Origin of the sequence: Streptosporangium sp. NPDC049078, from assembly GCF_040648855.1 — a bacterium.
In the GTDB taxonomy this organism is placed as follows: domain Bacteria; phylum Actinomycetota; class Actinomycetes; order Streptosporangiales; family Streptosporangiaceae; genus Streptosporangium.
Genome location: NZ_JBEZEL010000002.1, coordinates 180,453 through 293,370 on the forward strand (window position 1 = coordinate 180,453; position 112,918 = coordinate 293,370).

Annotated in this window: 118 protein-coding genes (2 of these 118 only partly in view); 75 read left to right on the forward strand and 43 right to left on the reverse strand. The window is 69.3% G+C overall.

Annotated features, from left to right (window positions below; translation table 11 throughout):
* Positions 1-1,094 carry the 3' portion of an ornithine--oxo-acid transaminase gene (rocD, locus tag AB0B90_RS03710; protein ID WP_350944512.1) on the forward strand. 118 nt of this gene lie to the left of the window's left edge, so the window shows 1,094 of its 1,212 coding nt (coding positions 119-1,212); its start codon lies beyond the left edge, outside the window; the stop codon is at positions 1,092-1,094.
* 123 nt (positions 1,095-1,217) lie between these two features.
* On the opposite strand, the gene AB0B90_RS03715 is transcribed toward rocD, so the two are convergent.
* The 4 genes from AB0B90_RS03715 to AB0B90_RS03730 all read right to left on the reverse strand — a co-directional run bounded on the left by AB0B90_RS03715 (position 1,218) and on the right by AB0B90_RS03730 (position 14,097).
* Positions 1,218-1,649, reverse strand: a complete 432-nt coding sequence (locus tag AB0B90_RS03715) for a hypothetical protein (protein WP_350944513.1) — start codon at positions 1,647-1,649, stop codon at positions 1,218-1,220.
* Positions 1,642-7,944 carry an RHS repeat-associated core domain-containing protein gene (locus tag AB0B90_RS03720; RefSeq protein ID WP_362920606.1) on the reverse strand — a complete coding sequence of 2,101 codons (6,303 nt, stop codon included), beginning with the start codon at positions 7,942-7,944 and terminating at the stop codon, positions 1,642-1,644. Before AB0B90_RS03720 ends, AB0B90_RS03715 begins: the two co-directional genes overlap by 8 nt.
* Before the next feature lie 115 nt (positions 7,945-8,059).
* On the reverse strand, positions 8,060-12,235 hold the full coding sequence (locus tag AB0B90_RS03725) for a LamG-like jellyroll fold domain-containing protein (RefSeq protein WP_362920608.1): 4,176 nt from the start codon (positions 12,233-12,235) through the stop codon (positions 8,060-8,062).
* Between the two features lie 302 nt (positions 12,236-12,537).
* Positions 12,538-14,097 (reverse strand): alkaline phosphatase D family protein, encoded by a 1,560-nt coding sequence (locus AB0B90_RS03730; protein ID WP_350944517.1) that lies wholly within the window; start codon positions 14,095-14,097, stop codon positions 12,538-12,540.
* Between the two features lie 255 nt (positions 14,098-14,352).
* Between AB0B90_RS03730 and AB0B90_RS03735 the strand changes: the two genes are divergently transcribed.
* Positions 14,353-15,645 (forward strand): Glu/Leu/Phe/Val dehydrogenase, encoded by a 1,293-nt coding sequence (locus tag AB0B90_RS03735; RefSeq protein WP_350944519.1) that lies wholly within the window; start codon positions 14,353-14,355, stop codon positions 15,643-15,645.
* 156 nt (positions 15,646-15,801) lie between these two features.
* On the opposite strand, the gene AB0B90_RS03740 is transcribed toward AB0B90_RS03735, so the two are convergent.
* The gene (locus AB0B90_RS03740) at positions 15,802-16,746 is read right to left on the reverse strand and encodes an NAD-dependent epimerase/dehydratase family protein (protein ID WP_362920611.1); all 945 of its coding nucleotides are present in this window, start codon (positions 16,744-16,746) and stop codon (positions 15,802-15,804) included.
* Positions 16,747-16,867: 121 nt separating this feature from the next.
* Between AB0B90_RS03740 and AB0B90_RS03745 the strand changes: the two genes are divergently transcribed.
* Positions 16,868-17,569, forward strand: a complete 702-nt coding sequence (locus tag AB0B90_RS03745) for a TetR/AcrR family transcriptional regulator (RefSeq protein ID WP_362920613.1) — start codon at positions 16,868-16,870, stop codon at positions 17,567-17,569.
* Positions 17,570-17,801: 232 nt separating this feature from the next.
* Here the strand turns inward: AB0B90_RS03745 and AB0B90_RS03750 are convergent, their stop codons facing one another.
* The 5 genes from AB0B90_RS03750 to AB0B90_RS03770 form a co-directional block, all read right to left on the reverse strand.
* Positions 17,802-18,353: a hypothetical protein gene (locus tag AB0B90_RS03750; protein WP_362920615.1), complete on the reverse strand. Its 552-nt coding sequence runs from the start codon at positions 18,351-18,353 to the stop codon at positions 17,802-17,804.
* Between the two features lie 148 nt (positions 18,354-18,501).
* Positions 18,502-19,773 carry an FAD-binding protein gene (locus AB0B90_RS03755; RefSeq protein ID WP_362920618.1) on the reverse strand — a complete coding sequence of 424 codons (1,272 nt, stop codon included), beginning with the start codon at positions 19,771-19,773 and terminating at the stop codon, positions 18,502-18,504.
* 238 nt (positions 19,774-20,011) lie between these two features.
* Positions 20,012-20,461: a TraR/DksA C4-type zinc finger protein gene (locus AB0B90_RS03760; RefSeq protein ID WP_350944529.1), complete on the reverse strand. Its 450-nt coding sequence runs from the start codon at positions 20,459-20,461 to the stop codon at positions 20,012-20,014.
* Between the two features lie 232 nt (positions 20,462-20,693).
* Complete coding sequence (locus AB0B90_RS03765; protein ID WP_362920621.1) at positions 20,694-21,329, reverse strand: SSI family serine proteinase inhibitor; 636 nt, start codon at positions 21,327-21,329, stop codon at positions 20,694-20,696.
* 405 nt (positions 21,330-21,734) lie between these two features.
* Positions 21,735-22,196 (reverse strand): VOC family protein, encoded by a 462-nt coding sequence (locus tag AB0B90_RS03770; RefSeq protein ID WP_350944531.1) that lies wholly within the window; start codon positions 22,194-22,196, stop codon positions 21,735-21,737.
* Between the two features lie 176 nt (positions 22,197-22,372).
* Between AB0B90_RS03770 and AB0B90_RS03775 the strand changes: the two genes are divergently transcribed.
* On the forward strand, positions 22,373-23,422 hold the full coding sequence (locus tag AB0B90_RS03775) for a YafY family protein (protein WP_362920623.1): 1,050 nt from the start codon (positions 22,373-22,375) through the stop codon (positions 23,420-23,422).
* Positions 23,423-23,670: 248 nt separating this feature from the next.
* Here AB0B90_RS03775 and leuA read toward each other — a convergent pair whose 3' ends face one another.
* A complete protein-coding gene (leuA, locus tag AB0B90_RS03780; RefSeq protein ID WP_362920625.1) occupies positions 23,671-25,383 on the reverse strand; it encodes a 2-isopropylmalate synthase in 1,713 nt (570 codons plus the stop codon).
* A gap of 311 nt (positions 25,384-25,694) precedes the next feature.
* Between leuA and AB0B90_RS03785 the strand changes: the two genes are divergently transcribed.
* Entirely contained in the window at positions 25,695-25,940 is a 246-nt protein-coding gene (locus AB0B90_RS03785; protein WP_350944534.1) for a DUF2630 family protein, read from the forward strand.
* Between the two features lie 94 nt (positions 25,941-26,034).
* Here the strand turns inward: AB0B90_RS03785 and AB0B90_RS03790 are convergent, their stop codons facing one another.
* The 7 genes from AB0B90_RS03790 to urtA form a co-directional block, all read right to left on the reverse strand.
* Positions 26,035-27,177, reverse strand: a complete 1,143-nt coding sequence (locus tag AB0B90_RS03790; protein WP_350944535.1) for a hypothetical protein — start codon at positions 27,175-27,177, stop codon at positions 26,035-26,037.
* On the reverse strand, positions 27,174-28,793 hold the full coding sequence (locus AB0B90_RS03795) for a transporter substrate-binding domain-containing protein (RefSeq protein WP_362920627.1): 1,620 nt from the start codon (positions 28,791-28,793) through the stop codon (positions 27,174-27,176). Before AB0B90_RS03795 ends, AB0B90_RS03790 begins: the two co-directional genes overlap by 4 nt.
* A 127-nt stretch (positions 28,794-28,920) precedes the next feature.
* Positions 28,921-29,610, reverse strand: coding sequence for an urea ABC transporter ATP-binding subunit UrtE (urtE, locus tag AB0B90_RS03800; RefSeq protein WP_350944538.1), 690 nt, complete (start codon positions 29,608-29,610; stop codon positions 28,921-28,923).
* Positions 29,588-30,337, reverse strand: coding sequence for an urea ABC transporter ATP-binding protein UrtD (gene urtD / locus AB0B90_RS03805; protein WP_350944841.1), 750 nt, complete (start codon positions 30,335-30,337; stop codon positions 29,588-29,590). The genes urtE and urtD overlap by 23 nt, the downstream gene beginning before the upstream one ends.
* 5 nt (positions 30,338-30,342) lie before the next feature.
* The gene (urtC, locus tag AB0B90_RS03810) at positions 30,343-31,449 is read right to left on the reverse strand and encodes an urea ABC transporter permease subunit UrtC (RefSeq protein WP_362920629.1); all 1,107 of its coding nucleotides are present in this window, start codon (positions 31,447-31,449) and stop codon (positions 30,343-30,345) included.
* Positions 31,446-32,312, reverse strand: coding sequence for an urea ABC transporter permease subunit UrtB (gene urtB / locus AB0B90_RS03815; RefSeq protein WP_350944542.1), 867 nt, complete (start codon positions 32,310-32,312; stop codon positions 31,446-31,448). The genes urtC and urtB overlap by 4 nt, the downstream gene beginning before the upstream one ends.
* 116 nt (positions 32,313-32,428) lie before the next feature.
* Positions 32,429-33,616, reverse strand: coding sequence for an urea ABC transporter substrate-binding protein (gene urtA / locus AB0B90_RS03820; protein ID WP_350944843.1), 1,188 nt, complete (start codon positions 33,614-33,616; stop codon positions 32,429-32,431).
* A gap of 296 nt (positions 33,617-33,912) precedes the next feature.
* Between urtA and AB0B90_RS03825 the strand changes: the two genes are divergently transcribed.
* Positions 33,913-34,905 (forward strand): tyrosine-type recombinase/integrase, encoded by a 993-nt coding sequence (locus tag AB0B90_RS03825; RefSeq protein WP_362920631.1) that lies wholly within the window; start codon positions 33,913-33,915, stop codon positions 34,903-34,905.
* Positions 34,906-35,415: 510 nt separating this feature from the next.
* Here AB0B90_RS03825 and AB0B90_RS03830 read toward each other — a convergent pair.
* On the reverse strand, positions 35,416-35,955 hold the full coding sequence (locus tag AB0B90_RS03830) for a helix-turn-helix transcriptional regulator (RefSeq protein WP_362920633.1): 540 nt from the start codon (positions 35,953-35,955) through the stop codon (positions 35,416-35,418).
* A 165-nt stretch (positions 35,956-36,120) separates the two neighbouring features.
* Here AB0B90_RS03830 and AB0B90_RS03835 point away from each other — a divergent pair, with 165 nt between their 5' ends.
* The 24 genes from AB0B90_RS03835 (at position 36,121) to AB0B90_RS03950 (ending at position 50,264) form a co-directional block, all read left to right on the forward strand.
* Positions 36,121-36,327 (forward strand): helix-turn-helix domain-containing protein, encoded by a 207-nt coding sequence (locus AB0B90_RS03835; RefSeq protein ID WP_362920635.1) that lies wholly within the window; start codon positions 36,121-36,123, stop codon positions 36,325-36,327.
* Positions 36,327-36,623, forward strand: coding sequence for a hypothetical protein (locus AB0B90_RS03840; protein WP_362920637.1), 297 nt, complete (start codon positions 36,327-36,329; stop codon positions 36,621-36,623). Before AB0B90_RS03835 ends, AB0B90_RS03840 begins: the two co-directional genes overlap by 1 nt.
* 87 nt (positions 36,624-36,710) lie before the next feature.
* Positions 36,711-37,109, forward strand: a complete 399-nt coding sequence (locus AB0B90_RS03845) for a hypothetical protein (RefSeq protein ID WP_362920640.1) — start codon at positions 36,711-36,713, stop codon at positions 37,107-37,109.
* Positions 37,106-37,345 carry a hypothetical protein gene (locus AB0B90_RS03850; protein ID WP_362920642.1) on the forward strand — a complete coding sequence of 80 codons (240 nt, stop codon included), beginning with the start codon at positions 37,106-37,108 and terminating at the stop codon, positions 37,343-37,345. The genes AB0B90_RS03845 and AB0B90_RS03850 overlap by 4 nt, the downstream gene beginning before the upstream one ends.
* Positions 37,345-37,725: a hypothetical protein gene (locus AB0B90_RS03855; RefSeq protein WP_362920644.1), complete on the forward strand. Its 381-nt coding sequence runs from the start codon at positions 37,345-37,347 to the stop codon at positions 37,723-37,725. Before AB0B90_RS03850 ends, AB0B90_RS03855 begins: the two co-directional genes overlap by 1 nt.
* Entirely contained in the window at positions 37,722-37,955 is a 234-nt protein-coding gene (locus AB0B90_RS03860; RefSeq protein WP_362920646.1) for a hypothetical protein, read from the forward strand. Before AB0B90_RS03855 ends, AB0B90_RS03860 begins: the two co-directional genes overlap by 4 nt.
* A gap of 140 nt (positions 37,956-38,095) precedes the next feature.
* Complete coding sequence (locus AB0B90_RS03865; RefSeq protein WP_362920648.1) at positions 38,096-38,380, forward strand: hypothetical protein; 285 nt, start codon at positions 38,096-38,098, stop codon at positions 38,378-38,380.
* Positions 38,377-39,054 (forward strand): hypothetical protein, encoded by a 678-nt coding sequence (locus tag AB0B90_RS03870; RefSeq protein ID WP_362920650.1) that lies wholly within the window; start codon positions 38,377-38,379, stop codon positions 39,052-39,054. Before AB0B90_RS03865 ends, AB0B90_RS03870 begins: the two co-directional genes overlap by 4 nt.
* Entirely contained in the window at positions 39,047-39,388 is a 342-nt protein-coding gene (locus AB0B90_RS03875) for a hypothetical protein (RefSeq protein WP_362920652.1), read from the forward strand. The genes AB0B90_RS03870 and AB0B90_RS03875 overlap by 8 nt, the downstream gene beginning before the upstream one ends.
* Complete coding sequence (locus AB0B90_RS03880) at positions 39,385-39,759, forward strand: hypothetical protein (RefSeq protein ID WP_362920654.1); 375 nt, start codon at positions 39,385-39,387, stop codon at positions 39,757-39,759. Before AB0B90_RS03875 ends, AB0B90_RS03880 begins: the two co-directional genes overlap by 4 nt.
* Positions 39,756-40,805 carry a DUF2303 family protein gene (locus AB0B90_RS03885; RefSeq protein WP_362920656.1) on the forward strand — a complete coding sequence of 350 codons (1,050 nt, stop codon included), beginning with the start codon at positions 39,756-39,758 and terminating at the stop codon, positions 40,803-40,805. Before AB0B90_RS03880 ends, AB0B90_RS03885 begins: the two co-directional genes overlap by 4 nt.
* Complete coding sequence (locus AB0B90_RS03890; protein ID WP_362920658.1) at positions 40,798-41,076, forward strand: hypothetical protein; 279 nt, start codon at positions 40,798-40,800, stop codon at positions 41,074-41,076. Before AB0B90_RS03885 ends, AB0B90_RS03890 begins: the two co-directional genes overlap by 8 nt.
* Positions 41,073-41,405: a hypothetical protein gene (locus AB0B90_RS03895; RefSeq protein ID WP_362920660.1), complete on the forward strand. Its 333-nt coding sequence runs from the start codon at positions 41,073-41,075 to the stop codon at positions 41,403-41,405. The genes AB0B90_RS03890 and AB0B90_RS03895 overlap by 4 nt, the downstream gene beginning before the upstream one ends.
* A gap of 148 nt (positions 41,406-41,553) precedes the next feature.
* Entirely contained in the window at positions 41,554-41,919 is a 366-nt protein-coding gene (locus AB0B90_RS03900) for a hypothetical protein (RefSeq protein ID WP_362920662.1), read from the forward strand.
* A 99-nt stretch (positions 41,920-42,018) separates the two neighbouring features.
* Complete coding sequence (locus tag AB0B90_RS03905; protein ID WP_362920664.1) at positions 42,019-42,510, forward strand: hypothetical protein; 492 nt, start codon at positions 42,019-42,021, stop codon at positions 42,508-42,510.
* Positions 42,507-43,100, forward strand: a complete 594-nt coding sequence (locus AB0B90_RS03910; protein WP_362920666.1) for a hypothetical protein — start codon at positions 42,507-42,509, stop codon at positions 43,098-43,100. Before AB0B90_RS03905 ends, AB0B90_RS03910 begins: the two co-directional genes overlap by 4 nt.
* Entirely contained in the window at positions 43,097-43,894 is a 798-nt protein-coding gene (locus AB0B90_RS03915) for a hypothetical protein (protein WP_362920668.1), read from the forward strand. Before AB0B90_RS03910 ends, AB0B90_RS03915 begins: the two co-directional genes overlap by 4 nt.
* A 21-nt stretch (positions 43,895-43,915) precedes the next feature.
* Positions 43,916-44,539, forward strand: a complete 624-nt coding sequence (locus AB0B90_RS03920; protein WP_362920670.1) for a hypothetical protein — start codon at positions 43,916-43,918, stop codon at positions 44,537-44,539.
* 92 nt (positions 44,540-44,631) lie between these two features.
* Positions 44,632-45,183, forward strand: a complete 552-nt coding sequence (locus tag AB0B90_RS03925) for a hypothetical protein (RefSeq protein ID WP_362920672.1) — start codon at positions 44,632-44,634, stop codon at positions 45,181-45,183.
* Positions 45,184-45,345: 162 nt separating this feature from the next.
* Positions 45,346-45,999, forward strand: a complete 654-nt coding sequence (locus AB0B90_RS03930; protein ID WP_362920674.1) for a hypothetical protein — start codon at positions 45,346-45,348, stop codon at positions 45,997-45,999.
* Positions 46,000-46,001: 2 nt separating this feature from the next.
* Positions 46,002-48,566 (forward strand): AAA family ATPase, encoded by a 2,565-nt coding sequence (locus AB0B90_RS03935; RefSeq protein ID WP_362920676.1) that lies wholly within the window; start codon positions 46,002-46,004, stop codon positions 48,564-48,566.
* Entirely contained in the window at positions 48,563-48,937 is a 375-nt protein-coding gene (locus AB0B90_RS03940) for a hypothetical protein (protein ID WP_362920678.1), read from the forward strand. Before AB0B90_RS03935 ends, AB0B90_RS03940 begins: the two co-directional genes overlap by 4 nt.
* Positions 48,938-49,047: 110 nt before the next feature.
* Positions 49,048-49,770, forward strand: coding sequence for a hypothetical protein (locus AB0B90_RS03945; RefSeq protein WP_362920680.1), 723 nt, complete (start codon positions 49,048-49,050; stop codon positions 49,768-49,770).
* The gene (locus AB0B90_RS03950) at positions 49,767-50,264 is read left to right on the forward strand and encodes a hypothetical protein (protein WP_362920682.1); all 498 of its coding nucleotides are present in this window, start codon (positions 49,767-49,769) and stop codon (positions 50,262-50,264) included. The genes AB0B90_RS03945 and AB0B90_RS03950 overlap by 4 nt, the downstream gene beginning before the upstream one ends.
* Positions 50,265-50,351: 87 nt before the next feature.
* Here the strand turns inward: AB0B90_RS03950 and AB0B90_RS03955 are convergent, their stop codons facing one another.
* Positions 50,352-50,696, reverse strand: a complete 345-nt coding sequence (locus AB0B90_RS03955; protein WP_362920684.1) for a winged helix-turn-helix domain-containing protein — start codon at positions 50,694-50,696, stop codon at positions 50,352-50,354.
* Between the two features lie 34 nt (positions 50,697-50,730).
* Between AB0B90_RS03955 and AB0B90_RS03960 the strand changes: the two genes are divergently transcribed.
* The 5 genes from AB0B90_RS03960 (at position 50,731) to AB0B90_RS03980 (ending at position 56,617) form a co-directional block, all read left to right on the forward strand.
* A complete protein-coding gene (locus AB0B90_RS03960) occupies positions 50,731-51,228 on the forward strand; it encodes a hypothetical protein (protein WP_362920686.1) in 498 nt (165 codons plus the stop codon).
* A complete protein-coding gene (locus AB0B90_RS03965) occupies positions 51,209-52,453 on the forward strand; it encodes a terminase family protein (RefSeq protein ID WP_362920688.1) in 1,245 nt (414 codons plus the stop codon). Before AB0B90_RS03960 ends, AB0B90_RS03965 begins: the two co-directional genes overlap by 20 nt.
* 89 nt (positions 52,454-52,542) lie before the next feature.
* On the forward strand, positions 52,543-54,099 hold the full coding sequence (locus tag AB0B90_RS03970; RefSeq protein ID WP_362920690.1) for a phage portal protein: 1,557 nt from the start codon (positions 52,543-52,545) through the stop codon (positions 54,097-54,099).
* Positions 54,100-54,146: 47 nt separating this feature from the next.
* Positions 54,147-56,462 (forward strand): phage minor capsid protein, encoded by a 2,316-nt coding sequence (locus AB0B90_RS03975; RefSeq protein WP_362920691.1) that lies wholly within the window; start codon positions 54,147-54,149, stop codon positions 56,460-56,462.
* Entirely contained in the window at positions 56,462-56,617 is a 156-nt protein-coding gene (locus AB0B90_RS03980; RefSeq protein ID WP_362920693.1) for a hypothetical protein, read from the forward strand. Before AB0B90_RS03975 ends, AB0B90_RS03980 begins: the two co-directional genes overlap by 1 nt.
* A gap of 18 nt (positions 56,618-56,635) precedes the next feature.
* Here AB0B90_RS03980 and AB0B90_RS03985 read toward each other — a convergent pair whose 3' ends face one another.
* Entirely contained in the window at positions 56,636-57,094 is a 459-nt protein-coding gene (locus tag AB0B90_RS03985) for a hypothetical protein (protein ID WP_362920695.1), read from the reverse strand.
* A 305-nt stretch (positions 57,095-57,399) separates the two neighbouring features.
* On the opposite strand from AB0B90_RS03985, the gene AB0B90_RS03990 reads away from it, so the two are divergent.
* From AB0B90_RS03990 to AB0B90_RS04085, 20 genes are all read left to right on the forward strand, one after another.
* Complete coding sequence (locus AB0B90_RS03990; protein ID WP_362920697.1) at positions 57,400-58,044, forward strand: hypothetical protein; 645 nt, start codon at positions 57,400-57,402, stop codon at positions 58,042-58,044.
* Positions 58,045-58,061: 17 nt separating this feature from the next.
* A complete protein-coding gene (locus AB0B90_RS03995; protein WP_362920699.1) occupies positions 58,062-59,276 on the forward strand; it encodes a DUF5309 family protein in 1,215 nt (404 codons plus the stop codon).
* 15 nt (positions 59,277-59,291) lie between these two features.
* The gene (locus tag AB0B90_RS04000; protein ID WP_362920701.1) at positions 59,292-59,645 is read left to right on the forward strand and encodes a hypothetical protein; all 354 of its coding nucleotides are present in this window, start codon (positions 59,292-59,294) and stop codon (positions 59,643-59,645) included.
* 77 nt (positions 59,646-59,722) lie between these two features.
* Positions 59,723-60,130, forward strand: a complete 408-nt coding sequence (locus AB0B90_RS04005; RefSeq protein ID WP_362920703.1) for a hypothetical protein — start codon at positions 59,723-59,725, stop codon at positions 60,128-60,130.
* Positions 60,118-60,447: a hypothetical protein gene (locus AB0B90_RS04010; RefSeq protein ID WP_362920705.1), complete on the forward strand. Its 330-nt coding sequence runs from the start codon at positions 60,118-60,120 to the stop codon at positions 60,445-60,447. Before AB0B90_RS04005 ends, AB0B90_RS04010 begins: the two co-directional genes overlap by 13 nt.
* 13 nt (positions 60,448-60,460) lie before the next feature.
* The gene (locus AB0B90_RS04015) at positions 60,461-60,811 is read left to right on the forward strand and encodes a hypothetical protein (RefSeq protein WP_362920707.1); all 351 of its coding nucleotides are present in this window, start codon (positions 60,461-60,463) and stop codon (positions 60,809-60,811) included.
* Complete coding sequence (locus tag AB0B90_RS04020; protein WP_362920709.1) at positions 60,808-61,242, forward strand: minor capsid protein; 435 nt, start codon at positions 60,808-60,810, stop codon at positions 61,240-61,242. The genes AB0B90_RS04015 and AB0B90_RS04020 overlap by 4 nt, the downstream gene beginning before the upstream one ends.
* 10 nt (positions 61,243-61,252) lie before the next feature.
* The gene (locus tag AB0B90_RS04025; protein ID WP_362920711.1) at positions 61,253-61,735 is read left to right on the forward strand and encodes a hypothetical protein; all 483 of its coding nucleotides are present in this window, start codon (positions 61,253-61,255) and stop codon (positions 61,733-61,735) included.
* Positions 61,736-62,113: 378 nt separating this feature from the next.
* Positions 62,114-62,473, forward strand: coding sequence for a hypothetical protein (locus AB0B90_RS04030; protein WP_362920713.1), 360 nt, complete (start codon positions 62,114-62,116; stop codon positions 62,471-62,473).
* 23 nt (positions 62,474-62,496) lie between these two features.
* The gene (locus AB0B90_RS04035; protein WP_362920715.1) at positions 62,497-65,847 is read left to right on the forward strand and encodes a phage tail tape measure protein; all 3,351 of its coding nucleotides are present in this window, start codon (positions 62,497-62,499) and stop codon (positions 65,845-65,847) included.
* 31 nt (positions 65,848-65,878) lie between these two features.
* Positions 65,879-66,127 carry a hypothetical protein gene (locus tag AB0B90_RS04040; protein ID WP_362920717.1) on the forward strand — a complete coding sequence of 83 codons (249 nt, stop codon included), beginning with the start codon at positions 65,879-65,881 and terminating at the stop codon, positions 66,125-66,127.
* Positions 66,128-66,139: 12 nt separating this feature from the next.
* Positions 66,140-66,619 (forward strand): hypothetical protein, encoded by a 480-nt coding sequence (locus AB0B90_RS04045; protein ID WP_362920718.1) that lies wholly within the window; start codon positions 66,140-66,142, stop codon positions 66,617-66,619.
* A 13-nt stretch (positions 66,620-66,632) separates the two neighbouring features.
* On the forward strand, positions 66,633-67,127 hold the full coding sequence (locus AB0B90_RS04050; protein ID WP_362920720.1) for a hypothetical protein: 495 nt from the start codon (positions 66,633-66,635) through the stop codon (positions 67,125-67,127).
* Complete coding sequence (locus tag AB0B90_RS04055; protein ID WP_362920722.1) at positions 67,128-67,844, forward strand: hypothetical protein; 717 nt, start codon at positions 67,128-67,130, stop codon at positions 67,842-67,844.
* Between the two features lie 9 nt (positions 67,845-67,853).
* Positions 67,854-68,924 carry a hypothetical protein gene (locus AB0B90_RS04060; RefSeq protein WP_362920724.1) on the forward strand — a complete coding sequence of 357 codons (1,071 nt, stop codon included), beginning with the start codon at positions 67,854-67,856 and terminating at the stop codon, positions 68,922-68,924.
* Between the two features lie 96 nt (positions 68,925-69,020).
* Positions 69,021-70,793, forward strand: a complete 1,773-nt coding sequence (locus AB0B90_RS04065; protein WP_362920726.1) for a hypothetical protein — start codon at positions 69,021-69,023, stop codon at positions 70,791-70,793.
* 33 nt (positions 70,794-70,826) lie between these two features.
* Positions 70,827-71,195, forward strand: a complete 369-nt coding sequence (locus AB0B90_RS04070; RefSeq protein WP_362920728.1) for a hypothetical protein — start codon at positions 70,827-70,829, stop codon at positions 71,193-71,195.
* Between the two features lie 273 nt (positions 71,196-71,468).
* Complete coding sequence (locus AB0B90_RS04075; RefSeq protein WP_362920730.1) at positions 71,469-71,771, forward strand: hypothetical protein; 303 nt, start codon at positions 71,469-71,471, stop codon at positions 71,769-71,771.
* A gap of 2 nt (positions 71,772-71,773) precedes the next feature.
* Complete coding sequence (locus AB0B90_RS04080; RefSeq protein WP_362920732.1) at positions 71,774-72,514, forward strand: N-acetylmuramoyl-L-alanine amidase; 741 nt, start codon at positions 71,774-71,776, stop codon at positions 72,512-72,514.
* A gap of 55 nt (positions 72,515-72,569) precedes the next feature.
* Positions 72,570-72,791, forward strand: coding sequence for a hypothetical protein (locus AB0B90_RS04085; protein ID WP_362920734.1), 222 nt, complete (start codon positions 72,570-72,572; stop codon positions 72,789-72,791).
* 60 nt (positions 72,792-72,851) lie between these two features.
* On the opposite strand, the gene AB0B90_RS04090 is transcribed toward AB0B90_RS04085, so the two are convergent.
* Entirely contained in the window at positions 72,852-73,097 is a 246-nt protein-coding gene (locus tag AB0B90_RS04090) for a winged helix-turn-helix domain-containing protein (RefSeq protein ID WP_362920874.1), read from the reverse strand.
* A gap of 188 nt (positions 73,098-73,285) precedes the next feature.
* On the opposite strand from AB0B90_RS04090, the gene AB0B90_RS04095 reads away from it, so the two are divergent.
* Together AB0B90_RS04095 and AB0B90_RS04100 are read left to right on the forward strand one after the other, a co-directional pair.
* Positions 73,286-73,543, forward strand: coding sequence for a hypothetical protein (locus AB0B90_RS04095; protein WP_362920736.1), 258 nt, complete (start codon positions 73,286-73,288; stop codon positions 73,541-73,543).
* Positions 73,540-73,719 carry a hypothetical protein gene (locus AB0B90_RS04100; protein ID WP_362920738.1) on the forward strand — a complete coding sequence of 60 codons (180 nt, stop codon included), beginning with the start codon at positions 73,540-73,542 and terminating at the stop codon, positions 73,717-73,719. The genes AB0B90_RS04095 and AB0B90_RS04100 overlap by 4 nt, the downstream gene beginning before the upstream one ends.
* A 312-nt stretch (positions 73,720-74,031) precedes the next feature.
* Here AB0B90_RS04100 and AB0B90_RS04105 read toward each other — a convergent pair whose 3' ends face one another.
* The 4 genes from AB0B90_RS04105 to AB0B90_RS04120 are packed head-to-tail and all read right to left on the reverse strand — an operon-like array spanning position 74,032 to position 77,529.
* Entirely contained in the window at positions 74,032-76,023 is a 1,992-nt protein-coding gene (locus AB0B90_RS04105) for a hypothetical protein (protein ID WP_362920740.1), read from the reverse strand.
* The gene (locus AB0B90_RS04110; protein ID WP_362920742.1) at positions 76,023-76,409 is read right to left on the reverse strand and encodes a hypothetical protein; all 387 of its coding nucleotides are present in this window, start codon (positions 76,407-76,409) and stop codon (positions 76,023-76,025) included. The genes AB0B90_RS04105 and AB0B90_RS04110 overlap by 1 nt, the downstream gene beginning before the upstream one ends.
* Positions 76,406-76,621 carry a hypothetical protein gene (locus AB0B90_RS04115; protein ID WP_362920744.1) on the reverse strand — a complete coding sequence of 72 codons (216 nt, stop codon included), beginning with the start codon at positions 76,619-76,621 and terminating at the stop codon, positions 76,406-76,408. Before AB0B90_RS04115 ends, AB0B90_RS04110 begins: the two co-directional genes overlap by 4 nt.
* Positions 76,618-77,529 (reverse strand): hypothetical protein, encoded by a 912-nt coding sequence (locus tag AB0B90_RS04120; protein WP_362920746.1) that lies wholly within the window; start codon positions 77,527-77,529, stop codon positions 76,618-76,620. Before AB0B90_RS04120 ends, AB0B90_RS04115 begins: the two co-directional genes overlap by 4 nt.
* A 327-nt stretch (positions 77,530-77,856) precedes the next feature.
* Between AB0B90_RS04120 and AB0B90_RS04125 the strand changes: the two genes are divergently transcribed.
* The 7 genes from AB0B90_RS04125 (at position 77,857) to AB0B90_RS04155 (ending at position 83,366) form a co-directional block, all read left to right on the forward strand.
* Positions 77,857-78,102 (forward strand): winged helix-turn-helix domain-containing protein, encoded by a 246-nt coding sequence (locus AB0B90_RS04125; protein WP_362920748.1) that lies wholly within the window; start codon positions 77,857-77,859, stop codon positions 78,100-78,102.
* Between the two features lie 330 nt (positions 78,103-78,432).
* The gene (locus AB0B90_RS04130; RefSeq protein ID WP_350944544.1) at positions 78,433-78,735 is read left to right on the forward strand and encodes an urease subunit gamma; all 303 of its coding nucleotides are present in this window, start codon (positions 78,433-78,435) and stop codon (positions 78,733-78,735) included.
* A 70-nt stretch (positions 78,736-78,805) separates the two neighbouring features.
* Positions 78,806-79,132, forward strand: coding sequence for an urease subunit beta (locus tag AB0B90_RS04135; RefSeq protein ID WP_350944545.1), 327 nt, complete (start codon positions 78,806-78,808; stop codon positions 79,130-79,132).
* Positions 79,122-80,837, forward strand: a complete 1,716-nt coding sequence (locus tag AB0B90_RS04140) for an urease subunit alpha (protein WP_350944546.1) — start codon at positions 79,122-79,124, stop codon at positions 80,835-80,837. The genes AB0B90_RS04135 and AB0B90_RS04140 overlap by 11 nt, the downstream gene beginning before the upstream one ends.
* A gap of 59 nt (positions 80,838-80,896) precedes the next feature.
* Complete coding sequence (locus AB0B90_RS04145) at positions 80,897-81,832, forward strand: urease accessory UreF family protein (protein WP_350944548.1); 936 nt, start codon at positions 80,897-80,899, stop codon at positions 81,830-81,832.
* 27 nt (positions 81,833-81,859) lie between these two features.
* On the forward strand, positions 81,860-82,528 hold the full coding sequence (gene ureG, locus AB0B90_RS04150) for an urease accessory protein UreG (RefSeq protein ID WP_350944549.1): 669 nt from the start codon (positions 81,860-81,862) through the stop codon (positions 82,526-82,528).
* 4 nt (positions 82,529-82,532) lie between these two features.
* Positions 82,533-83,366 (forward strand): urease accessory protein UreD, encoded by an 834-nt coding sequence (locus tag AB0B90_RS04155; RefSeq protein WP_362920750.1) that lies wholly within the window; start codon positions 82,533-82,535, stop codon positions 83,364-83,366.
* Between the two features lie 153 nt (positions 83,367-83,519).
* Here the strand turns inward: AB0B90_RS04155 and era are convergent, their stop codons facing one another.
* The 7 genes from era to AB0B90_RS04190 all read right to left on the reverse strand — a co-directional run bounded on the left by era (position 83,520) and on the right by AB0B90_RS04190 (position 89,471).
* Positions 83,520-84,440 carry a GTPase Era gene (gene era / locus AB0B90_RS04160; protein WP_350944552.1) on the reverse strand — a complete coding sequence of 307 codons (921 nt, stop codon included), beginning with the start codon at positions 84,438-84,440 and terminating at the stop codon, positions 83,520-83,522.
* A 17-nt stretch (positions 84,441-84,457) separates the two neighbouring features.
* Positions 84,458-84,811, reverse strand: a complete 354-nt coding sequence (locus AB0B90_RS04165) for a cytidine deaminase (protein WP_350944553.1) — start codon at positions 84,809-84,811, stop codon at positions 84,458-84,460.
* Positions 84,812-85,032: 221 nt separating this feature from the next.
* Complete coding sequence (locus AB0B90_RS04170) at positions 85,033-85,602, reverse strand: hypothetical protein (RefSeq protein ID WP_362920752.1); 570 nt, start codon at positions 85,600-85,602, stop codon at positions 85,033-85,035.
* Positions 85,603-86,073: 471 nt separating this feature from the next.
* Complete coding sequence (locus AB0B90_RS04175) at positions 86,074-87,375, reverse strand: hemolysin family protein (RefSeq protein ID WP_350944557.1); 1,302 nt, start codon at positions 87,373-87,375, stop codon at positions 86,074-86,076.
* Positions 87,372-87,854 carry an rRNA maturation RNase YbeY gene (gene ybeY / locus AB0B90_RS04180; protein ID WP_350944559.1) on the reverse strand — a complete coding sequence of 161 codons (483 nt, stop codon included), beginning with the start codon at positions 87,852-87,854 and terminating at the stop codon, positions 87,372-87,374. Before ybeY ends, AB0B90_RS04175 begins: the two co-directional genes overlap by 4 nt.
* 109 nt (positions 87,855-87,963) lie before the next feature.
* Complete coding sequence (locus AB0B90_RS04185) at positions 87,964-89,028, reverse strand: PhoH family protein (protein ID WP_350944561.1); 1,065 nt, start codon at positions 89,026-89,028, stop codon at positions 87,964-87,966.
* A 92-nt stretch (positions 89,029-89,120) separates the two neighbouring features.
* Positions 89,121-89,471, reverse strand: coding sequence for a histidine triad nucleotide-binding protein (locus AB0B90_RS04190; RefSeq protein ID WP_350944844.1), 351 nt, complete (start codon positions 89,469-89,471; stop codon positions 89,121-89,123).
* Positions 89,472-89,755: 284 nt separating this feature from the next.
* Here AB0B90_RS04190 and AB0B90_RS04195 point away from each other — a divergent pair, with 284 nt between their 5' ends.
* Positions 89,756-90,235: a SigE family RNA polymerase sigma factor gene (locus AB0B90_RS04195; RefSeq protein ID WP_043655278.1), complete on the forward strand. Its 480-nt coding sequence runs from the start codon at positions 89,756-89,758 to the stop codon at positions 90,233-90,235.
* On the forward strand, positions 90,232-90,933 hold the full coding sequence (locus AB0B90_RS04200) for a hypothetical protein (RefSeq protein ID WP_350944562.1): 702 nt from the start codon (positions 90,232-90,234) through the stop codon (positions 90,931-90,933). The genes AB0B90_RS04195 and AB0B90_RS04200 overlap by 4 nt, the downstream gene beginning before the upstream one ends.
* Positions 90,934-91,056: 123 nt before the next feature.
* Here AB0B90_RS04200 and AB0B90_RS04205 read toward each other — a convergent pair whose 3' ends face one another.
* The 3 genes from AB0B90_RS04205 to hrcA form a co-directional block, all read right to left on the reverse strand.
* The gene (locus AB0B90_RS04205; RefSeq protein WP_350944564.1) at positions 91,057-91,788 is read right to left on the reverse strand and encodes a 16S rRNA (uracil(1498)-N(3))-methyltransferase; all 732 of its coding nucleotides are present in this window, start codon (positions 91,786-91,788) and stop codon (positions 91,057-91,059) included.
* A 162-nt stretch (positions 91,789-91,950) separates the two neighbouring features.
* Positions 91,951-93,093, reverse strand: a complete 1,143-nt coding sequence (gene dnaJ, locus AB0B90_RS04210) for a molecular chaperone DnaJ (protein ID WP_350944566.1) — start codon at positions 93,091-93,093, stop codon at positions 91,951-91,953.
* 14 nt (positions 93,094-93,107) lie between these two features.
* Complete coding sequence (gene hrcA, locus AB0B90_RS04215; RefSeq protein ID WP_350944845.1) at positions 93,108-94,121, reverse strand: heat-inducible transcriptional repressor HrcA; 1,014 nt, start codon at positions 94,119-94,121, stop codon at positions 93,108-93,110.
* Positions 94,122-94,303: 182 nt separating this feature from the next.
* Here hrcA and AB0B90_RS04220 point away from each other — a divergent pair, with 182 nt between their 5' ends.
* The 3 genes from AB0B90_RS04220 to AB0B90_RS04230 are packed head-to-tail and all read left to right on the forward strand — an operon-like array spanning position 94,304 to position 96,637.
* Positions 94,304-95,092, forward strand: a complete 789-nt coding sequence (locus AB0B90_RS04220) for a hypothetical protein (protein WP_350944567.1) — start codon at positions 94,304-94,306, stop codon at positions 95,090-95,092.
* A gap of 57 nt (positions 95,093-95,149) precedes the next feature.
* Positions 95,150-95,965, forward strand: a complete 816-nt coding sequence (locus tag AB0B90_RS04225) for a DUF3097 domain-containing protein (RefSeq protein ID WP_350944569.1) — start codon at positions 95,150-95,152, stop codon at positions 95,963-95,965.
* A gap of 24 nt (positions 95,966-95,989) precedes the next feature.
* Positions 95,990-96,637 (forward strand): DUF4870 domain-containing protein, encoded by a 648-nt coding sequence (locus AB0B90_RS04230; protein ID WP_350944571.1) that lies wholly within the window; start codon positions 95,990-95,992, stop codon positions 96,635-96,637.
* Between the two features lie 34 nt (positions 96,638-96,671).
* Here AB0B90_RS04230 and hemW read toward each other — a convergent pair whose 3' ends face one another.
* Positions 96,672-97,883: a radical SAM family heme chaperone HemW gene (gene hemW, locus AB0B90_RS04235; RefSeq protein WP_362920755.1), complete on the reverse strand. Its 1,212-nt coding sequence runs from the start codon at positions 97,881-97,883 to the stop codon at positions 96,672-96,674.
* 648 nt (positions 97,884-98,531) lie between these two features.
* On the opposite strand from hemW, the gene AB0B90_RS04240 reads away from it, so the two are divergent.
* The gene (locus AB0B90_RS04240) at positions 98,532-99,818 is read left to right on the forward strand and encodes a glycoside hydrolase family 18 protein (protein WP_350944573.1); all 1,287 of its coding nucleotides are present in this window, start codon (positions 98,532-98,534) and stop codon (positions 99,816-99,818) included.
* 68 nt (positions 99,819-99,886) lie between these two features.
* Here AB0B90_RS04240 and lepA read toward each other — a convergent pair whose 3' ends face one another.
* Positions 99,887-101,758: a translation elongation factor 4 gene (gene lepA, locus AB0B90_RS04245; protein ID WP_350944575.1), complete on the reverse strand. Its 1,872-nt coding sequence runs from the start codon at positions 101,756-101,758 to the stop codon at positions 99,887-99,889.
* 41 nt (positions 101,759-101,799) lie between these two features.
* On the opposite strand from lepA, the gene AB0B90_RS04250 reads away from it, so the two are divergent.
* Positions 101,800-102,801, forward strand: a complete 1,002-nt coding sequence (locus AB0B90_RS04250) for a hypothetical protein (protein ID WP_350944577.1) — start codon at positions 101,800-101,802, stop codon at positions 102,799-102,801.
* A 168-nt stretch (positions 102,802-102,969) separates the two neighbouring features.
* Positions 102,970-103,242, forward strand: coding sequence for a 30S ribosomal protein S20 (gene rpsT / locus AB0B90_RS04255; protein WP_362501329.1), 273 nt, complete (start codon positions 102,970-102,972; stop codon positions 103,240-103,242).
* A gap of 121 nt (positions 103,243-103,363) precedes the next feature.
* On the opposite strand, the gene holA is transcribed toward rpsT, so the two are convergent.
* The 5 genes from holA to hutI all read right to left on the reverse strand — a co-directional run bounded on the left by holA (position 103,364) and on the right by hutI (position 110,584).
* Entirely contained in the window at positions 103,364-104,335 is a 972-nt protein-coding gene (holA, locus tag AB0B90_RS04260) for a DNA polymerase III subunit delta (protein ID WP_350944580.1), read from the reverse strand.
* Between the two features lie 178 nt (positions 104,336-104,513).
* Positions 104,514-106,976: a ComEC/Rec2 family competence protein gene (locus tag AB0B90_RS04265; protein ID WP_362920757.1), complete on the reverse strand. Its 2,463-nt coding sequence runs from the start codon at positions 106,974-106,976 to the stop codon at positions 104,514-104,516.
* Positions 106,977-107,229: 253 nt separating this feature from the next.
* Positions 107,230-108,111, reverse strand: coding sequence for a ComEA family DNA-binding protein (locus tag AB0B90_RS04270; protein WP_350944584.1), 882 nt, complete (start codon positions 108,109-108,111; stop codon positions 107,230-107,232).
* A 286-nt stretch (positions 108,112-108,397) separates the two neighbouring features.
* On the reverse strand, positions 108,398-109,267 hold the full coding sequence (locus tag AB0B90_RS04275; protein ID WP_362920760.1) for a DegV family protein: 870 nt from the start codon (positions 109,265-109,267) through the stop codon (positions 108,398-108,400).
* Positions 109,268-109,375: 108 nt separating this feature from the next.
* Complete coding sequence (gene hutI / locus AB0B90_RS04280) at positions 109,376-110,584, reverse strand: imidazolonepropionase (protein WP_350944587.1); 1,209 nt, start codon at positions 110,582-110,584, stop codon at positions 109,376-109,378.
* An 875-nt stretch (positions 110,585-111,459) separates the two neighbouring features.
* On the opposite strand from hutI, the gene AB0B90_RS04285 reads away from it, so the two are divergent.
* The 3 genes in view from AB0B90_RS04285 to AB0B90_RS04295 are tightly spaced (each overlapping or abutting the next) and all read left to right on the forward strand, a layout consistent with a single transcriptional unit that may run on beyond the window.
* The gene (locus tag AB0B90_RS04285; RefSeq protein WP_350944589.1) at positions 111,460-112,335 is read left to right on the forward strand and encodes an STAS domain-containing protein; all 876 of its coding nucleotides are present in this window, start codon (positions 111,460-111,462) and stop codon (positions 112,333-112,335) included.
* Positions 112,335-112,715, forward strand: coding sequence for an STAS domain-containing protein (locus tag AB0B90_RS04290; RefSeq protein WP_350944590.1), 381 nt, complete (start codon positions 112,335-112,337; stop codon positions 112,713-112,715). The genes AB0B90_RS04285 and AB0B90_RS04290 overlap by 1 nt, the downstream gene beginning before the upstream one ends.
* Positions 112,712-112,918, forward strand: partial view of an anti-sigma regulatory factor gene (locus AB0B90_RS04295; protein WP_350944592.1) — the 5' portion only. The gene runs 195 nt beyond the window's last position; 207 of the gene's 402 nt are visible here — the first part of the coding sequence; the start codon lies at positions 112,712-112,714; the stop codon falls past the right edge of the window. The genes AB0B90_RS04290 and AB0B90_RS04295 overlap by 4 nt, the downstream gene beginning before the upstream one ends.

Sequence of the window (112,918 nt, forward strand, 5' to 3'; positions counted from 1 at the left end):
GGCGGTTCCTCGACTGCCTGTCCGGCTACTCCTCCCTGAACTTCGGGCACGGCAACCCGAAGATCATCGCAGCGGCGCAGGAGCAGCTGTCGCGGCTCACCCTGACCAGCCGCGCCTTCTTCCACGACCAGTTCGCCTCCTTCGCCGCCGGGCTGGGCGACCTCACCGGCAAGGACATGGTCCTGCCGATGAACACCGGCGCCGAGGCCGTGGAGACCGCGATCAAGGTGGCCCGCAAGTGGGGCTACGAGGTCAAGGGAGTGGCCGCCGATCAGGCCAACATCATCGTGATGGAGGACAACTTCCACGGCCGGACCACCACGATCGTCGGTTTCTCCACCGACCCCGACGCCCGGGGCGGCTTCGGTCCCTACCCTCCCGGCTTCAGGATCGTGAAGTACGGCTCCGTCGAGGCGATCCGCGAGGCCGTCGACGCCAACACGGTCGCGGTGCTGCTCGAGCCCATCCAGGGCGAGGCCGGGGTGCTGGTACCGCCGGACGGCTACCTCACCCAGGTCCGCGAACTGTGCACCGCGGAGAACATCCTGATGATCGCCGACGAGATCCAGTCGGGTCTCGGCCGCACCGGCGAGACCTTCGCCTGCGACCACGAGGGCGTCGTCCCCGACATCTACGTGCTGGGCAAGGCCCTGGGCGGCGGCGTCGTCCCGGTCTCGGCGATCACCGCGAACGAGGACGTGCTCGGTGTGATCAGGCCGGGGCAGCACGGCTCCACCTTCGGTGGCAACCCGCTCGCCTGCGCGGTCGCGAACGCGGTCATCGAGATGCTCGGCACCGGCGAGTACCAGGCGCGGGCCAGGGAGCTCGGCGAGGTCATGCACGAGAGGCTGCGCGGGCTGATCGGCCACGGCGTGGTCACCGTGCGCGGGCGCGGCCTGTGGGCGGGGGTCGACATCGACCCGTCGCTGGCGAGCGGGCGTGAGGTCTCCAAGGCGCTCATGGCCCACGGCGTGCTGGCCAAGGACACCCACGGCTCGACCGTCCGCCTCGCCCCGCCGATCGTCGTCTCCGAGGAGGACCTCCTCTGGGCGGTCGACCAGCTCGGCGCGGCCCTCGCCGAACTGGCGAAGTGAACCACCCCGGCCGAGCCCGGGCATGACGGAGCCGGTGCGGCTCCCCCGTCCAGGACGGGGGAGCCGCACCGGCTCCTCACGTTTCCGTCTCCCGGTCCCCGAGCGGGCACCGAGAGACGACTCCTACGTCGTCCAGCCGTCGCGGGTGGTCAGGCCCAGCCGTCTGCGCCGTTCCTCCTCCGCCACCAGCCAGGCCGGCCTCGCCTTGGCCGGAGGCCGGTAGAGCCGCTTGACGGCGATCCCGCCGAAGACGAAGGACCCGAGAAAGCCGAGCCCGACGAGCGCGTCGAGGATCTCCTGCCCGGACACCCAGGTGTAGGCCAGCAGCACCGCCCAGAGGGAGAACATGATCGCCCCCGGGACCTGGGCGAAGGGCAGGTTGCGCCACTCCTTCGGCTTGGCCTCGTCGAAGTAGCGCTCGGCCCACACGCTCTGCGCGTCCGCTCCACGGAACCGGCGATGGTTGACGAACCCGAGGACCGCCATGAGGGCGGTGGCGAGCACCGCCCACACCGGCGCGTGCGGGTACCCCGTCAGCACGGCTGTCTCATCCAAAGAGCTTGTTCCATCCCTTCTTGATCCCGGAACCGATGGACTTGGCGGTGTTCACCACCGGATCTCGCGCCTTGTCGTAGGCGGCGATGGCGGTGTCACCGACGACTCCGCCGACCATACCTCCGATGTAGGCGCCGGCCGCACCGCAGACCGCCGCGAGGACCACTCCGGGGCTGCACGCCGCGGCCCCGATGGTGGCACCCGCGTAGGCGCCGCCGGCCACCGCGGCGCCGCGGATACCGGCTCGCAGGGCTTTCTCGCCCTTGTTGATGTCCTTTCCCTTGTCGGAGTTCCACTGGGTCAGCGCGCCGTCGGCGAAGGTGGTCACCAGTCCGAACCGGCCCAGGAACTTCCCTGCCTTGGCCAGGCGTCCGCCCCACTTGATGCCGCGCGCCTCGACCCTGACCGACTTGGCGTCGTACCACTTGCGCAGCCCGTTCCAGAACCAGCTGGACTTCCAGTTTCCCTGCGGGTAGCTCGCCGCCTTGAGGGCGTAGATGCCGCCCATCACCCGCCCCTTCTCGGCGACGTTGGTTCCCCAGGTGTTGAGCATGTCGGACGGGCCGCCGAAGCCGTAGGCGAGCCAGCCGAGCGCGGTGAACTTGCGGGGATCGACGCTGCTGAGGGTGTTGGTCTTGACGGTCTTGCCGTAGGAGGTGCTCACGCCGCCGCTCGGCGCCGGGCGGTGCGGCGCGCCGCCACCACCACCACCACCGCCACCACCACCGCCGCCGTTGCCGCCGCCGCCCTTGTGGCCGCCACCGCCGCCGCCGTTGAGCAGCGCCGCCAGCGCCCGGATGATCGCCAGCAGGGCGGCGATCCAGCTTCCCCAGAACTTGCCGTCCGGGTCGGTGAAGGTGACCGGGTTGTTGTTCGCGTAGGCGTACCCGTTCATCTGCTGGGGGTCCTGCGGGTCGATGATCGGGTCGACGCTGATGAAGCGGCCGGTCGCCGGGTCGTACTCGCGGGCGCCCAGATGGGTCAGGCCGGTGGAGGAGTCGACGGTGCCGCCGACGAACCCCTTCTCCGAGGGCCATGCCCCTGGCGGTGCCCCCCGAAGCTGGCCGAAGGGCTTGAAGCGGCGCTGGGAGACCGCCTGGGTGGCGGCGTTGACCGCGAGCTCACCGGTGCCGTTGTGGTCGTTGGCGACGAAGGTCACCCCCGCCGTGGTCCTGACCGCGACCGCGACCGTGTCGTGGACGTAGTACCTGGTCGCGGCGACCTTCGCGGTCGCGGTGTCCAGCCGGAGCTCCATGCCCGGCAGGTACAGGGTCGTGGCGGTCGGCTCCCTGCGGATCAGCCGGTTGCCGTCGGCGTCGTAGAGATAGGAGGTGACCTTGGCCCCGTCGGTGACCTTGCTCAGCCGTCCCTCGACGTCCCAGTCCAGCTTCTGGTCGACGGCGCCGATCTTACGGCTGGTCGTGTTGCCGGTGGCGTCGTAGCCGTAGCTCTCCACGCGAGCACCCGCGGACCCGGTCTGGGTCACCGAGGCCAGCGCGTGCGGCTGTGGGGAACCCGCGGCCGGGTAGCCGTAGACACGCTGGGTGTCGGCGGCCCCGCCGACGCCGTGCTCGACCTCCTTCGTCCTGTTGCCCGTCGCGTCATAGCCGAACGACTGCCAGTACGGTGCCACCCCTCCGACGAGGTTCGCCGCGGGCGTGGTGGCGCAGCTCTGGGTGCCCTGCGTCCACGCCTCGGTCATCCTGCGCAGGTGGTCGTAGGAGAAGCACTGGGTGTCCGTGCCGGACCGGGAGACGTCGGAGACCGCGGTGACGTTGCCCGCCGCGTCGTAGGTGTAGGTGGCGTGGCGGTCCACACCGGCGACGTCCTCACGGTCGACCCGCGCCGACTTCAGCCGCTGTGTGCCGTACTCGTAGGAGTTGGTGAGCCAGACCTTCTTGCCTCCGGTGGAGAGCTCGTACTGCTCGGGTTTTCCGGTGAGGCTGTGGATCGACCTGGTCACGTAGGAGGTGAGACCGGAGGTGGCCGTGGGCCGCCGCAGCTCGTCGTAGGAGTAGACGACGGTCTCGGCCGCCAGGCCCCCCGAGGCGGGGAAGGTGGCGGACTGCACCGTGCCGTCCAGCTTGTAGCGGGTGTCGAACTGGTAGCTGCCCCCCAGTTCCTTCTCGGTCTCCGGGACGGTGATCGTGGTCCGGATCGCCCGGTCCAGGTTGTCGTAGGCGTTGACGGTCGTCGTGTACGCCTGGCCGCCCGCGTTCCTGGTGGAGCTGGAGAGCTGCCCCTTGCGGACCGTGTCGTAGGTCCACGCCGTCAGGACGTTGCCGGTCGCGGACCCCTCGCGGACCTCGGTCTTGCGGCCGAGCGCGTCATAGGTGGTGAACAGCTTGGCGCCCCTGGCGTCCTCGGTGGAGGTCACCCGGTCCAGGTCGTCGTAGGCGGACCTGGTCGTGCCCTTGTCCGGGTCGTCCACCCGGATCTCCCTGCCGCGCAGGTCGTAGTGATGGGTCCAGGTGTTGCCCGCCGCGTCCTCGACCGTGGCGAGCTTGCCCAGCGGGGTGTAGGTGTAGCGGGTCCGGTCGAAGTCACCGGTCGGAGAGTCCCCCCGGTACTGGCGCAGCTCGACGATGTGGTCGCGCGCGTCGGTGAAGGTGGTGACCGGCGTGTCCCCGGTCGGCGGGTCGACCGTGACCCGGCCTCCGGCGTACGAGGTGATCGTGCGCCACTTCTCCTGGGTCTCGCCGTTGCCGACGAGGAACCGCTCGACGGTCACCCGATTGCGGCCGTCGAACTCGAAGACCTTCTGCGACTCGACATTGCCGTCGAAGGCTCCGAAAAGGGTGGTCGAGGGCGCCCCGGTCGAGTAGTACTGCCCGTACTCGCGCGCGACGTTGCCCCGGGAGTCGTAGAGCTTGTCGGAGATCAGCCGCCCGCCGTCCGGCCCCGGGTCCTGGGTCTGACGCAGCCGCAGCCTGCCGTCGTACAGCTCGTAGGTGGGCTCGGTCTGGCCGCCCTCGGCGGTCAGCCGTTTCGTGCCGATCGCGATGATCTGACCGTCGGTCACCCGGTAGCTGAACTCCAGGTTCGGTGTCTGCTTGGCCGCCTTGGAGCGGTCTGCCATCCACACCTTGAGCAGACGGCCCAGCGCGTCGTACTCCAGGTCGGTCCGCTTGCCTCCGGCGTCCACCTTGACCGTCTCGAAGCCGAAGGCCGGGTCGAGTTCCTCGCTCGTGACGTGGGCCGTACCGGGGTCGCCGGGGACGACCGGTGGCCCGGTGGTCTTCACCAGCGTGGCCAGGCCCGCGGTGTCGGTGTAGGCGACGGTGGTGACGTTGCCCGCGGCGTCCTTGGTGGTGAGCTCACGGCCGTAGGAGTCGTAGGTGGAGATCTCGGTGGGGACGTACGTCGCGGTGGTGCCGTTGTGGCTCGCTATCTTCTCGACCCTGGTGACCTCTCCCCTGTCCGGCGCCGCGCCGAAGGCTTTGCCGTCGTAGAAGGAGCGCCCGTCCTCGATCACGTGTTTGGACCGGTCGGGCGTGACCGAGCAGGCCACCGAGAGGCTCTCCACCCGCGAGGGGAACTTCAGCATCCAGGCGGTCTTGTCCTGCGCGTACGTGGTCCTGACGCACCGGTCGTCGGCCGCCGTGGCCAGGTCGCCCTTGTCGTCGACCTGGGTGGCGAGACCCGTGGCCGGGTCGTAGGAGGTCACGATCTCGGTCTCCCGCCACTTCCCTCCGTCCATCGCGGTCCAGGTGTGGCTCTTGGCGACGTCCGTCAGGTTCGCGGTGACCTTCCCCCAGCTCCTGGTACGGCTGGCGGTCTGCTCGCGCCACGGGGTGTTGACCGTCTTGACGGCCACCGCGCCGCCGACCCCCTCGTACTCCGTCCGCTTCAGCTCGAAACCCTGCAGCGCCTCGTGGTCGACGTGCGTTCCGCCCTCGCCGTCGGCGACGGAGACCTTCTTGGTGCCGCCGTCGGCGTCGAGCCGGTCACCGTCCATGCCCCGCAGGAACAGGCGCTCGCTCTGGGAGCGCAGGTCGTTCCAGCCTCCCGTCTTGATCCGCACCCGGCCGTAACCGCGCCACTGCGACCAGGTCTTGTACTTCTCCTTGGTCATGCCGTCGTCGTCGTCGTAGTGCCAGGCGGCGCCGTCGAGGTATTCGTAGGTGGTGAGCATGTCCGGCGCCTTGCCGGTCCTGTCGCTCTGCACGACCTGGGTGACCACGTACTTGTGGAACCAGTCCCGGATCGGGTCGGCGTAGCCGGCCGGTGTCCACTTGACCGGGAAGCAGCGCCGGGTGTTGGTCTCCGGCGTCGGCAGCGAGGACAGCGTGCAGTCGGCGTCGGAGTAGTTGACGTCGATCTGGCCACCGGACTCGTCGTAGATCGCCCCGACCCTGTACTTGACGAACGGCGCGATGTCGTCGCCCAGTTTGTCGACCCGGTTCGGCAACTGGACGTGGTTGAACGTCACCGGGGGCAGCGTGACGGCCGGGGACGCCGCATGACCGGTGTGCTGGATCGACTTGACCAGCAGGGCCCGGTCGATGTCGGCGTCGCCCCAGAGGTGGTCCAGCTTCCAGGAGTCGACGTCCCGGTAGGCTCCGTCCGCCTTCAGCACCTGGGTGGTGACCTTGGTCAGCCGCTTGCGTGACCAGAAGGTGGGCGCCAGTGTGCCCTTGGTGCCCTTGCACTCGGTGCCCGCGGCGCAGTTCAGGTCCCAGGGCACGTCCGGCCACCTGGTCGGATGGTCACCGATCTTGTCCTCCGCGCAGTCGGCGGCGGTCGCCGACAGGCAGCGCTCCGAGAGGCCGAAGACCACCCTGGCCGACGGCTTCGCCGAGAACAGGGTGGCGGCGCGCTGGCCGTAGTCGATCCGGTCCAGCCAGCCGCCCCGCACGTAGGGGGTGTCGTCGGCGGGCTTGAGGTTGCGGCCGTAGCGATTGCCCTCCTGCGTGTAGAAGTAGGAGATGGCGTTGCCCCGCGGGTCCACGACGTAGTCGAGGTTCCACCGGTAGGCCTGCTGGCACCAGGAGGTGGCGAACGTGGAACCGTGACAGGGCTCGTCGGCGTCGTCGCCGAAGACCGGGTGGGTCCACGTCGACTTCGTCTCCTCCTTGCCGGTGCTCCAGCCGGGCAGGCGGTTCATGCCGAAGAAGTACTGCACGCCCTCGGTGGTGGTCAGCTTCCAGTACTCGCCGTCGTTGTCGCCGTTGGCCTTCCCGGTGTCCTTGACCCGCTCGATGCGCGTGCCGTCGTCGTTCTTCATCCGCCAGGTGCCGTCCGCGGCCTGGACCAGCTCGCCGCCCTTGCCGTTCCAGCTGAGCGTGGCGTTGTCGTAGGCCCAGCACTGGTCGCCCGGCGGGGTGCCCCACTGGTCCTTGGGAGCCCCGTCGTCGGCACACGGCTTGTAGCCGCGCTGGATGTAGCCGGGCCAGTAGTCGAATCCCTCTCCAACCCAGGACGGCTGGTTGTTGGTGTTGGACGTGCGGCCGTCCATCGCGCCCGAGGAGTAGCCGATCTCCACCTTGGGCGCGAGCTCACCGGGGACGGGCGGCACCCGCATCGGGTACGACCAGGCGAAGTCGCCCGACTGCTCGGAGACCGCCCAGGTCGACGAGGCCGACAGCGCCGTCGCCTTGTAGTCGCCCTTCTCACCGGACTCCCCCGCCACCGCGGCGAGCACCGTCGCCTGCGGTGCGGCCGTCACCTCGGCCGACAGCGTTCTCGCCTCGGTGTCGTTGCGCGAGGGGATCTCGGTGCCGGTACGGCACTGCGGCGCGTCAGGGGTGGTCAGCGCGCAGGCCGGCAGCCGGACCAGGCGCAGCCGGCTGCCGTAGGACCCGCCGAAACCTCCGGCGAACCCGGAGTAGTCCAGCTCGACACCGACCTGGCCGGTCCCGGGACCGCCCACGGTCAGCACGACCCCGTCCACGCCGGCCCGCCGGGCCGCCGCCCGTTCCAGGACCTGGACCTTCACCTCCTCCACGGGGGGCGCCGCCCCCCTGGCCCGCGACTGGGGAGCTCGTACCCGGACCGGCAGCTTCCCGGCGCGGACCGCCTCCCCGCTCGCCGGCACCTTCGCCTCGGTCACTCCCGGCTCCGGCCAGCCCGCCGGGGCCGGGTCTGGCTCGGCGGCCGCGGGGTCGGGCTTGCGCGGCCTCACCGTCTCCGCCCTGCCGGGCACCACGCGCTCGGCGCTCTCGACCTCGGGACGCTCTCCGTCCGGCCCGGCCCCGGCGTGCGCCGGTGGCGCCACCAGCAGGCCCGCGGCGGTGACCAGTGCCGTGAACACGGCCAGCCAACGCCGGGTACCCGATTCGTATAACCCCTTCATGAAAATCCTCCGCACAGGCGCAGGCCACCGGCCGCCGTACGCGGCGGCCGGGGCACCTCGGGAAATGGGGATGGGAAGGGGATCGCGGGCCGTGGCCCGCGATCCGCTCCTCAGGTCAGGGGCCGGTCTCGGTGTCGAGCTCGTTGCCCGCGGCCAGCATCTGGATCTGCTCCTGTGTGGCGACTCCCTGGAAGGCCCACACGTCGTCGATCACGCCGGGCCAGTACTCGCCCCAGGCGCCGTCGCCCTTGGTCCGGCCGAGTTGCAACCCCTTCGTGGCGTTGAAGCCCAGCACGTTGAACCGCCACGACACCTGCTCCTCGGTCTGTTCCAGCTCCCCGTTCACGTAGAGCCGCATCTCGTCCTGGAGCGCGTCGTAGGCGATCGCCACGTGGTCCCACTCGAAGCCGGACTGGAAGGCCGAGTGCTCCGAGGTGGGGCGGGTGGCTCCGGTGGCGTCGGAGTCCGGCATCTCGATCTGGTAGCCGCCCGCGTTGACCGGATCCGCCGGGTCCGGCCGGTAGCGGAGGGTGAAGGCGCTGTTGACCGCGCCCTCCTGGCTGAAGACCGTCGCCGGCCGGCCGGGACGGCCCGCGCTGGTCACCCAGCCGGCGACAGTGAAGCTGTCGTCCGTGCGCACCACGGGACCGGCGCTGGCCGCGTAGTCGCCGTCACCGTCCAGGACCAGCGCGCCGGGCGGGGTGCCGACCCAGCCCGCGCCCTGGTCGATGCGGGCGTTGCCGTACAGGGTGACGTGCCGGCCGGCGGTGCCGTCGTCGGCCGCGATGGTCAGCGGGGATCCCGACGCCAGCGTGGCGATCTCGGAGTCGGTGACGACCTGGTCGAAGATCCGCAGGTCGTCGATCTCGCCGGGGAAGAACGACCCGGCCGCGCCGTCGTAGGAACCCGCGCCCAGCTGCACGGGTCCGGTGGCGTTCCACGGCGTGGTGAACGCCGTGGTCGAGGCGAGCTTGCCGTTGACGTAGAGCCTGATCTGCTTGGCCGCCGCGTCGTAGGTCCCGGTCAGATGCGTCCACACCCCGCCCTGCGGCACCGAGGTGGACTGCGCCCGGATGATCGTGGCGGAGGCGTTGTTCGCGCTGAAACGGTTGAAGATCCACCGGTCGTAGGAGGAGGAGTAGTACAGCTCGAACGCCGGTTTCACCGACGCGGTCTGGGTGGCGATGATCCCCGCGTGGGTGGGTTTGGTGGCGGGGAGCCTCGCCCACGCCGACACCGAGAAGCTCTTGGTGGTGTCGAGCACGGCCCCGGTGGTCTTCAGGTACCCGTTCGTGCCGTTGAGGGTGACGGCCTTGCCGGACTTCCCGGTCGTCCCGAAGGTGACGGTGCCGACCTTGCTCGCCGGGTGGACGCCGCCCACCTCCTCGGCGCGGGTCGCGCCCGCCGCCTCGTCCAGCTTCCAGTACGCCTTGCTCGCCCGGACCGCCGAGGCCGAGTCGTTCAGCTTCCAGCGGGCGTTCACCACCGGGTGCTGGCTGAAGAGGTTGCCGACCTCCTCCGCGGTGACGATCCGGTCGAAGATCCGCAGGTCGTCGATCTCACCGGGGAAGAACGCGTCCGGGACCGTGCTGTACAGGCTCGCGCCGAGTTGTACCGGTCCGGTGGCGTTCCACGGCGTGGTGAACGCCGTGGTCGAGGCGAGCTTGCCGTTGACGTAGAGCCTGATGTGCTTGGCGACCGAGTCGTACACGCCGACCAGGTGCGCCCACTCCCCGCCCTGCGGCGCGGTGGCCCCTATCGCCCGCACGATCGTGGCGCTCGTGCTGTCGGTGCTGAACCTGTTGAAGATCCACCGGTCGTAGGAGGAGGAGTAGTACAGCTCGAAGCCCGGTCGAGCCGTGCCCGCCTGGGTGGCGATCACTCCGGCGTGGGTGGGTTTGACCTCGGGAAGCCTCGCCCACGCCGACACCGAGAAACTCGTGGTGGTGTTCACCACCGGGGCCGTCGTCCTGGCGTACCCGGTGGAGCCGTTGAACTGCGCGGCGCTCTTCGAGACGCCGTCCACCCCCAGCGTGACGCCGCCGGTGACGGTGGCGGGGAAGGTTCCCCCGACATCCGTGACCTGCGGGGAGTCGATGGGCTCGTCCAGCGGCCACTCCGCCTTCGCCGGCGCCCCGGTCTTGACCCTGAAGGCGTGACGGCCGATCTCGCTGACGTTGCCGGCCGCGTCGAAGGCCTGGACCGTGACGTAGTTCAGTCCCGCGTGCTCGGGCGCGATGTCGATCGTCACCGGCCCGCCGTTGGTGGCGGGCTTGCGCTCGTTGGCCTGCGTGGGGTTGCCGTTGATCCCGAACCAGTACTTGACGACGTCGGTGGAGGTGGAGGTGGCGGTGAAGCGTCCGTAGCGGCCCACCCCGTCGTACCACGGGTCGAGCTCGTCCTCGGGATCCGATTTGGGATAGGCGGTCGAGGCCAGCGCGGGGGCGGCCGGCACGCTCTTGTCATAGGTGTAGTAGCAGCCGGTCGCGTCGCCCGCGTAGCTCCACGGACTGTACTGGTAGCCGTCCCAGGTGCGTACCGACCAGGCGATCGTCTTCTTCTCGGGGATCGTCGAGGGCATCTTGACCTGGAACGTCGATCCGGTGGTCTTGGGGCCGATCCTGCCGGAGGTCCACTTCGTCGCGCCGTCCCAGCTGGCCTGGAACTCGGCGTACACCTTCTTGGCGTCGGCGGAGTCGGAGTCGTGCAGCACCGCCGAGAGCGTCGGGGGCACCCGCACCGCCGGGGCCGGGGAGTAGACGCACTTGCCGCCCGGGTCCATCGTCAGGTTGGACATCTTCGGCTGGGGCGGCGGGGTGTTGTAGTTGACCCGGAGCCAGGCGTCGTCGGCGAACCGCTTCCACCCCTTCGGGTCGGTCTCGTACCCGGCCCTGAGTCCGAACGTGGTGGTCGACCACTTGCCCGCCGCGGCGTCCTTCACCGCCGCGGTCGCGTTGAACTCCACGTCGCCACCCGGGCAGTCGGAGGACCAGCCCTTCGCCACGTCCCGGGTGGCGAGGTGTTCGAGCCAGTTGTCCTTGGTGGAGTTCCAGGTCGAGCCCTCGACGAACCCCTTGGTCCGCCAGAGCTGGACGGTACGGCCGTCGCAGGAGTAGGACCAGGTCTCCTTGGCGACGAACTCCGCGGAGATGATGTGCTTGCCCGCGTACGCGCTGGTGGGCATCCGGTAGAAGATGCGCTTCACGTCCGAGGGCGCGCACCTGGCGTCACCCGAGCAGTAGCCCATGCCGGAGTCGGCCTTGCCGCTGAACTTGTAGTACGACGTGCTCGGGTAGGTACGCGAGACATATCCCCAGGCGGACGCCTTGACCGTCTTCCACACCGGGTCGATGTAGACGGGGAACCGGGTGTCGGGGGCGGTCAGCAGCGTGGTCTCGGGGGTGAGGGTGAGCGAACCGTCCTCGACGGCGGTCCCGACGTCGGCCACCTTCGAGGTCGGGGCGGGGCCCCTGGCGAGGTCCTCCTCCGGCTCGGCCGTCGTGCGCCTCGCCGTCTCAGCGGGCGCCGTCTCAGCAGGCGCCGTCTCAGCAGGCGTGCTCCCGGCCTGCGTGCCGGAATCCCACATGATCGCCGACGGGGCCTCGAAGACCGCGCCCCCTCCCTCGGTGTCGACGGCACGCAGTCGCCCGTCCGGCTCGGCGCGCACCGCCAGCTCGGTTTCGCCCAGGTCGAAGCCGAGCCGGGCGAGGGCTCCGTTCTCCGCCGCCTCCCTGGTCTTCACGACGAGCGTGTGCGCGAACCCGTCGGTGTCGGCCCGAACGACCAGGTCGATGTCCTTGAGCACCGAGCGGTAGACGGCCGAGTCGCCCTGCAGTTCCGGCTCCGGCAGCTTTTCCGGCCACTTCAGCGACATCTCCCGGCCGGCGCGCGCCATCCGCACCATGGGCTCGTCCCCTCCCCCGGAGAGGGTCAGGTCGACGGTGGATGCCTTGGGCCCGATGGACCCGTCGGGCCTGCGGATCAGGGTGACGTCCGGCGCCACCCAGGAACTGTCCTGCCGGACCCTGACAGGGCGAAGGTGCTCCACCGCGGTGAAGGAACCGTCGGGATTGGCGAAGACCTCCCTGCTCTCACCTCGCTTGGCGAGGATTTCCGTACTGCGGCCCGTCTCGCGGGCGATCCTGCCGGCCTGCTCATCCGTCGGAGCCACCGGCTCCGCCGAGGAGGCGACGGCTCTCGGAGCCCCTCCATGAACGTCGATCGCGACCGTTGACCCCGTAGCGATAACCCCGGCGGCCAGTACGGCCGCCAGGCCCCGTAACGTTGACATGCGCCTCACCAGAAAAAGAGATGACGGCAGCACAAAGCTGTGTCACCTGGTAGAAAAGGGGCAAATCAGCGCTGATGATCACTATGTAAAACCGAGTAACGTTCGATGTCAACGTTTTTTATGATCAAAACGAGCACGCCCGCGGCCCCCGGTAAGCGATTTCCGCATCCGCCCAGGTGAGCACGCCTCACATACTTCCCGGCGCACGAGAAGAGCGCCGCGGCCCGCCGACCGGCCCCCGGCCGGAAGATCGCGACGGCCCCCGGCCCTCTTCGGCGCGCGGGGGAACGGAGGGCGCTTCGCTAGCCCTCCTCCAGCTTCACGACGGTGATCTCCGATACCTCGGTTCCCGCGGCGGTGTCCCAGCGGACCGACGTGGGGGCCGTGTCCAGGGAGAGGGTCGCGACCGCGTTGGAGAACCACGGGCCGTCGGTGATCCGCCACTTGAAGGGCGGCTTGGGGATCCTCGCCGTGCGGGAGAGCGTGCGGCCGACCAGGCTCGCGATGCCGAACTGGGCGACGATGTTGGCCAGGCGGAGGGTGCGGCTCAGCGGGTTGCGGATCGGGGAGCAGACCAGCTGGTAGACAGGAAGGTCGCGCGCCTTGGCCACGTAGGAGTAGTGCACGTCGCCGGAGAGCATGATCACCGGCTTTCCCAGCCCGGCCAGCAGCTTGGACAGGTCCTCGAACGAGCGGCGGAAGGCCGCCCAGTGCTCCAGGTCGACGGCCTGGCGCAGGGCCTCGGCCCAGCGCGCCACGGTCTTGCCCCAGGCCCCCTGGGCGAGGGCTTCGTTCCAGTTCTGGATGTGGTGGATGCCCGCGGGGAGCAGGAACGGCACCGAGGAGCCGATCACGAAGCGCTTCGCGCCCCCCTTGTGCAGCTGCTCGGTGAGCCACTCCCACTCCACCGGGTCGATCATGCGCCGGTCATCGGGGTCGAGCTGGCGGGAACAGCGGGAGTCGAGCATGATCAGGCGAGTGTCGCCGAGGTCACGGGCGTAACTCCACCGGCTGTCGGCGGGAACGTCGTAGGCGTGCTCGGCGAAGGCGTCGAGGACCTCGGCGCCGTCCCCCTCGGCCGCGCACACCTTGCTGAGCAGCTCGTCCGAGGCGCGTTCCGCCGGCGACAGGTTGCCCAGGTGCTGGTAGACCCAGTAGGCGCCGATCCCGGAGATCACCCGGTGCCGCCACCACGGCACCTCCTCCATCGACGTACGCCAGGAGATGGAGGTGTTGAAGTCGTCGCGCAGGTCGTGGTCATCGAAGATCATCGCGCTGGGCACCGTGGAGAGGAGCCAGCGGATCTCCGGGTCGGTCCACGCCAGGCGGTACAGCTCGGCGTACTCCTCGAAGTCGGCGATCTCCTTCTTCGGCTCGGTGTCCCTGCGGCCCGCGATGAACTCCAGCATCTCCGCGGACGGCTCGTCGGCGTAGACCTGGTCACCGAGCAGCAGCAGCAGGTCGGGCCAGCGCTCGTCGGGCGTCTCGGGCAGCGTGCCACCGTACGCGCGCAACACGTCCACCCCGTGGGAGATCGTGTACACGAGGTCGTGCGGCACGCTGGTCCGGCAGGAGCCGAACATGACGCGATTCGGACCGTCGGGGCCGAGCAGGCGGATGCGGCTCGGCGGCTGATCGGGCAGGGGCCACACGGTCTCCCCGCCCAGGCGCACCTCGTAGGCGCCTCCGCCCTCCACGTCCACGATCGCGTAGTGGTGACCGTGGACGGTGAACGTCCTCGCCTCCGAGCGCACGCCACCGACCTCGACCGTCACCTCGCACGGCTCGCTCGTCTCCATCCACACCGACGCGCTCGTCTCGTCCACGTAACGCAACATCGGCCCGACCACAAGTTCCGGCACTTTCATCCCCTCGGCTGCACAACGGTAGGAATCCTGACCGGATTCTGGAAAATCTATGTTTTACTCCCAGATTGCCCAGGGGAGCAGGCAGATAACAACACACCTCCTGCTCGCAGGCTCGCGACCCGATCCGCGGATCAGTCATGAGAACGAAACACGGCCCGACCCTACGGGCAAAAAACCGCGCCTAGTCTGATCGTGACCATGTGCCCCGAGCGGAGCAAGGGCGCTTCGCTCACCGTACGGAGGTATCCCTTGAGAACGCTCACGGTGCCGTCGACGACGCCGGCCGCCACCGCTCCCGTCAGTCCCGGCCGACAGGCCCTCGACTCCGCGCTCTTCCAGCTCGACCGGGCCGCGGACCGGCTGGACCTGGACGACAGCCTGCGCACCATGCTCGCCACCCCCCGCCGCTCGCTCACCGTCTCGGTCCCGGTCCGCCGCGAGGACGGCCGGATGGACGTCGTGCAGGGTTTCCGGGTGCAGCACAACACTACCCGCGGCCCGGCGAAGGGAGGCATCCGCTTCCACCCCCGCACCGACGTCCACGAGGTCACCGCCCTGGCCATGGGCATGACGTGGAAGTGCGCGCTGGCCGGCATCCCCTACGGGGGCGCCAAGGGCGGCGTCTCCCTGGACCCGGCCTCGCTGAGCGCCCGCGAGCTGGAACGGGTCACCCGGCGCTACGTCAACGAGGTCCTGCCCGTCATCGGTCCCGAGCGGGACATCCCGGCCCCCGACGTCGGCACCGACGAGCGCACCATGGCCTGGATCATGGACACCTACTCGGTGAACGCGGGCTACCCGGTGCCCGGCGTGACGATCGGCGGCCCCGTCTCCCCCGGCGGCGTGCCCGACACGGCCGGGACCGCGACCGCCCGCGGCGTGCGGATCGCCGCGCTCAGGGCTCTGGGCGGCTCCCCCGAGGGCCGTACCGTCGCGATCCAGGGCTTCGGCAAGGTCGGCGCCCCCGCCGCGCGCTACCTCGCCGACGCGGGCTGCCTCGTGATCGCGGTCTCCGACCGCACCGGGGCCGTGATCGACCGCTCCGGCCTGGACATCGACGACCTGCGGGCCTGGTCGGAGGAGACCGGCGGGGTACGCGGCTACCGCCGGGCGGACGCGCTGCCGGCGGAGGAACTGCTGGAGCTCGACGTGGACGTGCTCGTCCCCGCCGCCATGCAGGGGGCGATCACCGAGGAGAACGCCACCCGGATCAGGGCCGGCCTGGTCGTGGAGGGCGCCAGCTCCCCCACCACGCCCGGTGCGGACCGCGTCCTCGCCGACGCGGGCGTCACCGTGGTCCCCGACATCCTGGCCAACGCCGGCGGCGTGATCGTCTCCTACCTGGAGTGGCTGCAGGACATGCAGGCGCGTCGCTGGAGCGCGCGCGAGGTCGACGCGAGGCTTCGCGGCATCGTGCGGGACGCGTTCGACACGACCGCGGCGGTCTCCGCCGAGTGCGGGATCACCCTGCGCGAGGCCGCCCATGTGATCGGTGTCGGCCGGGTCGCCGACGCCCACCGGGCACGCGCGCCGCACCCCTGAGACCGTCGGGGACGTGCCGCACACCGGCCCGGACATACCGGCCCTCCCCGGCGGCGGGAACCGGCGTTCCCCCGTCCCGCGTACCGGGTGTGCCCGATGGTCCGCGCCCGCCTTCAGAGCGTCGTGGCACCCGTCCCCGTGTACGAAGGCGCGCCGTCACGCCGCCACGGCCAGGCGGCCGCGCCACCACGCGAGCGTCGCGGCCAGCGCCTCGTCCATCGGGGTCGGCGCGAGACCGAGGGCCGCCTGGGAGACGTCGGAGTCGAGGACGAAGGGACGGACGAACTGGTAACGCAACTCCTCCAGCTCCCTGAGCATCGGTGAGAAGACCCCGCCGGTGCGCAGCATCCAGTGGGGCAGGGCCTTCACCCCCGGGTTGGGCACTCCCGCGAGCGCGCACAGGCGCTCGGCGACCTCGCGCACCGGCCTCGGCTCGTTCGTGGGGACGTGCCACGCGCGACCCCAGGCGTCCTCGCCCTCGCCCGCCGCGACCAGGGTCCGCGCGACGTCGGGCACATAGGTCCAGCTGTGCGGCTGGTCGGGGTCTCCGGCGAAGCGGACGGTCCTGCCGGCGAGCAGTGCGGGGACGAACCTCTCCCCGAGGTGCGACTGGTCCAGGCAGCCGGGGCCGAAGTAGTCGGATCCGCGCACCTCGGTCACCCTGACCCGGCCCGCCTCGTGCGCGGCCAGGGCGTCCCGCCACACCTTCACCCGGATCGCACCCTTGGCGCTGGGCGGGTCGAGGGGGTCGTTCTCCCTCATCGGCCGGTCGGGCGCCGCGTAGACGTACAGGTTGCCGAGGATGACGTATCCGGCGCCGGTGGTCTCGGCGGCTCCCAGCAGGGACGCGGCGAGCGGCGGCCAGTCGCGCGCCCACTCGTGGTAGCGCGGGTTGACGCAGTTGTAGAGGACGGCGGCGCCCCGGGTCAGGGCGGTCAGCTTCTCGCGGTCGCTCACGTCGGCGGCGACCCTGCGGACGCCCGGCAGGTCGGGGCCCGAGCCCGAGCGACTGATGAGGACGACCTCGTGCCCCTGCCCGGTCAGCAGCCTGGCGACCTCCGAGCCGACCTGTCCGGCTCCGGCGATGACGTGCTTGGCCATGATTCCTCTTCCTGTGCGGTGGCTTACCCGTTCCGTCCTGAGAGCAATGCTCTCGCTAGAGAGCACTGCTCGTCAAGAGCAGTGCTCTCGTTTTTTGTCGGCGCTCTGATATGGTCACGGCATGAGTTCGAGCCTCACCGCACGCGAGAGGGTCAGGGCCGAGCTGACCCGCGAGATCACCGACGTCGCCCGCAGGCAGCTCGCCGTCGACGGCGCGAGCGGCCTGTCCCTGCGCGCCATCGCCCGCGAGATGGGCATGGCCTCCTCGGCGATCTACCGCTACTTCCCGTCCAGGGACGACCTGCTCACGACCCTGATCATCGACGGCTACAACGCCGTCGGCGAGGCTGTGGAGAACGCCGACGCGGCCGTCCCGCCGGAAGACCACGGGGGGAGGTGGATGGCGGTCTGCCACGCCGTGCGGGACTGGGCACTCGCCCACCCGCACGAGTACGCCCTGCTGTACGGCTCACCCGTCCCCGGCTACCGCGCCCCCCAGGACACCGTCCCCGCCGCGGTCCGCGACACCGCCGTCTACGGCCGGATCGTCTCCGACGCCCACCGCGCTGGAGCGCTGAACCCACCCGACACCACCCACCCGCCCGTCCCGCCGTCCTTCCACGAGGACGCCGCACGCGTGCGCGAACTCATCCCCGACGTCCCCGACGACGTGGTCGTCCGCGGCCTGATCGCCTGGACCGGCCTGTTCGGCTGGATCAACTTCGAGGTGTTCGGCCAGTTCGACAACGCGATCCTCGATCCCGCATCGGCCTTCGACCACGCCATGCGCTGCCAGGCCCGCACCCTCGGGCTGTCTATCTGATACGTCAGGAGTTGGCCGGGTAATTCACCCCGCACAGCAGGGCCTCGGCATGGACGCTATTTGTCGTCATGTGTCACACCAGGTTGCAGAGAGAGGGGCGATCGCGCCGTACTCAAGGTATTGAATTCCAGGGTCTTCCTGGCGTCGGTCAGACGGTCACCCGGCGATCCACGGCCCCGAGGGGCCGTGGGACGACGGTCCACGTGAGACCGTGTGAAGGGCCGCAGGCCCTCTACCGGGAGAACTTCTTGCGCGCGGCTCCCCGGATGACCTGGCCCGGCCGCTGCTGCTCTCCGTGCAGGGAGGTGAGCACGACGAGCAACCCGGTGACGGCGGGGACGACCCACTGCATGAGACGCAGCTGCTGTTGTGTCTTGGCTACGTCCTCCGGAGTCTCCTTCTCCGGTTTCACGGCACCTTCCACCGGCACGTCGCCCGCGTCCGCGAGTTTGGCACCGAGCACCCCGGTGTAGGCGGTCGCGGCGAGCGCCCCGGCGGTCAGCACGGCCTTGGCCGCGGTGCTCGCCCCCACCCCGCGCTGGTACGCCACCCGCCGCCTGTTGGCGGACAGCAGACCGAGCGAGCCGACGAGAAAGGCGCCGACGCTCGCCGCGCTGACCGGCGCCCACCTGCCCCATCCCGCGTTCGCGACCCGCAGGCGCTCGCTCCTGTCGCTCACCGCGGCGGTGGCACCGTTGAGGCCGATCGCGCCCATCAACGATCCCCCGAACCAGGCGGCCAGCCCGACATCGTGCATCGCGCGCACGACCGTATTGCGTTCCATGCTCTCCCCCTCATCACCAGCGCTGGATTCACGAGCTCTAACGGTGGATATCGCACTGTTATCGCTGTGATGGGAGTTGACTACCCTGATCCGATCGTAAGATCCGCTTGTGAGCTGATGTCCGGATCAAGGTTGAGGCTGGGAACAGTCAGGAAGCGAAGACACGGGCGTCGAGGAACGGGGTACGGAACTTGCCCGTGGGATCGAGGTCGGCGGCCAGGCGCCGGAAGTCCGGGAGCCGGTCGTACAGGGAGTTCAGGCGATCGGGTCCCATGAGGAAGAGTTTGCCCCAGTGCGGGCGGGCCTCGAAGGGCTCCAGCGACTCCTCGACCACGGCGAGCACCCGGCTCACCGCAGGCCAGTCCTTCTTCCAGGTGAAGTGGACGGCGACGACGTCCTCGCGGTAGGCGGTGCTCAGCCACAGGTCGTCCGCCGCGACGGTACGGATCTCCGAGATCTGCAGGACGGGGGCGATGACGTCCCTGACCGCGTCCAGCGCGCGGAGCGCGGCGAGGGCGTGGCGGCGCGGCAACAGATACTCCGACTGGAGCTCCTCCCCGCTGCTCGGGGTGAAGTCCAGACGGAAGTGCGGCAGCCGGTCGTACCAGGGGCCGGGGACGCCCATCTGCGCGGTGCAGTTGACGGCGGAGATCCCCGGCAGCGGGTGCCGGTCGGCCGTGGCCGCCGTGGTGTCCAGCCAGCGCGGCGCCGCCTCCCACGGACCGGGCTCGTCCTCGCGGCGCTTCACCCACACCTGGTCGATCCGGGGGCCGCTCCAGCCGGTGAACAAACTCACGCTGTACGCGGCGGAGAGGACCTCCTCGAAGTGCTCCTCCAGACGCGCCCACGGCAGGTTCTCGTAGACGTACTGCCGTACCTCGAAGGCCGGGACGACATCGAGGACGACCCTGGTGACGACGCCCAGCGCGCCGAGGCCGACGACCGCCCCGGCGAAGCGGTCGCCGTCCTTCTCGCGGCTGAGGACGGTGATCTCGCCGTCCGCGGTGACGAGTTCGAGGCCGGAGACCGCGGTGGCCAGGTTGCCGTTGGCGACGCCGGAGCCGTGCGTGGCCGTGGCGCAGGCGCCGGCGACCGAGATGTGCGGCAGGGAGCCGAGGTTGGGCAGTGCGTAGCCCTCGCCATACAGCCACCGGCTCAGCTCGCCGTAGCGCACCCCGCCGCCGACCGTGACCGTGCCCCGCTCCGGGTCGAGTTCGAAGGCGGCGGGCAGGCCCTCCAGCGAGACGAGGTCACCGCCGGGACGGTCGGCGATCTCGTTGAAGGAGTGACGGGTGCCGAGCGCCCCGATGGCGGCGCTGCCCGCGACCACCTCCTGGAGCTCCTCGACGTCGCCGGGGCGGTGGATCCGCGCGGCGCCGTAGGTGATGTTGCCCGCCCAGTTCAGCAACCCTCTGGTCACGATGTGCCCTCTCCACGCCTCACGCCAGGCCGTACGCGGCGGATGCGCGCCACACGCGGTGATCGTGCCGGGACACGGACTCACTCGGGTGACCGGGCGGGGGCACGGATCGCGGCCGGGCGGTCGCGGTCGTGGCCGTGCGCGAGCACGGCTCATGACCGGTGATCGCGCGAAACGCGACGGCGGGCATTGCCGCCCCCAGGTTAGTTGAGAAATGTCCGAACATCACCGGGGGCCTTCACCGGCCGCGGGCCGCGCACTCGATGCAGGTCCTGGCGATCGGGCGTGCCTTCAGGCGCTCCAGGGCGATGGGGCGCCCGCAGTCGTCGCACACGCCGTAGGTGCCCCGCCGAAGTCGCCCCGCCACCTCGTCGAGATCGTCGAGATGGGCTCGCGCCCTGTCGAGCAGGGCCTGGAGATGGGACCGTTCGAAGGCGATCGTCGCCCCCTCCGGGTCGTGCTCGTCGTCATTGCCCACCAGCGCCGACGCCTCGACGAGGTCGTCCCAGTCACGTGTCAGCGCCGCGATCTGGGCCACCGTCCTCTCGCGGTCCTCGGCGAGCAGATCTCGCATCGCCGCCCGCTGGGAGGAGGACAGCACGGTTTTCCCGGGCCGCTCGCCCATCGCCGTCTCCCCCGTCCTGTCGCGGATCCGCTCCTGGCCATGAGCATCGTCGACCCATGTCATGAGACCACCGACCTGTGTCTTTCCCCTGGTTCAGGGCGCGTGAGGGGGAACAGCCCGTACGGCGACGTGGGCACCCTCGCCGCCGTAGGAGCCTTTCGCGGGAACGGGGACCGGGGATCGGGCCCGCCGTTCCACGGCAGGCACGCTCGATCCTCTCCGGCACCGATCAGCGGGCCCTCCCGTGTCCCGGACGCCGCCCCGTGCCCGGAGCGGGTGTTCCACGGAGCGGGTGTCAGAAGGAGAAGATCGGCCCTGTCGCGGTGCGCAGCTCGCACTGGTTGCTGAAGGTCCGCTGGTATCTGATGAAGCGGCCGTTCCAGGTGCCTGTCGCGGTGACGGTGATGGGCTCGTAGTACTGCGGGCAGGCCCTCCAGGGCAGCCTGATGCGTGCGGGGTCGCCCTGCGCCCTGAGCAGCAGCGAGCATGCCTGGCTTCCCTCGGGATGCGGGCCGTAGAGCGGCGTGCATCCGAGGCGGATGGTCCGCGTCCTGCCTATGCGCGAGACGGTCAGCGTGAGGTGCTTGGCGTACGGGCCTCCGGCCGTCGGCCACGGCGGGCGGGGCGGCATCGGGGCCGGAATCGGCGGAGGCGGGATGGGCTGACCCCACGGCGGGCGCGGGATCGAAGTGGGCCAGGGCGGCACCGGAACGGGCGGGGTCGCGATGGGCTGTGTCGGGATCGGGATCGGGATGGGCCTGGGCGGAACGGGCGGGGTCGGGATGGGCCTGGGTGGCCACGGGGGCGGATCGGCGACCGACTGGGCCACGGGCGGGTCGGGTATGTGGTTCGGCGGTGACTGCGTGTCCGCGGTGGCGGTGCCGCTGAGGATGACGAGCCCGGCGGTGGCCAGGCCGAGAATACATCGCATAGTTTCCCCCGATAAATACGAATTTCGCATATAACCGATAAGTCGTTTTCGGTTGATTTGGGGGGAGCGAGTCGTACCCTGAGCTGCGAAGAGGCTACGTCGATAACGCGGGGATGTCTCGCAGTGACTCGCCACGGAATGCCATGAATTCACCGGTCGAGGGCGTCTCCGCACGGCCGCTCGGGGCAAAGGTCCGCGAGCATGATCGATCACACCGCAGATGGCGCCGTCCGCGGTGAGGGCGCGGGTTTCCGATGATCGCCGAGGTGACCGCGGGCCGGCTGATGACGAAGGCCGGGGCCCAGGGCTGAAGGCCGGGTGGTCCGAGGCGGTCGGGGAAGGCCGCCTCGGACCGGACTCGGACCGGACTCGGACCGGACTCGGACCGGATGAGTGCGGTGGTGGTCAGCCGGCGTAGGGGGCGGCGACATCGAGGATCCAGGTGACGCCGAAGCGGTCGGTCAGCATCCCGAAGCCCGGCGCCCACTGCGAGGGACCGTACTTCTCGATGAGGTCGGCGCCGTCGGCGAGCCTGTCCCACAACGCGCCGACCTCCTCGGCGGTTTCGCCGCGGACGGACACGAAGAACCGCTCGCCGGTCAGCGTCATGCCGTGCTCACGAGTGGTGGCGGCGGGCACGGCGGGGGCCGGCGCCTGGCCGGGCACGTCGTAGGCCATGACGGCGAAACCGTTGTCGGCCGCGACCTGGCCGAAGACGATCTTGTCGGCGTCGGGCATGTCCTTCGGCATGCCGAAGTCGCCGTAGGTGATGGTGGTGAGGTGGCCGCCGAACACGGTCCGGTAGAACTCCAGCGCCGCGCGGGCGTCGCCGCGGAAGTTCAGGTGGGTGGTGGTGGAAATGGCCATGTGGGTGACTCCTTGTTGATTTTCCAGGCGCGGTACGGCCGGTATGGGGTGGTGAATCTCATGTGAGAGCACCGGGGAAAGAGGGCGGCCGGGTCGCGGTGGCCGACCGGCTCGAAACGAAGATTCGCAGGGGTAGGTGACAGGATGTGGCACCTACTTCGGACAGAATCAGGTTCATGCCGAAGACTTCCGCCCGACTGCTGGCCCTGCTGTCGCTGCTGCAGACCCGCCGGGACTGGTCCGGCACGGTGCTGGCCGATCGCCTGGACATCAGCCTGCGCACCGTGCGCCGCGATGTCGACCGGCTCCGCGAGCTCGGCTACCCCATCGCCGCCGTCAAAGGTCCCGACGGCGGTTACCGGCTCGGCGCCGGCACCGAACTACCCCCGCTGCTGTTCGACGACGAACAGGCCGTCGCCCTCACCATCGCCCTCCAGATCGCCGCCACCACCCCCGGCAACGGCCTCGCCGAACCCGCCGAACGGGCACTGAACACCATCCGGCAGGTCATGCCCTCCCGGCTCCGGCACCGCGTCGACGCGGTGCGCGTCACCGCCGTCGAACCCCCTGCCACCCGACCGGCCGCCCCGGTCGACGGCGACGTACTCCTGACTGTCAGCGCCGCCGTCCACGCCCGCGAGATCCTGCGCTTCGACTACGCCGCCGGGGCCGCGGACGAACCCCCGCGCCGCGTCGAACCCCACCACGTCATCACCTGGGACGGACGCTGGTACCTCATCGCCTGGGACCTCGACCGCGACGACTGGCGCACCTTCCGCGCCGACCGGATCACCCCGCACACCCCCAACGGGCCCCGGTTCACCCCACGCGTACTGCCCGGAGGAGACGTCGCCGCCTTCGTCACCGGCACGTTCCGCGGCTCCGGCGACTCCTCGGGCAACTGGCCCTGCCAAGGCACGGTGATCCTCAACCTGCCCGCCGCCACCGTGGCCCTCTACACCCGCGACGGAGTCGTCGAGGAGATCGGCCCCTACCGCTGCCGGCTCACCCTCGGATCCTGGTCCTGGCCCAGCCTTGCCGCCGCCATCGCCCGTTACGACGCCGACTTCGAAGTCGTCGGTCCCGACGAACTCGCCGGCGCCTTCGAACACCTCGCCCGCCGATTCACCAGGACCACGGCCGGCCCCGTCGCCCGCTCAGGCCGGTGGTACCGAGGCAGTGCGCCTGACGTGGCCGACATGCCAGAAGCCCCTCGAACACCATGAAGGCGGATAGTCACCCACCACACACGGCCAGCTGTTCGGAGCCACCCAGGACGACCGCGACACCGTCTTCGCCCTGAGGTCACGAGCGTCTCCGGCACCGGAAGGCGAGCGGAGACGACTCGACCGCGCCCGGGCGGATTTCGCGGTGGGCGCGGTCGGGTGAGCGACGTCGATGCCTTGTGGGCCTCTGTCGAAACCTCCTACGGCAGATCGTGCCGTACGGTCCTTCGCTAGCGGCCGGTCCTTCGCTAGCGGCCGGCGCGGTTGACCGCGGAGATGACGGCCTTGAGCGAGGCGGTGGTGGTGTTGGAGTCGATGCCGACACCCCACAGGGTGCGGCCGGCGATCTCGCACTCGATGTAGGAGGCGGCCTTGGCGTCGGTCCCCGCGCTCATGGCGTGCTCGGCGTAGTCGAGGACGCGCACCTGGACGCCGACCCTCGCCAGGGCGTCGCAGAAGGCGGAGATGGGACCGTTGCCGACCCCCTCGACCTCGCGGATCTCACCGTCGAGGCGCAGGTCGGCGCTGATGGCGTCCTTGCCGTCACCCCTGGAGGTGGTGCGGTGGGCCAGCAGACCCAGACGGCCCCACGGGCTGGCCGGGTTGGGCAGGTATTCGTCGGTGAAGACCTCCCACATCCGGGTGGCGTTCACCTCGCCGCCGACGGTGTCGGTGTGGGCCTGGACCGCGCGGGAGAACTCGATCTGCAGGCGGCGCGGCAGGTCCAGGTGGTGGTCGGCCTTCATGATGTAGGCGACGCCGCCCTTGCCGGACTGGCTGTTGACCCGGATGACCGCCTCGTAGGTGCGGCCGATGTCCTTGGGGTCGATCGGCAGGTACGGGACCGCCCAGGTGAACTCCTCGACCGGAACGACCGCGGCGGCCGCGTCACGCTCCAGGTGCTCGAAGCCCTTCTTGATGGCGTCCTGGTGGGAGCCGGAGAAGGCGGTGTAGACGAGTTCGCCGCCCCACGGGTGGCGCGGGTGGACGGGCAGCTGGTTGCAGTATTCGGTGACCCGGCGGATCTCGTCGATGTCGGAGATGTCGACCTCGGGGTCGACGCCCTGCGAGAACAGGTTCATGCCCAGCGTGACCAGGCAGACGTTGCCGGTGCGCTCACCGTTGCCGAACAGGCAGCCCTCGATCCGGTCGGCCCCCGCCATGTAGCCCAGTTCGGCGGCGGCGACGGCGGTGCCTCGGTCGTTGTGGGGGTGCAGGGACAGCACGATCGAGTCGCGGTGGGCGAGGTTGCGGTGCATCCACTCGATCTGGTCGGCGTAGACGTTGGGCGTGGCCATCTCGACGGTGGCGGGCAGGTTGATGATGACCTTGCGGTCGGGAGTCGGCTGCCAGACGTCGTTGACGGCGTCGCAGACCTCCACCGCGTACTCCAGCTCGGTGCCGGTGAAGGACTCGGGGGAGTACTGGAAGTAGATCTCCGTGTCGTCCATCTGGGCGGCGAGCTTCTTGCAGAGCTTGGCGCCCTCGACCGCGATCGCGGTGATGCCCTCGCGGTCCTGGCCGAAGACGACCCGCCGCTGGAGGGTGGAGGTGGAGTTGTACAGGTGGACGATCGCCTGCTTGGCCCCGCGCACCGACTCGAAGGTCCGCTCGATCAGCTCGGCCCGCGCCTGGGTGAGGACCTGGATCACCACGTCGTCGGGGATCAGGTCCTCTTCGATGATCTGCCGTACGAAGTCGAAGTCGGTCTGGGAGGCGGCGGGAAAGCCCACCTCGATCTCCTTGTATCCCATCTTCACCAGCAGCTCGAACATCTTGAGCTTGCGGTGGGAGTCCATGGGATCGATCAGTGCCTGGTTACCGTCACGCAGGTCGACGGCGCACCATCGGGGGGCTCGGTCGATGACCTTGCCGGGCCAGGTGCGGTCGTCCAGCCGGATCGGCGCGAAGGACTGGTAACGCGTGAAGGGCATGGGACTGGGTTGCTGCTGCGGATACATGCAAGGCTCCTCGACTGGGAAAACAATCGTGGCCGACGCGCATGGCTCGCTCCGCGACGAGGGAGCCGGCCTCTACAGGCCCTCGTCGCGGCAGCTAAGAAGCAGACCGCGCAGCATGCCTAGCACGTTAGCAGACGTCTCAGGATCCCCGTGCCCCGGTCTCACATCGCGGGACTTCGAAGATCTTCCAGATCCCGTCCGTACGGGAGGCGCCGCCCGCGACGGCCGCCGCGCGAGGCCGCCCGATTCCCCCGGTGCGACGATCCACTGATCGGATACAGTCCAGAAATACTCTGACAGGGGGAACGGCCATGAAGGACGGCGACATCCTCGCCCACATCAACGAGCTGATCGCCGAGGAGCGGGAGCTCCGGGCGAAGCTGGGCTCGCACTCGATCTCCTCACACGAGGAGAACAACCGGATCAAGCAGCTGGAGGAGGCTCTCGACCAGGCTTGGGACCTGCTCAGGCAGCGCCGGGCGCTCCGCGAGTTCGGCGAGGACCCCGACTCGGCGGCCCCCCGCCCGATCGACGAGGTCGAAGACTACCGTCAGTGACCGTTCACCCGGAAAGTCGTCACAGGGAGTGCGTCGGCCGCCCCGCGAGCTGACCCGTCACTCCCGCTCGCCCGCCCCTGCCGCTCCGCCGCACTCACCCGGCGCGCGGCTCGGTCACGGACGGAGACTCGGCGGAAGTCGGAGACCTGGCGGGGGTCGGAGACTTCTCCGCACTCGGGGACGGATGTGGAGACGGATCCGGGGACCGGTCGGAGGACGGTGGCAGCGGGCCGGTCGCCTTCTCCGGACGGCCCTCGCAGCGCGAGTCCGCCGAAGTCCGCTGCGACGCCGGGGCGAGCCAGGAGATCACACTCTGTTCGACGTACCAGCCGTGCAGGTTCACCCACGTCCTGGGCACCTCACCGGGATCGGGGCAGAGCACCTTCGACTGCAGCCTGTCGTTCTGGATGAACTCCACGGCACCGTCGCGCTTGAGGACGGTGGTCATCTGGTCGTCGCTGGCGACCATGTAGCCCACGACCACCTCGGCGGGCCTCTTCGCGGTCGGACTCTCCACGCTGATCTGTATGGCGATCAGCGGGAGGATCGGCGCCCTCATCACGACCACGCCGACCAGGAACGGTGTGAACACCGCCATCCCGATCGCGATGCCGTGGGTCAGCACCCTGGCCGGCGCCTCGGGCACGGGACCGGTCAGCAGCGCCGCGAACACCGGGGGAAGCGTGAGCAGGATCGCGGTCGCCACGTCCCGCGCGGTGAACGCCGAGACGATCGCCGGCCACAGCATGACGTACGACAGTACGGCGGCGATCACCGGCAGCGCGTAGCAGAACGTCGTCCGCAGCTCCTCGTGATCCGGGAACCGTTCGCGCACGGTCAGCCCGAGCAGGGCGAGTGACATCATCGCGAGCGTCGGCAGGAAGCGCAGCTGCCAGGTGCACACACCCATCGCGACGGCGAGGACCACGACCCAGCCGGGCAGCCGCTGGGCGCTGTGCACCAGCCACGAGAAGCGGCCGGTGCTGATCCAGTAGAGGGTGCCGAGAAGCCTGCCCCCGACCACGACGACGGGCAGCACCCACACCGTGGTCAGCAGGACCGCGCTCAGCAGGCCCAGCGGGCTGATGGTCTGCACGAGCAGGAGCAGCGTCTGGGTGTCCTGCCTGCTGGCGTACCACAGCCGCATCACCAGCAGGACGATCGGGAACACCGGCAGCAGCGTGAGGAACCACTCCTGGTTCCTCGGCGCGTCCCTCAACCGCGCGTTGGGCTTCAAGGCGCGGAGGGGCAATCCCGCACGGGGAGGGTCCGCTCCCAGGGCCAGCGGCGTACGTCCGGGGGAAGCGCGCACGGCTGCTGCGCCTGCGCCACGTCCACCCCCGGGTTGGCCGCCAGCAACGGCCGGATGTGCTTCTCGTACGCCTCCTCCCACATCTTGTTGCCCGGATCGGCGTAGGAGCGGTAGAGCGCGAGGTCGACCAGGGTGCGCAGCGCGCGGTTGGAACCCGCGTTGACCGCCCACATCTCCGTCTTCTCCAGCGCGATGTCGTGGTGGCGCAGCTTCCTCTCCGGCTGTGCGACGAACCCGGCCAGCAGTGCCGCGTCGGTCGTCACCGCCTCGGCCGCCCTGTCGCTCGGCACACCGTCCGCCAGGCGGTCCACGCACTTGCTGATCAGGAGCTCGGCGATGGGATCGGTCTTGATCGCCTTCCTCAGTTCGGTCAGGGAGGTCGAGGTGCCGAGTGAGCAGACCTTCCTGCCCTCAAGCTGACCCAGCGAGGCGACGTTGTCGTCGGGGTAGTCGGCCCTGGTCACCACCGACTGCTCGGTGTAGAGGTAGGGCGTGGAGAAACCGACGGAGGGGTCGGCCCTGCGTTCCGGCGTCACGCTGAAGGTCGCCACCACGAGGTCGACCTTGACGAACGTGCCGTCCGTGTCGCGGGCCTGCATACGCGCCCTGTCCTCGGTCTCGATGGCGAGGAAGTCGACCTGGTCGGGCCGGAATCCCAGATCCGCCGCGATCATGTAGGCGATGTCGATGTCGAAGCCGGTGAAACCGGTCCCGCCCGGCTCCCGCAGGGCGATGCCGGGGGTGTCCTCCTTCACCCCGATCAACAGTCTGTCCTTGTTGAGGAGTCCCGCCTTCTCCCGCAGCTCGGCCTCGGTGGGAGGCCCGTTCACCCACGCGATGGACACCCCGACCACGACCGCGGCGAGCACCAGCGCGATCCAGGCGGCCAGCCGGAAACGGCGGAAACGGCGCCTGCGGGGCGGCCCCGGCGCTCCGGCCGGGGTGGTCGGCGGCCCGGGCTGGAAGCCCTTGACGTCCGCGTCGTCGAATCGCGGAGCGCGATCGTAGCGGTCGTCGTAGCGCCGGTCGCGTCCGTACCCGTCATCGTCCCGGCGGTCCCGGTCATAGCGGTCGTCAGACCTCCGGCCGCGCTCATATCGCCCGCCGTCGCGCCGGTCGCGTCCGTACCCGTCATCGTTCCAGCGGTCCCGGTCATAGCGGTCATCGGGATCACCACCCCGCCGGTCACGCTCATACCGATCGTCACCCCGCCGGTCACGGTCATAGCGGTCATCAGACCTCTGATCACGCTCGCGGCGGTCATCAGACCTCTGATCGCGGTCGTGGCGGTCATCGGGATCACGACCCTGCCGGTCGCGTCCCTCGTCGCCTCGCGAGCCGGGGGCGGCGGGGCTGGCGCCGTCCGGCTCGCCGATCGCCCCGCCGGGCGGTGTCTCGCGCTCGCCGACGGCCGGAGGGCCGGTCTCCCCCGAGCCCGCGGCCAGGCCGCCACTCTCTCCCGGGGAAGACCGGCGCTGCTTCTCGGGAGGTGAGGGAGCCTTTTCCGGGCCCGTCTCCCCGTCCGCAGGTTCCTTCGCCATGACACCCCCGGACTCCGCTTTTCTGGGCAGATTATGTCGTCGTCACCCGCCGCGGGAGGCTCTTCATCAAGAAGTGATCAAATGGACCCTTCTTGATATTGGAAGTCCGATTCGGATTTTCTGCGGATCAGACGGCGAGAAGACGGTGAATTCCCTCCCCGCGCAGTTCCTCGGCCGCGCCCGAGTGGACGACGTGCCCGGCGTCGAGGATGAGGAAACGGTCGGCGAGGCGGAGCGCCAGATCCAGATACTGCTCGACCAGCAGAACCGACAGGCCCGTGGCGTGCAGCCGCTCGATCGCCTCCTCGATCTCGATGACGATCGACGGCTGGATGCCCTCGGTGGGCTCGTCGAGGATGAGCAGCTTGGGACGGGTGACGAGGGCGCGGGCGATGGCGAGCTGCTGTTGCTGCCCGCCGGACAGAAATCCGGCGCGCCGTTTGAGCAGCGGCTTCAGACGCGGGAAGGTCTCCAGGGCCTCCTCCAGCGCCTCCTGCGGCCCCTTGGCGGCCTCCAGCGTGACCTGCAGATTGCCGAGCACGCTGAGCTGCGGGAACGTCTCGTGCCCCTGGGGGACGTACGCCATGCCGAGCCGGACCCGCTCGTGCGGCGGCATCCGGGTCACGTCGCGGCCCTCGAAGGTGACCGATCCCGCGGTGGCGGGCAGCACGCCCATCACCGTGTTGAGCAGGGTGGTCTTGCCGACCCCGTTGCGGCCCATCACGCACATCAGCTGCCCAGGCTCCACCTCCAGGGAGACTCCGAACAGCACCCGGGCCCTGCCGTACCCGGCGTCAAGTTCCTGTACCGACAGCATCGCTGCGCTTCCTTCCGATGTAGACCTCCTGCACGCGCGGATCGTCGCGAACCTCGTCGACCGACCCCTCGATCAGCACCTTGCCCTCGTGCAGGACGGTGACCTGCGAGGCGTACCTGCGCAGGAACTCCATGTCATGTTCGATCACGATCACCGTGTGGTCGTTCGCCACGGACGTGAGAAGCTCGCCGGTGCGCTCCCGCTCGTCCTTGGACATACCGGCCACCGGCTCGTCCAGCAGGAGCAGCTTGGGACTCTGGGTGAGCAGCATGCCGATCTCCAGCCACTGCCGCTGACCGTGGGAGAGCACCCCCGCGGGCCGATCGGCCAGCTCTTTGAGACCGGTGGTCTCCAGGGCCTCGGCGACGGCCTCCGAGATGCCCCGCCTGCGCCGGGTCAGCGACCAGAGCGGCCTGCGGAACGAAGCGGCCAGGTCGAGGTTCTCCAGGACGGTGAGCTCCTCGAAGACCACCGAGGTCTGGAAGGTCCGCCCGACGCCGAGCCGTACGATCTTGTGTTCGCGCTGCCCGACCAGGCTTTTCCCGTCGAAGACGACCTCGCCGGTGGTCGGGCGGGTGAGGCCGGTGATGACGTCGATGAGCGTGGTCTTCCCCGCCCCGTTGGGGCCGATCAGGAAGCGCAGCTCCCCCTTCTCGACGGTGAGGTCGATGCCGTCGATGGCGCGGAAGCCGTCGAAGACCACCGACAGCCCGCGCACCTCGATCATCGGGCTCATCCGACCTCCTCCATGACTCTCACTCCGGGGGCGTCCGCGGGCGGCGGTTCCGGGTCCGTACGACGTCTCGACCTGCGCGCCCAGGCGTCGCGCGCCGACGCCGCCACGCCGAGGATCCCCTTGGGGGCCAGGGTCATGACGAGGATGAACAGCACGCCCTGCAGGTAGAGCCAGCCGTCGGCGAACTGCTCGCTGAAGGACGTCTTGGCGTACCCCATCACGACCGCGCCGAGGATCGCCCCGGCCAGCGCGAACCTGCCGCCCACCGCGACCGCGACGACGAGTTCGAGGGAGGGGACCACGCCCAGCAGCGCGGGCGAGATGATGCCGACCACGGGCACGAACAGGGCCCCCGCGAGCCCGGCCATGCCCGCTGAGAGCGCGAAGGTGACGGTCTTGATCCTGGCGGGGTCGTAGCCGAGGAACCTGACGCGGTCCTCGCCGTCCCTGATCGCAACGAGCAGCCGCCCGAAGCGGCTTTTGACCAGCTGGCGGGCACCGAGATAGAGCAGTCCCGTGACGATCGCGACCGCGAAGTACAGCCCGCGCTGGGTGGAGTCGGCCGCCAGGTCCTGGCCGAACAGGTCGTAGAAGTTGGTCAGGCCGTTGGTGCCGCCGGTCAGGCCCTGCTGGCCGACGAGCAGGATGACGAACGCGGCGGCGAGCGCCTGGGTGAGGATCGCGAAGTAGGCGCCGCGCACCCGCTGCCTGAACACCAGCAGGCCGAGCACCGTGGCGATCGCCATCGGCCCGACGACGACCATGGCGAGCGCGAACACCGGGTTCGCGAACGGTTTCCACAGGGCGGGCAGCTGCTCGACCCCGCTCCACACCATGAAGTCGGGCAGGTCGCCCTGGGCGTCCACCAGTTTCAGGTGCATCGCCATGGCATAGCCGCCGAGGCCGAAGAACACGCCCTGGCCCAGGGTGAGCATGCCGCCCTGCCCCCAGGCCAGGCCGATGCCCAGGGCGATGATCGCGAAGCAGAGATACTTGGCCAGCAGGCCGAGACGGAAGGGCTCCAGCAGCAGCGGCGCGACCACGAGGGCGAGCACGGCCACCACCGCGAAGACCCCGGGCCCCCTGAGACGTGCGAGATTCATGTCAAAGCCCTCGATCGGAGTACGAACAGGCCCTGTGGCCGGAACTGGAGGAAGGCGATGATCGCGGCGAACACGATCACCTTCGCCAGGCTGGCGTCGCTCCAGAACTCGGCGTAGGAGTTGAGCAGGCCGAGGCCGGCGGCGGCGATGACGGCGCCGCGCAGCTGGCCGAGGCCTCCGGCGACGACCACGAGGAAGGCGTCGACGATGTAGTAGGTGCCGAGGGCGGGTCCGACGGGGCCGATGAGGGTGAGGGCCACTCCGGCGACCCCGGCCAGGCCGGAGCCGATGAAGAAGGTGCGCTGGTCCACGTGGGCGGTGTTGATGCCGCTGACCGCGGCCAGCTGGCGGTTCTGCATCACCGCCTGCATCCGCCGCCCCTGGCCGGTGCGGTTCATGTAGGCCCAGATGCCGACGACGGTGACGATGGCGAGGGCGAAGATGAAGAGCCGGTTGTAGGGCAGGGACGCGATGCCGCCCTGCAGCCAGGTGGGTGCCTGTACCTGCACGTTGGGCGCCCCGAACAGGTCGCGGGCGAGCTGCTGCAGCACGAGGCTCACGCCCCAGGTGAGCAGCAGGGTGTCGAGCGGGCGGCCGTAGAAGTGGCGGATCGCGGTCCGTTCGAGGATGAGCCCCATCAGCCCGGCGACCAGGAAGGCGACGGGCAGGGCGACGATCACGGCCATCCGGCCGGTGAGGTCCTGGAGCAGGTAGGCGGTGTACGCGCCCGCCATGATGAACTCGCCGTGGGCCATGTTGATCACGCCCATCTGGCCGAACGTGAACGTCAGGCCGAGGGCGATGAGGAGCAGTACGGCGCCGATGGACAGGCCGATCGGGAGCTGGTTGAGGAAGGCCTCCACCGAATCCCCTTCCTAGGAGTGTCTGGCTCCGGAGCGGGCCGTGCCGCATTGTGGGTGCGCCACGGTGCTGCCCGTGATCTGGTCACGGCCCGGTCCGGAGCCGGTCTGAGAGGGGGTCAGCCGTTGGCCAGGCCGCTCGCCCAGGGGTAGCCCTTGAGGTAGGGGTCGGGCTTGATCGGTTCGCCGGAGTTCCAGACCTCCTTGATGAGGCCGTCGGGCTGGATCACTCCGATCCTCGCCGTCTTGTACATGTGCTGGTTCTCGCCGTCGATGGTGACCAGGCCCTCGGGGCGCTCCAGGGCGATGCCCCCGGCGGCCTTCTTGACGGCTTCGACCTCGACGGTTCCGGCCTTCTTGGCGGCCTCGGCCCAGAGGTAGACGGCGTTGTATCCGGCCTCCATCGGGTCGGAGGTCACCTTGTCGGCGCCGTACTTGGCCTTGAACGCGGCGACGAACTTCTCGTTCGCCGGGTTCTCCGTGGTCTGGTAGTAGTTCCAGGCGACGGGGTGGCCGGCGATGTTGTCGACGCCGATGCCCTTGACCTCCTCCTCGGCGACGCTCACCGACAGGACGGGCATCTTCTCGGCGGTGACCCCCGCGCTGTTGAGCTGCTTGAAGAAGGCGACGTTGCTGTCACCGTTGAGGGTGTTGAAGACCGCGTCCGGCTTGGCCTGGACGACCTTGTTGGTCAGCGTGCTGTACTCGGTGTGGCCGAGGGGGGTGTACTCCTCGCCGAGGATCTCCATCCCGTTCGCCGCCGCGTACGCCTTGATGATCTTGTTGGCGGTGCGGGGGAAGACGTAGTCGCTGCCGACCAGGAATATCTTCTTCTTGCCCTGTTCCTTGAGGTAGTCCAGGCCAGGGATGATCTGCTGGTTGGTGGTGGCGCCGGTGTAGAAGATGTAGGGCGAGCTCTCCAGGCCCTCGTACTGGACCGGGTACCACAGCAGGGCCTTGCTCCGCTCGAACACCGGCAGCATCGCCTTGCGACTGGCGGAGGTCCATCCACCGAAGGTGGTGGCGACCTTGTCCTGGCGGATGAGCTTGGTGGCCTTCTCCGCGAAGGTCGGCCAGTCGGACGCGCCGTCCTCCACGACGGGGATCAGCTTCTTGCCGAGTACGCCTCCGGCGGCGTTGATCTCCTCGATCGCGAGCAGCTCGGAGTCCCGCACGGTCACCTCGCTGATGGCCATGGTCCCGCTGAGCGAGTGCAGGATGCCGACCTTGATGCCGTCCTCACCGCCACCGGCACTGGCCGCGTTCTTGTCCGCAGGGGCTTCGCCTCCACATGCGGTCAGTGCCATGGCCAGCGCCACGGCGACGACTCCGGAGCGCCACACTGTGTTCCTCAATGACTTTCCTCCTTGCCGGTACGGCCCCCGCACCGAGCTATCTGCCGTCAAGGTGACTGAGTGAGGTTTCCCGACTAGTTCGCAGTTGTTAATTGCGCTTTACCGGGGGCTAACCGACGACATGAACAACGCCCTGACCTGCCGTTTTACATGCCTGAGCTGGTCGGACAGCTTTGAACACTGTCGTCACTGCTGATAATCGGCTCCCCCACCGGTATGCAAAAACGCGTCAAACGGGAGGTCCCCTCATGCCCGACGCCGACATCATCGCCTTCACCCCCCGCCCGCCCAGTGGCCGCCGTAAGAAGAAACGGCCCACAGTCAACACGCCGCCGGGCGCCGAACTCGACAGCCTCATCGACTCCTGGCTCCTGAACCTTCAGGCGGCCAACAAGGCGGACGAGACGATCCGCGCCTACCTGCGCAGCGCCCGCTACCTCATCGCATTCCTCACCGAGCAGGGGATGCCGACCGACGCCGAGCGCGTCGAGCCGGAGCACATCCGGGCGTTCCTGGTCGCCGAGCGGGAGCGCACCACCGCCTCGTCGGCCGCCTGCCATCACGCGAACCTGGGCGTCTTCTGGCAGTGGCTCGTCGAGGAGGAGGAGCGCTCAACCCCCTCCCCCGTGCTGGCCAAGGACAAGCCGAAGAAGCACTCCAAGCGCACGAAGTACCTGACCGACGCCCAGCTCCAGGCCGTCTATGACGCGTGCAAAGGGCCGGGGTTCGCTGAGCGCCGGGACCTGGCGCTGTTCCGGCTGTTCAACGACTGCGGGGTCAGGGTCAGTGGCGCCTCGGGGGCGCTCCTCGCCGACCTCGACCTGAAAGCCAAGACGCTGCTTATCCGGTTGAAGGGCGGCAACGAGCACCTCGCCCCGTTCGGCGATCGGACCGCGGCTGCTCTGGATCGGTACCTACGCGTCCGCCGCTCTCACCCGCTCGCCGACTCGCCATGGCTGTGGCTGGGACAGCGAGGGCGAGCCAGCGGCCATCTGACGCCGGAGGGGATTCGGGTGATGATGCGGCGCCGCGGGAAGCAGGCCGGGGTGGCGGATCTGCGACCGCACCGGTTCCGGGCCAGGTTCGCGCACGAGTTTCTGGCCGAGGGTGGGTCTGCGCGGGGGGCGATGTCGGTGGCCGGCTGGCGTAGCGAGGCGATGCTGCATCACTACAGCGAGGAGCTGGCGCAGCAGCGGGCGCGGGAGGAGCATGCGCGGTTGCGGCTCGGAGACCGGTTCTGAAGACGATGAATCCCCGCTGCGGGGCTGCGTTCACCTGGCGCAGTCCCGGCGGGGATCAGGGGTGGGGCCGCGCTCGCGCATCCACTCGCGAGCGGGGGCTGAGGGGAGGGGTTAGTTTCGGCGGTCCCGATCGCTGTCACCTCGGCCGTGGTGGTAGCCGAGGTGGTATTCGTCGGTGCGGAACCGGAAGAGGTAGGCCACCGTCAGGACGCCAGTGATGGTGAGGAGGAGTCGGTGAGCGACATCGAAACTCCCCATTTCGGACCATACATAATGTGCAATTCCGTACGCGATGTTAATTATCCATAAGGTGTAGATTCCGGGTTTGGCAAGGCGCATCATTGAGCCCCCCTGGGTTGCTATGGGCATGGCGTCTCGAACAGCCGTACTAGTGTCGTTCAACATTGCAGTATTGGTCCGGTCCAGACAACACCCAGGCGAGTATTTACGGCGCTTTTTTGGCGGAATAACTCACCGTACACAAAAGCGCGACAATAACGCTACGTAGCGTCACTGTCGCTGTTTGGATATGTGAGGGCTGTCGTCCTCGTCCCCCTCCCCCTCCCCCCGCGCCGCCCGCACATCCAGACGAGCCAGCTTCTCCAACTGCGCGACAGAACGCTCATAATCAGCCCGCACCCGCGCCACACGCTGCTCGTACCGCGCCCGCTCATCGTCACGGATCTGCGCCAGCTGCTGCCGCCGCCGCTCGGGGATCCGCGCCAGGATCTGCTCCAGGCGCTCCTCGAAGACAGACACGTCTTCCGGATCAGGCAGCACGCCTCCTGTTGCGGTCTCCTCCACGACGGCCGCAGCAGGGACCAGTCCGGCCAGCCGAGCGGCTTCCGACTGGGGGATGCCGAGCACGTCGGCGATCGCGTTGACGACGCGTGGCAACGCCCGATTCTTCTGCCATTCGAGGCGGTCATACGTCCGCCGGGCGATGCCGGCCCCCTTCGCCAGGTCTGTTTTGGACATCCCTGCCGCGTTGCGGGCGACCTCGGCCCTGACCCAAAACGGGTAGCCGGGAGGCCTGTTCTTATCAGTCATTTAGCACCCTCGCTCATGACTCACGTTGTAGCACGGTGCGCCATGACGGGCCAGCAAAGTGACGCAACTATTCCTAGTCAAAGGTGCTTCATCTTGCGTCATTCATGGCTCGCGTTGTAGCGTCATGAATCACGTTGCATCACTTTGTGACATGCGAGGCACCACATGGCGAAGAAGACACCGAAGTACCTGACCCTGCCCGAGACCTGCCGGCGCCTGAACCGGCATCGGTCGACCGTCACCCGGCTGATCAGCAGCGGGAAGCTGAAGGCGATCAAATCGAAGGCCTCCCCGCAGGGGCGCGTCCTCGTCGTTATCGAGTCGGTCGAGGCGTACCAGAAGCTTCAGGCCGACGAGCAGGTGGCCGGCTGATGGCGGCCGACCAGCGGACCGTGTCCGCGCAGCGCAGCATCGCCGCCAACCGCTCCTGGGCGATGACGCCGAACCGGTCCGAGCGGACCGCGGCCGCCCGCGCGGCGTCGCCGACGTCCTTGTCGTACTGGGAGGCGCGAATCCGTGCCGAGGGCGTCGTCCGGGAGCAGGACGTTGCGGCGGCCGCGGTGAACGCGCGGCGGGCGCACATGAAGCAGATCCGGGCTCGGGGCGTCGCGAAGAAGGCGTCCGAGAAGGTGGCCCGCGAGACGGAGCGGTTTCAGCGCGCTGTGTAGGTCCCGGGCTCCGGCCGTGTCACCGGCCGGGAGCCCGGGAGGCACCAACCCCTCACACCCATCGCAAAACAGAAGAGAGGTCAGGCCATGCCTGAACAGTACAAGATCAATGAGCGCGTCCGCGTGCTCATCGAGGGCGCCATCGTCTACGAGCGCGACGGCAACGACGCTCTCGCGGAGCTGACGATCGCCCTGGAGACGAGCACCGGGGACCTGTACGACGTCACCGTGCCGCTCGACCAGGTCACCATCGAGCGCCTCGTCCCCGCTGACGGGAAGCCGAAGCCGGGGGAGATCTGGCGCGACCGTCACGGGACGGACCGGTTCGCCACCAAGGACTCCCAGTACGCGGAGATCGTTCTTCAGGACGCGGCCGGGGCGGTGAGGCGCTGGCAGTACGTCAACCAGCACTACGGCCCGCTGACCCGCGTCTACCCGGCCCCGGCCCCTCTGGCCGTCGAGCAGCCCGAGGGTGGTGCGGTGTGATCTTCGGCGACCTCGCCCCCGGCACCCTCGCCCGCGTCCCGGACGCGCCCGACCCCCTCACCCCCAACCGCGCCCCCTCCCTGCCGCCCGCAGTCGAGATCCTCACCTCCCCCGTCCCCTGCAGTTCCTGCCGGGCGGTGCAGGTCCTCGCCCGCGAGGTCGACGGCGGTCGTCCGCACCTCTACCACCGGCTCCCGTCGAGGCCCGTTATCCACATCACCCCTCAGGAGGCCTGATGTTCAGCACGTCCACCATCTCCCGCATCACCGAGGAACTGCGCCTGTCGCAGGAGCGGGTGATCAGCTTGGAGCGGGAGATCGAGGAGGCGCGCGCCTCCTCCGCCGAGTGGTCCCGGCTGCTGTCCTACGCGGAGACCACGCCCGGCGAGGCCCCGGTCGAGTCCGGCGGCGAGCTGGTCGCCGAGCAGCCGCCCGCGCCGTGCTTCTGCGGGCTGCCCGGGGTGCCCGGAACGCTCCACGGGCCGAACGCCTGCGTCCCCGACACCCCGGCGCCGACGCCCACCCTGCCGTTCGGCTCCGTGTGGCGCGGCACCTTCGAGCCCTACACCCCGGCGGCCCCGGCCAGTGACGAGCAGCCGGGAGGGCAGCCCGGATGACCACCCCCGACCTCGACGGAACCTGCGGCGACTGCGCCACCGGCAAATGCCACGGCACCGAGCCCGACGACTGCGGCTGCGCCCGCCACGACGCGAGCGTCAACGCTCACCTCGACGCCTGCATGGAGTGCGGCGGAGACCACGGCGAGGCCATCCACTACGACGACCGCTGCTTCGGCTGCGGCGAGGTCCACGACGGCACCATCGCCTGCTCCGCCCAACCCCACTGACCTCCTCCTGGCCCGCTCTCTCTGAGCGGGCCTCTGGAAAAGACAAGATCGGAAGGCTCAACGATGACGAACTTCAACCTCCGCGCCGCCGCTCGCGCCATCCTGGCCCGCTTCCACGTCGCCAGGAAGCGGGGTGCGTCGTGATCGGGGCCGCCATCCTCTGCGCCAGCATCGCGCTCACCGGATCCGGCCTCGCCATCACCGCCGCGAACAGCCGCCGGTGGATCCACGCCACCACCGCCGCCGCATGCTCCGCCCTCGCAGCGTTCGCCGCCACCTGGTTCCTCCTCACCAGTGGAACCGTGACGGTGTGGCCCGTCGACCCCGGGGCGTGGCTCCTCCTCGGCGCCCTCTGGCTCGCCGCGGCCGCCGCGCTCGGCCTCATCTTCTGGGGCATCGGCCAGGAACGGAGGGCGACCCGGTGACGCCCGTCGAGGAGCTGCGCGCCGCCGCCGCCCGGGTGCGCGAGGCCGGGAAGGCGGCGACGGACGGCCCGTGGCGCTCCTACTCCGGCCGTCTCGACGCCGAGACGGGGCCCATCGCGGTGACCCTCAACGGCGCCCGTGACTCCGAGTGGATCGCTCTCGCCTCCCCGGTCCTGGCCGAGCCGCTCGCAGCCTGGCTGGAGTCGGCCGCTCGCGAGTACGTCACCGTGGACTGGACCGACTGCCCGACCGCCGCACGAGCCCTGGCTGTCGCCCGGGTCATCCCCCGCTCCTGGGCCCTCCACCTCACCCCCGGCACGAAACTGCTGAACGCGAACAACCGGCTGCACCACGCGCCCAAGGCTCGCATCACTGCGGCCCTCCGCGCCGCCGGAAAGAAGGCCGCCGAGGACGCCCGGGTGCCGGCCATGCTGCGCGCGCACATCTACGGCCTCTACAGCCCACCCGACCGCAGACGGCGCGACGTCGGCAACCTCTACCCGTCCTTCAAAGCCGTGATTGACGGCCTGGTGGACGCAGGGGTGCTGCCCGACGACGACGACACCCACCTCATCGGCCCCGACATGCGCCTCGGCGCCGTCATCCCCGACGGCCAACTCGCCCTGCTCATCGTCGAACTCGCCCCCCTTACGGAGGTGATCCCCTATGGGTAGGCACACCGTCGACATCCGCTGCCGGTGCTGCAAGAAGCCCGGCAAGCACATGGGGCGCGGCCTCATCATCAGCTGCTACACCCGCCACCAGCGCGCTGGCACCCTCCACCGGTTCCCCATTCCGAAGCCCGCCAGCCCTGGCTGGTCCCCGACCGGCCGCCTCGGCGAGAAGACCCTGGACCGGTACATCGCCCTCGACACCCGCGGTCTCTCCCCGGCGCGGATCCGCTTCGAGCTGGGTCTGTCGGCCCGGCAGGTTCAGCGGTACGCGAAAGCTGCGAAAGAGCGGCAGTTGGCGGCAGCCGAATCCATCACAGAAAGGCAATCAGCGTGACCGATCAGACCCCCGAGTCCGGGCAGGTGCGGCCGTTCGCCGCGGTCCTCCAGGACATCCGCAACGGCCAGATCTCGGACGCCGCGGCCGTCTCCATGCAGGAGCTCGTCGCGGCGGTGCGCGAGCACGGCAAGAAGGGCACCCTCACGCTGACCATCTGCGTGGAGCCGATGAAGAACAACCCCGACGCCCTCGCCGTCAGCGCCGAGGTCACCCTGAAGGCGCCGAAGGAGGCGCCCAAGGCCGCCATCTTCTTCGCCGACAACGACGGCAACCTGCTGCGCGACGACCCCCGTCAGCTCGCCCTGCCCGGCCTGCGCCGGGTCGAGACCCCCACCACCTCCAACACTCCGAAGGACCTCGCCCAGTGACCACCACCCGCACCGAAAACGACGCCCTCGGCGATCTGCTGGCCACCTCCGCCCTCAGCGAGACGCTGGAGCCCGGCAACTTCTACGCCTTCAAGCACAACGACCACGTCACCACCATCGACCTGCTCGACAAGCACCTCGAGCGGCCCCGCCGGAAGAAGGGCGTCGTCCGCGTCGAGGACATCGCGTCGTTCGCGCAGTACTACAAGAAGCACGCCGACCCCGACTCCGAGGTGTACGTCAACATTCAGGCCGGGATGGTCACGGCGGTGCTCGACGCGCACCAGGAGACCGACACCGACGAGACCCGCGACGACTCGGCCCGGTGGGGGGAGCACCGCCTCCTCCTCATCCTCGCCCACACCGACGCCTGGCAGCGGTGGACCGGCAAGAACCGCGAACTCATCCGGCAGGCCGAGTTCGCCGACTTCATCGACGACAACCGCGCCGACATCCGGCGCCCGAGCGCGGCGGAGATGCTGGAGCTCGTCCAGCACTTCCAGACGCAGAAGAAGGTCACCTTCAACTCGGCGATCGTCTTGTCCAACGGTGACCGGCGCCTCACCTTCGAGGAGGAGACGTCGGCGGGCTCCGGGGCCAAGGGGCAGATCGAGGTGCCGAGCGGCTTCCGACTGGGGGATGCCGAGCACGTCGGCGATCGCGTTGACGACGCGTGGCAACGCCCGGTTCCGGTACCGGATCCAGAACGGCGGCGCCCTCTACATGGGCTACATCCTCGACAACGCCGACGAGGTCATCAAGGACGCGGTGAAGACCGTCGTCGGCAAGCTGCAGGACGAGCTGAGCATCACCGTGATGCGAGGCACCCCGGCGTGACGAACGGCACCACGACCTCCGCCGGCCTTCACGGTGGCGGGGGTCTCCCCCACCCGGCTCCGCTCCCCCGTAGCGCGACGATCACGGTCACGCAGCGGTTCGGGGGCCGGGTCACCGTCGACACGTGGGACACCTGCCACGGGGTCGCCGACTTCATCACCCGCGTGCTCGGCGAGCCCGGAACGAAAGTAGAAGCCACCCATGAGTAACCGCCGCGACGAGTTGCCCGACCTCGAACGGGCCGTGTCCGACACCCTCGACGAGCTGAACCACCGCATGCACGGACTCACCTCGTCGAACGCCCACCCTCACGAGTTCCTGACGTTCCTCGCCGAGCGTCAGCACGTGGTCGTGCACGAGCAGCTCCTGACGGACATTGTGAACTACCTCGGTGACCGGTCCGCGGGGTGCGGTCACATCTGGGACGCCATTCAGCAGAGCCTCGCTGATGCCTCGGAGCGTAGGACGGAGCAGCTGTGAGGATCCTCGACTACTTCCGCACGAAGAGAACGCTGTGGCTCCGCGTCGCCATGCTCACTGACGAGCTGGAGGAGACCAGGGAGGAGTGCGCGGACCTGGCCGACGAACGCGACCTGCTCACCCAGCAGCTCGCCCAGGCCGAGCGGGAGCGCGACAACGCGTGGCGCACCCTCGCCGCCGAGAAGAAGAGGCCGGCCCCCGCCCCGATGCCGACGACCGACGCGGGCCTGCGCGCCGAATTGCGCCAGGAAAGGGAGCGGTCAGCCGCGTTGGAGGCGCGTCTCGACATGCTGCAGCGCGCCAACATGAGGCGCGACGTTCCGGTCTGACCTGCGACTACACCGTTTTCTCTGAGATTCCTTCATGCATCACGCTGCTTCATCTTGCTTCATGATGCGTCATGAGATAGCTTCTTTCTTGTCACCGCGACGCAGAATGAAGCAAGATGAAGCGCCCCCCGGATCTCAGGAGCCCCGAATGACGATCACCATCGCCGACGAGCAGGACCAGGCCGCGGCCGTCATCACCGCCACCCTCCTCACCAACCTCCGCGCCGATGTCCGCGACGAGATCATCCAGGGCCTCACCACCTCCGAGCGCCGCACCGCCTACGCCGCCGCCAACCGGATGCCCCGCCAGTGGCGCGAGAACGACGACACCGAGCAGCTGGGTGAGCTCCTGGTCGTTCCGTGCGACCACGGCGGCTGGCAGATCCAGCACGAAGCCGCCGAACTGGTCCTCGACGTCGAGGGCTGCTGGATCCCCTACGACGCCGCCGACGACGACGCCGTCACCTGGTCCCACAGGGGCCTCGCCGTCGCCGCCGCCACCGCCACCCTCTGACGCTGAGCCCGAGCCGCCCTCCCCTGCCATCAGGGGCCAGGGGAGCGCGGTTCCGCCCAACGCCAGAACCACCTTCTTCCCCAGTTCAGAGAGGACGACATGACCGACCTCAACGAGGCGCAGCGCGACGGCGTCGCCTGCACCACCTGCGGGCGCGACGACGCGCCCATGGCCCCGACCGGGCAGCTCCTCAACGGCGTGCAGCTGTTCCAGTGCGCCGCCGACTGCACCGTCGACCAGCTCGCCGAGAGCATCAAGCGCGTCGCCGCCTACGCCGCTGGTGGACCGTCGCGCAACGACCGAATCGTCAACGGCCGGGTGAAGCACCGGTACCCGACCAACCACATCTCCCGTCGCAGCGCCGGATTCGTCGACGGCGTCGAGACGTTCAACGACCTGCTGTACAGCGACCTCGTCACCATCCTGAACGCGGCCCGCACCGAGGTGTCCCCGATCGTCGAGAAGGCGCGTCAGGCCGACGAGGTCATTCAGAAGGTCATCTCGAAGAACTTCCGCGGTCCGCTCGACCAGGCCGATGCCCTCGCGCTGTTCAACCTGCACCTCGCGATCCGCAAGGACGGTGCCCGGTGAGTGGCCTGGAGTTCGCCGCCCGCTACACACACCAGTGGGCCGACGGCCGCACCGAGACCGTCACCCTCATCCACCACGAAACCCCGGGCGACCGGGAGTGGGCGCTCGAGCGGGTCGCCGAGATGGTGCGCGCCCAGGCATCGTTCGGCAGGTCGCCGGACGCGCACCTGCTCGTCCGGCGGGCCGCGACCGAATGGACGCCCGAGGAAACGTCGGTCGACGCGAACGTCGAAGGTCTCGGCCCGTGGGAGCCCTACCAGGACGCGATCCGCCAGGCCATCGCAACCAAGAAGTGCTGGTGCGAATACGTGGACATCGGCGTCGGCAGTCAGCGCGTCACCAACGACCCGGAGTGCCCGGTCCACAGCGAGGCGGGAGCGGCGGGTCACTATCTGGTCGCGCTCATCCCTGTCGCCAAGCGACACGCGCAGCGCGGCGACGCAGTCGAGGCGTGGATCAAGGCGAAGCGCGACGCGCACGTGAAGGAATCGGGCTACTGGTGGGCGCTCGACCGCCTGCTCGACGAGTACCGGCTGCACGCGGACTACGGCACCCCGCTCGACAAAGAGCTTTCGGAAACCGCGCTGTGACGGTCTCGCCGCGCGTCGCCGCCCTCCAGACCGAGCTCGACCAGCTGATCGAGGCGCACATCAACAGCGCGCCCAGGTCGTTGCAGACCCGCATCGGGCCCAGCGAGCTCGGCATCCCCTGCGACCTGCGCCACGGCTACAAGACCTCCGGCCACCCGCCCGTCAACACCGACCAGCCCCTGTCCTGGAAAGCGTGGATCGGCACGAACGTCCACACCGGTCTGCAGGAGCTGCTCGCCGCGGCGAACATGGCGCTCCCCGGCTGGTCGGAGAACGGGGAGGACCGCTACCTCCTCGAAGAGCGCGTCACCGTCGGCCAGGTCAACGGCGACGACATCTCCGGCAACTGCGACCTGTACCTCGACGGCGTCGTGTGGGACTGGAAGATCCCCGGCGGGTCCACGCTCCGCAAGTACAAGAAGGACGGGCCGGGCGAGCAGTACGAGGTGCAGGCGCACACGTACGGCCTCGGCTGGGAGCTGCGCGGCATGCCGGTCACCGACGTCGCCGTCTACTTCCTCCCCCGCGACCAGGAGTGGCGGCAGCGCTTCCTCTGGTCGGCGCCGTACGACCGGCAGCGCGCCCTCGACGCCCTGTCCCGGGTCGACGGGATCGCGAAGCTCACCGCGGCGCTCGGCCCGGCTGCGTTCCCGTTGCTTCGGCGCCGCGAGTCGTGGTGCCGGTCCTGCCCGTGGCTCAAGCCCGGGTCCACGAACCTCTCGGACGGCTGTCCGGGTGACCCCGACGTGCTCGAAGCAGCGTCGTCGGAACTGCAAGACCTCATCGCCCAGTAACAAACGATCAAAGGAATCAGCATGACTGCTCAGCTCGACGCCAACGCCTTCCTGATGGGCGGCGGCATCCCCTCGGCGAAGTTCGAGACGATCGGCGCGACCGTCGGCGGCCGGATCACCTGCCAGCCCGAGGTGACCCAGCAGACCGACCTCGACACCGGCGAGCCGAAGACCTGGTCCGACGGCAAGCCCATGATGCAGCTCGTCGTCACCGTCCAGACCGAGCTGCGCGACCCCGAGGTGCCCGACGACGACGGCCAGCGCAAGTTCTACGTCAAGGCCAAGCTGCTGGAGGCCGTTCGGCAGGCGGTGCGGGCGGCCGGGGCTGCGGGCCTGGAGGTTGGCGGCACGCTGACCGTTCAGTACGTCGCCGACGGCGAGGCGAAGAAGCGGGGCCATAACCCGCCGAAGATCTACGCCGCGACCTACCAGCGGCCGACGGCGGTGCAGGCGAACGCCTTCCTCCAGGGCGCCCCGGCCGCGCCTGCCGCTCCGGTGTATGCGCCCCCGGCTCCGGCGGCCGCGCCGGTCGCTCAGCCCGCCCCGGTGGCCGCGTGGACGGCGCCGCCCGGCATGGACCCCACCCAGGCCGCGGCCATCGCCCAGCTCACCCCCGACCAGCGGGCCGCGCTCGGCTTCGCCTAACCCCCTGACCGGCCGCCCGGTCCGCTGTGGGGAAGCAGCAGGCCGGGCGGCCACCCCCTCCCCCTCCCCTTTACAAAGAAAGGTTCACGCCCGTGAGCAGCTACGACGACGACTACGACGAGCCCAAGGTGTACATCGACGCCACGCTCAACCTCACCACCCCCGACCTCAACCTCGACACCAAGGTCAGCAGCAACTACAGCGGCACGAGCACCCTCGCGGAGCTGATCTGCCGCCAGGCGCTCGACAAGCTGGCCAAGGGCCCCGCGTGGGACGACCTGGCCAAGCGCGTCCGGGAGATCACCACCGAGGAGATCCGCGCCCACGTCACCGCGCTGATCAAGGACGCGATGACCGGCGACCTGCGCCGCACCAACACCTACGGAGAGCCGTACGGCGAGCCGACCACGCTGCGCACGCTGATCGCGGAGGAGGCCAAGACCGCACTCACCCGTCCCTCGGACCGCTCCTCCCGCACGACCGTGCTCCAGGAGTTGGTCCGCAATGAGGTCGTGGCCGCGATGCGCGCGGAACTGTCCACGGCGATCGCCGACGAGCGGGCGAAGGTCGTGGCCGCGGTGCGCACGCAGGCGGCCCAGCTCATCGCTGAGGCCGTGACTGCTGGCGTCGGCCAGAAGCCGTAGCCCTGCGGATCTCCCCTGAGACCAGCCCCCCGTGCGCGCCGATGGAAGCGGCCCAGCGCGGGGGGCTGCCCCAGCTTCACAGCCCCACCGGCAGACGCCCGGGTTCGAGTCCCGGGGCGGGCGCTCAGCACCACCAGCAGGGCACGACCAGCGGGAGGCACCATGAAGATCGCAGCCATAGAGACCCGCTACGCGGGATGCCGGTTCCGCTCCCGCCTCGAAGCGCGATGGGCCGTGTTCTTCGATCACCTCGGCATTGCCTGGGAGTACGAGCCCCAGGGGTTCATCGTCGACGGCACGCCGTACCTGCCGGACTTCTGGCTCCCCGAGACGAAGACCTGGGTGGAGGTGAAGGGCGACGAAGAGAGCTTCCAGGAGCATGCCGCGCTGTACGCCAAGGCCGCGGGATCCGGAGCCCTACCGGACACCACTGACGCCGAGTGCAGCACACGCGGGCTGCTGATCCTCGGCCCGATCCCCCGCGTCGAAGCGGAGCAGTATCCCGTGCATGTGCTCCTCCGGGACGCTGCCGACTACGGCACCCCCTGGAAGGGGCACCAGAAGTTTTGGAGTGAAATTCACGCGGAGGCGTGGCTGTTCGGCCATGGGTCGGAGCACGACCCGACTGGGCCCATGGTCTTCTGCACGGACTTGGCCTCTACCGACCTGGACAGGCCCCTGATGCTCCCGGAGCTCCCCTCCGGGCAGACCTACACCGGCGGCCACGTGCTCAAGAACTACGGGGAATGTCCTGTGCGTCCGGCCTACATCGCCGCCCGGTCGGCCCGCTTCGAGCACGGCGAGAGCGGCGCCTGACCGTGACCCTTCACATCCCCGACATCACCCCCGACCACGACCCCATCACCGCGGCCCTCGCCTACGCGAAAGCGGGCTGGTACGTGCTCCCCGTCAACCGGGCCACGAAGCACGCCGGGTCCGTGCTCGGGAAGGGCTGGCCGTCCAAGTCGAGCCGCGACGCCGAGACGATCGTCGACTGGTTCGCCGGCACCGACCACGCGCTCGCCCTCCACGTCGGCCGCTCCGGAGCGATCTGCTTCGACGTCGACCGGCCCGACGAGCTCCCGCCGCTCCTGGTCGCCGTCCTCGGCCTCACCCCGCCCCCGTTCCAGTCCACCCGGGAGAGCAACGAGCGGCGGGGCCACTACCTGTACGCGGCCCCGCCGGACCGGTCCCTCGGCAACAGCACGGGCGGCCTGGGGAAGGGGTGGGGTGAGGTGCGCGGTCGGAACGGCATCATCGTCGTCGCCCCCTCCGAGCACGAGAAGGAGGCCGAGGGCGGCCGGTACGCGTGGCAGCGCACCGGCACCCTGCCGGTGCTGCCCGCGGTGCTCGCCGAGCAGCTGCCCGACGCAGGCGACTCCAACGACGCCGCCACCGACCGCGAAGTGAAGGCGTTCCTCGACCGGCACACGACCGGCACCCGGCCCGAACTGCTCTACGGCGTCCTCACCCAGTTCGGCACCGCGCTCGCCACCGGCGAATCCCGGCACGGAATCGCGCTCCGCGCCACCGCCGGGGCCATGCGGGAAGCCGCGGCCGGCCTCTACCCGGCGCTCGACGCGGCCACCGCGCTGCTCAACGCGTTCGTCACCGCCATGGCCACCTCGAGAGACGGGGCCGAACGGAGACTTCCCCCAGGGCAGGCGAAGGCCGAGTTCATGGGCGTCCTCGCCTGGGCGGTCGCGCAGTCAGCCGCGGCCGACCTGGACGGGCTACGCGCCGACGTCGACGAGCGCCTGCCGCACGACGACGACTTCTCCGACCTCATCGCCCCCACCGGGCCGGACTCCTCGGGGCCGCCCCCTTTCGACACGGTCGGCAACCTCGCCACCGTCCACCAGCTCCACCCCGAACCTGAGAAGCCCGCCCTCGAGGAAGAGGAGGAGCTCGACCTCGACGCCCTCGCCTACGAGCGGGAAGTCGCCTACGAGCTCCGCAAACTCCGGGTGCGCGAGGAGGCCGCGCGCCGGGCCCGGAGGGCTCGTCAGGGTGTGCAGGGGCGGCCGGGCATCGTCGGCTTGGACGCGTTCCTCGCGATCCCTGACGAGCCCGCCCAGTACCGCATCGACGGCCTGTGGCCCGCGGGCGGCCGCGTCGTGTTGGCCGCCCAGTTCAAAGCCGGGAAGACGACGATGGTCGGGAACGTTCTGCGGTCCCTGGTCGACAGCGTGCCGTTCCTCGGCCGGTTCCCGGTGCAGCCGTTCGCCGGGAAGGTCGTGCTCCTGGACGACGAGCTGGACGAGCGCATGGTGCGCCGGTGGCTCCGCGACCAGGGCATCGAGAATACGGCCGGGGCTGCGGTCGTCGCCCTCCGCGGCAGGCTCAGCAGCTTCGACATCCTCGACCCCGAGGTGCGCTCGGAGTGGGCCGCCGACCTCCGCGCCGCCGGGGCCTCCGTCGTAGTGCTCGACTGCCTCGCCCCGATCCTCGATGCCCTCGGCCTGTCCGAGGACAAGGAAGCCGGGCGGTTCCTCGTCGCATTCGACGAACTATTGAAAGAAGCAGGCGTTTCTGAAGCCATTGTTGTGCACCACATGGGGCATTCCGGCGAGCGGTCCCGAGGCGCGTCCCGACTGCGGGACTGGCCCGATGTGGAATGGCGGCTCGTCCGCGAGAAAAGCGACGACGGGGAAATGGATCCGGCCGCACCCAGGTATTTCTCGGCGTATGGCCGGGACGTTGAGGTGCCCGAGTCGCTGCTGTCATTCGAGGCGTCCACGCGGCGCCTGGAGCTGTCCGGGGGCAACCGGCGTGACGCCAAGCACCGGGGAACCTCGGAGGCCATCGTGGAGTTCCTGACGCTGTCCCCGGGGCAGTCGGGGCGCCAGATCGAGGACGCGATCACGGGCGAGGAGCACACCCAGAAAGCGGTACGAGAAGCGCTCAAGGCGCTCGTCTCGGCGAAGAAAGTGAGGCGCTCGCCGGGCGCCCGGGGGGCTCAGCTTCACTGGCTGACGGGCGGATCGAGTGCGTTGCAAGATCACAAAAAGGCTCAATCCGGCACCGTGTCTAATAGTGTTTCAGCAGGTCAACCCAGTGCGTTGAGCGCGTTGATCTTCAACGCGTCAATAAGCGAAAACGATCACACCCCCAAAATGAGCGCGTCACAAGATCAACGCACTCAATCCGCAGGTCACAGCCCCAGTGCGTTGAGTGCGTTGCCAGCGCGTCACGCACTGGGCGGTGAGTGCGTCAGTGCGTCCCCCTATAGGGGGGACGACGCACTGACGCACACCCCACCGCCCAACGACCCCCGAGACCCCTCAGACCTCATCACCCCCAACCGCCCCGAAACCATCGCCGAGGGCATGCGCATCAACCGCGACACCGGCGAGCTCCTCGACCCCAAGGACGCCCTGTGATCCCCGCCTGGCTCCTCGCCCGCACCGGCGGCAACCTCCGAGCCGCCAGCATCAGCCTCTGCGCCAGATGCTCGAAGCCGATCCTCCGAGGCCTCGACGACGAACGCGCCGCCCTCCCCGCCCGCGTCGACATCACCCCGGTGGACGAATTCGGGGAAGCACTCGCGCTCATCCAAGGCCGAATGACATACGACCTCATCGGTGGGGCGCAGAAAAAGGAATTGGAGTTGCGTTATGAATGGCACATAAATAAGCCGCGTCGATATCCGGTTCATGCTGCACATAAATGTTGGACCCCACCGCTGGCTACGGCGCCTTCCCAGGTGCCCGCGATCCTCACGGAGGCCGAAACCGATGACATCCCGTTCTGAGCATGTGGCGCACATCACAGCCAGGACGCCCGTTGGCCTGTGACGCAAGCGCCACTCCCTCGGCAGCATGCAGCCCGACCACGACCGAACCACCCCCGGGGAGCCCAACCGTGCACCACCTGCCGACCGCCGTCGCCGCCGACTTCGCCTGGGCCGCGGACTACTGGCCCGACCTCCTCGACGCCTGCCTCCCCGGCACCCCCCGGCCACCCCGCCCCCACCTCATGACCGCCGAGGCCCGCGCGCTCCGCGATCAACTGGCCCGCATCGAACGCGCCGAACGCGCCGCAGGAATGCCCGGCGAACACCCGGTCCCCGTCGACCTCGACGTGGTGATGGCGCTCGACGAGCTCACCATCGAAGCCTGGACGAGCGCCGCGCTCACCTCCCGGGCCATCATGTGCCCGATCCCCTTCCCGCCGGCCACCCTCCAGGCCGACGCCTCCCCGCTCCTGGACTTCACCGCCCGCCACCTCGTCGAAGCCGACTTCGTCGATCCGGGCCTGGCCGAGGACCTCGCCCCGCGGATCCGGCGCATCACCAACGCGCTCGCCCACCACCTCGACCTCTGGCACGACGGCCAGATCCTCCGCATCACCTGCCCCTGGTGCCCCCCAGATGGCCCCCAGGCGGCCGGAGACGATCTTTGGACGTGGAGGGTGAGGATCATGCCCGGGGAGCAGATCGCGATCGTCTGTGAAGGCGTGTGCGAGCCGCCGCACCGCGACGTGTCGACCTGGTGGGGCGGCCGGCCATGCTGGCCGTTGCGGGACTGGGCGTGGCTCGCCAAGCGGCTCCAGAGCTTCGCCTCAGATGGGAAGATTGCGTCGTGAGCCTCTTGTCGTTAACCGCGGCCGCAGAACCCGACTGGTTCGCCAGAGCGCTCGGCGGCGCCGGCGTACTGATCGCAGCAGGAAGTCTCTTCATAGCCTGGCGTGCGTTCAGACGAGGCGGATACAAGATCAAAGTATCTGCAACGGTGAACACCGAGATGCTTGAGGACTACCCCAACGGTTCACGCCGAATGACGTACGTGAATGTGACCGTGAGCAACCACCGCGCCGGCGAAGTCCAGATTGTCCGCTTCCACGGCCACGACGGCGTTAATCCTCCGCAGGAGATCGGCCTGATCGGCGATTCCCAGCACACCCTTAAAGGCATTTCACAAGCCAGATGGCGCACTCACGGGGTCGAATCTTCAGGGGATCCCGCTCATGGCGCGCGCTGCCGCATCGGGGCAGAACTGGCAAATGACCAGACCGTCTGGAGTAACTGGATCACGATGGGACCTGAAGCTGCCAAGCAGGTGCTGGCTTCCCGGTACTGACCTGGCTTGACACGAGTTATCCACAAGCCCCATGATCGAGCCACGCGCAGCATGCGCACACGAGCCCCGCCACCGCGCGGGGCCTCCTCACTCCTCCGGCAGCACCACAGCCTCCAGCGCCGCCAGCCGCTCCCGAACCTCCCCGAGCTCTCGCCGCAGGGCCGCGAGTTCCTCAAGCATCGCCCCGGACGACGACTCGGTCGCAGGCACCTGGCGAACGAACACCCCCTTGCCCTGCTGACCAACCACCACGCCCTCAGTGCGCAGCACGCTGATCGCGGCCTTCACCACGCTCGCCGACACGTCGAACCGCTCGCACAGCTGGGCGATCGACGGCAACGCCGTCCCGGGCGGCAACTCGCCTGCACGGATCTGAGCACGAAGCTCGTCGACGATCTGCAAGTAGGCCGGTCGGCCGGTCTTCTCCACCATTCGCGTCACGGTATCGGCCAGGGGGTGAGCGCGTGTGCCCAAGCCTCTCGACCCCGCCCTCCGTGCCGCGATCCTGGAGAGCATCAAGGCCGGCGGAAAACGCAACGAAGTCGCCCGCGCCCACGGCGTCGGAGCAGGCACCGTAACGAAGATCGCCCAAGAGGCAGGGATCGCCTTCGACCGGTCAGTCACGAAGAACGCGACCGAGGCGAAGAAGGCCGACAACGCCGCCCTCCGCGCCACCACGTCGCGGCGGCTGCTGGTGAAGGCCAACGAGTTCCTCGACCAGATGGACGCCGAGCACGTCGCGTTCAACTTCGGCGGCAAGGACAACACCTACAACGAGAAGCGCCTCCCCCGGCCCCCGGTGTCCGATCTGCGGAACCTGATGACGGCCGCGGCCGTGGCGATCGACAAACACCTCGTCATCGAGAAGCACGACTCCGGCACCGGAGCCGAGCAGGCCGCGAGCCTCCTCGGCGCAGTGTTCGCCGACATGCAGGAGCGCCACGGTGCTACCCCGGCTGAGTGAACTCCAGGAACGCTCGATCGCTCACAGCACGGCGCGCATCAACATCTGGTCCGGCGCCGTCCGCTCCGGCAAGACCATCTCGTCCCTGCTGCGCTGGCTCATGTACGTCGCCCAGGCCCCGCGCGGCGGCGCGCTCGTCGTGTCCGGCAAGACGCTCGACACCGTAGGCCGCAACATCCTCGGCCCCCTCCAAGACCCCGCCCTGTTCGGCGACGTCGCCCAGCACGTCCACTACACCCGCGGCGCGAGCACGGCCACGATCCTCGGCCGCCAGATCGAGGTCATCACCGCGAACGACGCCCGCGCCGAGGGACGCCTTCGAGGCCTCACCGCGGCCGGCGCCTACGTCGACGAGCTCACCCTGCTGCCCGAGGCGTTCTTCACGCAGCTGCTCGCCCGCCTGTCCGTGCCCGGAGCGAAACTGTTCGGCACCACGAACCCTGACGGCCCCTCGCACTGGGTGCGCAAGAAGTTCATCCTGCGCGCGGGCGAGCTCGACCTGCGCCACTGGCATTTCACCCTCGACGACAACCCCGCCCTCGATCCGGCCTACGTCGCCGCGCTCAAACAGGAGTACGTCGGCCTCTGGTACCGCCGCTTCATCAAGGGCGAATGGTGTCTCGCCGAGGGCGCGATCTACGACACGTGGGACGAGACCCGCCACGTCGTCGACGGCCTGCCGCCCATCGAGCAGTGGATCGCCGCCGGCGTCGACTACGGGACGACGAATCCTTTCGCCGCCTTGATGCTCGGCCTGGGCGCCGATGGCCGCCTGTACCTGACGCGCGAATACCGGTACGACTCCAAGCTGAACCGGCGCTCGCTCACGGACGTCGAGTACTCCGCACGGTTGCGGACCTGGCTGGACGGTGGTGGCCACGCGCGCCCCCAGTACGTCGTCATCGATCCCTCGGCCGCGTCGTTCCGCGTGCAGCTCCACCAGGACGGCGTGACGTCGACGCTCGGCGACAACGAGGTCCTCCCAGGGATCCGTACCGTCGCCTCCCTGCTGGCCACCGACCGCCTCAAGGTTCACCGTTCGTGCTCGGGGTGGATCGAGGAGGTTCCCGGCTACTCGTGGGATGACGAGAAGGCGGAGAAGGAAGGGATCGACGCTCCGATCAAGACGGCGGACCACAGTTTGGACGGTGGCCGGTATGCGATCCATACGACGCGGGCGGTGTGGCAGTACCGGCTCGCTGATCCTGTCCTCTCGGCCGCGTGAGCACTGCTCTACTAGTCGGTAACTTGTGGGAATAGTCATTCCCGCGAGTTGCAAAAGATGATCTACCTACCCTCTGAGAGGAGCGCGTCATGCCGCTGCCGAGCGGCGGCACCTGGCCGCCCCGCAACCTCGACCCCATCTACCAGCAGTACGCGTTGCACAACGCCTGGTACGTCGGCGACAGCGAGCAACTCGCCCAGGCCTACGAAGGCCACACCGGCACCCGACCCGCCAACCGGCCGAGCCAGTACCGCGGCGGCCTCGTCGGCTGGGGCGCCCGCTTCTTCTGGGGCGTCCCCACCCCCGCCGGTGAGCGCCGCACGAAATTGCACGTCCCCGTCGCGAGCGACATCGCCGCCATGTGCTCCAAACTCCTCTACTCCGAGCCGCCCAGCATCACGGTCAAGGACAAGGCAGCGCAAGAACGCATCGAGGAACTCATCGAGCAAGGCCTCCAGGCGAGCCTCTTGGAAGGCTCCGAAGTCGGGTCCGCACTCGGCGGCTACTACCTCAAGGCCGTCTGGGACAAGACGATCGCCGAGAAGCCCTGGCTCCAGGCCATCCACGCTGACGCGGCCGTCCCCGAATTCCGGTGGGGCAGGCTCAGCGCGGTTACGTTTCACCGCCTGATCGAGCAGGACGACCGCACGTTCATCCGCCACCTGGAGCGGCACGAACCCGGCTACATTTTCAACGGCCTCTACGCCGGGGAGGCCGGCGCCCTCGGCAAGCAGCTCCCCCTCGCCTCCCACTCGGAGACGAAGGTCCTGAAGCCCGTCGTCGAGACGCGCATCAAGCGGTTGTCGGCCGTCTACTTCCCGAACATGCGGCCCCAGCGCGAGTGGCGGAACATGCCCGCAGGTGCGAACCTCGGCCGTTCCGACATCGCCGGCGCCACCCTCGGCCTCATGGATGCGCTCGACGAGACCTACACCAGCTGGATGCGCGACATCCGGCAGGGCAAGGGCCGCATCCACGTCCCCAGCAGCTACATCCAGAACCAGGGCCCCGGGAAGGGCGGGTACTTCGATCCCGACCGCGAGGTCTATGAAGCCCTGGACGTTCTCGGCGGCGATCAGCGCATGGAACTGGCCGTCACCCAGTTCGCCATCCGCGTCGCCGAGCACCGCGACACCAGCGCCGAACTGCTCGCCGCGATCCTCCGCGCCACCGGATACTCCGCCCAAAGCTTCGGCTTGACGGGCGAGGTCGCAGTCACGGCCACGGAGGTCATGGCGAAGGAGCGCCAGTCGTTCACGACGACGGCGACGAAGACCGTCTACTCGAAGCCTGAGCTGGCCACTGCGGTGGAGATGCTGCTGGAACTGGAGGCGGAGCTGTTCGGCAGCTCGGTCACCCCAGAGCGGCCAACTATCACCTTCGGCGACAGCGTGTCCGCGGACATGCTGCAGCTGGCCACCACGGCTGAGCTGATGCGGCGTGCGGAGGCCGCGTCCGACGAGACCCTCGTCCGCCTGCTGCATCCGGACTGGGACGACTCGGAGATTCTGGCCGAGGTGGATCGGATCGCGGAAGCGCGGCCGACTCCGGTGATGGATCCGTTCGCGCTGCCCGACGAGATGACCGGACCTGAGGGCGAGGATCCGGAGACCGAGGGCGAGCAGGACGGACCACCCGAGGAGTAGGGCCATCACTTTGGCATCTCCCAAAGTGATGGTCGAGGGAGGTCACGGTGGCTGTGGACCAGGACCTCCTCGACCAAATCGCCGGCACCATCGCCGACCTCTACCGGGAGGTCGAGTCGTCCCTGGTGAAGGTCATCGCCGACGAGCTCCGGAAGGGCCTCGACGCGCCGACGGCCGAGGTGAAGCTCGACGCGATCCGACGTCTGCGCGCGGCCGCGGTCGCCGTGCAGCAGCGTCTCGCGAAGACCAAGAGCGCCGCGGTGCGTGAGGCGGTGCGCACGGCGTACCGGTCGGGCACCGCCTCGGCCCTCACGTCGATCCCGACCGACATGCTGACGAGGATCCGGGCGAAGGAAGCCATGCTCCAGGTGCCGAACGCGGCGCTCATGGAGAACCTCGCCCAGGCGCTGCACCGCGACCTCGGCCGCGTGGAGGGCAACATCCTCCGCGCCCCCGAAGACGCGTACCGGGCCGTCCAGGCCGCCACCGCCGCGCGCATCGCCACGAGTACGGCGACCCGTAGGCAGGCTTCTCAGGCCGCGTGGCAGCGGCTCATGGATCAGGGGATCGCCTCGTTCACGGACTCGCGCGGTCGCCGGTGGAGGCTGTCGAGCTACGCGGAGATGATCGGTCGCACCAACATCGCCCGCGCGGCCGTGCAGGGCCAGATGGACCGCCTCGCCTCGATCGGCCTCGATCTCGTCTACGTGTCCGACAACAGCCAGGAGTGCAAGCGCTGCCGCCCCTTCGAGTCGAAGGTGCTGCGCCGCGACTCCGGACCCATCGGCAAGATCCGGGTCGAGCACAGCACGCGCGACGGGGAGCTCGTCACCGTCGACGTCCTCGACACCCTCGACGGCGCCAGAGCGAAGGGCCTGTTCCACCCGAACTGCCGCCACAGCGCGAGCGCCTACCTGCCCGGTGTCACCAAGCTCAAGGCCAACACCGCCGACCCTGAGGGCGACAAGGCCCGGCAGAAGCAGCGCGCCCTCGAGCGGAAAATCCGCGCCGCGAAGGAACGCGAGCTCGGCGCCCTCGACGAGACCGCAAAGAAGCAGGCCCGCGCGGACGTCAGTGACGCTCAGGCTCAGCTGCGTGCTCACCTCAAGGCCAACCCCAAGCTCAAGCGGCTCCCCTACCGCGAGCAGATCGGCGCCGGCAACCACCCCGGCCCGGGCGGGCCGAAGGGCGGGGCCGTCTCCGACCTGACCCCGCCCGCACCCGGCACCGGCCCCGCCCCCAAGGCGAAAAAGCCCGTGGATCCGGCGAAGAAGGCCGCCGCGGCGACGGCCAAGGCCGACAAGGCAGCAGCCGAGAAAGCCGCCCAGGAAGCCGCCGAGCAGGCCGCCGAGCAGGCCGAGGCCGAACGGCTTGCCCAGGAGGCGGCCGCGCGGGAAGCCGCCGAGAAAGCCGAGGCTGAGCGGCTCGCTCAAGAGGCCAAGAAGAAAGCAGAAGCTGCCACGGCTGAGAAGGCCAAGCAGGCCGCCAAGAAGAAGCCCCCGACCGCAGCGAAGCCCGGCAAAAAGGTCGGCGTGGACGCCCGCAACGCCGTACTCCGCGAAGGTGATGACGTCACCGTCTCAGGCAAGCCGGGCCGCGTCATCGGCAAGGGCAAATACGGCGCGATCAAGGTCGAGGTGGACGGACAGGAGCGGGACGTGTCTCCAGCGGACGTCCGCGCCGTGCACGGCGCCGAGGCCTCGAAGGCATCCGAAAAGGCTGCCGCAGCAGCTGCCACGGCAGCAAAGGTGAAAAAGCTGGAAGACCTGTACGGCAACCGGCTGAGAATCCAGAAAGGCTCCCAGGCCGGACCGAAGCACGCTGAGGATTTCACCAAGATCCCCGACGCCTTCCACGACGCGCTCGCCGCACATGTGCGCGGCGTAGACCTTGGCGACGGCGCCATCCCCGACTTCATGCCGGAACTACGTGGAGTGCAGCCGCGCGGCTGGGCTCCGGGGAAAACCTGGGACGCAGTCACAGGCGCGTACGATCCGACGTCGCGGCGCGTCATGGTTGGCAGCGGCCACGGACACGGGTCGACCTCGGTCTGTGTGCACGAGACGGGCCACGCGCTAGATCACGCACTGGGCCGTGCTGCTTCCAGTCCGGAGTGGCGCTCCCTGCACGCTGACGCGGTCTCTCATGGTGTCAGCCCGTACTACGCGCAGGCCGGTGAAGCGGGCCGACAGGAGATGTGGGCTGAGGCCTTCGCTGCGTGGACCATGCATCGAGACAAACCTGCCGCGATGCGAGACATGGAGATCGGCCTGGCTATGGGCCTTCCAAGCCGGAAAAGGGTCGAAGTGGGCGGTCGGTTGTCTGCATACTTCGATAACCTGCTCGCCAAGGAGGAAAGCTGATGGATGCCACCCGCAACGCCGATGGCACCATCACCATCCCCCGCCGCGCCGAAGGGCCTGGAGGGATCGTCGGCGACGGCATGGTGACCATCGGTCCGGACGATCCCGAGTACGTGGCGTGGGACGCTTGGTTCAACAGCCAAGACCAGACCTGATGTCCTCGGCCTGTGCGCCTACTTTTCGACTGCCCACTTTCGAAGTGCGTCCGTCATCTCACTTCGAGCTTCCTTCGAGGTGAGTGCTTGATCGCGTGCTGACCAGGCCAACGCGAATCGATCAGCTTGCCGCCAATCATGGCCATCGCTGCGGAATCTGGTGACCCAACGCTTCGCTACCGCAGTGTTCCTGAATTCGTACACCGACACAGTGTCTGTAGTGATCAGTTTCACGCATCCACGTGTGTCCCCAGGTTCACCTGAGCACGTCCCGGTGTTGTCCTGCGCGTTCGGCAACGGATAGAGATCCCCCAGTTTCTCCACGATTACGTCTGCGGTGAGCTGGGGAACTGCGTTCGTCGTCTGACTCGGCGCCGCGCTTGCTGACGGTTCGGCCGCGACCGGCTCCCCGTCGCCGTCCAGCAGCTTGACGAGGCCGCCAAGCAGCGCCAGGACGACCAGCGCGCCGAGGAGCACGGCGATCGCCCGCCCCTTTCCGCTCTTCTGCGGAGGCGTCGGCGGGGACAGTTCCGGCCGATACGGGCCCGGCGGAGGCTGCCATCCCGGCGGCGGGCCCGGCTGGGTGTACTGCTGCGTCGGCTGGTATGGCCCCTGCTGGGGCTGCTGCGGAGGGTGCATAACCGCGCACCATACGACGCACCACAGACAATCCACCCGCATTCGTCCGGGATGGATGCCCGAAAAGGACCGCCCGGAGCGGTCCAAAACCTTGGTCGGCCAGGCGCCGGCCACCCACCACCGCGCTCCCCTGGAGGGTCCGCATGACCACACCCGCCCCGCCCGCACCCGATGCTGGCCAGCCGCCCGCGGCCCCACCCGCGCAGGCCCCCCCGGCTCCCACGCAGGCGCCTACCTCACCGCAGGCACCGGCACCGCAGACCACACCGCCGGTTCCACAACCACCCACCTGGACGCCCCCCGCGCCCACGCAGGTCGACGACGGCGGCATCGACGACATCGGCAAGCTCCCGAAGAAGTGGCAGAAGGAGCTCACCGACGCGCGCAGCGACGCCGCCAAGTACCGGGTTCAGGCCCGCACGGAGACCGTGCTCCGGCACGCGTACACCACCGCGACCGAGCACGGCGTCAACCCCCAGGCCCTGCTCGGCAGCACGGTGTTCGCCGAGCACGCCAAGCAGCTCGACCCGAGCGCGGAGGACTTCCCGGTTCGCCTGGCCGAGACCATCCAGGCCGCGTTGAAGGCGAACCCGTGGATGGCCGCCCAGCAGACCACCACGCCCCCGCCTCCCCCGGTCCCCCCGCAGTCCGGCGGCGACTTCACCGGATCCGGCGGCCACCAGACGCAGTCCCTCGACGAGCAGATCGCCGACGCCGAGAAGTCGGGCAACCACCGGCTGGCCATCACCCTCAAGCGGCAGAAAGCCGCACTCAACCAACCGCAGTAATGATCTAGGAGATAACCATGGCGGGCTCTGTATCCGGCATCGGCACCACGTTCAACCTGCCGAACTACCACGGGCAGCTGTTCTCCCTGACGCCGGAGGAGACCCCGCTCCTGTCGGCGATCGGTGGCCTCACCGGCGGCGGCCAGACCGACGCCGTCGAGTTCGAATGGCAGTCCTACGACTTGAGGGATCCGTCTCAGCGGACCAAGGTGGAAGGCGCGGACGCGCCCACCGCCGAGGAGCGGGTGCGCGGCAACATCCGTAACGTCGTGCAGATCCACCAGGAAACCGTCGCCGTCACCTACACCAAGCAGGCCGCGACCGGGCAGATCGCGACGCCGCAGTCCGCGCCGTACAACGGGGTTCCCGGCTCCAACCCGGTCCAGTCGGAGCTGGACTGGCAGGTCGAGCAGGCGCTCAAGTCCATCGCGCTGGACGTGAACTACTCGTTCATCAACGGCGTCTACAACAACCCGACGTCCAACAGCACCGCGCGGAAGACGCGAGGGCTGCTGCAGGCCATCACCACAAACAAGGTGAGCAAGGCCACCAGCACGATCACGGGCCTGTCGTCGGCGACGGACACGATCACCGAGACCGCCACCGGGCTGTCCAACGGCGACAAGATCGTGTTCACCAGCACCGGGGACGCGACGAACGTCGTGGCCGGCCGCACCTACTACGTGGTCAACAAGGCGACGAACACCTTCAAGGTCGCGACCACCAGCGGAGGCACCGCGCTGACCCTCGGCACCTCGACGTCGAACATCGACTACATGGTGCCGTGGACGACCGACCTCACCACCACCCTCATCGACGACCTGGCCCAGCAGGTCTACGACAACGGCGGCATCTCCGACACCGCCCGCGCCACGATCCTCGTCAACTCCGTGCAGCGGCGCGCGATCACCCGCGCGTACGCGGAGGCCGGGGTGAAGATCACCTACGTGGACCAGTCCCGCACCATGGGCGGCGTCTCCGTGGACACGGTCATTACGGACTTCGGCCGGTTCAACATCATGCTGGACCGCCACATGCCGCGCGACGCCCTGGCGATCGTCAGCATGGAGATGCTCCGCCCCGTGCTGCTGAGTGTCCCGGGTAAGGGCGTCTTTTTCGAAGAGCCGCTCGCCAAGACCGGCAGCTCGGACAAGGTGATGCTCTACGGCGAGATCGGCCTGGAGTACGGCGTCGAGAAGGCGCACGGTCTCTACCGCGGCCTCAAGGTCTGAGAGGACTGATCACTCATGGCCCGTGTCGCAACCACCCCCATCACCGCCGCCACCACCGGCGCTGTCTGCACGCCGGTCGCGTTCACCGCGGACGGCATCTCGATCCCGAATGACGGTCGCACGGCGGTCGTTGTCAACAACGGCGCCGTCGCTTCGGTGAACATCACCACGAAGTTCGGGGGCCTCGCCCAGGTCGACGGCGTCGCCCCGGCCAACCGGGTCAAGGCCGTCGCCGCCGCCACCTCCCAGGTGTTCGGCCCGTGGGGCAGCGCGTACGACCAGGGAGGCGCGGACGGCCGCGTCGTCCACCTCGACATCAGTGCGCATGCCTCCGTCACCTACCAGGTGATCCGGGTCAACCCCAGGTAGGGGTCTGTTCGCGCGGGTGGGCGGCTGGTGCTGGAGGGGGCCGGCCGCTCACCCGCGTACCAACCAGAGGAGGGGTGATGTACGCGACCGTGGAAGAGCTGGAGGCCTGGCTCGGCGACACCCCGCCCGCCGGATCCGAGCGCATGCTGGCGCGGGCGAGCAGGTACATGGACAACGTCCTGCTCAAGACGTCCATCTACCCGGTAGACGATGCTGGCACCCCGACCGAGGAAGCACACATCACCGCGATGCGGGACGCCTGCTGCGCAACCGTCGAATGGTGGCAGGCGAACGGGGATGACGGCCTGGGCGCCGGCAGCGAGTACACCTCCGTCACTGCCGGGAGCATCAGCCTGTCCAAACCCAGTCGGACTGACCCGACCGGTGGAGCGGTGGATCCCCGCCGGGCACCGGAGGCGGTCGAGATCCTCGACGGTGCCGGGCTGCTCGGCCACTCCCCCCGGACCTACCAATGCCGCGAATGATTCCCGGCTGGCTGCTCCAGCGTGCAGGCCAGAACGTCACCGTAGAGCCGTTCATCGGGGAAGGTCCCTTCGGCTCCGAGTACGGCGAACAGACCGTCATCCGGGCCCTGGTCGAGCACAAACGGCGCCTCGTCCGAGACGCCGAAGGCTCCGAGGTCATCTCCGAGACGACGCTGCGCATGCAGCTCACCGAAACCTGCCCGGCCGGATCCCGCGTCACCCTCCCCGACGGGCGCACGTCGACGGTGCTCACGTCCGCGCCCATCGACGGCGGCAAACTCCCCGTCCCCTCCCACCTGCAAGTGACGCTCCAGTGAGGAGGTGGCGGGCATGCCTCAGCGGTCCTCACTGAAGCTGAATCTCGGCCAGCTCGACAAGCAGATGCAGGAGAGTGCGGTCCGCGGCTTGCAGAAGGCCATGGAGCACGTGCTCCAGGTGTCCCGTGAGGAGGTGCCGCACGAAGAAGGCACTCTCGAGAGATCCGGCACGGCGAGCGTGGACCCCGCCACGTTGACTGGTGCGGTCTCCTACGACACCCCGTATGCGGTCCGGCAGCATGAGGACCTCACCCTCAAGCACGACGAAGGCCGGAAGGCGAAATACCTGGAAGACCCTTGGGACGCCGAGGCCGGGACCGTGCAGGAGATCGTCGCCGCCGAGATCCGCAGGAGCCTGCGGTGAGCTGGACCACGGATCTCCTCACCGCCTTCGCCGAGCAGCTGCACGCGGAAGGCGTCGGCACCTGGAAGCCCACCGGCACCTACACCAGCGGGGAGACAGCCATCGTGTTCGGCCGCCTCCCCACGACCCCTGACCGGGCCATCGCACTCGCCTGCTACGGCGTCGACCAGGGCGCCGACGACCCGGTGAGCACGGACGGCACCCAAGGCGTCCAGTTGCGTCTGCGCGGCACCACAGACCCGCGCGTCGTCGACGGCATCGCTGACACGGCATTCGACGTGCTGCAGGGCTGGCGGCTCCCGGCCGCCGGAATCCTGCTCTGCACCCGCCGCATCCAAGCCCCGATGGGCTCGGACGGGAACGGCCGCTGGGAGCGCGCCGACTCCTACCACCTGCTCACCCACCGACCGACCCAGCACCGCCCCGGATAGAGGGAGAACCATGGCAACCCGCTCGCTGCTCGCCAAGGACTGGCAGCTCGACGTCAACACCGGGACGTACGACGTGCCGGTGTGGACCCAGGTCAAGGGCATGACCACCATCAAGGAAACGATCGAGTCGACGAAGGAAGACGACTCCGACTTCGACTCCGGCGGCTGGGGATCCGACCAGATCACGCAGCGCAAATGGCGCCTGGAGTGCGAGGGCAAGAGGAAGAGGGACGCTGACAACCTCGTCACCTTCGTGGCCGACCCCGGCCAGCAGGCCATCCTCGACGCCGGAAACCTGGTAGGTGTCGGCTCCAACATCGACATCCGCTACTACCGCAAGGACGGCTCCCCGGACGCGTGGCGTGGTTACGTCACTGTCGAGTACGGGGGCGGCGGCGGCCCGGTGACCGGTCTGGAACCGTTTAACTTCACCCTCGGCGGCCAGGGCGAACGCGCCGCGCTGACCCCGTTCCCTGAGCTCGAAGACGCGTAGAAAGGGCAACCCCTCCATGCCGAAGTTTCCTGAGTTGGACGCCAGCCTGGGCGAGACGCTCGACCTGCCCGTCCCCCTGCCGGCCCGCGGGTCGCGCCCGGCCGGGCAGGTCAAGACCTACTCCGTCCCCGCCCTGGACGCCGAAACTTGGCCGCGCCTCGCCTCCCGGTTCACCGGCCTCAAGGACAAGGCCGCGGCCGCCGAGAGCGACGACGAGGAGGTTGCCGACGACCGCTCCGAGACCGCCCTCTACCGGCAGTCCCTCGGACCCGTGTACGACGAGCTCACCGCGGACGGCGCCACGTGGAAGCAGATCCGCGCGTGCGGGCTGACCGCGCTCACCTGGCACATCCACGGGGATGAGGCCGCGCAGGACGTGTGGGCGCGCGGTGGGCTCCCAAAACCACGATCGACCTCGGAGACGGCCCCGTCGACGGAGACCCCGGCGGAGGCCCCATCGACCCCGACACCGGACTCCGAGAGTGGTACAACCCCGAACCGCAGGGCGCGGGGATCGAGTGGGCGGACCTCTTCTCCCGCTGGAGCCTGATCGAGGCGGACCTGCACCAGACGTACGGGATCGACCTGGAGGAGCCCGGCCTCCTCCGAGCCCGTACCGGCCGGTGGTTGCGGGTGCGCGTCCTCGGCCTCCTCGCCGACCCCAAGACCCGCATCTTCCGGCTGCTCCGCGCCGAGCGGGAACCTGACGCCCCTACCGCCGCGGAGTTCGACGGCTGATCCATGAGAGGGGTGATCCTCCCGTGGCGCTCACCGTCGGCGAGCTCGTCGCCTACGCCCAGGTCGACAAGTCCAACTTCTCGGCCGGGGTGCAGGGCATCGGCTCGGACCTGAACCGGCTCCAGTCGTCCACGTCCAGCTCCATGGCGTCCATGGAGAGCACGGTCACCAAGAGCCTCGCGGAGATCGAGCGCTCGATCGCTGACGGCCTCGACCCGACGGCCGCCATCGCTGATCTGGACCGGCTGGAGCGCGAGCTTGACGCCGGGCTGGACGAGATGTTGGCCGAGGCCGACCGGTTCGCGGCCGAGCTCGACGCGACGATCGACGAGGCGTTCGACCGGCTCGACGACGACGCCCAAGCCAGCGGGAAGCGCGCCGGTGACGAACTCGTCGACGGCCTGCGCGCCGGGGTGCGCGACGCCGAGCGGGTGGCCCGTGACGCTGGCGAGGGCGCTGGTGACTCCTTCGGCGACGGCGTCGAGTCCGAAGGCCAAGGCCGCATGTCCGGCGTCGGCGACACCCTCATGTCCGGGCTGAAGTCCGCCGGCATCGGTCTCGCCCTCGCCGCTGGTGCCGCGATCGGCGCGAGCTTGGTGAAGGGCATCGAGGGCGCCCTGGAAAAGGAATCGCTCCTCGCCAAGCTGTCCGCGCAGATCGGTGCCAGTGAGGCGGAGATGGCGCGGCTCGGCAAAGTCGCTGGCGAGGTCTATTCGCAGGGCTACGGCGAAGGCCTGGGCGATGTGACCGAGGCGCTCAAGTCGGTGATCCAAAATGTGGACGGTGTCCGAGACGCGTCCGACGAGGCGCTGGGCACCCTGTCCAAGCGAGCCCTCGATGCGGCGACCATCCTCGATGGTGACCTCGGGGAAGTCACTGCGGCCGTCTCGCAGATGCTCCGTACCGGGGTCGCGAAGAACGCCGAGGAGGCGTTCGACATCTTGGTGCGCGGCGCGCAGTTGGGCCTGAATAAGTCCGGCGACCTGCTCACCAGCTTCAACGAGTACTCGACCCAGTTCCGCAGCCTCGGCCTGGACGGTAAGGCATCCCTCGGGATGATCTCCCAGCTGCTGCAAGGCGGTGCCCGCGACGCCGATGTGGCGGTCGACGCGCTCAAGGAGTTCGCCCTGGAGGCTGTCCAGGGGAGCGACAAGATCCGTGGCGGACTGAAGAGCCTCGGACTCGACGCGGACGACATGATCGGAAAGCTCGCCAAGGGCGGACCGACCGCCGCCGCCGCGTTCGATCTGATGGTCGACAAGCTTGTCGCCGTCGAGGATCCGGTGAAGCGGAATGCGATCGCCGTCGAGCTCTTCGGGACAAAGGCGGAGGATCTTGGCCAGGCGTTGTTCTCGCTGGACCCGTCGGCGGCGGTCGAGTCGCTCGGCCAGGTCGACGGCGCGGCGAAGAAGGCCGGCGACACTCTGCACGACACGGCCGAGAACCGGCTCACGTCCTTCAAACGCAGCTTGGAGACGAACGTCGTCGACTTCCTCGGCGGGACCGTGCTGCCCGCTGTCGAGCAGTTCGCGGCCGACTTCGATCGCGGCTTCGAACTGACCGGGGCTGCCGAGAAGATCGCCGAATGGCGGGACGAGCTCGGCGAGATCTGGGACTCGATCGTCGCCGACGTCCAGGAATGGGTCACCGCCAATTCGGAGACGATCGAGGAATGGAAGACGAAACTCTCCGAGGGTTTCGAATCCGCGAAGACGACCGTCGATGACACCCTGTCTTTTATAAAAGAATTGTGGGACGAATACGGCGACGATATTATCGAAACCGTTTCTTTCCTGGTCGACACTTTCCTTAATATCTGGAACGGCTTCTGGGGAACCGTTTCCGGTGCAATAAAAGTCGCCAAAGGCATCCTGACCGGTGATTTCGATGAAATAAAAGCGGGACTCACCCAAATATGGAACTCCCTGTGGCAGGCTGTCGAAGATCAGATCACCCGCACCCTCGATCTGGTCAAGAAAATCGCGTCGGAAACCTGGGAGAACCTGAAGAAGGACGCAACCGCAGCCTGGGATCGCCTATCAAAGGCGGTCGGTGATGGCGTAGACGACGCCGTGAAATTCGTCAAGGAACTGCCAACCAAAATCGATGCCGTTTTCGCCAACGCGAAAACCTGGCTCCTGCAAGCTGGAAAAGACCTGCTCATCGGTTTCATTAATGGCGTGAAGGCCATGGCGCAGGAAGTCGTGGATACCGTTTCTGGCATCACGCAGAAAATGGTGGACACGGCGAAACGGGTGATCGACTCCCACTCGCCGTCGAAGGTGTTCGACCAGATCGGCCGTTGGACGATGCAGGGCCTGATCCAGGGCCTCACTGCCGAGGGGGCGAATGTCGAGTCGACCGTGAAGGATCTGGTCGGCAAGATCAAGGAGGCGTTCAAATCCCAGCCCGACGTGGCCGATGGGCTGATTGATTTCGTGAAGGTCGGCAACAAGAGCCTGGAGGCTCTGGCGAAGCAGCGCCAGGAGCTGGTGGAGCAGCTGGCCGCAGCGAAGGAGTACGCGAAGCAGGTTGCTGGCTCTGCGCAGGAGTGGGCGGATATCACGGGCCTGAAGCCGGAGGATATCGGCGGCGCTGGGGATATGGCGTCCGAGCTCCAGGGCAAAGCTCGTGCGATCAACGATTTCGCGAACAACATCCAAACTCTCGCCAAACGCGGCCTGAATAAGAAAATCATTCAGGACATTATTGACGCCGGGGTGGAGAAGGGTGCTTCTTTCGCTGAGATGCTGGTCGGCTCAGATGGTAGCGAGATCAAGGCGCTAAACAAAGCGCAGGCCGCTGTGGATAAGGCGTCAAAGAAGCTGGGCAAGGCGTCGGCGGATGCCATGTATGACGTCGGAAAGAAGAGCGGCGAGGGCTACCTGAAGGGACTGACTGAGTCCCTGAAGGAGCTGGATAAGGAAATGGCGAAAATCGCCAAGGCTCTGATCGCAGCGATCAAGAAGGAATTGAAAATTAAGTCTCCGTCGCAGGTGATGGCGGAGATCGGCCAGTGGACGATGGCGGGCTATATCGAGGGCATCCAGTCCATGGAGAGCTCGACCCTGGCTGCGATGACCGGCCTCGTCGGCAAAGCCGTGTCCGCGACGTCGGATGCGGCGGTCGGCAGTGTGGGCAAGGCGGCGACGTCCACGCTCGGCAAGCAGCAGATCCTCGGCGCCACGTACGGCACTGCGGGCGTGGCGTTCGATGGGCCCCTGTTCGGAGGGCCGCGGGCCGGCGCCCAGGACGCGCCCCCGGCTGGCGGCGTCACCGTCAACGTCGACATGTCCGGCTCCACCATCCGCGATCCCGTTGACGTGACGAAGGTCGTGAAAGGTTTCGGCTACGAGCTCGCCGTCGCCGGCTAACCCCCTACAGCACGACAGAGAGGTGACACCCATGCCCTGGGATCCCCAGTCCGGCCAGACGTTCGGTGAGCACATGAGGGGCGGGCAGCCGCTCGGCAACCGGACGGCGGACGTCATCACCGACGAGCCGACCTACCTCACGAAGGACCAGGTGCAGGAGCGGCGCGGCGAAAACGGGTCCTTCTACAAGGCCACCCGGGATCAGGCCGGCCACATCACCACGCTGGAGACCACGGCTGACGGGCGCGAGCGTAAGCACGTCCGTATCGGCCTCAGATAGGAGGAGACGCCGGTGGCGTTCACCCGATCATTCGCGTTCGTCGACCCGCAGGTGCAGTGGCACAACGCCGCAATCACCCTGGACTACGGCGATACCACGCCCGGCGTCTACATGGGCGCGCTGTGGACCGACACCATCACCCCGCTCCCCTCCCAGGCCACCCCGAAGTATGGGGTGGCGCCCTGGGACAGCGGGGAGGTGGCCGGGGCGGCGCCCGGCTACGACACCGGCGGCCTCCCCCTACCCGTCCTCAGTTTCGCCGAACTGGTCGGCACCCCCGGCAAAGCCGCATGGCTGGTCGACCCGCTGCTGTGGACCGAGGCCACGTTCGAGGCGTCCGGCCTGCTCGCCTACCGGGCGAGCGACGATCTGGCGTTGGTCTTTCACTGGTTCGGGCCGCTCGGCCCCTACGACGCGGCTGACGGCGACTACGAGGTCGTGCCCGACCCGACCGAGGGGTTCTGGCGTCGCTCGTTCCTCGGTCCCACCTGAACGGAGTTTCACGATGACGCTGTACTGGGCCGCCAACGGCCCCATGCCCACCACCGCCGCCTTCTCACCGGTCACCACCGGCACCAGCCTGAAGACGATGTTGCAGATCGCCACCCCCTCCACCCGGGGCATCAAGGTGGTGGAGTGGGGCATCAGCTTCAGCGGGTTCGCGGACGCGGCCCGGATCAAGTGCGAGCTGATCGACACGAACGGCGCCGCCACGGTCACCGCGCATGTCGCGGCCGGGGTGCAGCCGTACAACGACCCCAGCGCCCCCGCGAGCTTGATGACGCTCGGCACCACCGCGACCGGCTACACCTCCTCCGGCGAGGGCAGCATCACCAGCACACGGTACGGCGACGCCCAGCAGGTCTCCCCGGCCGACAAATGGTGGAGGCAGTGGCCGCTCGGCCGGGAGTTCGCCGTCGGCCCGTCACGCTTCCTCCGCGTGCGTGTCCATGCCCCGGCCGCGGTGGATGCGTACACCTACGTCGTGTGGGAGGAGTAGGTGGCCGGCGCCACCAACAGCTTCGAGGGCGGCAGCAACGGGGTCGCGATCAGCACCGGTAACAGCGGCGGATTGTCGGGGACGGCGTTCGACAAAATCAGCCTCGACCCGTTCGCCGACCCTCCTATGGACCCACTGTACTCCACGGCGCGGGCCGCGCACGGCACCGTGTCAGGGCTCCTGAACGGCGGCAAAGGCAACGGCGTCGGCTGGGACTTATCCGGCTCCAACAGCACCCGCTGGGTCCGCGCCTACCTGTACAAGGCGGGCGCCTGGACCGGCGACGTCGAAATCTTCATCGACATGGCAAACGGCTGCTACTTCGCCCTCCGGCCAGGTGCGAGCAACGTGCTGCTACGCCACTACAACAACTCCTCCGAGGCGACCATCGCGACGATCGCGGTCACCCCGGCGTCCGGCCAGTGGATCCGCCTGGAGCTGCAAGCCAACAACGGTGCGGGTGGCGCGGCCGAGGCGAGGTTGTACAACAGCGCCGACAGCCTCACCCCCAGCGGACAGGCGTCCGGGAGCCGAGCCCAGACCGCGTCCGCGTGGTCGTCGACCAACGTGTTTTCCTCCGCGTCCGCGGACGTGTGGGTCGACTCCGTCGGCTGGTCTGACGTCGACTGGCTCGGGTCGGCCGCCCCGGTGGTGCCGCGTCCGCGCTCGTTCATCGTCGGCTCGTCGGTGGCTGTCCACCGCACCGCCAACTGGTAGGAGGCAGCTGTGGCACGGCTCGGCCGCGGGTATCCCGCACGCCCCTACATCACCCGGCGCCGCCCACCCCGCCACGCCTCCGTCGGCCTGGGCGTGCTGGAGAGCGCGGACGAGTTCCCGCAGCTGCTGGTCCGCACCCCGAACGCCTACATAGCGCTGGGCGTGCTGGAGAGCGTGGACGAGTTCCCGGCCCTCTCCCTGCGCTACGACTCCCGCGTCTACCTGCCCGCACTGGAGAGCGCGGACGAGTTCCCGCAGCTGGTCGTGAACACGCCGATCCTGCCCGGAGCGCAGCTCGACGGCGACCCGGGGCAGATCGAAGCGAACGGGTTCGTGCTGGGCCGCGGCACCCGCTACCGGTGGAAGACACTGGCAGGGTGGCGGGACCGGCCCGACGACACCAGCACCAATGTGCCCGAGCCGTCCAGCCACGGCACCCTGCCCGTGCGGCCGCTCCTGACTGAACGCACCATCTTGTGGACCGCGCTGCTGCGCACCCCACGCGCCGAGGTCGAAGACGTCGTCAACGCCCTGGAACAGGCCTTCCCCGTCCTCGAAGACGAGACCGAGACGCCGCTGGTCATCAACGACCTGGGCACCCCATACCTCGTCTACGGCAGGCTGAAGAAATTCAACCTGCCCGTGGATCAGCTGCTGCGCCTGGGCCGCGGGAATCTCGTCTTGCAGTGGGTGTGCTCGGATCTGCGCCGCTACAACCTGCGCCGCACCGGCGTGAACCTCAACATCAACGAGATCACCCCGTTGCCGAACGCCGGCAACGTCAGCACGCACCCGCTGATCCGCATCCCCGGACCCGCAGTCAACCCGTCCCTGTTGAACACCACGCTCGGCCGGCTCATCAGCTTCGCCCTCACGGTGCCTGAGGGGCAGCGGCTGACGATCGACCCGAAACGCAAAGCCGCCTACATCGGCGACACATCAGTGATCGGATCCCGCACCCGATCGTCGGTGCCGATCGGCGACTGGGTACTCGGCCGAGGCCCCAACGACATCCTCTACACCGCGACGTCCGGCGGGTCCACGCCCGCGGTCGGCCTGTACCGCGACGCCTGGGCCTGATCCGAAAAGGGGTGTGTCGTGCCTGCGACGTTTCGTTCTTCCTCCGCCGATGGCCAGGCTGAAAGCTTCCTCGTCGTCGTAGATCGACCGCCAGGGGTGCGCCCCGGTGATGTGCTGTACGCCGCCCACGCCAGCACCCACCCGTTCCCCCCGCTGGAGCGGCCGAACGGGTGGGTGCTGGTCGGCGCCTACACCGGCGACGTGTTCGGCCCGCTCTTCACTCGCCTGTACCGGCGCGTCGTCGGATCATTGGCCAGCGAGCCGGACTACGAGTTCCCGCAGGAGCCGTACTCCGCTGGTGTGGTGGCCATCGCCGCCGCGTACGGCATCAGCGCGAGCATCCCCCCGCGCATCACCTGGACCGGCTCGGCCGATTCCGCGGCCGTGCCCACCCCGGACGTTCCGCCGGCCGCAGGCTCACACCTGGAGATTCGCTTCGGCCTGGCCGCCCTGTCCGGGGCGGTCGACCTGGCGGCCCCGGCCGGGTACACCCCGCGCGGTCAGATCCGGCTGGGCGGCATCATCGCCGCCGCGGTCGCCTCCAAGCAGATCACCTCGTCCGCGCCGTCCGGGACGAAGAACTTCACGGCGTCGCCGTCGGCGGTGGATATCAGCCACGGCATCACGATCAGCCTGCCGTCCGCAGATGTTGAACCGGACCCGGAACCTCAGCCGCCCTACCAGCCGGGCAAAGGCGACGCCCTCTACCAGTACGGCTTCAGCAGGGTGCGTGACCGCTCCTACCTGGGCCACCTCGACCTGGCCAACGTGTCGTTCGAGAAGCGAATTAACCGGGCGGGGCAGATCAACTCCGGCCCGTTCACCGGCCGCGTCACGATCAACTCGGCCGACACGTCGAACCTGGTCAACGCCATCGTTCCCCGCGACCCGCTCGATCTGACGCGTGGACCGGGAGTCGTCTCGTGTGAGATTCTGCGCGACGGTGAGCCGTACGGCGAGTACTGGATCATCGGGGCGACCGTGTCCAAGCAGCGCGGACAGCCGCCGACGCTGGAACTCAGGGGTTTGGAGATTGACGCGTACTGGGCGTTCGTCGAGCTGCAGGAGTCGCTGGGAGAGCTGACGGGTGAGCGGGAGGATCTGGCCCGCCAGCTGTTGGAGCATCTGGCCGCGCAGCCGTACGCGGACCTGGGCTTGGTGCTGCAGGGCGGCTCGACCGGCTCCCCGGTGACCCGCACCTACACCGACGAGGCTCAATCCACCTACGCCAAGCACATCAGCGAGCTCACCGAGGGGGCTGAAGGGTTCGAACATGTGGTGAACATTGTGGCCGGGCCGTCCGGACTGGAGCGGCACTGGGTGCACGGCGCCCCCCTGGGCGACCCGGACGCCGGACACTCCTTCAGCGAGTCGCCGACGGGCGGCGACATCCTCGACTGGTCGTTCGAAATCACCCCGCTCAGGAACGCGACCCGGTGGCGGGCCCGCGGGGAAGCACCGTCGGGGGATGCGTCCACCACCGCCGTACCGCTCGTCTCGACGGTGCACGAATCCACGGCGCACCTGACCGCCGGGCACCTGCGCCTCGATCGCACGGTGGACCGGCCCGGAGTGTTCGACCTGGAGACGCTAGAGGACTACGCGGCCCGGTGGGCAGCCACCTCGTCCGGCGCGGTGCGCATCTGGCAGGTCACGGTCCTGGCCGGTGAGAAGCCGTCGGTGAACCCGAACTGCATGGGTGACGGCATCGGAATCTCGATGATCAACGAGTACTTCCCCAGGGTCGGATCCGGCTCGGGTTACGACGAGCGGCACCGGCTCATCGGGCTGCGCGTCACTCCGGTCGGGCGAGAGAACGGCAAGGACGAGTTCGGGCTGATCCTCGCCGAACCGGAGGAGGTGGCGTAGATGGACGGACTCCCGGCTTCTGGGGTGCAGGACATGCGGGAGCTGCAGCGCGGCCTGGCTCAGGTGCAGCAGACCGCGGCGACCGGCCGGCCTCTCACCGAGGCGTCGAAGGGCTGGATTTTACGGGCGATGGATAGCCCGGATACCGAGCTTGGCCCAGGTGATGTGCATATCTACGCGCGGAGCGGCCGGTTGTGGGTACGGTCGCAGTCCGGTGACATCCCGCTGGTGGAGTTCCAGCAAGGCGACGCCGTGAGCAACCCTTCCTACTCCCTCACCAACGCGACCCCGACCTATGTCCAGGGGCAGGCGCAGACGGTCGTCGCCACGGTCGACGCGCTGTACGACTCGCATGTGGCGCTCCTGGCGTCGCTGCGGGCTGCCGGGATCATCGACATCTGACCGGTGCCGTCCGCGCGTGGGTGATGCGCCCCTAAGGGAGGCGCGCGGACGGCACCCCTTCCCGGTCGATGACACATCCGTCATCGACCCGATCCCGGCTTTGAGCTGGGAAAACATGCCTACCGGCCGTCCCTTGTGACGGATGACAGTTTTTTCCCCAGTGCCTGCTATATAACGTCACGCGCGCGCCTGCATGGTGCTCATGCGGAGCGACGTGTCACATCTGTCATCCGTCACATGGCCCGGCCGCCCTTCTTGATTTCGGAGGACCGTGTGCCCGACATCTTGGCCGTCTGCGTAGCCCTGGCCGTCCTGGCCGGAGGCGCCGCCGTCGTCGTCAAGCTCCTCGCCCTCATCAAGAAGGGCGGCGACATCCTCGACGACTGGCGGGGTGAGCCCGGCCGCCCGGGGGTTCCGGCCCGTCCTGGGGTGATGGCCCGCCTGGAGGCCATAGAGGCGCAGCTGAAGCCGAACGGTGGTCATTCCACGAGGGATGTTGTGAACCGGGTGGAGCAGTCCGTGCGCCGCGTGGAGGACACGCTCGGGGTGGCGCTCGGCGAGCGAAGGGAGGACTGACCATGGCGAGGATGCCGGGGGCTGTCTGGAAGCCCATCACCGTGAACTTCGCCCAGGGACGGCAGGAGGTGCGTGGTGTGGTGCTGCACATCATGGCCGGCACCCTCCCGGGCACCGATGCGTGGTTCAGGAATCCGAAGGCTCAGGCGTCGTCGCACTTCGGCACCGGCCGCGGCGGGCAGCTCGTCCAGTGGGTCGATACGAAGGACAAGGCGTGGACGCAGGGCACGGGCAACCGGTCCTGGGTCAGCATCGAGAATGAGGGCAAGGGCGGCGACGAGCTCACGCCCCAGCAGCTGGAGCGGTGCGCGCAGGTGCTCGCCTGGGCCCACACCGAGCACGGCGTGCCGCTCCAGGTCACCTCGGACCCGGATGGGCGGGGCCTGGGCCACCACTCGATGGGTGGCCGAGCGTGGGGCGGGCACAGCATGTGCCCCGGTGCGGCGATCATCTTGCAGAAGCCTGAGATCGTCCGCAGGGCACGGATCATCGCCGGGCAGGATTCCGGGCCGGTGCCATGGCCGGGACGTCTCCTGCGCTACCAGACGGGCGTGCCGCTCATGCATGGCCAGGATGTGCGCACCTGGCAGGCCGCAGTGACCCGGGCCGGATTCCCGGTGAAGCTCGACGGCTACTTCGGCAGCCGCACCCGGACTGCCACCCGCGCATTTCAGCGCCGCGAGCGCCTGGTGGACGACGGGATCGTCGGCCCGGCCACCTGGCGAGCAGGCGTCCAGCAGTAACCCCTTATCCGTGGCCGCCGTCCTGGCAGCCCTGACCTCTCCGGAGGCATGCATCATGCAGATCTCGAAGTACTGGAAGAGCGTCCTGGCCACGGTCGGCGCTACCGTCGTCGCGGCCGAGGCCGTCGTCAGCGATGGCGTGGTGACCGACAACGAGTGGGTGAACCTCGGCATCGCGGCGCTCACCGCGGTGGGTGTGTTCCTGGTGCCGAACCGGGAGGCGAAGGAGAACGGTCACCCGGGCGCGCACGCGGGCCGGGACCTGCACGGCCTGTAAACCCAGTTCACGAAACGCCCCTGCTCGCCTCCTCCGGGAGGTGGGCGGGGGCGCTTTTCGTCATTCCCCGGCCTGCTCCGGGGGCTTCACGAACGTTCCGATCCCTTGCACGGAATAGGCCACGCCCTCTTGCCGAAGGCGGGTCAGAACCTTCTGCGCGGTGTTCGGCGCGACGTCGAACTCTGCGACCAGCTCGTGTTGGGAGGGGAGCTGGGTGTCCGGCGGATAGGTGCCGTCGGCTATCCGCTGCTTGAGAACCTCGGCCATCTGCAGCCATTTCGGCGCGTTCGGCCGCCACTCGATCATCACGTCTACACCGTAAGCACGCATGCTGACCTGCGGATACGCATGCATAACCAAGGAACTGCACGGTAGAGCATGGTTAACCATGGGTAGGTGGATTACTGTGGTGCATGAGGGTCGCTTAAAGTGACGGCCCCGGCAGGCGCTGTAACGCCGTACCGGGGCCTTGATCAGGAATGAGGTCCTGACCCATGCGCCAGACTACGGCCACCGGCACCACCCCGTCAGTACCGCTGACGGCCGACGAAGCCGCCGCGCTCGCCCAAGTGATCGCCCGCGCGTTCCCGCCCTGGCGCATCTGGTGGGCCGCCAACACCTGGTACGCAACCGGGCCATGCCGCCTTCCCGAATGCGTCTGCTCCCGAACCCTGCACGCGCCGTCCCCGTCCGGCCTGTGTGAACAGCTGGTCGCGGTCGAGGAGGCCGGGCGGAAAGCGCGCTCGTCATGACAGACGGGCCCCGCCCCAGCATCTGCAGTAGCTGCGGCTGGCCCATCGACCGCAGATGGAACATGTACGTCGGCTGGTACTGGGGGGCCGACGTGCGCGAGGAAGCCCTGTGGCTGCCCTCGCCCGCTTGCCCCAACCGGCGAGGAATCCTCGGCTACGGCCAGCACTCCCCATGAACTCCTCGCGGGCGGTGGCGCAACCAGGGCCGCCCGCGGGGGTTGAACGCGGTCGAGCGGCGTCTCAGGGACGGGACGCTGCTGAACAGCTGACCGTGAACGATGGCCCCGATTCTGGGAAGGGTCGGGGCCATCACTATGTCTGGTCTCTCGTACGGCTGCGCGTGGGGGGTGCCACAAAAAAAGTTGATCTTGCCGCCACGGGTGCCACCCCAGGCGCCACGAAGGGGTGCCACACACCGTGGCACCCCTTCTGACCTGTAACCCCCTCACGCGTGGCACCCCCTCCCCTCCGCGAGGGTGCCACGCCTGCTACACCTCGGGTCGCTTCTCCATGAGGTACCGCTGCGCGTCGTCGTCATAGCCGAGCACCCCGGCCTCAACGAGCTTGCGCAGGTTCTTCTGCGCCCACGCCCGCGACATGTCCGTGCTCTCCCACAGCGGCCTCAGATCCCGTGTGGCGAAGTCCCGCGCCCCGCCCTCCCACAGCCCCTGAAGATGGGCCAGGAGGGCCGCTCCGCGCTCCGCAGCCGTCATCTCCACCGCAGGCGGCGCGAACTCCCACGGCGGATCCCCCTCCGGCAGGTCCGGAATCTCATCGTCGAGCCCGGCCGTGATCTCCGGGTCCGGGTCGTCGACGGTCTGGTATTCGGCGGCCACGTCCTCCACCACCTCCCTCTCCTCCTGGTCGTCAGTCTCGAGGTGCTCCACCACCGCCAGCCGGGACAGCTCGGCCGTCCCCTCGTCCACCTGCTTCGCCGAGGCCGGCCACTGGGCGGCGTGCGCGCGCATCGCCTCGTTCGCCCGCTCGTCGTCGAACTGCCCCTTCGCGTCGATGCCCCAGGCGTAGGTGCGTTGCGGCATCGCGATCCGCGCCTCGGAGATGCTGGGTGCGTCGAGGTAGGCCATGCCGGGCTGCTTGTTCGACCAGATCTCCGGGCGGGCGCCCGCGTCCTGCTGCGACTCCGACAACCCGAACGCGGCATCAGCGCCGGATTCGACACCGAAGCACAGCTTGGCCAGCTGGCCCCGGGCGAGGGTCGGCATCTGCGTGTAGTCCGAGCGCTGCAGGCTCAGGACCACCGTGCCGCCCGCGGACCGAATGGCCTTGAGCAGGCTGAGGAAGGCGTCCATCTCCTTGTCGGTCAGCAGGTCGAGGATGTCGGGGCACTCCTCCAGCCACAACACCCAGTAGGTGAGGCCGCACCCCTCCTTCCACTTCTGCAGGCCCATGGCGGCGAGCTGGTCGGTGCGCTCCTTGACCTTCGCCTGCATCTCCCGGATCAGCGCCTTGGCCCCGGCCTTGGTCGTCTCGAACCGGTGCAGCGCCTCCTTCAGAGGGCCGAGGGTCTGCTCGCCCTTCGTGACGTCGATGGCGAACACCGCGGCGTCGTGCCGGGTGACGATCTCGGCGATGTAGTTCCACGCTCCGCCGATGCTCTTGCCGGATCCGGTCTGCCCCATGATCTGCACGTGGTGGCCGACGATGATGTGCGCCACCTCGTCCAGGTCCTGCCACAGGCCGGTACGCAGCGGCTGCGCGATCGACGCCCCGGGCCGGGATGGTCCCGGCCACGGAATCGGGCGCTTCATGACCCGCGGATCCGAGATGGTGATGTGCGCCTTCGACGCGTCATCGGGGTCGATCGAGGCGGTGATGGAGCCGGGCGGCAGGCCGATGCCGGATTCGATGTAGGGCACCTTGCGCTGCAGATCCTCAGCGGTCTGCTTGCCCGCTTCGAGCTGGACGGCGCCCTCCACCTTGTGCTCGCTCGCCGCCGTGGTCCTGGCCTCGATCGCCAGGCCCGCCCGCTCCGCACCTGCTCCGAACAGCGCGCTGAGCGGGTCGGCGGCGACCGCGGCGACGTCGACACCCTTCAACCGGATGATCGTCCTGATGTTCCACGTCAGGGCGAGGGTGAAGCCACCGATGAGCATCAGCCGGCCAGTGACGACGGTGGCCGGTCCGTTGATCGTGGCCGCGGTCACCCACAGCCCGGCGAGCAGGGTCGTCAACGTGGTGTGGGTGCGCCCCCACACGCCGCGGGCGTGCGACTGGCCGTAGGTGACTCCGGTGAGCACGAGGACAGCGACGGCGAGGAGGAACACGGTCCAGGCGATCACGTTCGGGTCGTCGCTGTCGAGGATGACGTGGAACGCCGATCCGACGCCGAAGGTGAGCATGCCGACGACCCACGGCCCGCCCAGGACGACGAGCTTCGACACCTCCTTCGCCGCGACCTTCGCCATCGACGACTCATGCTCGATCGGGGCGAGCTCCTTCGTGCTCGCACGCCCGGCCATCAGACGTCATCCCAACGGAACTCTGAGCGCTTCTCCGGTTTGGCCTGCGGCAGCACGTCGACGAACTCCTTGCGGAACTGGGCGTGGAACTTCACCAGCTCCACCCCGGCACCCTTCTGCAACTCTGCGGCGCGCTGCAGGCGGCGAACCACGCGGCGAGCCCGGAGCCGCACGTCGGGGGCGCCCAGGAGGGCGAGGACCGGGTTGCCCTTGAAGCTGCGGATGAGGACCGCGTACAGCTCGTCAGCACCCAGGTTGAATTCCTCGCCCAGGTCGCGGGCGAGCGCGCGGCCGACCTTCGCGTAGTCGGTGATCGCGCGGGGCCCTTCCCACGGGATGTTGGACAGCTCAGGGATCCGGGACCGGCCCGGACGGTCCGTGCTCACAGCTCGTCCTCCTGGCCGTCGATGACGTCGCCCTCGTGGACGTGGTGTTTGCCGGTGCGGTACGCGTCGCCGACTACCTGGGCGACATCGGCGATGTTGTAGCGGAGGGGGCGGGTGCCGGCGACTGCGGCGAGCAGGTCGTCGACGGCGGTGAGGAACAGGCGGGCGACGGCGCGGATCCCGGCCCACACGCTGGGCTCGGGGCGGCTCATGCCGTGTCTCCCTTCAGGGCGTCACGGACGGCGCTGGCGGGGCCGGTGCCGCATCCGAGCGCCTGCCGGATCCGGGTGGCGCTGGGCTGCTCCGGGAGCTCTCCAGCCGCGATCAGAGCTCGTGCGCGGGCAGTGAGAGCGTCGACGTTTGCCCTGTACGATCCGCCAGTAGCCCCCCTACCGGTAGGGCTGCCGTGGTCGAGGTTGGAGAACGCGGCGAGGATGATCGGCAGTGCGGTGACGATGGCGACCGTGACGATCGGTCCGAGCATGTGGAGCATCAGCTGGGACATGCTGAACTCGGCGGCGATCCCGGGCAGGTAGGGCCAGGCGTTCATGCCGAGCGTCAGGGCGAGGAACAGCCACTCAATGCGTTGCAGCGTCGTCGATTCGATGGGCTGCCCGGCAGCACCGGCGTAGGCGCGGGCGCCGACGACGACCATCAAGGCGAGCGACAGGAACGGCTCGACAAGCCACGCGATGATCCATGCGGGCGTCCAGGGGGCGGCGTCGTCGGCGGCGAACTTCTGGACGCCGACGGTGGACCAGGCGATCGCCAGGGCGAGGGCGACCATGGCGCCGGTGACGAGGAGGCGCCGCATCCGAGCGGCCTGCCAGGCGCGCATGGTGGGGTCCTGGGCGAGCTGGTGGAGGCGCGCAGCTTCTCCGGCCTTCTTCCTCTGCTTGCGCACCTTGACGGTGTCCAACAGCAAGGGCGTGTCGTCCTCCTGCAGCTGCGCGAGGAGGTGGGCTTCGGCGACTTCGGCGCGCAGCTGGCGGACCCTCTTCGTCTCGCCGAGAGTGGTGTCGACGGCGGAGGGGGCCGGGGTGGTGTTGGCGAGGAGTTCGAGTTCGGCGAGGCCGCGGGCGACGTCGTCGGGCTCGGGGGTTGGGGTGGTGAGGCTCATCGGGCGCTCACCACCTGGTGGGCGTCACAGGCGGGGGTTGGCGCAGGTACGGGCGTACCCGTAGGGTTCTGCATGGCGAGGACTCCAAGGAGAAGTTGGTGTCTGAGCTGGTAGAAAGCCCCGTTCGGTTGGCGCCGAGCGGGGCCTTCTGCGTTATGGGGGTTGTCAATGGGGGGCGGGCCGGAGGTGAGCAGGTGGATCTGCGGCCGACCCGCCCCGTGCCGTCATTGAATCACAGCTGCTTCACTCTGCTTCATAGTTGTTCTGGGTCAACTGTGGTTGTGGCTGCGTGAGGACCCTGCACCATGATCTTCTACGATCCGGTTCATGATCGAATGGCAGCCTGGGGTGTACCGGTGGAGGCAGATCGCCGACGACCTCACCCGCCGCATCGACGCCGGCGACATCCCACCCGGCGGCTTGCTGTCCGAGAACGGGCTGATGCAGGAATACGGGGTCGCCCGCGCCACCGTCCGGCGCGCTCTCAGCGAACTCCGAAACCGGAAATTGATCTTCACGCGGCAGTATCTCGGCTCATTCGTCGGCCAGGACCCAGAGGGCGACAACGCCTGATTTTGCTGTGTTAATTATTTGCGGCACTGTCCGCACATGTTCGCGCTGACCTGGCTACTCTGGGCTTTCCACACTGTCACGTCCCGCGTAATTGCGCTTTACCGGGATTTCACCGCTGTGACAGGAGGTGGCGGTGCGGACACCGCGCCACTTTTTATCCTGACAAATCAGCAAATTTCGTGATATTCACTTCGGAACGCGTCGGTATACCCGCAGGAAAGGGGACACCGATGGCCGCTTCTCCCCCGTTCGTACGATCCGCACCACCTGGAAACCAGCACGACATCGACGTGCAACATCATGGAAACCGCTGGTTCCTATGGTCCGGGAATGCGGCTCACACCACACGAGCAGGAACGCCTGCTCATCCACGTCGCCGCCGGTGTCGCCCGCGACCGCAGGTCACGGGGCCTCCGGCTCAACCACCCCGAGGCCACCGCGATCATCGCGTCCTTCCTCATGGAGGGCGCCAGAGACGGGCGCACCGTCGCCGAGCTGATGGACGCGGGCCGCAAGGTGCTCTCCCGCGACGACGTCATGGAGGGGGTGCCCGAGATGCTGTCGTCGGTCCAGATCGAGGCCACCTTCCCCGACGGCACCAAACTCGTCACCGTCCACCACCCGATCCCGTGAGCCCCGGCCGATCTCATGAGAGCCCACGACTTTCCACCGGCCCCTCACATCCCAGGAACGGTGAGCGCCGATGACACCCGGTGAGATCCAGTACGGCGACGCGCCCATCCCGCTCAACCCGGGCCGCGAGCGCGTCACCGTCCGCGTCGTCAACACCGCCGACCGGCCGATCCAGGTCGGCTCGCACTACCACTTCGCCGCCTGCAACCCCGGCCTGGAGTTCGACCGCGAGGCGGCCTGGGGCACCCGGCTCGACGTCCCCGCCGGCACGGCGGTGCGGTTCGAGCCCGGTGTGGAGCGCGACGTCACCCTCGTACCGATCGGCGGACTGCGGATCGTCCCCGGCCTCCGCCCCGAGTGGGCCGGACCTCTCGACGGGAGCCCCGGTGTTCATTGAACGATCGCGCTATGCCGCGCTCTACGGCCCCACCACCGGCGACCGGGTCAGGCTGGCCGACACCGACCTGCTCATCGAGGTCACCGAGGACCTGTCCATGGGCCCTTCGGGAGCGGGTGACGAGGCCGTCTTCGGCGGCGGCAAGGTCATCAGGGAGTCGATGGGCCAGGCCAGGACCACCAGGGCCGAGGGTTCACCCGACCTGGTGATCACCGGCGCGGTGATCCTCGACCACTGGGGCGTGGTGAAGGCCGACATCGGGATCGGCGACGGCCGCATCGTCGCGATCGGCAAGGCGGGAAACCCCGACACCATGGACGGCGTCCACCCCGACCTGGTCATCGGCCCCTCGACCGAGATCCTCGCGGGCAACGGGAAGATCCTGACCGCCGGGGCGATCGACTCCCACGTCCACCTGATCTGCCCGCAGATCCTCGACGAGGCCCTCGCCGCGGGGGTGACCACCATCGTGGGCGGCGGCACGGGGCCCGCCGAGGGCACCAAGGCCACCACCGTCACCGGCACCTGGTATCTCGCCCGGATGCTGGAGTCGCTCGACTCCTACCCGATCAACGTCGCGCTGCTCGGCAAGGGCAACACGGTCAGCCGCGAAGGGCTGCTCGAACAGCTCCGCGCCGGGGCCTCGGGGTTCAAGCTGCACGAGGACTGGGGCACCACCCCCGCCGCGATCGACGCCTGCCTCTCGGTCGCCGACGACACCGGCACCCAGGTCACGATCCACACCGACACCCTCAACGAGGCCGGGTTCGTGGAGTCGACGCTCGCGGCGATCGGCGACCGGATGATCCACGCGTACCACACCGAGGGGGCGGGCGGCGGTCACGCGCCGGACATCATCCGGGTCGCCTCCTACGGCAACATCCTGCCGTCCTCGACGAACCCGACCCGCCCGCACACCGTCAACACGCTCGACGAGCACCTCGACATGCTGATGGTCTGCCACCACCTCAACCCGTCCATCCCCGAGGACCTGGCCTTCGCCGAGTCCCGGATCCGGCCGTCCACGATGGCGGCCGAGGACATCCTGCACGACATGGGTGCGATCTCGATGATCGGCTCGGACTCCCAGGCGATGGGCCGGGTGGGCGAGACGATCATCCGCACCTGGCAGACCGCGCACGTGATGAAGCGCCGCCGGGGCGCGCTTCCCGGCGACGGCCCCGCGGACAACCTCCGCGCCCGGCGCTACGTCGCCAAGTACACGATCTGCCCGGCCGTGGCCCACGGCCTGGACGGCGAGGTCGGCTCGGTGGAGGTCGGCAAGCTGGCCGACCTCGTCCTGTGGGATCCGGCCTTCTTCGGCGTCAAACCGGACCTGGTGGTCAAGGGTGGTGTCATCGCGTACGCCCAGATGGGTGACGCCAACGCCTCCATCCCGACCCCGCAACCGGTCATGCCGCGCCCGATGTTCGGTGCCGCCCCGCTCACCGCCGCCGCCACGTCGGTCCACTTCGTCGCCCCCCTCGCGATCGAGGACGGCCTCGCCGACCGGCTCGCCGTACGCAGGCGCCTGCTGCCTGTCGCCGACGTGCGTCGCAGGGGCAAGGAGAGCATGCCGCTCAACGACGCGATGCCCAGGATCGACGTCCATCCCGACACCTTCGCCGTCAGCGTCGACGGCGAGGTGATCGAACCCGCCCCCGCCGAGACCCTGCCCATGACCCAGCGCTACTTCCTGTTCTGACCGGTTCCCGATCGACCGCCCCGCTGTCCCGTCCAAGCGAAGGTGAGGCCCCGTAGCGCATGAACGCCGCGTTGCTGCTCCTGGCCGACTCCCGGTTGCCCGCCGGGGGTCACGGTCACTCCGGAGGCGTCGAGGAGGCGGTCAGGATCGGTGCGATCCACGACCTTCCCGGCCTCGCCGCCTTTCTGCGGGGCCGCCTCGCCACCGCGGGTCTCGTGACGGCCGCCCTCGCCGCCGCGGCCTGCGAGCTCGGCACGGCCCACCTCTCCGCGAGCCTCTCGCCTCCGGCGGGCGGCCCTCCGGCGGAGGTTCCCACGCGGACGAACGGCCTCCCCCCGGCTGACGGCGCCGCTCTCGCGAACGGTCCGGCTCCCACGCCCGCGAACGGCTCGTCTCCGGATCCGGAGACGAGCCGTTCGCTCTGGGTACGGCTGGACGCGGAGGCAGACGCCAGGATCTCCTCGCCCGCCCAGCGGGAGGCGAGCCGCACGCAGGGCAGGCTGCTGCTGCGCACCTCGCGGAGAATCTGGCCCTCCCCGGTGCTCGACGCGCCGGCCGGGGCCGTCACCTCGGGGGTCCACCACCCTCTCGCGCTCGGCGCGGTGGCGGCGGTGGCGGGCTGCTCCCCCGCCGAGGCCGCCCTCGCGGCGGCCTACACCTCCGTCACCGGACCCGCCACGGCGGCGGTACGGCTGCTGGGACTCGACCCGGTGGCCGTCCACCGCCTGCTCGCCGAACTCGCCCCGGCCCTGGAAAGGGTCGCGGCCGCCGTCCCCACCGGGCCTGCGTCCCGATCCCGGGAGTCCTGGGGAGCCGGAAAACCCCGAAAGCCCGAGAAGTCACGGGAGTCCGGAGAAACCGGAAAGTCCCGAGGGCCCGGGATGTCATGGGAGTCGTGGGAATCATGGGAGTCACTGCCCGCGCACGCCGCCCCCGCGCTCGACCTGCTCGCCGAACAGCACATCCGCGCAGATCTGAGGCTCTTCGTCTCCTGACGACCATCTGGAAGGACGGTGACCCCCATGGGCGCCAACCACGACGACCACCACCACGCCGCCGACCCTCACGGACGAGCATTACGCCTGGGCATCGGAGGCCCGGTCGGCAGCGGCAAGACCGCGCTGACCGCGGCCCTGTGCCGGACGCTCGGCCCCTCGATGCGCCTGGGGGTGGTGACCAACGACATCTACACCACCGAGGACGCCGACTTCCTGCGCAGAGCGGGCGTGCTCCATCCCGAGCGGATCGTCGCCGTCCAGACCGGATGCTGCCCGCACACCGCCATCCGCGACGACATCGCGGCCAACCTCGACGCGGTGGAGAGCCTGGAGGAGCGGTTCGGCCCGCTCGATCTGGTGATCGTGGAGAGTGGCGGGGACAACCTCACCGCCACCTTCAGCAGGGGCCTGGCCGACCGGCAGATCTTCGTCCTGGACGTGTCGGGCGGCGACAAGGTCCCGCGCAAGGGCGGCCCCGGCGTGACGACGGCCGACCTGCTCGTGGTCAACAAGACCGACCTGGCGCCGATGGTCGGCGCGGACCTCACGGTGATGTCGCGCGACGCGGCGGCCGTACGGGAGGGCAGGCCCGTGCTGTTCACCTCGATCAGGGAGGACCCGAGCGCGCACGCGGTCTCGGAATGGGTCACCGGCCTGGTCTCGTCCTGGGCCCACGAACACTCCGGCGTCTGACCTCATGTCCGTCACCGACTCCGCTCCCGCACCCGCCGACAACGCCACCGCACCCGCACGGTCCCTACGACCCGAGCCCGGGCGGGCCGGGCGGCGGTCGATGAGGGCACGGGCGGAGATCGTCACCCGGCGGGACTCCGGCGGCCGGACCGTCCTGGCCACGATGCGTTCCGGACCGCCGCTCACGGTGCGGGCGACCGCGCCGGGCCGGGTGCACCTGGTGTCCACCGCCGCGGGTCCGCTGGGCGGCGACGACCTCGCCCTCGACATCGAGGTGGCACCGGGCACCGCGCTTGAGGTGCGGTCGGTGGCGAGCACGCTGGTGCTGCCCGGTTTCACGGGGGCCGAGTCGCTGATGACGATCACGGCCAGGGTCGGCGCGGGCGCCTCGCTGCGGTTCGCGCCGGAACCGACGGTGCTCGCGGCGGACTGCCTGCACCGGACGGCCGTCCGGCTGGACCTGGCCGAGGACGCGCGGGTGTTCTGGCGCGAGGAGATCGTCTTCGGCCGGTACGGCGAGCGGCCCGGGCGTTGCCACTCGCGCTTCGACGCCGTTCTCGGCGGGGTGCCGCTGCTGCGGCAGGAGTTCGTGGTCGGCGATCCGGAGATCGACGGCAGCTCCGCCGTCTACGGTGACGCCCGCTGCGTGGGCAGCACCCTGATCACCGGACGGGCGCCGGAGACGACGGTGGGGGACGGCTGGGCCGTCCTTCCGCTCGCCGGCCCGGCCACCCTGGTCTCCGCGCTGGGCCGGGACGCCGTCGAACTGCGGCGGCGGCTCGGGCACGGTGAGGAGGCGACCGCCCTTGAGGCGACGATGACGGATCCTCGCTCGTAGAGACCCGGCCGGCGGAGCCACCGGGCCGGTCTCTACGAGCGTGCGGGAAAAACCGGATCCGGCCGTCATCAGGTGGTGATATCCGGTCAACGTTCGAAGACGGGCCGGCACCCGTCGTGCTCTCGCCGGGTTCGAGGTGCCCCGGTGCCGCTCTCAGTCGTAGAAGCCCAGGCGGCGGAGCTGCTTGGGGTCGCGCTGCCAGTCCTTGGCGACGCTGATGCGCAGGTCGAGGTAGACGCGGGTGCCGAGAAGCGCCTCGATCTGCCCGCGGGCACGGCTGCCGACGTCCTTGAGCCGGGAGCCCTTGTGCCCGATCACGATGGCCTTCTGTGACGGACGCTCGACGAACATGTGCGCGTAGATGTCGAGCAGGTCGTCGCGGCCCTCCCTGGGCATCATCTCGTCGACGACGACCGCGATCGAGTGCGGCAACTCGTCGCGTACGCCCTCCAGGGCCGCCTCGCGGATCAGCTCGCCCACCAGCACCTGCTCGGGCTCGTCGGTGAGCCGGCCTCCCTCGTACAGCGGCGGGCTCGGTGGCAGGTGCCGGACCAGCACGTCGGCGAGCACGTCGAGTTGCTCGCCCGACTGCGCGGAGACCGGGACGATGTCGTCGAAGTCGGCGAGCTGGGAGATCGCGAGCAGCTGCGCGGCGATCTGCTCGCGGGTCGCCAGGTCGCACTTGGTCACCACGGCGACCACCGGGGTCTTCTTGATGCCCGCGAGCTTCTCCGCGATGAACCGGTCGCCCTTGCCGATGGGCTCGTTGGCGGGCACGCAGAAGCCGATCACGTCGACCTCGGTGAGGGTGGAGAGCACCAGGCTGTCCAGCCGCTCGCCCAGGAGCGTGCGGGGCCGGTGCAGCCCGGGAGTGTCGACGATGATGAGCTGGGAGTCGGGGCGGTGCACGATGCCACGGATGGCCCGGCGGGTCGTCTGGGGCTTGGAGGAGGTGATCGCCACCTTCGTGCCGACCAACGCGTTCATCAGCGTGGACTTGCCGACGTTGGGCCGGCCGACGAAGCAGGCGAAACCGGCATGGAAATCAGCAGCTGAGGAACTCACGTCCACCATTGTCCCCGATACCGGACTCAGCTCTGACGCGGTGTCCCGTCGGGGCCGGCCACGAGCACGGTCTCACCGCCCAGGTCGCGGACCGCCCGCGTGTCGGCATCCGAGGGGCCTTCACCCGCCGTGACCAGCGCGGCGGCCTCCAGTGACTCCGCTCCGCTGGAGACGGCCATCGCCACGGCGACCTGGAGCGCGGAGAGGGTCAGTGACGGCAGCGCCACGTTGGTCGCCGAGTAGGTCCTGCCCGTCTCGTCCCGCACGGCGGCCCCCTCCGCGGCGCCGTTGCGGGCACGGGCGGAACGGGCCAGCACGATGATCTTCTTGTCCTCGGGATCGAGGGTCGCGTCACTCACGGCACAAGGGTATTCAGCCATCGACCCTCACCGCGACCCGGCCTCGCCCCGGCGGGGTTCTCCCGGCGAACCCCGCCGGGGGGGGGGCGGGGGCCCCCGCCGCCCCCCCGCCCCCCAGATCGAGGGCGGGCCCCCGCGCCCGGGCGGGGTTCTCCCGGCGAACCCCGCCGGGGCGAGGCCGGGTCTCCCGGCGAACCGCGGGCCGCATCCTGCCGGCGCATCCGCCGGCACGGCGTGCCCTTTCACGTGCCGGCCTCGTCGACCAGCAGGCGGGCGAGCTGCCCGGTACGCGCGGCGTCGACCTCCCTCACCCCGGCGTGCACCAGCGAGATCAGGGTGTGACCGCTGAGCGCGAACACCAGGTGGATCTCGTACGGGTATCCGTCCAGCCTGCCGTTCAACCGCCTCGCCCGCACCCCGTCACCGACCCCGCTCAAATCCAGGTCCAGGTCGGAGACCCTGAAGGCGGTGCCGCGACCCGCCATGGACGTGCGCACGACAGGGCAGCCGCCCAGCGCCTCGGCGAGCTCGCCGAAGTGGAGTGCGGCGTCGTCGCCGTCGTAGGAGGCCAGGCCGAACCCGGCCAGCTCCCCGACCCCGTCGCCCTGGTAGGTCACGGCGGCCCGCGCTTCCAGCGCCCGCTTCGGCGGCCTGCCTCCGGCGGCGTCGAGGACGAGTCTGCAGTCCTCGTCGACGGCTTTGAAGGGGGCGCGCCAACCGGCGCGCGGGCGTGCCGTGAACCCGTCAGGCAGCCCTCGCGCCTCGCCGAGTACCGCCCGCAGCCGGTCCCGCTCCGCGGCGCGATCCGGCACCCCGCCCTTTTCCTGCTCGCCACACCCGACCAAAACACCCGATAAAAGTCCACACAACACTACAAAAACGACAAAACTCATCCCCCGTGTCATGACCATTCCCCCGATGTCATGTGCGAGGCATCCCTGTCCCCACCGACCCGCTTTCTTCCCCATCGGCAAAAGCGGCAATCATTCAATAAACGCCTAAGGGTGCCCTCAACCGCACTTCACGGTCGAGAACACCCTTGCGCGAGTCACGCAGAACAGCCTCGGAGCTCTGCGTGACCCTGTCTCCCCTGAGGTGGATCCCTCGCACCGCGAACCCCTCCGGGCACCGGGACCTTCCCCACCGGCTCCCGCGCGACCGGGTGCCGTGAGAGAAGAGTCGCGCGTCCCGGTTGCGAGAGGCTTGCGAATGGCTTGTAAACGGATAACCCACCCAAAACGCATGGGGCGCTTCCCCGGGCCGCCGCGGCGGCCCGGGACCCCTCACTGGTCGGCGGAGGCCGAGACCGAGTCGGGCTCGGCGGGAACGGCCCTGGTGACGAGGACCGTGCCGATCCGGTTGCGGCGCCCGGCGAGGCTCTCGGCCGTCAGGCTGAGACCCTCCACCACCGCGTGGGAACCGGCGATCGGCACCCGGCCCAGCGCGTGCGCCAGCAACCCTCCGACGGTCTCGACGTCGTCGACCTCAAGCTCGATGCCGAACAGGTCCTCCAGGTCGCTCACCGGGAGCCTCGCGGTCACCCGGACCGCGCCGCCCTCCAGCGGCTCCACCCTGGGCGCCTCCTGGTCGTACTCGTCGGCGATCTCACCGACGATCTCCTCCAGAATGTCCTCGATGGTGACCAGACCGGCCGTGCCGCCGTACTCGTCGATGACGATGGCCTGGTGGATCTGGCGGGCCTGCATCTCACGGAGAAGCTGGTCGATCGGCTTGCTCTCCGGCACGTAGGTGGCCGGACGCATGAGGGACTCCACCGGCTCGGCACGCCCCTCGTCACCGGTGTCCTGCACCCGGCGCGCGATGTCCTTGAGGTAGGCGATACCGATGACGTCGTCCTCGTTCTCACCGACCACGGGGATCCGCGAGAAACCGCTGCGCAGAGCGAGCGACAGAGCCTGGTTCAGCGTCTTGCCGCGCTCGATGAACACCATGTCGGTGCGGGGCACCATGACCTCGCGGGCCAGGGTGTCACCGAGCTCGAAGACCGAGTGGATCATCTCCCGCTCGTCGGGCTCGATCACCCTGCGCTCCTCGGCCAGGTCGACCAGGTCGCGCAGCTCGGCCTCCGAGGTGAAGGGCCCCTCGCGGAAGCCCTTGCCGGGCGTCACGGCGTTGCCGAGCAGGATGAGCAGCTTGGGCAGGGGGCCGAAGATCCGGGTCAGCCCGTAGACGAGGGGCGCGCTCGCGAGCGCGATCGGCTCCGCGTGCTGACGCCCCAGCGTGCGCGGGGAGACCCCGACGATCACGTAGCTGATGACGATCATGACGGCCGCGGCGGCGGCGTAGGCACCGCCCCGGTCGCCGAGCCAGTCGATGAAGAGCAGCGTGGCGATCACCGTGGCGACCAGCTCGCAGCTCAGCCGGAGCAGGAGCAGCAGGTTCAGGTAGCGCGGCGGGTCGGCGACGATGGCCTGCAGGCGCTCTGCGCCCCGGCGGCCTTCGCGGCAGAACTCCTCCGCGCGAACCCTTGAGATGCGGGTCAGGGCCGTCTCCGCGCTGGCGATCAACCCGCCGACCACGACGAGGACGACGGCCGCGAACAACCACCCGTTGGCGAGGTTCACCGCTGGGGGCGCACCTCCTGCCACGACTCCAGAAGCTCGCCCTGAAGGCCGAACATCTCCTTGTGCTCCTCGGGCTCGGCGTGGTCGTATCCGAGCAGGTGGAGGATGCCGTGCGTGCACAGCAGCTCCAGCTCGGCCTCGGTGCCGTGCCCGGCCTCGGCCCCCTGCTTGGCGGCCACCTGCGGGCAGAGCACCACGTCACCGAGGAGCGCCGGGTCGGTGGGCGCGTCGCCCTCCTGCCTCGCCCCCGCGCCGGGCCCGGGGCGCAACTCGTCCATCGGGAAGGCGAGCACGTCGGTGGGGCCGGGCTCGCCCATCCACTGCTCGTGCAGCACCGACATCGCCTCTTCGTCGACGACCAGGATCGACAGCTCGGCGAGCGGGTTGATGCCCATCCGCTCCAGCACGTGCCCCGCGAGCGAGACGATGAGCCCCTCGTCGATCTCGACACCGGACTCGTTGTTGACCTCGACGCTCATCGGGCGCTCCTCGCTCCCCGCTCGCCACGCGGCCGGCTCGTGCCCCGCGCCCCGATCGGTTCCCCGCGCCGGAGTCGCTCCACGCTCATCGCCTCTCGACCGGCCGTTCTCATGATCTCCCTCGGGGACGCTTGACCACGCCCTTGATCTGCTCCACCGCGCTGCTCTGGCGCTGCGTCTCGTCGTAGCGCCCGTACGCGTCCACGATGTCTCCCACCAGCTTATGCCGCACCACGTCAGCGCTGGTCAGGCGGCTGAAGTGAATGTCGGAGATGCCGTCCAGGATGTCCTGGACGACCCGGAGGCCGCTCTGTGTGCCGTTCGGCAGGTCGACCTGGGTGACGTCACCGGTGACAACGATCTTCGAGTTGAAGCCCAGTCGCGTCAGGAACATCTTCATCTGCTCCGGCGAGGTGTTTTGCGCCTCGTCCAGGATGATGTAGGCGTCGTTGAGCGTACGGCCGCGCATGTAGGCCAGGGGGGCGACCTCGATCGTGCCCGCGGCCATCAGCCTGGGGATCGAGTCGGGGTCGAGCATGTCGTGCAGCGCGTCGTAGAGCGGGCGCAGGTAGGGGTCGATCTTCTCGTAGAGCGTGCCCGGCAGGAAGCCCAGCCTCTCGCCCGCCTCGACGGCGGGGCGGGTGAGGATGATCCGGTTGACCTTCTTCTCCTGGAGGGCCTTCACGGCCTTCGCCATGGCGAGGTAGGTCTTGCCCGTGCCTGCCGGACCGATGCCGAAGACGATGGTGAACTTGTCGATCGCGTCGACGTAACGCTTCTGGTTCACGGTCTTCGGGCGGATGGTCCGGCCCCGCGAGGAGATGATGTCCAGGGAGAGCACCTCGGCGGGCCTGTCGGAGGTCATCCGCAGCATCGCGATGCTGCGCTCGACCGCGTCGGCCGTGAGCTGCGCGCCCCCGCGGACGAGTTCGGACATCTCCTCGAAGAGCCGCACCACGGTGCTGCTCTCCTCGGGGCTGCCGGTGACGGTGATCTCGTTGCCCCGGACGTGGATGTCGGCGCGGAAGGCGCCCTCGATGACGCGCAACAACTCGTCGCGCGAGCCCAGCAGGCTGACCATCGACTGATCGTCCGGAATAACCACCTTCGCCTGGGTCCGGCTGGCACCCCGGGACCTCGGCGGCGTTCTGCTGGAATCGTTTGTCTCGGACATGAGCGGGCCTTACGGCCTGTTCGCCTCCAGATATAGGCGCGGAACTTCAACGCCATGCTATCCGCGATCGTCAAGATCACGCCTACCGGTTTTCAGCCGGGCGGCCACTGCAGGCCCCGCCCGCCGATCACGTGTCCGTGCACGTGGAAGACGGTCTGGCCGGCACCGGGCCCGGTGTTGAACACCAGCCGGTAGCCCGACTCGGCGACCCCCTCCAGCAGGGCGACCTCGTGCGCGGCCTTGATCACCTCGTCGGCCAGGCCGTGGTCGGCCGCGGCGAGGGCCGCCGCGTCCCGGTAATGGTCCTTGGGGATCACCAGCACGTGGGTCGGCGCCTGGGGATTGACATCGCGGAAGGCCAGCGCGCGATCGGTCTCGTAGACGATCTCCGCGGGAATCTCCTTGGCCACGATCCTGCAGAACAGGCAGTCGGCTTCGCTCACCATGACAGGCACCATACCGCTGAGGACGTTGTGAATCGGTGATGGTTCCCGTCCGCAAACAAAGATCCGCCCGGATATGGTGGGTGTGCAAAACTTCAACCACGACAGCCCTTTGCGCACAGCAATATATGGCCGCCTGGCGAGGACACGACTGGGTCATGCCCCCTAATGAACCGGAAGAGCGTAAACCCTCTGGGAAGGCCAAGCGTCCCACTGATGTGACCACCGAGACCCTCGTGGCCGACAGGTCGCTCGGGGCGGTGCCCGTCGGATGGGACGCCGACATGGCCGTTACCGCGCTCTACAGCGCGCACTATCGGTCACTTGTCCGTCTCGCCGTCTTGCTCGTCCGCGATATGGCAACCGCGGAGGAGGTCGTGCAGGACGCGTTCGTCGCCATCCATGGCGCCTGGCGCCGACTGCGCGACACCGACAAGGCACTGGCCTACCTGCGACAGTCGGTCGTCAACCGATCACGTTCGGTGCTTCGGCATCGAGCGGTCGTCGAGAAGTACGCGCCCAAGGGCATGCCCGACGCGCCGAGCGCCGAGAACGGCGCGATCGGCGAGTTCGAGCGTTCCGCCGTCATCGAAGCGCTGCGCGGGTTGCCCGCACGCCAGCGGGAGGCCCTGGTCCTGCGTTACTACGGAGACCTGTCCGAGGCGCAGATCGCCCACGCGATGGGCATCAGCAAAGGCGCGGTCAAGAGCCACACGGCTCGTGGCATGGCCGCCCTACGAACCTCACTGGAGCAACTGTCATGACCGACTCCCCGGATGAGTACGGCGAGCTGCTTCGCCGCGCGCTCAGCGCGGAGGCGAACTCGGTCGTCCCCTCCCCGGACGGGCTGGAGATAATCCGCGGCCGCATCGAGCGGCGCGGACTCCGCGGGCTGATGTGGTGGCGTGCCGGAGCCTCCGTCGCCGGTGCGGTCCTCGTCGCGGCGACCGTCGTCATGGTGGTTCCCCAGTTCCGCGAACAGGTGATCCCTCAAGTGAGCACCGAAGGGGTCAAGTACGCCGAGTCGACTCCTCCCGTCGACGGGTCCGCCACCTCGCGCCCCCCTGCGGCCTCCTCGCAGCCACCGTCCGCCCACGCCCCGCTTCCGACTCTCGACAGGTCGGGCGGCCCCGGCGCCACCATGCTCCCGCCGACGCCCACACCGTCCAGGAGCGCGGCGTCCAGCACCCGGCCGTCCAGGACCGACTCGGCGCCGACGCCCCGGGCTGCGCCGACGCCGACGCCGACCTGCCCCACTCCCCCCGACAGCCCTGAGGTCGAGCCCAGCGGGATCATCAGCAAGTGCGAGGAGATCGAGGCGACCCCGACGCCGTCGCGATCGAGGCCACCGGCCCCCTCGGAGAGCCCGTGCTCGCCCGACGAGTGCGCCCCCTCGAGCGACGTGTCGCCCCCCATGCCGACGGAGGCGAACACCCTGGCTCCGGCCCCCATCCAGAACTAGCGCGGTAACCGGTCACGGCGAGCCGTGACCGGTTTTTGTCTCACGGCTGCCGAGAACCTCACGGCGCGGATCCCCCGGGCCCCGTGGTCGCCGTGCGATCGGTGGCGCGCCGGCAGGGGCGTCCTACCAGCGGCCACTGCGCGTCTGGAGCACCGCCGCCGCGACGACGCCGGCCGTCGAGGTGCGCAGCACCGTCGGCCCGAGCAGCGCGGGCACCGCCTTGGCCTCGCGGAACGCGGCGATCTCCTCCCCCGACACCCCGCCCTCGGGTCCGACCACCACGACGATGTCGCCGCCCGCGGGGAGAGGCAGGCCGGACAGCGGGGAGGTGGCCTCCTCGTGCAGTACGACGCCCAACGCCGCCGCCGACAACAGGCCGGCCACCTTCGCGGTGGACGCGAGCTCCGTCACCTCCGGCAGGTGAAAGCGGCGCGACTGCTTGCCCGCCTCGCGCGCCGTGGAGCGCCAGCGGGCCAGCGCCTTGGCCGCCCGCTCGCCCTTCCACTGGGTGACGCACCTCGCCGCGGCCCAGGGGACGATCACGTCGACCCCCGCCTCGGTCATCATCTCCACGGCCAGCTCGCCCCGGTCGCCCTTGGGCAGGCCCTGGACCACGACCAGGCGCGGCGACGGCACGGGCACGTCGTGGCGGCGCAGCACCTCGACCCGGAGCGAGTCCCTGCCCGCCTCGGTCACCACACACTCGGCGACGGAGCCCGCCCCGTCGGTCAGGTCGAGCCGCTCACCCGCCCGCAGCCGCCGTACGGCCGCCGCGTGGCGCCCTTCGGGACCGCCGAAGACGAACTCCGGCCTGGCCAGGTCGGCCGGGTCCGCCAGGAAGACCGGGACGGTCATGGGCCGTCCGGGCGGACCGCCCCGAGGTGCCCCCGGCAACGCGACCGGGACGACGCCTCGGGACGGACCCGACGCCCCGGCCGGGAACCCGCACCGGGCAGGGTGCGGGCCGGACCGTGACGACGCGACCGGAAGCGGGGCGGAGCGGCCGTTGAGACCTGGTCAGCGGCCATTGAAAGCGTCCCGCAGGCGGGAGAAGAAGCTCTGCTGACCGGGGGCGAACTTACCGGGCGGGCGCTCCTCGCCGCGGAGCCTGGCGAGCTCCTTCAGGAGCGCCTCCTGCTCAGCGTCGAGGCGGGCGGGGGTCTCCACGTTCACATGGATCAGCAGGTCGCCTCGGCCCGTCTCGTTCAGCCGTTGCACGCCCCGCCCGTAGAGGGGGATCGTCTGCCCGGACTGCGTGCCGGGACGGATGTCGAGCTCCTCGGCGCCGTCGAGCGTCTCCATGGTCAGGATGGTGCCGAGCGCGGCCGCGGTCATCGGGATCTGCACGGTGCAGTGCAGGTCGTCGCCGCGCCTCTCGAAGATCTCGTGGGGACGCTCGACGATCTCCAGGAACAGGTCTCCGGGCGGACCCCCGCCCGGGCCGATCTCGCCTTCGCCGGCGAGCTGGATGTGGGTGCCGTCCTCGACACCGGCCGGGATGCGGACCTTGATGGTCCGGCGGGTGCGGACCCGGCCGTCACCCGAGCACTCCTGGCAGGGGTTGCGGATGATCGATCCGAAGCCGCCGCACTGGGGGCAGGGGCGGGAGGTCATGACCTGGCCGAGGAAGGACCGGGTGACCTGGGAGACCTCTCCCCGGCCGTGACACATGTCACAGGTGTCGGGGTGGGTGCCGGCCGCGGCCCCTGAGCCCGTGCAGACCTCACAGACCACGGCGGTGTCGACGACCAGCTCGCGGGTGGTGCCGAAGCCCGACTCGCGCAGGTCGAGCTCGACCCTGATGGTCGCGTTGCGCCCGCGGCGGGCACGGGAGCGGGGGCCTCGGCCACCGCCTCCACCGGCCGCGCCGAAGAAGGCGTCCATGATGTCGCTGAACGGGAAGCCAGCGCCGAAGCCCCCGGCGCCCGCACCGCCGCCCGCGGCGAACGGGTCGGCACCCATGTCGTACATCTGCCGCTTGCCGGAGTCGGACAGGACCTCGTAGGCCTGTGTGATCTCCTTGAAGCGCTCCTGAGTCTCAGGATCGGGGTTGACGTCGGGATGCAACTCGCGTGCCAGGCGGCGGTACGCCTTCTTGATCTCTTCCGCACTGGCGTCACGGCGCACCCCGAGGGTGCCGTAGTAGTCGCTCTTAGCCACTTTTCGTTGACCTCTTATGATGCAGCCAGAATCTGGCTGACGTAGCGTGCCACCGCGCGCACCGCGCCCATCGTGACCGGGTAGTCCATTCGCGTCGGGCCCAGCACACCGAGCCGGGCGAGTTGCTTGTCCCCGGAACCGTATCCAGCGGCGACGATGGATGTGCCCTGGAGTCCGGTGTAGGGGTTCTCCGAGCCGATCCGCACGGTCAGCGCGGAAAGGTCCGAGGTCTCACCGAGCAGTCGCATGAGCACGACCTGCTCTTCCAGGGCCTCCAGCACGTCGCGGAGCCCGACGGTGAAGTCGGCTCCCGCGAGGTTGGCGGCCCCGGCAAAAACGATCTTCTCATCATGCCTGTCCACCAGGGACTCGAGCAGTACGGACAGGATAGTCGCCGCGAGCGGTCGATCCTCCGCGGGCAACCGCTCCGGCAGATCGGCGACCCGGTCGGGAACGCTGGTGAGCCCGCATCCGTCGAGGGAGGCGTTGAGCATCGCACGCAGGTGTGCCACGCGCTGCTCGTCGACGACGTCGGGCACCTCGATCACGCGCTGCTCGACCCTGCCGGTGTTGGTGATCAGCACGAACATCAGCCGGCGCTCGCTCAGCGGCACCAGCTCGACGTGCCTGACCGTCGAGTGGGTCAGCGTCGGATACTGCACCACGGCGACCTGCCGGGTGAGCTGGGCCAGCAGCCGCACCGTCCGCATGACGACGTCGTCGATGTCCACGGCGCCCGCGAGGAAACTCTCGATCGCCTTGCGTTCCGCGCTCGACAGGGGCTTCACCTGCGAGAGCCTGTCGACGAAGAGCCGGTAGCCCTTGTCGGTGGGCACCCGGCCGGCGCTGGTGTGGGGTTGGGCGATGTAGCCCTGCTCCTCCAGCATCGCCATGTCGTTGCGGATCGTCGCCGGGGACACCCCCAGGTTGTGCCGGTCCGCGAGAGCCTTCGACCCCACCGGTTCGTTGGTGGACACGTAGTCCTCGACGATGGCGCGGAGCACGGCGAGCTTGCGGTCGTCGACCAACGTGGTCACCTCCCTGCCTGCGTTCAGAGGGAAACACGAGGCTTGGCACTCTGTGTTCCCGAGTGCCAAGTGTACGGCCCCCGCACGGAAGGCGCGATAAGCGAAAGCGGTGGATGATGACGGCAAGCCTTTGTCAAGTCAACTGCTATCGCGATCCAAGCGGTACCCACCACAATTTGCACATGTCCAACGATTTCGGTTCTTATCCGGGCGACGCCTCCCGCGGCCCCGGTCACGGCGGCCCTCAGCAGCCGTATGGTCAGCAGTACGGCCAGCAGCAGCCCGGCCAGCAATACGGCCAGCAGCCGTACGGCCAGCAGCCCCCCTCGTACGGTTACGCCCCTCCCGGTTACGGCGCCCCGCAGGGACCGCCCCCCAGCGGAAAGATCAAGCCTGGCATCGGGTGGATCGTCGGGGTCTGGTTGCTCGCCCTGGTCAGCATCGTCGTCGGCATCGGCGGCTTCGCCGGTGGCATCCTCGGCGCGGTCACCGACGCGGCCCCGACGCGGACGTTCGCCCCCGGCGAGACCGCGACGGTCGCGCTCGACCCGGCGGACAAGCCGGCGATCTACGTCGCCACCGGCGGGCCCACCAAGTTCGAGTGCACGCTCACCGGCGGTACGAGCACGCCCCGCCTGCAGAAGCCGGACATCCAGCAGACCGTCGCGGGATCCGACGGCGTCACCTGGGAGATGGGCCTTCGGGTCGGCGTGGACCAGGCGGGCGACTACCAGGTCCAGTGCTCCGCCGACCCCGCCGACGGCACGACCTTCGGCGTGGGCAGGGAGCTGTCCGCCGACTCGCTGGTGGGCGGGGTGGCCGCCCTGTTCTTGATCCCCGGTATCGGGATCCTGCTCGCCATCGTCGTGACGATCGTCGTGCTGGTGAAGCGCAGCGGCGCCCGCAAGCGCCAGGCCGCCGCCGCGTCGTCGATGGGGCAGTGGGGACAGCCGGGACCCTACGGCAGGTGACGCCGGTGTTTGCTAGCGTCCCACCTGATCCCCGGCGAGAGAGGGTGGCGGTCGGTGATGTACGAGCGTGACGTTCTGGCGGGAGACTGGCGGCGCCCGCGCAGGGGGACGATCCCCCAGGTGCCCGCGGAGCTCGACCTGGTCGTCGAGGACGCCGACGGCGGCTTCTGTGGCGCCGTGGTGGCCTGCGACAAGGAGGCCGTCACCCTGGAGGACCGCTTCGGGCGCCGGCGGGTCTTCCCGCTGGAGCCGGCCGCCTTCCTTCTGGAGGGCAGGGTCGTGACACTCGTACGACCCGCCGCCGCGTCGCGTGGCCCGAGGCGGAGCGCGTCGGGTTCCATCGCGGTCGAGGGCCTGAGGGCCCAGGTCGCGAAGGAGAGCCGGATCTACGTGGAGGGCGTGCACGACGCCGCGCTCGTGGAGAAGGTCTGGGGGCACGACCTGCGGGTCGAGGGCGTGGTCGTGGAGTATCTGGAGGGGGTCGACCACCTGCCCTCGATCGTCGAGGAGTTCGGCCCGGGGCCGGGGCGGCGGCTGGGTGTGCTCGTCGACCACCTCGTCCCCGGTTCCAAGGAGAGCCGGATCGCCGCGCGGATCTCCTCACCGCACGTACTGATCGTCGGGCACCCTTTCGTGGACGTCTGGCAGGCGGTCAGACCGCACGCGCTCAGGATCCCCTCCTGGCCGTCGGTGCCCCGCGGGGTGCCCTGGAAGGAGGGTGTCATCGCCGCGCTGGGCTGGAATGTGGAGCCTGCCGCCGCATGGCGCCGCATTCTCGGATCGGTCACGACATATGCCGATCTGGAGCCAGAGCTCCTCGGCCCCGTCGAGGAGCTGATCGACTTCGTGACGGTTCCGGACGAGGACGGATAGGCCGTCAACCCATCAGGAGGGGACATGAGCGAGAACCCCGAAGGCCCATCGGCCGACGACCCGACGCGGCGGGTCGGCAACCCTCCGCCGGACCACTCCTGGCCGGGGCAGAGCACCCCACCCCCGGACCAGGGATACGGGCCCGGCGGCCAGGGTCACCCCCCACCGGGCCAGGAATACGGATCCCACGGGCAACCGGACCAGCGGTACGGGGGCTACCCGCCCTACACCTCCCCGTACGCCTCCGACGGCTACCCGGGTGGTTACCAGCACGGATACCCCGAATACGGGGCGTACGGCCCCCCGCCGAGATACGGCCACCAGGCGCCCCCTGGAACGTACGGCCCGCGACCGGGCAGCGACGACACCACCATGGCGATGCTCGCCCACCTGCTGGGCCTGCTCACCTCCTTCGTCGGGCCGCTGGTGCTCTATCTGGCGAAGAAGGACGAGTCGCCCTACGCGCGCGACCAGGCCGCCGAGGCGCTCAACTTCCAGCTCACGGTGCTGATCGCCTACGCCGTCTGCTGGGTCCTGGCGTTCGTGTTCATCGGTTTCCTGCTGATGTTCTTCCTCTGGGTCGGATCGATCGTCATGGCGATCGTCGCCGCGCTGGCGGCCAACCGGGGAGAGACCTACCGCTATCCGATAAACATCCGCTTCGTCGACTGACCCGCCCGGCGGACCGGCCGGTGCCCCGGAGCTCTCAGGTGAGATCCCGGACCAGGGCGTCCGCCAGGAGACGACCGCGCAGGGTGAGCACCGCACGGCCCGCCTTGAACGGCTCCACCTCCAGCAGGCCGTCGGCGAGCGCGCGGGCGACCACGGGCGGGCGTTCCAGCTCGCCGAGCGGGAAACCCCGGGCGAGCCGCAGTTCCAGCATCAGCCGCTCCACCGCCCGGTCCTGAGGGTCCAGCACCTCGCGCGCGTGCGCGGGCGAGGTGCCCTCGGCCAGACGCCGGGCGTAGGCGGCGGGGTGCTTCACGTTCCACCAGCGAGTGCCGCCGACGTGGCTGTGCGCCCCGGGACCGACGCCCCACCAGTCGCCGCCGGTCCAGTAGAGCAGATTGTGCCGGCAGCGCCCGGCCTCCGAGGTCGCCCAGTTGGACACCTCGTACCACTCGAACCCCGCCTCGGCCAGCATGGCGTCGGCGATCAGGTAACGATCGGCGGCCACGTCGTCGTCGGGCATCGGGAGCTCGCCGCGCCTGATCCTGGCGGCCAGCTTCGTTCCGTCCTCGACGATCAGCGAGTACGCGGAGACGTGGTCCGGCCCCGCCTCGATCGCCGCGGCCAGCGACGCGCGCCAGTCGTCGTCGCTCTCCCCCGGCGTGCTGTAGATCAGGTCGAGGTTGACGTGGTCGAACCCCGCCTCCCTCGCCTCCCGTACCGCCCGCGCGGGGCGGCCGGGGGTGTGGCGGCGGTCCAGCACCTGGAGCACGTGCTCGCGGGCGCTCTGCATCCCGAAGCTCATCCGGTTGAACCCGCCCGCGCGCAGCTCCGCCAGGTAGGCGGGATCCACCGACTCGGGGTTGGCCTCGGTGCTCACCTCGGCGCCGGGGGCGAGCCCGAACTCCTCCTCGATCGCCTTCAGGATCCGTACCAGATCCCCGGCGGGGAGCAGGGTGGGGGTTCCTCCGCCGAAGAACACGGTCTCGACCGGGAGACGCGCGGCGCCGAGGTTGGCCCGCGCCCGCCGCACCTCCTCGACGGCGGTGTCCGCGTAGTCCTTCTGCGAGGCGCCGGGGCCGAGCTCGGACGCCGTGTAGGTGTTGAAGTCGCAGTAACCGCACCGGGTCACGCAGAAGGGGACGTGGACGTAGAAGCCGAAGGGCCGCTCGCCGAGTCCGGCGAGCGCGCTCTCCGGGAGCTCGCCGGAGGCGGGTACGGGATCCCCGTCGGGAAGTGTGGATGGCACGCCCCAAGTCTGCCGCTTTCCCCGCGATGCCCGGTACGCCGAAGATCCGATGCTCAGGGACACCGACCGGCTCGAAGCCAGGGCCGTCGGCTTCGAGCCTCGGCTCTCGCCTATCGACCGGAGTCGCCGCCGTCGGCGAGGACCGTGGCCGGCGGAGGCGGGGGCCAGACCTTGCGGTCCTGGCGAGGCGACCGGGCACGGCCCCTCGGGGCCGGGTCGTCCGGCGCGGGCGGCCGGGGGCGCTCGTCCGGTGGAAGATGCTGCTGCCAGTCGGCGGGATCCTGCCGCCACTCTTCGGGCGGGATCCTGCTCCCGCCCGGAGGGACGCCCCCGGAAGGCCGCACCGAAGGGGTCTGAGCCGACGGGGCCTGGAGCGGCGGGAACCCGGCCGGCGAGGACCGGCTCGCCGAGGGCAGGCCCCCCGTGGACGCCCCACACCCGGGACATCGCGACAGCCCGCGCACAGGGGTGCCACATCGGTTGCAGAACGCCTGCTGCTCCATGCCTTACCAAGGTAGTCGAAGCATCCTGCCGTCCACCGGTCAAAACGCCGATGGCCGTTGACGGCCAGATCGCGCAGGTCTACGATCCGGGAAAACTTAAAGGAAAGTTTCCTATAAGTTACTATTCCAAGCAGTGGAGAAGCCCGTGCAGAGACTCCTCCGTAAAGTGATCGCGACAGCCCTCGCCGCGGGTCTCGTGGCGGTGGCCGCGCCGGCCCCCGCCCAGGCTCAGGCATCTCAGGGACTCCAGGGACACGGTGACCGCTACAAGCGGGTCGCCTACTTCGTCCAGTGGGGCATCTACGGTCGCAACTACCACGTCAAGGACATGGACACCAGCGGCGCCGCGGCCAAGCTCACCCACATCAACTACGCCTTCGGCTTCGTCAACGCCGAGGGCTCCTGCTACTCCCCCGACCCGTGGGCCGACTGGCAGCGCCCGGTGCCCGCCGAGCAGAGCGTGGACGGCGTCGCCGACGTCGAAGGGCAGGCGCTGAACGGCAACCTGAACCAGCTGAAGAAGCTCAAGGCCAAGCACCCCGGGCTCAAGGCCCTGATCTCCCTCGGCGGCTGGACCGGCTCGAAGTACTTCTCCGACGCGGTGCTGACCCCCCAGGGCCGCGCCAAGCTGGCCTCCTCCTGCATCGACCTGTGGCTGAAGGGCAACCTGCCCGGTACCGCCCCCGGCACCGGGGCCGGCGTGTTCGACGGCATCGACCTCGACTGGGAGTGGCCCGGCTCCTCAGGGGAGGTCGGCAACATCATCCGCCCCGAGGACAAGCGGAACTTCACCCTGTTCGTCGCCGAGATCCGCCGCCAGATGAACCAGTTCGACCAGCGCACCGAGCTGACCGCCTTCCTGCCCGCCGCCGCCGCGAAGATCGACGCGGGCTTCGAGGTCCGCGACGTCTTCAAGCAGCTCACCTTCGCCACCATCCAGGGCTATGACCTGCACGGCTCGTGGGAGACCGTCACCGGCCACAACGGCAACCTGTTCAACGACCGGCGCGACCCCCACCCGGTGAAGTACAGCGTGGACCAGACGGTCCGCGACTACCTCACGCGCGGCGCACCCGCCAAGAAGCTCGTGGTGGGCGTACCGGCGTACGGCCAGGGCTGGACCGGCGTCACCGGCGGGAAGAACGGCCTGTACGGCACCGCCACCGGCCCCGCTCCCGCCACCTACGCCGCCGGAAGCGAGGACTACAAGATCCTCGTGAAGAAGCCGGGCAAGCGCCACCGCGACCTGCTGACCGGGACCGTGTGGCTCTACGACGGCAACGAGTTCTGGTCCTACGACGACCCGGCCACGCTGTTGCAGAAGGCGGCCTACATCCGCCTGAAGGGCCTCGGCGGTTCGATGATGTGGTCCATCGACCAGGACGACACCCGGGCGTCGCTCACCTCGGCGCTCTACAGCGTCCTGCGCTGAGCGATCCCCCTCATACCGGGCGAGGCCGCAGGATCTGGATCACCAGCGGCCTCGCCCGCACGTTTCAGCTATTTCTTGGCCTTGTCCGTGGAGGACTCGGTGGACAGCGCGGCGACGAACGCCTCCTGGGGCACTTCGACCCGGCCGACCATCTTCATCCGCTTCTTGCCCTCCTTCTGCTTCTCCAGCAGCTTGCGCTTCCTGGAGATGTCGCCGCCGTAGCACTTGGCGAGGACGTCCTTGCGGATGGCGCGGATGTTCTCACGGGCGATGACCCGGGCGCCGATCGCCGCCTGGATCGGCACCTCGAACTGCTGCCTGGGGATGAGCTCGCGCAGCTTCTTGGCCATCTCGACCCCGTAGGCGTACGACTTCTCCCGGTGGACGATGGCGCTGAAGGCGTCCACGGCCTCGCCCTGGAGCAGGATGTCGACCTTGACCAGATCCGACTCCTGCTCGCCCGAGGGCTCGTAGTCCAGCGAGGCGTAGCCGCGCGTACGGGACTTGAGCTGGTCGAAGAAGTCGAAGATGATCTCACCCAGCGGCATGGTGTAGCGGATCTCGACGCGGTCCTCGGACAGGTAGTCCATGCCCTGCAGGTTGCCCCGGCGGTTCTGGCAGAGCTCCATGATCGCGCCGATGAACTCCGAGGGGACGAGCACGGTCGTCTTGACCATCGGCTCGAAGACCTTCTCCACCTTGCCGGTGGGGAACTCCGAGGGGTTGGTGACGACGACCTCCTTGCCGTCCTCCATGATCACCCGATAGACCACGTTGGGCGCGGTCGAGATGAGCGAGAGGTTGAACTCGCGCTCCAGCCGCTCGCGGACGATCTCCATGTGGAGCAGGCCGAGGAAGCCGCAGCGGAATCCGAAGCCGAGCGCCGCGGAGGTCTCCGGCTCGTAGTCCAGGGCGGCGTCGTTGAGCTGGAGCTTGTCCAGGGCCTCGCGCAGGTCGGGGTAGTCGTCCCCGTCGATCGGATAGAGGCCCGAGAAGACCATGGGCTTGGGGTGCTCGTAACCACTGAGCGCCTGGAGGGCCGGACGCGTCACGGAGGTCACCGTGTCGCCGACCCGCGACTGGCGGACGTCCTTCACCCCGGTGATCAGGTAACCCACCTCGCCGACGCCCAGCCCCTTGTCGGCGATCTTCGGCTCGGGCGAGATGACACCGATCTCCAGCGTCTCGTGCGCCGCGGTGGTGGACATCATCAGGATGCGCTCACGCTTGCCCAGGTGGCCGTCCATCACCCGGACGTACGTGATCACGCCGCGGTAGGTGTCGTACACCGAGTCGAAGATCAGCGCACGGGCGGGCGCGTCGGCGTCGCCGACCGGGGCCGGAACGTTCGAGACCACGTGGTCCAGCAGCTCGCGGACGCCGACGCCGGTCTTGCCGGAGACCCTCAGCACGTCCTCCGGCTCGCAGCCGATGAGGTGGGCGATCTCCGCGGCGTACTTCTCCGGCTGGGCGGCGGGCAGGTCGATCTTGTTGAGCACCGGGATGATCGTCATGTCGTTGTTCATCGCCAGGTAGAGATTGGCCAGCGTCTGCGCCTCGATGCCCTGCGCGGCGTCGACCAGCAGGATCGCGCCCTCGCACGCCTGGAGCGACCGGGAGACCTCGTAGGTGAAGTCGACGTGCCCGGGGGTGTCGATCATGTTGAGGACGTAGTCGGTGTCGCCGACCTTCCAGGGAAGCCTGACCGCCTGCGACTTGATCGTGATGCCGCGCTCGCGCTCGATGTCCATGCGGTCGAGATACTGGGCACGCATGGAACGGTCGTCGACCACTCCGGTGATCTGCAGCATGCGATCGGCGAGCGTCGACTTGCCATGGTCGATATGCGCGATGATGCAGAAGTTGCGGAGCACAGCGGGGTCGGTCTGGCCAGGCTGAATGCGCACCGGGATCCGTTTCAACAGATTGATGACGATCATACGGCTGGCATGCCAGCCGTCTTCCATGGTGACATGTCCGGGTGATTGCCCGGACCAGAGCACGGCGCGGCCTGCGGTTCCTCGCTACGGTGGCGGCCCTGCTCCTCGCGCTTCCAGGGGTGGCCGTGGCCATCCTCACCCTGCAGTTTACCGGGACACCCGCCCCATGGGCGAAGACGACCGGCCACGACGCCCTGTGGCTGGGCCACGCGTGGGTCGACGGCCGCAAGACGGCCGACGACGTGCGGACCCTCGCCGCCCGGCTGCGAAAGACCGGGATCAAGGACGTGTACGTCCATTCCGGCCCGTTCGACTCGGACGGGACACTGCCCGCCGGCGCGTATCCGAAGGCGGCCGACTTCCTGAAGTGGTGGCGCGAGGAACTCCCCAAGGTCAGGGTGTCCGCCTGGCTCGGCCAGAAGGTCGACGGCGTCCTGGATCTCGACGACGCCGCCTCCAGGCAGCGTGTACTGGAGGGGGCCCGCGCGATCACGGAGCTCGGCTTCGACGGCGTCCACTACAACTTCGAGCCGATCGGCGACGGCGACACCGACTTCCTCGACCTGCTCACCCAGACCCGGGCGATCGTGGGCGACGGCCTGCTCTCCACCTCGACCCCGCAGATCGAGCCGTTCCCGCTCGTCCGGCCGGCCGTCCGCGCGGCCCTCGGCCACGACAAGTACTGGTCGCCCGCCTACTTCCGCGAGGTCGCGAAGCTCACCGACCAGGTGGCGATCATGACCTACGACTCCTACCTCCCCTTCCCCACCGTCTACGGCGGCTACGTCGTACGGCAGACCTCGCTCGCGCTGGAGATCGTCCCCGAGGAGAAGACGGTGCTGATCGGCGCCCCGGCCTATCACGACCACGGCGTCTCCTGGGCCGACGAGGCCGAGAGCGTCGAGAAGGCGGCGACGGGCGCCCGGCTGGCACTGACCTCGTACGGCAAGCCGCGCGAGCGGTTCGGCCTGGCGCTCTACGTCGACTTCGCCGCGACCAAGGAGGACTGGGCGGAGTACGAGAAGTTCTGGTTCAAGCCATGAGGATTCCGGCCCGAGCCATCGGGACCACACGCTAGACTGATCAGGCATCCCTCTGCCCGGCCTGTCGATTTGAGTGTCGACCACGGCAGTTGGTAGCCTAGTCAACTGCGTGTGGCGCGCCCTCTCTGCCCGCGCGCCCCATCCAACGACATTCACCGAGGCTTCTTCGTGGCGAACATCAAGTCCCAGATCAAGCGCAACCGGCAGAACGAGAAGGCCCGGCTGCGCAACAAGGCTGTCAAGTCTTCCCTGAAGACGGCCATCCGCAAGTTCCGCGAGGCCGCCGACCAGGGTAACGTCGAAGAGGCTGTCGCGCTGCAGCGCGCCGCCTCCCGCCAGCTGGACAAGGCTGCCAGCAAGGGCGTGATCCACAAGAACCAGGCCGCCAACCGCAAGTCGGCGATCGCCCAGCGCACCGCCGCCCTGTCGGCCGCCAAGTAGTCCCAGGTTCCGCGAACGCCGCATCCCTTTGGGATGCGGCGTTTCTGCGTTTCCCGCCGTCCCGCCCCGGCGGCTTCGGTTCCCGGCGGTCCCGTGAGGGGCTCCTCTCCCCCGTATCCGCCTAACGCCCCGTGCGACTGGCGACCACGGTCTGGACCATGTGCTCCAGCGCGTACGCGGGGTCGGCCCCGCCGCCCTTCACCTGCGCATCGGCTGTGGCGGCCGCCTGGATGGCACGGGCGAGCCCTTCGGGCCCCCAGCCGTTCAGCTGCCGCTGGACCCGGTCGATCTTCCAGGGCGGCATGCCGAGATGGCTGGCGAGCTGACCACCCCGGAGGTTGCGGGGAGCGCCTCCCACCTTGGCCAGCGAGCGCAGGCCCCCGGCGAGCGCGCTCACCAGCAGGACGGGGGCCGTACCGGTCGAGAGCGCCCAGCGCAGCTGCTCCAGGGCGTCGCCCAGCCGCCCCTCGACCGCCGAGTCCGCCACGGTGAAACCGCTCACCTCGGCCCTGCCCCGGTGGTAGCGCGCGACGGCGGCCTCGTCGATCGTCTTGCCGGGGGTGTCGAAGGCGAGCTGGCTGCACGCGGCGGCCAGCTCGCGCAGGTCGTTGCCCACGGCGTCGAGGAGGGCGGAGGCGGCGTCGGCCCCGATGGTGCGCCCGGCCCGCTTCAGCTCCGCCTTGACGAACGCGAGACGCTCGGCCGGTTTGGTCACCTTGGTGACGGAGACCACCTGGGCACCGGCCTTCTTGACCCCGTCGACCAGGGCCTTGCCCTTCACTCCTCCCGGATGGACGAGGACGAGCACGGTCTCGTCCGCCGGGTGTGCCGCGTAGGAGACGACCTCGGCGATGACGTCCTTGCCGAGGTCCTGGGCCGAGCGGACGACCACCACGGACCTCTCGCCGAACAGCGAGGGCGACGTCATGCGGGTGAGCTCCCCGAGCTCCATCTTCGAGCCGGGAAGGTCGTGCACCTCGGCGGTCGGATCGGCCGCCTTCGCCGCCGAGGTCACCTCGCTCACCGCGCGGTCGGCCAGGAGTTCCTCGTCGCCGAGGATCAGGATCACGGGTGCCGGATCGATTGCCGCCATGTCGAGCAGCATGCCACGTCCCGGTGACCGGCTGGGCCGTCGGCAAGCCGTTCGCAATCGAAATGCAGGTGCCACCGGGCACCCTGGGAAACATCAGAGGAGGTGAGAACCATGACAAACTCCACCATTCGCCGGCACGCCTGCCCTCGCTGCGGAACATCCCTCGACGAGGGCCCGATCATGTACCGTTGCGCGCGCTGCAGCCGGTCGGTCTACGCCGCCGATGTGGACACCGAGTTCCGCCGCCAGGCCGGAAGCGGGAACTGATCCGCACCGGCGCGACCGGACCCGGAAGCCTGCCCACCTCGACCCGGACTCCCCGAGCCGCCCGCGAACGAGTCTCCGCCCCCCTCGCGATGACGGCCAGAGCCCCCTCGCGGACCACCACGGCGAGGTCTCCCGACAGATCCGTTCGATAGACGCGGGCGCCGAGCCGGCGCAGCGCGGCCAGGGTCGACGGGGCGGGGTGGCCGTAGCCGTTGTCCGTCCCCACGCTGATCAGAGCGGCGCGGACACCGGAGGCGGCGAGGAAGCCCGGATCGTGCCTGCCCGATCCGTGGTGCGGAACCTTGAGGATCTCGGCGGACGGCAGGCCGCGCCGGAGCAACTCCGCCTGGGCCTCGGTCTCGATGTCGCCACTGAGCAGGGCCGCCCCCGCCGCCCAGCGGACGTGCACCACGACGCTGGCGTTGTTGACGGCCGCCCCCTCCCCCGCGCCGGGCGGGGACGCCTCGGCCGCCGGGCCGATGACGGTGAGTTCAGAGGGCCCGAAGCGCCAGCTCACACCGGGCCTCGCCGCCCACTCGATCACATGGCGACGGGCGAGGGCGTCGCTCAGCCTCGCCCCCTCGTGCCCTCCGGCATCGTGCGGGGTCACCATCACCGCCCCCACGACGCGTCCGCGAAAGACCCCGTCGAGCCCTCCCACATGGTCGAGATGCGGATGGGTGAGAATGACCAGCGGCACCTCTTTGATCCCCATGGAGCGCAGGCAGCGGTCCATCCGCACCGGGTCGGGGCCCGCGTCCACCACCACGGCCCGCCCCGGTCCCGCCGCGACGAGCAACGCGTCTCCCTGACCGACGTCACAGGCCAGGAGCAACCATCCGCGAGGCGGCCAGCGTGCCACGATCGGCGCGGCCACCGTCACGGCGAGAACCAGCCCGGCCATGGCCGCGAGGGCGATCAGGCGTGACCGCCGGTGTCGCAGCACCAGCACCGCGAGCGGGACGGCGGCGGCCAGCAGGAGCAGGCCGGTGACGCCGCCCGGCCACGGGATCACGCCCAGCGGGAGCCCGGCGGCGTGCGCGGCCACCTCGATGATCCATCCGGTGGCCAGCCCCGCCGGCCGGGCCAGCAACCGGGCGAGCCCCATGTGCAGCGGGGCGATCAAGGCCACCGCGAAGCCGAGCAGGGTGGCGGGGGCGACGGCCGGCCCCGCGAGCAGGTTGGCGGGAATCGCCACCGGCGCGAGCTGCCCCGACATCAGGACCAGGACGGGGGTCACAGCGGCCTGAGCCGCGGCGGCCACCGCGGTCGCCTCCGCGAGCCATCGGGGCATGCGGGCCGAGAGCCGGTCGCGCCAGCCGGGAGCGAGGACCAGGATGCCCGCGGTGGCCGCGACCGACAGGGCGAAACCGTAGGAACGCGCGAGACCGGGAACGAAGAAGATCAACCCCAGGACCGTCACCGACAGGGCGGCGACACCGTCACGCGAGCGGCCCGTGCCGAGGGCGAGGGCGGCGACTCCACCCATCAGGAGTGCCCTGAGCACGCTCGGCGAGGGCCGGGCGACGACCGCGAAGGCGACCATGGCCGACATCGCCAGCACCGCCCGCGCCGCGAGGGGCAACCCGGCCATTCTGGCCAGCGCGACCACCGCCCCCGCCACGACGGCGAGGTTCGCGCCGGAGACCGCGAGCAGATGGCTGAGGCCTGCCGCCTTGAAGTCGGCCTTGACCTGCTCGTCCATCCGGGACACGTCACCGACCACCAGGCCGGGCAGCAGTCCGCGCTGCGCCGGAGGCAACACGTCGGCCGCCTCCCGCAATCCCGACCTGAGCGCCCCGGCCGCGCGCTGCTCCCAGGACGGCCCGCTCAACACTCGCGGTGCCCCTCTGACCAGCACCACCGCCGCGAGCAACTCTCCGGGGCCGGCCCGGCCGAAGCGACCGGTGACCTCCACTCGCTGGCTGGGCAGCAGGAAGCGCCACTCGGCGCCCGAGACGAACAGCACCACCGGAGCCCGCAGCACCACCCTGCCCGCTCCCGTACCGACCGACTCGACCCTGGCGGGCACCACGAAGCTCTCCCGGAGGGAAGGCCCTCCCCTCCTGCCCGTCTCCCGCGGGTCGTCGGTCACCACCACCTCGGCCACCGCCAGGGCGTTTCCTCCCGCGAGCTCGGCGACCGGTCCAGTACCGACCGCGTGCACCCGGAAGGCCACCGATCCCGCCACCGCGGCCGCGCACCCAAGGACCGCGATCATCGCGTTTCGCCGGCCCGCCACTCCCGGTGGCCGGGGCAAGACGGCCATCGCCAGGGCACCTGCGGCCATGAGACCGGCCGTCACGGCACCGGTCACAGCCGAGCAGCCCAGCAGGACGAGGGCTGTGATCCATGAGGCCGCCGCCGGCAGCACCAGCTGAGCGGCATGTGCGCGCCTCCCCTTGCCGGAACCCTCCGGGCCTCCCTGCCCGCCCGAGCCTGCCGCACCTCGGGAATGACCGGGGTCGGCGGACCATCGGGGACCGCCGGAGCCGATGGACTCCTCCGGTCCGCGCGGTCCCCCGAGACTCCGAAGAGCGGCGACATCGCGGCGAGGAGGGCCACCGGAGCCGGCTGCCGTGATGACCGTGACGAGCCGTGTCACGACCTCCCTCGCCGTCGGCGCGTCAGACACGGACCTTGTCGCGCATCTCGGCGTACTTACGGTCGCCTATCCCGCTCACGTCGCGAAGCTCCTCGACGGTGCGGAAACCACCGTGGGCGTCGCGATATTCGGCGATGCGCCGGGCGAGCACCTCACCAACGCCCGGTAACCGCTCAAGCTGCTCGGGGGTGGCCGTGTTGAGGTCGACGACGGCGGTGGCGGGATCCACGGGATTCACCGGGTTGGGCGCCGCCGCGACGACGGCCGCGCCGGAGGGTCCGACGACGATCTGTTCGCCGTCGACGAGCCTGCGCGCGAGGTTGAGGGATCCCGTGGCGGCCGCCCCACGGATGCCCCCGGCCGCCTTGACCGCGTCGGCGACCCGGGAACCGTCCGGCAACGTGAGCACTCCGGGACGCCGGACCTTACCCGTCACGTGAACGGTGAGTCCGGTGAGCGGCTCGGACTGCCGGCGTGGAGCGATGGCGGGCGCCGACAGCGGTGGCCCGGAGACCGGCACAGGTGGTGCCAGGGGCTCGGGCTCCGGTTGGGACCGCCAGGCGTACACGCCTCCCATGACGAGGGCGATCAGGGCGACGAGCAGCAGGAGACGCAGCCCGGGACGGCCGGGCACGAGCGCGGGGCTCTGGATGGCCACGACCTTGCGAAGCGCCTCGAAGGACGGGGGGATCGGTGCCGAACGCAAGCGCGAGGCGGGGCTGTCGTGGACGACATCCTCCATCCCGTCATGAACGCCGGGCCGCGCGTGCCGGCCCCGGCGCGGTATGCCGCCCGGACGGCGTGGCGAGAGCAGGGGGTCGGGGGCGGATGATCCGCACCCCGTCAGGATCCTCAGCCGCGACTCGGCTTGGAACCGCTCGATGTTCTGGCCTGTGGTCCGCACCCGCAGGACGTTACGGTGGCGGCGGCGAGCGAACTTTCACCGAATCTGGTTCTGTGGATAACCGGAAGATCGCGCGACGGAGGGGGTGGACGCCGGTCATCTGATCGGCGTGTGGGACACCGAAGGCCCGGAGACCTGCGAGCGCAGAGAGGTGCGAGCGCAGAAATGTGCGAGCGCAAAGACGTGCAAGCGCGGAGAGCCACGGACGCAAGACATCCGCGGGCGTCCCGTGTGTCCCCGCTGTCGCTGTCACGAATTCGGAGACGTCGGCTCCGAATCGGAGACGTCAGGGCTCCGAAGACGTCAGAGGCTCACGAGAGGAGACGGTGATGCCCAGCATGCCGGGGCCGACATGGGCGCCGATGACCGAGCCGACCTCGACGACGACGACCTCGGTGAGTGCGGAAATACGTCCCTGCAGGCGTGCGGCCAGGGCTTCCGCGCGGGACCGTGCGCCGAGATGCTGGACGGCGATCTCCACCGGGCCCGTGCCCGCGGCCTCGACCGCGAGGTCTTCGAGACGGGAGATGGCACGACTCGCCGTACGGGCCTTCTCCAACGGGACGATCGTCCCGTCGGATATGTGCAGGATCGGTTTGATCATCAGCGCCGAGCCGAGGAGGGTCTCCGCGGCGCCGATCCGACCTCCCCTGCGGAGATGCTCCAGGGTGTCGACGTAGAAGAGGCTGCGGGCCGACTCCGCCCGGCGACGGGCGACGTCCGCCACCTCTGTCCGGGGCGCGCCCCGCGCGGCGGCGCTCGCGGCCGCGAGGACGGGGAATCCGAGACCCATGGCGATGGACCTGCTGTCGACGACGTCGACGGGAACGGGAGAGTCCTCGGCTCCCGCGCGGGCGGCCTCGACCGTACCGGACAACTCCGCCGACAGGTGGACGGAGACGATACCGCTCGCGCCCCGGGCCGCCGCTTCGCGGTAGACATCGGTGAAACGTCGCGGGGCGGGCCTGGAGGTCGTCACCCGGCCTCGTTCCCTCAGCACGTCCTCGCCGCCCGCGCCGTCGGTCCACGCCATGTCGTCGAACGACCTGCCGCCGACGACCACCTGGAGGGGCACCACGACGACTCCCAGGCGGGAGACCTCCTCCTGCGGGAGGTAGGCGGTGGAGTCCGTGATGACGGCGACCGGTGCGGGCATGTCCAGAGGCTACGTGGAGGAGATCACGCGAAGGAGACGGGGTCGATGCCCAGGAGGGATCCGGCGGGTGAGGGTTTCGAGTGCGGACCCGCCGGAGGAGGGAGGGATCTACTGGACGGGGGTGCCGCCGCGCCAGACCCGGCGAGGCTTGAGGCCGAAGGACCAGGCGAAGGCGCCCTCGTGGTCGGCGTCCCACTGGACGATGTCGGCCAGGCGTCCGGGAGCGAGGACACCGCGGTCGGGAGCGCCGAGGACCGTGGCGCCACCGAGGGTGGCGGCTCGGAGGGCGTCGCCGACACTCATGCCGAAGGCCGCGACGGCGAGGCTGATGACCAGGGACATCGAGGTGATGCCGCAGTGGCCCGGATTGTGGTCACTGCCGAGAGCCACGGTGACCCCCTGGGCGAGCATCCGGCGGACCGGGGGCAGGCTGCCACGCTGGAGGGCGGTCCCGGGGCAGACCACGGCGGGGACACCGTAGCGGGCCAGGATCGCGATGTCCTCGTCGGTGGTGTGGTGGAGCAGGTCGGCGGAGGCGCAACCGAGTTCGGCGGCGAGCTGAACGGCGCCGCGTCGGCTGTAGGCGCCGGCGTGCACGCGCGGCAGCAGGCCGACGTTGCGCCCGGAGGCGAGGACCCAGCGGGCCTCCTCCGCGGTGAAGTGGCCCTCGTCGCAGTAGACGTCGACACCGTCGGCTCCCGCCGCGGCGGCGTCGGCGCACCAGGAACCCACCGCCTCGACGTAGTCGCGCTGGCGGCCGAAGTATTCGGGCGGGACGACGTGCGCGGCCATGAAGGTCACGTGGACCCGCGGCATCATCGGCTCTTTCTCCAGCTCGCGCAGGAGCCGTACGTCGGCCAGCTCACCGTCACGGGTGAGGTGATAGCCGGTCTTGGCCTCGATGGTGGTGGTGCCGCTGAGCAGCCATTCACGGAGTCGCTCACGGACGCCGTTGCAGAGCGTCCAGGGGTCGGTGCCTCGGGTGACCGTCACGGTGGAGCCGATGCCGCCGCCCGCCGCGGTGATCGCGGAGGGGGTGGAACCGCTGGAGCGCATCGCCATCTCGGCGTAGCGGTTTCCCGCGTAGACCGGGTGGGTGTGCGCGTCGATCAGACCGGGGGTGACCAGCGCGCCGCCCAGGTTCTCGACGTGGTCGACGTCGACGATGTCGTCGACGACACCGGGCACGCTCTGCGGAAGATCCGCGGCGCGACCGACCCAGGCGATCCGGTCGTTGTGGACGAGAATCGCCGCGTTGCTGAACACGTCGTTTCCGGTCCAGAGCCGGCCGATGTTGGTCAGGAGGCGGACCGTCATCGCATCACCGCCTTGTGTTCAGGGGAAGACACCTGGAGGAGGACCACACCCGGACGGGGCGGGCCGCTCCGCGCGGCGCCGAGCACCGCACCCTTCGAGCCCGCTGTGAGTCCGGACGGCATCGGGGGTCTCCTGCTCTCATCCGCGTGTCTGTTGTGCGGCGACAGTATCGCCGGGATCATGATCGGGCGATTTCAGTTCAGTTACGTTATTTCACAAGTCGGCCCGCTGTACAGGCTAATTGGGAAGAACGCCGCCCCTCCGCGACCGCACCTCACCCGCCGGCTCGACGGTCACGCGTGGCGTCGAACAACTTTCCACAGCTCAGACTACTTCTTCATCGCTCGTAACAGTAGTCACCAGAGCAACTTGCGTCATAACATCTCGCTAGATTTGCCTTATGGTAGCAATCTAAACCTTGGGCGACCACTGCAACTTTTGAGGCTTTTGTACGCTTTCGCACTCTCACAGTGCAGCCACCGCAGGCCGTCGGACGCAAGTTCCGCCATTGAAACGCGGTTCGCCACCACTCTAGGCTGGAACTCGGAAGTCTCAAAACGCGCCCTCCCGGCGACCCGCCCCACCTGCCCGCGGGCCTGCACCGCGGGCGTGACGGCGATCCCACGGTCACTCGCGAGCTCCGACGCCCTCGCCTCCAACGCTCCCGGTGGACACGCGCCCTCGATGGGGACACACCCCAGGATGACGCCCGAGCAGCTCGCGGGACCTCGCGATGTGATACAACGCACAGGCCGTCCAACCTGGTCGCTCCCCCTCGAAGATCTGACCACAAGCGGCCCACCAAACCCCCAAAAAAGGTCGTAAGCAGGACGTTCCATGTAGCCTTTCGTGCGAGTTGTCTTCAGGTCGTACGCATGGGAGTTGCCTTGTCCGTCCACGCGGACGCCGGTCGGCGTCGCATCGAAGAACTTTTCCAGGAGCACGAGGCACGCGTCTTCAAGCGCTGGCTTGAGATCGCCCGTTCGTCCATCGGGGACCATGCGGAGAGCGGAAAGCTCGCCGATCAGTTGCGCGAGCTCTCCCAGGCGCTGCGTCAGTCCTTCGGGGACTCCGGAGACCTCAGTGACCTGCGCGGCCTGCTCTCCGAACTCTCCCGGGACCGTGCCCGCCAGGGGTTCACCCCGACCGAGACCGCGACCCTGGTCTTCGGTCTGAAGGAGGCCCTCTACGAGGTCGTCGAGGATGACGGCTCCCCCGAGGCCATTCGTGGTTTCATCTGGTTCTCCCGGGTAATCGACGACCTCGGCCTCTTCACCATGGAGAGCTACGCGGCGGCCAGGGAGAAGATCATCATTGACCAGGCGGAGCAACTGCTGGAGCTGTCCACCCCGGTGGTCAAGCTCTGGGAGGGCATCGTCGCGGTGCCGTTGGTCGGCACGCTCGACTCCGCCAGGACCCAGGTCGTGATGGAGAAGCTGCTCCAGACGCTCGTCGACACCGGCTCCGAGCACGCGGTCATCGACATCACGGGGGTCCCCGCCGTCGACACCGAGGTCGCCCAGCACCTGCTCAAGACCGTGGTGGCGGCCCGGCTGATGGGTGCCGAGTGCGTGATCTCCGGTATCCGCCCGCAGATCGCCCACACCATCGTCACCCTGGGCATCGAGTTCGGTGACATCGTGACCAAGGCCACCCTCGCCGACGCGCTGGCCCACACGCTGCGGGCGAGCGGCGTCAAATTCGTCAAGGGCGGGGCGTCCCGCATCGCCGTGCGGACGGTGGAGGGCTGATGGATCGCGTTCCCATCCTCAAACTCGGCGACATCCTGATCGTCTCCATCCAGATCGACCTGCAGGACATGAGCGTGCTCGCCCTGCAGGAGGACCTGTCGGAGAAGGTCGTCGAGACCGGAGCACGAGGGGTGATCATCGACATCACCGCCGTGGAGATCGTCGACTCCTTCATCGGCCGGATGCTCGCCACCATCGCGGCGATCTCCCGCATGCTCGACGCCGAGACGATCGTCGTCGGCATGCGACCGGCGGTGGCGATCACCCTCGTCGAGCTCGGCCTCTCCCTCGGCGGCGTACGCACGGCGCTCAACCTTGAGAAGGGCGTCGCCCTGCTGAACCAGATCGAAGAATCCCAGCACTTCGAGGCCTCCCGGTGACAACCGCGAAGGAACTGCCCATCAACGTCAACGGCGATGTCGTGCTGGTCCGCCAGCACGTCAGGACCGTCGCGGTGGACGTGGGCCTCTCCCTGGTCGACCAGACCAAGGTGGTGACCGCGGCCAGTGAGCTGGCCCGCAACGCCCTGGTCTACGCGGGAGGCGGGCAGGTACGGGTCGAGGTCGTCCACAAGGGCATGCGG

Bases quoted from the DNA above. Each gene is read 5' to 3' on its own strand.
- AB0B90_RS03720 (WP_362920606.1), bottom strand. From the start codon at position 7,944: ATGAAGGGGTTATACGAATCGGGTACCCGGCGTTGGCTGGCCGTGTTC.
- AB0B90_RS03725 (WP_362920608.1), bottom strand. From the start codon at position 12,235: ATGTCAACGTTACGGGGCCTGGCGGCCGTACTGGCCGCCGGGGTTATC.
- AB0B90_RS03740 (WP_362920611.1), bottom strand. From the start codon at position 16,746: ATGGCCAAGCACGTCATCGCCGGAGCCGGACAGGTCGGCTCGGAGGTC.
- AB0B90_RS03745 (WP_362920613.1), top strand. From the start codon at position 16,868: ATGAGTTCGAGCCTCACCGCACGCGAGAGGGTCAGGGCCGAGCTGACC.
- AB0B90_RS03750 (WP_362920615.1), bottom strand. From the start codon at position 18,353: ATGGAACGCAATACGGTCGTGCGCGCGATGCACGATGTCGGGCTGGCC.
- AB0B90_RS03760 (WP_350944529.1), bottom strand. From the start codon at position 20,461: ATGACATGGGTCGACGATGCTCATGGCCAGGAGCGGATCCGCGACAGG.
- AB0B90_RS03765 (WP_362920621.1), bottom strand. From the start codon at position 21,329: ATGCGATGTATTCTCGGCCTGGCCACCGCCGGGCTCGTCATCCTCAGC.
- AB0B90_RS03770 (WP_350944531.1), bottom strand. From the start codon at position 22,196: ATGGCCATTTCCACCACCACCCACCTGAACTTCCGCGGCGACGCCCGC.
- AB0B90_RS03775 (WP_362920623.1), top strand. From the start codon at position 22,373: ATGCCGAAGACTTCCGCCCGACTGCTGGCCCTGCTGTCGCTGCTGCAG.
- leuA (WP_362920625.1), bottom strand. From the start codon at position 25,383: ATGTATCCGCAGCAGCAACCCAGTCCCATGCCCTTCACGCGTTACCAG.
- AB0B90_RS03785 (WP_350944534.1), top strand. From the start codon at position 25,695: ATGAAGGACGGCGACATCCTCGCCCACATCAACGAGCTGATCGCCGAG.
- AB0B90_RS03795 (WP_362920627.1), bottom strand. From the start codon at position 28,793: ATGGCGAAGGAACCTGCGGACGGGGAGACGGGCCCGGAAAAGGCTCCC.
- urtE (WP_350944538.1), bottom strand. From the start codon at position 29,610: ATGCTGTCGGTACAGGAACTTGACGCCGGGTACGGCAGGGCCCGGGTG.
- urtD (WP_350944841.1), bottom strand. From the start codon at position 30,337: ATGATCGAGGTGCGCGGGCTGTCGGTGGTCTTCGACGGCTTCCGCGCC.
- urtC (WP_362920629.1), bottom strand. From the start codon at position 31,449: ATGAATCTCGCACGTCTCAGGGGGCCCGGGGTCTTCGCGGTGGTGGCC.
- urtA (WP_350944843.1), bottom strand. From the start codon at position 33,616: ATGGCACTGACCGCATGTGGAGGCGAAGCCCCTGCGGACAAGAACGCG.
- AB0B90_RS03825 (WP_362920631.1), top strand. From the start codon at position 33,913: ATGCCCGACGCCGACATCATCGCCTTCACCCCCCGCCCGCCCAGTGGC.
- AB0B90_RS03830 (WP_362920633.1), bottom strand. From the start codon at position 35,955: ATGACTGATAAGAACAGGCCTCCCGGCTACCCGTTTTGGGTCAGGGCC.
- AB0B90_RS03835 (WP_362920635.1), top strand. From the start codon at position 36,121: ATGGCGAAGAAGACACCGAAGTACCTGACCCTGCCCGAGACCTGCCGG.
- AB0B90_RS03840 (WP_362920637.1), top strand. From the start codon at position 36,327: ATGGCGGCCGACCAGCGGACCGTGTCCGCGCAGCGCAGCATCGCCGCC.
- AB0B90_RS03845 (WP_362920640.1), top strand. From the start codon at position 36,711: ATGCCTGAACAGTACAAGATCAATGAGCGCGTCCGCGTGCTCATCGAG.
- AB0B90_RS03855 (WP_362920644.1), top strand. From the start codon at position 37,345: ATGTTCAGCACGTCCACCATCTCCCGCATCACCGAGGAACTGCGCCTG.
- AB0B90_RS03860 (WP_362920646.1), top strand. From the start codon at position 37,722: ATGACCACCCCCGACCTCGACGGAACCTGCGGCGACTGCGCCACCGGC.
- AB0B90_RS03875 (WP_362920652.1), top strand. From the start codon at position 39,047: ATGGGTAGGCACACCGTCGACATCCGCTGCCGGTGCTGCAAGAAGCCC.
- AB0B90_RS03890 (WP_362920658.1), top strand. From the start codon at position 40,798: ATGAGTAACCGCCGCGACGAGTTGCCCGACCTCGAACGGGCCGTGTCC.
- AB0B90_RS03900 (WP_362920662.1), top strand. From the start codon at position 41,554: ATGACGATCACCATCGCCGACGAGCAGGACCAGGCCGCGGCCGTCATC.
- AB0B90_RS03905 (WP_362920664.1), top strand. From the start codon at position 42,019: ATGACCGACCTCAACGAGGCGCAGCGCGACGGCGTCGCCTGCACCACC.
- AB0B90_RS03920 (WP_362920670.1), top strand. From the start codon at position 43,916: ATGACTGCTCAGCTCGACGCCAACGCCTTCCTGATGGGCGGCGGCATC.
- AB0B90_RS03930 (WP_362920674.1), top strand. From the start codon at position 45,346: ATGAAGATCGCAGCCATAGAGACCCGCTACGCGGGATGCCGGTTCCGC.
- AB0B90_RS03955 (WP_362920684.1), bottom strand. From the start codon at position 50,696: ATGGTGGAGAAGACCGGCCGACCGGCCTACTTGCAGATCGTCGACGAG.
- AB0B90_RS03970 (WP_362920690.1), top strand. From the start codon at position 52,543: ATGCCGCTGCCGAGCGGCGGCACCTGGCCGCCCCGCAACCTCGACCCC.
- AB0B90_RS03980 (WP_362920693.1), top strand. From the start codon at position 56,462: ATGGATGCCACCCGCAACGCCGATGGCACCATCACCATCCCCCGCCGC.
- AB0B90_RS03990 (WP_362920697.1), top strand. From the start codon at position 57,400: ATGACCACACCCGCCCCGCCCGCACCCGATGCTGGCCAGCCGCCCGCG.
- AB0B90_RS03995 (WP_362920699.1), top strand. From the start codon at position 58,062: ATGGCGGGCTCTGTATCCGGCATCGGCACCACGTTCAACCTGCCGAAC.
- AB0B90_RS04000 (WP_362920701.1), top strand. From the start codon at position 59,292: ATGGCCCGTGTCGCAACCACCCCCATCACCGCCGCCACCACCGGCGCT.
- AB0B90_RS04005 (WP_362920703.1), top strand. From the start codon at position 59,723: ATGTACGCGACCGTGGAAGAGCTGGAGGCCTGGCTCGGCGACACCCCG.
- AB0B90_RS04010 (WP_362920705.1), top strand. From the start codon at position 60,118: ATGCCGCGAATGATTCCCGGCTGGCTGCTCCAGCGTGCAGGCCAGAAC.
- AB0B90_RS04015 (WP_362920707.1), top strand. From the start codon at position 60,461: ATGCCTCAGCGGTCCTCACTGAAGCTGAATCTCGGCCAGCTCGACAAG.
- AB0B90_RS04025 (WP_362920711.1), top strand. From the start codon at position 61,253: ATGGCAACCCGCTCGCTGCTCGCCAAGGACTGGCAGCTCGACGTCAAC.
- AB0B90_RS04040 (WP_362920717.1), top strand. From the start codon at position 65,879: ATGCCCTGGGATCCCCAGTCCGGCCAGACGTTCGGTGAGCACATGAGG.
- AB0B90_RS04050 (WP_362920720.1), top strand. From the start codon at position 66,633: ATGACGCTGTACTGGGCCGCCAACGGCCCCATGCCCACCACCGCCGCC.
- AB0B90_RS04070 (WP_362920728.1), top strand. From the start codon at position 70,827: ATGCGGGAGCTGCAGCGCGGCCTGGCTCAGGTGCAGCAGACCGCGGCG.
- AB0B90_RS04080 (WP_362920732.1), top strand. From the start codon at position 71,774: ATGGCGAGGATGCCGGGGGCTGTCTGGAAGCCCATCACCGTGAACTTC.
- AB0B90_RS04085 (WP_362920734.1), top strand. From the start codon at position 72,570: ATGCAGATCTCGAAGTACTGGAAGAGCGTCCTGGCCACGGTCGGCGCT.
- AB0B90_RS04090 (WP_362920874.1), bottom strand. From the start codon at position 73,097: ATGATCGAGTGGCGGCCGAACGCGCCGAAATGGCTGCAGATGGCCGAG.
- AB0B90_RS04095 (WP_362920736.1), top strand. From the start codon at position 73,286: ATGCGCCAGACTACGGCCACCGGCACCACCCCGTCAGTACCGCTGACG.
- AB0B90_RS04100 (WP_362920738.1), top strand. From the start codon at position 73,540: ATGACAGACGGGCCCCGCCCCAGCATCTGCAGTAGCTGCGGCTGGCCC.
- AB0B90_RS04105 (WP_362920740.1), bottom strand. From the start codon at position 76,023: ATGGCCGGGCGTGCGAGCACGAAGGAGCTCGCCCCGATCGAGCATGAG.
- AB0B90_RS04115 (WP_362920744.1), bottom strand. From the start codon at position 76,621: ATGAGCCGCCCCGAGCCCAGCGTGTGGGCCGGGATCCGCGCCGTCGCC.
- AB0B90_RS04120 (WP_362920746.1), bottom strand. From the start codon at position 77,529: ATGAGCCTCACCACCCCAACCCCCGAGCCCGACGACGTCGCCCGCGGC.
- AB0B90_RS04125 (WP_362920748.1), top strand. From the start codon at position 77,857: ATGATCGAATGGCAGCCTGGGGTGTACCGGTGGAGGCAGATCGCCGAC.
- AB0B90_RS04130 (WP_350944544.1), top strand. From the start codon at position 78,433: ATGCGGCTCACACCACACGAGCAGGAACGCCTGCTCATCCACGTCGCC.
- AB0B90_RS04135 (WP_350944545.1), top strand. From the start codon at position 78,806: ATGACACCCGGTGAGATCCAGTACGGCGACGCGCCCATCCCGCTCAAC.
- AB0B90_RS04145 (WP_350944548.1), top strand. From the start codon at position 80,897: ATGAACGCCGCGTTGCTGCTCCTGGCCGACTCCCGGTTGCCCGCCGGG.
- ureG (WP_350944549.1), top strand. From the start codon at position 81,860: ATGGGCGCCAACCACGACGACCACCACCACGCCGCCGACCCTCACGGA.
- AB0B90_RS04155 (WP_362920750.1), top strand. From the start codon at position 82,533: ATGTCCGTCACCGACTCCGCTCCCGCACCCGCCGACAACGCCACCGCA.
- era (WP_350944552.1), bottom strand. From the start codon at position 84,440: ATGGTGGACGTGAGTTCCTCAGCTGCTGATTTCCATGCCGGTTTCGCC.
- AB0B90_RS04165 (WP_350944553.1), bottom strand. From the start codon at position 84,811: ATGGCTGAATACCCTTGTGCCGTGAGTGACGCGACCCTCGATCCCGAG.
- ybeY (WP_350944559.1), bottom strand. From the start codon at position 87,854: ATGAGCGTCGAGGTCAACAACGAGTCCGGTGTCGAGATCGACGAGGGG.
- AB0B90_RS04185 (WP_350944561.1), bottom strand. From the start codon at position 89,028: ATGTCCGAGACAAACGATTCCAGCAGAACGCCGCCGAGGTCCCGGGGT.
- AB0B90_RS04195 (WP_043655278.1), top strand. From the start codon at position 89,756: ATGGCCGTTACCGCGCTCTACAGCGCGCACTATCGGTCACTTGTCCGT.
- AB0B90_RS04200 (WP_350944562.1), top strand. From the start codon at position 90,232: ATGACCGACTCCCCGGATGAGTACGGCGAGCTGCTTCGCCGCGCGCTC.
- AB0B90_RS04205 (WP_350944564.1), bottom strand. From the start codon at position 91,788: ATGACCGTCCCGGTCTTCCTGGCGGACCCGGCCGACCTGGCCAGGCCG.
- AB0B90_RS04220 (WP_350944567.1), top strand. From the start codon at position 94,304: ATGTCCAACGATTTCGGTTCTTATCCGGGCGACGCCTCCCGCGGCCCC.
- AB0B90_RS04225 (WP_350944569.1), top strand. From the start codon at position 95,150: ATGTACGAGCGTGACGTTCTGGCGGGAGACTGGCGGCGCCCGCGCAGG.
- AB0B90_RS04230 (WP_350944571.1), top strand. From the start codon at position 95,990: ATGAGCGAGAACCCCGAAGGCCCATCGGCCGACGACCCGACGCGGCGG.
- lepA (WP_350944575.1), bottom strand. From the start codon at position 101,758: ATGATCGTCATCAATCTGTTGAAACGGATCCCGGTGCGCATTCAGCCT.
- holA (WP_350944580.1), bottom strand. From the start codon at position 104,335: ATGGCGGCAATCGATCCGGCACCCGTGATCCTGATCCTCGGCGACGAG.
- AB0B90_RS04275 (WP_362920760.1), bottom strand. From the start codon at position 109,267: ATGCCCGCACCGGTCGCCGTCATCACGGACTCCACCGCCTACCTCCCG.
- hutI (WP_350944587.1), bottom strand. From the start codon at position 110,584: ATGACGGTCCGCCTCCTGACCAACATCGGCCGGCTCTGGACCGGAAAC.
- AB0B90_RS04285 (WP_350944589.1), top strand. From the start codon at position 111,460: ATGGGAGTTGCCTTGTCCGTCCACGCGGACGCCGGTCGGCGTCGCATC.
- AB0B90_RS04290 (WP_350944590.1), top strand. From the start codon at position 112,335: ATGGATCGCGTTCCCATCCTCAAACTCGGCGACATCCTGATCGTCTCC.